At 58.3% G+C, this 113,013-nt stretch carries 110 protein-coding genes, 1 rRNA gene and 1 riboswitch (1 of these 112 cut by a window edge); of the genes, 70 read left to right on the top strand and 41 right to left on the bottom strand.

The genetic code is table 11. The annotated features are described in order from the left end of the window. Positions 1-43 precede the first annotated feature (43 nt). Positions 44-159 (top strand): 5S ribosomal RNA (rrf, locus tag BQ9846_RS11215). Positions 160-231: 72 nt separating this feature from the next. Here rrf and rnk read toward each other — a convergent pair. Together rnk and gdhA are read right to left on the bottom strand one after the other, a co-directional pair. Then, positions 232-645, bottom strand: coding sequence for a nucleoside diphosphate kinase regulator (gene rnk / locus BQ9846_RS11220; RefSeq protein WP_075881044.1), 414 nt, complete (start codon positions 643-645; stop codon positions 232-234). A 134-nt stretch (positions 646-779) separates the two neighbouring features. Then, positions 780-2,132, bottom strand: a complete 1,353-nt coding sequence (gene gdhA, locus BQ9846_RS11225) for an NADP-specific glutamate dehydrogenase (protein WP_075881045.1) — start codon at positions 2,130-2,132, stop codon at positions 780-782. A 296-nt stretch (positions 2,133-2,428) separates the two neighbouring features. On the opposite strand from gdhA, the gene rlmM reads away from it, so the two are divergent. Further along, positions 2,429-3,496 (top strand): 23S rRNA (cytidine(2498)-2'-O)-methyltransferase RlmM, encoded by a 1,068-nt coding sequence (gene rlmM, locus BQ9846_RS11230; RefSeq protein ID WP_075881046.1) that lies wholly within the window; start codon positions 2,429-2,431, stop codon positions 3,494-3,496. A gap of 12 nt (positions 3,497-3,508) precedes the next feature. On the opposite strand, the gene BQ9846_RS11235 is transcribed toward rlmM, so the two are convergent. Then, complete coding sequence (locus tag BQ9846_RS11235; RefSeq protein ID WP_075881047.1) at positions 3,509-3,796, bottom strand: antibiotic biosynthesis monooxygenase family protein; 288 nt, start codon at positions 3,794-3,796, stop codon at positions 3,509-3,511. A 29-nt stretch (positions 3,797-3,825) separates the two neighbouring features. On the opposite strand from BQ9846_RS11235, the gene tusA reads away from it, so the two are divergent. Then, positions 3,826-4,077: a sulfurtransferase TusA gene (tusA, locus tag BQ9846_RS11240; RefSeq protein WP_075881048.1), complete on the top strand. Its 252-nt coding sequence runs from the start codon at positions 3,826-3,828 to the stop codon at positions 4,075-4,077. A 69-nt stretch (positions 4,078-4,146) separates the two neighbouring features. On the opposite strand, the gene BQ9846_RS11245 is transcribed toward tusA, so the two are convergent. From BQ9846_RS11245 to BQ9846_RS11255, 3 genes are all read right to left on the bottom strand, one after another. Further along, positions 4,147-4,845, bottom strand: a complete 699-nt coding sequence (locus tag BQ9846_RS11245) for a hypothetical protein (protein WP_075881049.1) — start codon at positions 4,843-4,845, stop codon at positions 4,147-4,149. A gap of 95 nt (positions 4,846-4,940) precedes the next feature. Continuing rightward, the gene (locus BQ9846_RS11250; RefSeq protein ID WP_075881050.1) at positions 4,941-5,996 is read right to left on the bottom strand and encodes a DUF3080 family protein; all 1,056 of its coding nucleotides are present in this window, start codon (positions 5,994-5,996) and stop codon (positions 4,941-4,943) included. Between the two features lie 4 nt (positions 5,997-6,000). Then, on the bottom strand, positions 6,001-7,413 hold the full coding sequence (locus BQ9846_RS11255) for an MATE family efflux transporter (RefSeq protein WP_075881051.1): 1,413 nt from the start codon (positions 7,411-7,413) through the stop codon (positions 6,001-6,003). Positions 7,414-7,606: 193 nt separating this feature from the next. Between BQ9846_RS11255 and BQ9846_RS11260 the strand changes: the two genes are divergently transcribed. Further along, positions 7,607-8,194 carry an elongation factor P hydroxylase gene (locus tag BQ9846_RS11260; protein WP_075881052.1) on the top strand — a complete coding sequence of 196 codons (588 nt, stop codon included), beginning with the start codon at positions 7,607-7,609 and terminating at the stop codon, positions 8,192-8,194. Here BQ9846_RS11260 and BQ9846_RS11265 read toward each other — a convergent pair. Together BQ9846_RS11265 and BQ9846_RS11270 are read right to left on the bottom strand one after the other, a co-directional pair. Then, on the bottom strand, positions 8,167-8,649 hold the full coding sequence (locus BQ9846_RS11265) for a hypothetical protein (RefSeq protein ID WP_075881053.1): 483 nt from the start codon (positions 8,647-8,649) through the stop codon (positions 8,167-8,169). The two genes, BQ9846_RS11260 and BQ9846_RS11265, sit on opposite strands and share 28 nt — an antisense overlap. Continuing rightward, positions 8,646-9,509 (bottom strand): TatD family hydrolase, encoded by an 864-nt coding sequence (locus BQ9846_RS11270; RefSeq protein WP_075881054.1) that lies wholly within the window; start codon positions 9,507-9,509, stop codon positions 8,646-8,648. The genes BQ9846_RS11265 and BQ9846_RS11270 overlap by 4 nt, the downstream gene beginning before the upstream one ends. Positions 9,510-9,670: 161 nt before the next feature. On the opposite strand from BQ9846_RS11270, the gene abc-f reads away from it, so the two are divergent. Then, positions 9,671-11,599 carry a ribosomal protection-like ABC-F family protein gene (gene abc-f, locus BQ9846_RS11275; protein ID WP_075881055.1) on the top strand — a complete coding sequence of 643 codons (1,929 nt, stop codon included), beginning with the start codon at positions 9,671-9,673 and terminating at the stop codon, positions 11,597-11,599. A 108-nt stretch (positions 11,600-11,707) separates the two neighbouring features. Here the strand turns inward: abc-f and BQ9846_RS11280 are convergent, their stop codons facing one another. Continuing rightward, positions 11,708-12,160 (bottom strand): universal stress protein, encoded by a 453-nt coding sequence (locus tag BQ9846_RS11280; RefSeq protein ID WP_075881056.1) that lies wholly within the window; start codon positions 12,158-12,160, stop codon positions 11,708-11,710. A gap of 190 nt (positions 12,161-12,350) precedes the next feature. On the opposite strand from BQ9846_RS11280, the gene BQ9846_RS11285 reads away from it, so the two are divergent. Then, entirely contained in the window at positions 12,351-12,902 is a 552-nt protein-coding gene (locus BQ9846_RS11285) for a preprotein translocase subunit YajC (protein ID WP_075881057.1), read from the top strand. On the opposite strand, the gene slyA is transcribed toward BQ9846_RS11285, so the two are convergent. Continuing rightward, complete coding sequence (gene slyA, locus BQ9846_RS11290; RefSeq protein ID WP_075881058.1) at positions 12,894-13,349, bottom strand: transcriptional regulator SlyA; 456 nt, start codon at positions 13,347-13,349, stop codon at positions 12,894-12,896. The genes BQ9846_RS11285 and slyA overlap by 9 nt on opposite strands. Before the next feature lie 217 nt (positions 13,350-13,566). On the opposite strand from slyA, the gene fadB reads away from it, so the two are divergent. Continuing rightward, positions 13,567-15,729 carry a fatty acid oxidation complex subunit alpha FadB gene (gene fadB / locus BQ9846_RS11295; protein ID WP_075881059.1) on the top strand — a complete coding sequence of 721 codons (2,163 nt, stop codon included), beginning with the start codon at positions 13,567-13,569 and terminating at the stop codon, positions 15,727-15,729. 24 nt (positions 15,730-15,753) lie between these two features. Then, a complete protein-coding gene (fadA, locus tag BQ9846_RS11300; protein ID WP_075881060.1) occupies positions 15,754-16,932 on the top strand; it encodes an acetyl-CoA C-acyltransferase FadA in 1,179 nt (392 codons plus the stop codon). Positions 16,933-16,994: 62 nt separating this feature from the next. Here fadA and BQ9846_RS11305 read toward each other — a convergent pair whose 3' ends face one another. After that, positions 16,995-18,083, bottom strand: a complete 1,089-nt coding sequence (locus tag BQ9846_RS11305) for a histone deacetylase family protein (RefSeq protein WP_075881061.1) — start codon at positions 18,081-18,083, stop codon at positions 16,995-16,997. Positions 18,084-18,202: 119 nt separating this feature from the next. After that, positions 18,203-18,664, bottom strand: a complete 462-nt coding sequence (locus BQ9846_RS11310) for a flavodoxin family protein (RefSeq protein WP_075881062.1) — start codon at positions 18,662-18,664, stop codon at positions 18,203-18,205. Positions 18,665-18,771: 107 nt separating this feature from the next. On the opposite strand from BQ9846_RS11310, the gene BQ9846_RS11315 reads away from it, so the two are divergent. From BQ9846_RS11315 to BQ9846_RS11355, 9 genes are all read left to right on the top strand, one after another. Beyond that, positions 18,772-19,251 (top strand): YbhB/YbcL family Raf kinase inhibitor-like protein, encoded by a 480-nt coding sequence (locus BQ9846_RS11315; RefSeq protein ID WP_075881063.1) that lies wholly within the window; start codon positions 18,772-18,774, stop codon positions 19,249-19,251. A 25-nt stretch (positions 19,252-19,276) separates the two neighbouring features. After that, positions 19,277-19,843 carry an NnrU family protein gene (locus BQ9846_RS11320; protein WP_075881064.1) on the top strand — a complete coding sequence of 189 codons (567 nt, stop codon included), beginning with the start codon at positions 19,277-19,279 and terminating at the stop codon, positions 19,841-19,843. Between the two features lie 287 nt (positions 19,844-20,130). Then, a complete protein-coding gene (locus BQ9846_RS11325; RefSeq protein WP_075881065.1) occupies positions 20,131-20,595 on the top strand; it encodes an SUF system Fe-S cluster assembly regulator in 465 nt (154 codons plus the stop codon). A 106-nt stretch (positions 20,596-20,701) separates the two neighbouring features. Beyond that, positions 20,702-22,144, top strand: coding sequence for a Fe-S cluster assembly protein SufB (gene sufB, locus BQ9846_RS11330; protein ID WP_075881066.1), 1,443 nt, complete (start codon positions 20,702-20,704; stop codon positions 22,142-22,144). A gap of 74 nt (positions 22,145-22,218) precedes the next feature. Then, entirely contained in the window at positions 22,219-22,968 is a 750-nt protein-coding gene (sufC, locus tag BQ9846_RS11335; RefSeq protein WP_075881067.1) for a Fe-S cluster assembly ATPase SufC, read from the top strand. Beyond that, on the top strand, positions 22,965-24,308 hold the full coding sequence (gene sufD, locus BQ9846_RS11340) for a Fe-S cluster assembly protein SufD (RefSeq protein ID WP_075881068.1): 1,344 nt from the start codon (positions 22,965-22,967) through the stop codon (positions 24,306-24,308). Before sufC ends, sufD begins: the two co-directional genes overlap by 4 nt. A gap of 27 nt (positions 24,309-24,335) precedes the next feature. After that, on the top strand, positions 24,336-25,604 hold the full coding sequence (locus BQ9846_RS11345; RefSeq protein WP_075881069.1) for a cysteine desulfurase: 1,269 nt from the start codon (positions 24,336-24,338) through the stop codon (positions 25,602-25,604). Between the two features lie 18 nt (positions 25,605-25,622). After that, complete coding sequence (gene sufT, locus BQ9846_RS11350) at positions 25,623-26,192, top strand: putative Fe-S cluster assembly protein SufT (protein WP_075881070.1); 570 nt, start codon at positions 25,623-25,625, stop codon at positions 26,190-26,192. An 87-nt stretch (positions 26,193-26,279) separates the two neighbouring features. Then, positions 26,280-26,999 (top strand): SanA/YdcF family protein, encoded by a 720-nt coding sequence (locus BQ9846_RS11355; protein WP_075881071.1) that lies wholly within the window; start codon positions 26,280-26,282, stop codon positions 26,997-26,999. Here BQ9846_RS11355 and BQ9846_RS11360 read toward each other — a convergent pair. The 4 genes from BQ9846_RS11360 to BQ9846_RS11375 form a co-directional block, all read right to left on the bottom strand. Continuing rightward, complete coding sequence (locus tag BQ9846_RS11360) at positions 26,996-27,442, bottom strand: hypothetical protein (RefSeq protein ID WP_075881072.1); 447 nt, start codon at positions 27,440-27,442, stop codon at positions 26,996-26,998. The genes BQ9846_RS11355 and BQ9846_RS11360 overlap by 4 nt on opposite strands. An 88-nt stretch (positions 27,443-27,530) precedes the next feature. Further along, the gene (rimK, locus tag BQ9846_RS11365) at positions 27,531-28,439 is read right to left on the bottom strand and encodes a 30S ribosomal protein S6--L-glutamate ligase (protein WP_075881073.1); all 909 of its coding nucleotides are present in this window, start codon (positions 28,437-28,439) and stop codon (positions 27,531-27,533) included. Positions 28,440-28,509: 70 nt separating this feature from the next. Further along, on the bottom strand, positions 28,510-28,950 hold the full coding sequence (locus BQ9846_RS11370; protein WP_075881074.1) for an ATP-dependent zinc protease family protein: 441 nt from the start codon (positions 28,948-28,950) through the stop codon (positions 28,510-28,512). Positions 28,951-28,959: 9 nt separating this feature from the next. Then, the gene (locus BQ9846_RS11375) at positions 28,960-29,997 is read right to left on the bottom strand and encodes a DUF3549 family protein (protein WP_075881075.1); all 1,038 of its coding nucleotides are present in this window, start codon (positions 29,995-29,997) and stop codon (positions 28,960-28,962) included. Between the two features lie 277 nt (positions 29,998-30,274). On the opposite strand from BQ9846_RS11375, the gene BQ9846_RS11380 reads away from it, so the two are divergent. Next, positions 30,275-30,607 carry a YqcC family protein gene (locus BQ9846_RS11380; protein ID WP_075881076.1) on the top strand — a complete coding sequence of 111 codons (333 nt, stop codon included), beginning with the start codon at positions 30,275-30,277 and terminating at the stop codon, positions 30,605-30,607. 59 nt (positions 30,608-30,666) lie between these two features. Here BQ9846_RS11380 and BQ9846_RS11385 read toward each other — a convergent pair whose 3' ends face one another. The 7 genes from BQ9846_RS11385 to BQ9846_RS11415 all read right to left on the bottom strand — a co-directional run bounded on the left by BQ9846_RS11385 (position 30,667) and on the right by BQ9846_RS11415 (position 40,022). Beyond that, on the bottom strand, positions 30,667-31,302 hold the full coding sequence (locus BQ9846_RS11385) for an OmpW/AlkL family protein (protein ID WP_075881077.1): 636 nt from the start codon (positions 31,300-31,302) through the stop codon (positions 30,667-30,669). Positions 31,303-31,497: 195 nt separating this feature from the next. Continuing rightward, a complete protein-coding gene (putP, locus tag BQ9846_RS11390) occupies positions 31,498-32,973 on the bottom strand; it encodes a sodium/proline symporter PutP (protein ID WP_075881078.1) in 1,476 nt (491 codons plus the stop codon). Between the two features lie 47 nt (positions 32,974-33,020). Beyond that, positions 33,021-36,212 carry a bifunctional proline dehydrogenase/L-glutamate gamma-semialdehyde dehydrogenase PutA gene (gene putA / locus BQ9846_RS11395; RefSeq protein WP_075881079.1) on the bottom strand — a complete coding sequence of 1,064 codons (3,192 nt, stop codon included), beginning with the start codon at positions 36,210-36,212 and terminating at the stop codon, positions 33,021-33,023. Between the two features lie 181 nt (positions 36,213-36,393). After that, the gene (locus BQ9846_RS11400) at positions 36,394-37,230 is read right to left on the bottom strand and encodes an AraC family transcriptional regulator (RefSeq protein ID WP_075881080.1); all 837 of its coding nucleotides are present in this window, start codon (positions 37,228-37,230) and stop codon (positions 36,394-36,396) included. A gap of 86 nt (positions 37,231-37,316) precedes the next feature. Next, positions 37,317-38,687 (bottom strand): RNA-guided endonuclease IscB, encoded by a 1,371-nt coding sequence (gene iscB, locus BQ9846_RS11405; RefSeq protein ID WP_075881081.1) that lies wholly within the window; start codon positions 38,685-38,687, stop codon positions 37,317-37,319. 307 nt (positions 38,688-38,994) lie between these two features. Beyond that, the gene (locus BQ9846_RS11410) at positions 38,995-39,354 is read right to left on the bottom strand and encodes a hypothetical protein (RefSeq protein WP_075881082.1); all 360 of its coding nucleotides are present in this window, start codon (positions 39,352-39,354) and stop codon (positions 38,995-38,997) included. Between the two features lie 260 nt (positions 39,355-39,614). Continuing rightward, positions 39,615-40,022 (bottom strand): CBS domain-containing protein, encoded by a 408-nt coding sequence (locus BQ9846_RS11415; protein WP_075881083.1) that lies wholly within the window; start codon positions 40,020-40,022, stop codon positions 39,615-39,617. Positions 40,023-40,270: 248 nt separating this feature from the next. On the opposite strand from BQ9846_RS11415, the gene BQ9846_RS11420 reads away from it, so the two are divergent. The 10 genes from BQ9846_RS11420 (at position 40,271) to BQ9846_RS11465 (ending at position 48,910) form a co-directional block, all read left to right on the top strand. After that, the gene (locus BQ9846_RS11420; RefSeq protein WP_075881084.1) at positions 40,271-40,822 is read left to right on the top strand and encodes a YqaE/Pmp3 family membrane protein; all 552 of its coding nucleotides are present in this window, start codon (positions 40,271-40,273) and stop codon (positions 40,820-40,822) included. Between the two features lie 85 nt (positions 40,823-40,907). After that, the gene (locus BQ9846_RS11425; RefSeq protein WP_075881085.1) at positions 40,908-41,777 is read left to right on the top strand and encodes a carboxylate/amino acid/amine transporter; all 870 of its coding nucleotides are present in this window, start codon (positions 40,908-40,910) and stop codon (positions 41,775-41,777) included. A 62-nt stretch (positions 41,778-41,839) separates the two neighbouring features. Next, positions 41,840-42,775: an NAD(+) kinase gene (locus BQ9846_RS11430; RefSeq protein WP_075881086.1), complete on the top strand. Its 936-nt coding sequence runs from the start codon at positions 41,840-41,842 to the stop codon at positions 42,773-42,775. A gap of 2 nt (positions 42,776-42,777) precedes the next feature. Next, positions 42,778-43,779 (top strand): metallophosphoesterase, encoded by a 1,002-nt coding sequence (locus tag BQ9846_RS11435; protein WP_075881087.1) that lies wholly within the window; start codon positions 42,778-42,780, stop codon positions 43,777-43,779. Positions 43,780-43,987: 208 nt separating this feature from the next. Beyond that, positions 43,988-44,836 carry a rhomboid family intramembrane serine protease gene (locus tag BQ9846_RS11440; protein ID WP_075881088.1) on the top strand — a complete coding sequence of 283 codons (849 nt, stop codon included), beginning with the start codon at positions 43,988-43,990 and terminating at the stop codon, positions 44,834-44,836. A 32-nt stretch (positions 44,837-44,868) separates the two neighbouring features. After that, entirely contained in the window at positions 44,869-45,153 is a 285-nt protein-coding gene (locus BQ9846_RS11445) for a YeaC family protein (protein ID WP_075881089.1), read from the top strand. A 43-nt stretch (positions 45,154-45,196) separates the two neighbouring features. Beyond that, positions 45,197-46,000, top strand: a complete 804-nt coding sequence (locus tag BQ9846_RS11450; RefSeq protein ID WP_075881740.1) for a DUF2797 domain-containing protein — start codon at positions 45,197-45,199, stop codon at positions 45,998-46,000. 55 nt (positions 46,001-46,055) lie between these two features. Further along, positions 46,056-47,549, top strand: a complete 1,494-nt coding sequence (gene zwf, locus BQ9846_RS11455; RefSeq protein WP_075881090.1) for a glucose-6-phosphate dehydrogenase — start codon at positions 46,056-46,058, stop codon at positions 47,547-47,549. 1 nt (position 47,550) lies between these two features. Continuing rightward, positions 47,551-48,216, top strand: coding sequence for a 6-phosphogluconolactonase (pgl, locus tag BQ9846_RS11460; protein WP_075881091.1), 666 nt, complete (start codon positions 47,551-47,553; stop codon positions 48,214-48,216). Positions 48,217-48,247: 31 nt separating this feature from the next. After that, positions 48,248-48,910, top strand: a complete 663-nt coding sequence (locus BQ9846_RS11465; RefSeq protein WP_075881092.1) for a bifunctional 4-hydroxy-2-oxoglutarate aldolase/2-dehydro-3-deoxy-phosphogluconate aldolase — start codon at positions 48,248-48,250, stop codon at positions 48,908-48,910. 29 nt (positions 48,911-48,939) lie between these two features. On the opposite strand, the gene edd is transcribed toward BQ9846_RS11465, so the two are convergent. Then, on the bottom strand, positions 48,940-50,829 hold the full coding sequence (gene edd, locus BQ9846_RS11470) for a phosphogluconate dehydratase (RefSeq protein ID WP_075881093.1): 1,890 nt from the start codon (positions 50,827-50,829) through the stop codon (positions 48,940-48,942). A 99-nt stretch (positions 50,830-50,928) separates the two neighbouring features. Here edd and cobT point away from each other — a divergent pair, with 99 nt between their 5' ends. The 20 genes from cobT to BQ9846_RS11570 all read left to right on the top strand — a co-directional run bounded on the left by cobT (position 50,929) and on the right by BQ9846_RS11570 (position 71,009). Further along, positions 50,929-51,981 (top strand): nicotinate-nucleotide--dimethylbenzimidazole phosphoribosyltransferase, encoded by a 1,053-nt coding sequence (gene cobT, locus BQ9846_RS11475; protein ID WP_075881094.1) that lies wholly within the window; start codon positions 50,929-50,931, stop codon positions 51,979-51,981. Positions 51,982-52,008: 27 nt separating this feature from the next. Next, the gene (gene cbiB / locus BQ9846_RS11480; protein ID WP_422821884.1) at positions 52,009-52,989 is read left to right on the top strand and encodes an adenosylcobinamide-phosphate synthase CbiB; all 981 of its coding nucleotides are present in this window, start codon (positions 52,009-52,011) and stop codon (positions 52,987-52,989) included. Next, entirely contained in the window at positions 52,986-54,080 is a 1,095-nt protein-coding gene (gene cobD / locus BQ9846_RS11485; RefSeq protein WP_075881096.1) for a threonine-phosphate decarboxylase CobD, read from the top strand. The genes cbiB and cobD overlap by 4 nt, the downstream gene beginning before the upstream one ends. Then, the gene (locus BQ9846_RS11490) at positions 54,077-54,631 is read left to right on the top strand and encodes a bifunctional adenosylcobinamide kinase/adenosylcobinamide-phosphate guanylyltransferase (protein ID WP_075881097.1); all 555 of its coding nucleotides are present in this window, start codon (positions 54,077-54,079) and stop codon (positions 54,629-54,631) included. The genes cobD and BQ9846_RS11490 overlap by 4 nt, the downstream gene beginning before the upstream one ends. Further along, the gene (gene cobS, locus BQ9846_RS11495; RefSeq protein WP_075881098.1) at positions 54,628-55,386 is read left to right on the top strand and encodes an adenosylcobinamide-GDP ribazoletransferase; all 759 of its coding nucleotides are present in this window, start codon (positions 54,628-54,630) and stop codon (positions 55,384-55,386) included. Before BQ9846_RS11490 ends, cobS begins: the two co-directional genes overlap by 4 nt. Continuing rightward, a complete protein-coding gene (locus BQ9846_RS11500) occupies positions 55,338-55,973 on the top strand; it encodes a histidine phosphatase family protein (protein ID WP_075881099.1) in 636 nt (211 codons plus the stop codon). Before cobS ends, BQ9846_RS11500 begins: the two co-directional genes overlap by 49 nt. After that, positions 55,925-56,359, top strand: a complete 435-nt coding sequence (locus BQ9846_RS11505; RefSeq protein WP_075881100.1) for a bifunctional adenosylcobinamide kinase/adenosylcobinamide-phosphate guanylyltransferase — start codon at positions 55,925-55,927, stop codon at positions 56,357-56,359. The genes BQ9846_RS11500 and BQ9846_RS11505 overlap by 49 nt, the downstream gene beginning before the upstream one ends. Positions 56,360-56,385: 26 nt before the next feature. After that, a riboswitch (cobalamin riboswitch) is annotated at positions 56,386-56,608 on the top strand. 137 nt (positions 56,609-56,745) lie between these two features. Next, positions 56,746-58,569 (top strand): TonB-dependent receptor domain-containing protein, encoded by a 1,824-nt coding sequence (locus BQ9846_RS11510; RefSeq protein ID WP_075881101.1) that lies wholly within the window; start codon positions 56,746-56,748, stop codon positions 58,567-58,569. A 16-nt stretch (positions 58,570-58,585) separates the two neighbouring features. Next, positions 58,586-63,043, top strand: coding sequence for a cobaltochelatase subunit CobN (locus BQ9846_RS11515; protein ID WP_144049417.1), 4,458 nt, complete (start codon positions 58,586-58,588; stop codon positions 63,041-63,043). Beyond that, positions 63,040-63,501: a MotA/TolQ/ExbB proton channel family protein gene (locus BQ9846_RS11520; RefSeq protein ID WP_210433187.1), complete on the top strand. Its 462-nt coding sequence runs from the start codon at positions 63,040-63,042 to the stop codon at positions 63,499-63,501. Before BQ9846_RS11515 ends, BQ9846_RS11520 begins: the two co-directional genes overlap by 4 nt. Next, on the top strand, positions 63,498-63,794 hold the full coding sequence (locus tag BQ9846_RS11525; RefSeq protein WP_075881103.1) for a DUF2149 domain-containing protein: 297 nt from the start codon (positions 63,498-63,500) through the stop codon (positions 63,792-63,794). The genes BQ9846_RS11520 and BQ9846_RS11525 overlap by 4 nt, the downstream gene beginning before the upstream one ends. A 47-nt stretch (positions 63,795-63,841) precedes the next feature. Then, positions 63,842-64,714 (top strand): cobalamin-binding protein, encoded by an 873-nt coding sequence (locus BQ9846_RS11530; protein ID WP_144049448.1) that lies wholly within the window; start codon positions 63,842-63,844, stop codon positions 64,712-64,714. A gap of 85 nt (positions 64,715-64,799) precedes the next feature. Beyond that, positions 64,800-65,714 carry a FecCD family ABC transporter permease gene (locus BQ9846_RS11535; protein ID WP_075881743.1) on the top strand — a complete coding sequence of 305 codons (915 nt, stop codon included), beginning with the start codon at positions 64,800-64,802 and terminating at the stop codon, positions 65,712-65,714. After that, entirely contained in the window at positions 65,714-66,484 is a 771-nt protein-coding gene (locus BQ9846_RS11540; protein ID WP_075881104.1) for an ABC transporter ATP-binding protein, read from the top strand. The genes BQ9846_RS11535 and BQ9846_RS11540 overlap by 1 nt, the downstream gene beginning before the upstream one ends. Positions 66,485-66,499: 15 nt before the next feature. Next, a complete protein-coding gene (locus tag BQ9846_RS11545; protein WP_075881105.1) occupies positions 66,500-67,807 on the top strand; it encodes a cobyrinic acid a,c-diamide synthase CobB in 1,308 nt (435 codons plus the stop codon). Between the two features lie 93 nt (positions 67,808-67,900). Continuing rightward, positions 67,901-68,341 carry a YtoQ family protein gene (locus BQ9846_RS11550; protein ID WP_075881106.1) on the top strand — a complete coding sequence of 147 codons (441 nt, stop codon included), beginning with the start codon at positions 67,901-67,903 and terminating at the stop codon, positions 68,339-68,341. Between the two features lie 23 nt (positions 68,342-68,364). Beyond that, entirely contained in the window at positions 68,365-68,976 is a 612-nt protein-coding gene (gene cobO, locus BQ9846_RS11555) for a cob(I)yrinic acid a,c-diamide adenosyltransferase (protein ID WP_075881107.1), read from the top strand. After that, positions 68,973-69,413: a Replicative DNA helicase gene (locus tag BQ9846_RS11560; RefSeq protein WP_075881108.1), complete on the top strand. Its 441-nt coding sequence runs from the start codon at positions 68,973-68,975 to the stop codon at positions 69,411-69,413. Before cobO ends, BQ9846_RS11560 begins: the two co-directional genes overlap by 4 nt. Further along, entirely contained in the window at positions 69,403-69,495 is a 93-nt protein-coding gene (locus BQ9846_RS11565; protein WP_422821885.1) for a DUF1456 family protein, read from the top strand. Before BQ9846_RS11560 ends, BQ9846_RS11565 begins: the two co-directional genes overlap by 11 nt. A gap of 53 nt (positions 69,496-69,548) precedes the next feature. Beyond that, the gene (locus tag BQ9846_RS11570; RefSeq protein WP_075881109.1) at positions 69,549-71,009 is read left to right on the top strand and encodes a cobyric acid synthase; all 1,461 of its coding nucleotides are present in this window, start codon (positions 69,549-69,551) and stop codon (positions 71,007-71,009) included. Between the two features lie 22 nt (positions 71,010-71,031). Here the strand turns inward: BQ9846_RS11570 and BQ9846_RS11575 are convergent, their stop codons facing one another. After that, the gene (locus tag BQ9846_RS11575) at positions 71,032-71,313 is read right to left on the bottom strand and encodes a DUF503 domain-containing protein (RefSeq protein WP_075881110.1); all 282 of its coding nucleotides are present in this window, start codon (positions 71,311-71,313) and stop codon (positions 71,032-71,034) included. Between the two features lie 121 nt (positions 71,314-71,434). Between BQ9846_RS11575 and BQ9846_RS11580 the strand changes: the two genes are divergently transcribed. Both BQ9846_RS11580 and BQ9846_RS11585 read left to right on the top strand, forming a co-directional pair. Then, positions 71,435-72,001 (top strand): hypothetical protein, encoded by a 567-nt coding sequence (locus tag BQ9846_RS11580; protein ID WP_075881111.1) that lies wholly within the window; start codon positions 71,435-71,437, stop codon positions 71,999-72,001. A gap of 312 nt (positions 72,002-72,313) precedes the next feature. Beyond that, a complete protein-coding gene (locus BQ9846_RS11585) occupies positions 72,314-73,717 on the top strand; it encodes a xanthine/uracil/vitamin C permease (protein ID WP_075881112.1) in 1,404 nt (467 codons plus the stop codon). Positions 73,718-73,806: 89 nt separating this feature from the next. On the opposite strand, the gene BQ9846_RS11590 is transcribed toward BQ9846_RS11585, so the two are convergent. The 10 genes from BQ9846_RS11590 to BQ9846_RS11635 form a co-directional block, all read right to left on the bottom strand. Beyond that, the gene (locus BQ9846_RS11590; RefSeq protein WP_075881113.1) at positions 73,807-74,985 is read right to left on the bottom strand and encodes a vWA domain-containing protein; all 1,179 of its coding nucleotides are present in this window, start codon (positions 74,983-74,985) and stop codon (positions 73,807-73,809) included. 3 nt (positions 74,986-74,988) lie between these two features. After that, positions 74,989-75,834, bottom strand: coding sequence for an AAA family ATPase (locus BQ9846_RS11595; RefSeq protein WP_075881114.1), 846 nt, complete (start codon positions 75,832-75,834; stop codon positions 74,989-74,991). A gap of 100 nt (positions 75,835-75,934) precedes the next feature. Beyond that, positions 75,935-77,233: a Xaa-Pro dipeptidase gene (gene pepQ / locus BQ9846_RS11600; protein WP_075881115.1), complete on the bottom strand. Its 1,299-nt coding sequence runs from the start codon at positions 77,231-77,233 to the stop codon at positions 75,935-75,937. 34 nt (positions 77,234-77,267) lie between these two features. Further along, entirely contained in the window at positions 77,268-78,179 is a 912-nt protein-coding gene (locus tag BQ9846_RS11605; RefSeq protein WP_075881116.1) for a LysR family transcriptional regulator, read from the bottom strand. Between the two features lie 50 nt (positions 78,180-78,229). Further along, on the bottom strand, positions 78,230-79,297 hold the full coding sequence (locus BQ9846_RS11610; RefSeq protein WP_075881117.1) for an ABC transporter ATP-binding protein: 1,068 nt from the start codon (positions 79,295-79,297) through the stop codon (positions 78,230-78,232). Beyond that, complete coding sequence (locus BQ9846_RS11615; protein WP_075881118.1) at positions 79,294-80,340, bottom strand: ABC transporter ATP-binding protein; 1,047 nt, start codon at positions 80,338-80,340, stop codon at positions 79,294-79,296. Before BQ9846_RS11615 ends, BQ9846_RS11610 begins: the two co-directional genes overlap by 4 nt. A 7-nt stretch (positions 80,341-80,347) precedes the next feature. Continuing rightward, positions 80,348-81,289 carry an ABC transporter permease gene (locus BQ9846_RS11620; RefSeq protein ID WP_075881119.1) on the bottom strand — a complete coding sequence of 314 codons (942 nt, stop codon included), beginning with the start codon at positions 81,287-81,289 and terminating at the stop codon, positions 80,348-80,350. Further along, positions 81,286-82,332 carry an ABC transporter permease gene (locus tag BQ9846_RS11625; protein ID WP_075881120.1) on the bottom strand — a complete coding sequence of 349 codons (1,047 nt, stop codon included), beginning with the start codon at positions 82,330-82,332 and terminating at the stop codon, positions 81,286-81,288. Before BQ9846_RS11625 ends, BQ9846_RS11620 begins: the two co-directional genes overlap by 4 nt. 104 nt (positions 82,333-82,436) lie before the next feature. Further along, complete coding sequence (locus BQ9846_RS11630; protein WP_075881121.1) at positions 82,437-84,038, bottom strand: ABC transporter substrate-binding protein; 1,602 nt, start codon at positions 84,036-84,038, stop codon at positions 82,437-82,439. 227 nt (positions 84,039-84,265) lie between these two features. Beyond that, positions 84,266-84,658, bottom strand: coding sequence for a glutaredoxin family protein (locus BQ9846_RS11635; protein ID WP_075881122.1), 393 nt, complete (start codon positions 84,656-84,658; stop codon positions 84,266-84,268). A 216-nt stretch (positions 84,659-84,874) separates the two neighbouring features. On the opposite strand from BQ9846_RS11635, the gene mpl reads away from it, so the two are divergent. Genes mpl through BQ9846_RS11650 form a run of 3 tightly spaced genes read left to right on the top strand, consistent with a single transcriptional unit; the run spans position 84,875 to position 87,531 of the window. Beyond that, complete coding sequence (mpl, locus tag BQ9846_RS11640; protein WP_075881123.1) at positions 84,875-86,266, top strand: UDP-N-acetylmuramate:L-alanyl-gamma-D-glutamyl-meso-diaminopimelate ligase; 1,392 nt, start codon at positions 84,875-84,877, stop codon at positions 86,264-86,266. Positions 86,267-86,269: 3 nt separating this feature from the next. Continuing rightward, a complete protein-coding gene (locus BQ9846_RS11645; RefSeq protein ID WP_075881124.1) occupies positions 86,270-86,905 on the top strand; it encodes a flavin prenyltransferase UbiX in 636 nt (211 codons plus the stop codon). Between the two features lie 17 nt (positions 86,906-86,922). Next, complete coding sequence (locus BQ9846_RS11650) at positions 86,923-87,531, top strand: LysE family translocator (protein ID WP_075881744.1); 609 nt, start codon at positions 86,923-86,925, stop codon at positions 87,529-87,531. A 4-nt stretch (positions 87,532-87,535) separates the two neighbouring features. Here the strand turns inward: BQ9846_RS11650 and BQ9846_RS11655 are convergent, their stop codons facing one another. Next, positions 87,536-88,465 (bottom strand): diguanylate cyclase domain-containing protein, encoded by a 930-nt coding sequence (locus BQ9846_RS11655; protein ID WP_075881125.1) that lies wholly within the window; start codon positions 88,463-88,465, stop codon positions 87,536-87,538. Then, a complete protein-coding gene (locus tag BQ9846_RS11660) occupies positions 88,465-89,322 on the bottom strand; it encodes a hypothetical protein (RefSeq protein WP_075881126.1) in 858 nt (285 codons plus the stop codon). Before BQ9846_RS11660 ends, BQ9846_RS11655 begins: the two co-directional genes overlap by 1 nt. Before the next feature lie 150 nt (positions 89,323-89,472). Between BQ9846_RS11660 and BQ9846_RS11665 the strand changes: the two genes are divergently transcribed. From BQ9846_RS11665 to lipB, 11 genes are all read left to right on the top strand, one after another. Continuing rightward, positions 89,473-90,774: a glutamate-5-semialdehyde dehydrogenase gene (locus BQ9846_RS11665; protein WP_075881127.1), complete on the top strand. Its 1,302-nt coding sequence runs from the start codon at positions 89,473-89,475 to the stop codon at positions 90,772-90,774. Continuing rightward, positions 90,771-91,451 carry a nicotinate-nucleotide adenylyltransferase gene (nadD, locus tag BQ9846_RS11670; protein ID WP_075881128.1) on the top strand — a complete coding sequence of 227 codons (681 nt, stop codon included), beginning with the start codon at positions 90,771-90,773 and terminating at the stop codon, positions 91,449-91,451. The genes BQ9846_RS11665 and nadD overlap by 4 nt, the downstream gene beginning before the upstream one ends. 92 nt (positions 91,452-91,543) lie before the next feature. Beyond that, on the top strand, positions 91,544-91,933 hold the full coding sequence (rsfS, locus tag BQ9846_RS11675) for a ribosome silencing factor (protein ID WP_075881129.1): 390 nt from the start codon (positions 91,544-91,546) through the stop codon (positions 91,931-91,933). Beyond that, complete coding sequence (gene rlmH, locus BQ9846_RS11680; protein ID WP_075881130.1) at positions 91,930-92,397, top strand: 23S rRNA (pseudouridine(1915)-N(3))-methyltransferase RlmH; 468 nt, start codon at positions 91,930-91,932, stop codon at positions 92,395-92,397. The genes rsfS and rlmH overlap by 4 nt, the downstream gene beginning before the upstream one ends. Before the next feature lie 60 nt (positions 92,398-92,457). Beyond that, positions 92,458-94,365: a penicillin-binding protein 2 gene (gene mrdA, locus BQ9846_RS11685; RefSeq protein WP_075881131.1), complete on the top strand. Its 1,908-nt coding sequence runs from the start codon at positions 92,458-92,460 to the stop codon at positions 94,363-94,365. 3 nt (positions 94,366-94,368) lie between these two features. After that, positions 94,369-95,529: a rod shape-determining protein RodA gene (rodA, locus tag BQ9846_RS11690; RefSeq protein WP_075881132.1), complete on the top strand. Its 1,161-nt coding sequence runs from the start codon at positions 94,369-94,371 to the stop codon at positions 95,527-95,529. 27 nt (positions 95,530-95,556) lie between these two features. Further along, positions 95,557-96,630: a lytic murein transglycosylase B gene (gene mltB, locus BQ9846_RS11695; protein WP_075881133.1), complete on the top strand. Its 1,074-nt coding sequence runs from the start codon at positions 95,557-95,559 to the stop codon at positions 96,628-96,630. After that, the gene (locus tag BQ9846_RS11700) at positions 96,627-97,523 is read left to right on the top strand and encodes a septal ring lytic transglycosylase RlpA family protein (RefSeq protein WP_075881134.1); all 897 of its coding nucleotides are present in this window, start codon (positions 96,627-96,629) and stop codon (positions 97,521-97,523) included. The genes mltB and BQ9846_RS11700 overlap by 4 nt, the downstream gene beginning before the upstream one ends. A 102-nt stretch (positions 97,524-97,625) precedes the next feature. After that, on the top strand, positions 97,626-98,783 hold the full coding sequence (locus BQ9846_RS11705) for a D-alanyl-D-alanine carboxypeptidase family protein (protein WP_075881745.1): 1,158 nt from the start codon (positions 97,626-97,628) through the stop codon (positions 98,781-98,783). A gap of 96 nt (positions 98,784-98,879) precedes the next feature. Beyond that, entirely contained in the window at positions 98,880-99,197 is a 318-nt protein-coding gene (locus tag BQ9846_RS11710) for an HP0495 family protein (RefSeq protein WP_075881135.1), read from the top strand. Between the two features lie 16 nt (positions 99,198-99,213). Beyond that, the gene (gene lipB, locus BQ9846_RS11715; RefSeq protein ID WP_075881136.1) at positions 99,214-99,867 is read left to right on the top strand and encodes a lipoyl(octanoyl) transferase LipB; all 654 of its coding nucleotides are present in this window, start codon (positions 99,214-99,216) and stop codon (positions 99,865-99,867) included. A 9-nt stretch (positions 99,868-99,876) separates the two neighbouring features. Here the strand turns inward: lipB and lipA are convergent, their stop codons facing one another. Continuing rightward, complete coding sequence (gene lipA / locus BQ9846_RS11720) at positions 99,877-100,932, bottom strand: lipoyl synthase (protein ID WP_075881137.1); 1,056 nt, start codon at positions 100,930-100,932, stop codon at positions 99,877-99,879. A gap of 107 nt (positions 100,933-101,039) precedes the next feature. After that, the gene (locus tag BQ9846_RS11725) at positions 101,040-102,026 is read right to left on the bottom strand and encodes a LysR family transcriptional regulator (RefSeq protein WP_075881138.1); all 987 of its coding nucleotides are present in this window, start codon (positions 102,024-102,026) and stop codon (positions 101,040-101,042) included. 232 nt (positions 102,027-102,258) lie between these two features. On the opposite strand from BQ9846_RS11725, the gene BQ9846_RS11730 reads away from it, so the two are divergent. The 6 genes from BQ9846_RS11730 to BQ9846_RS11755 all read left to right on the top strand — a co-directional run bounded on the left by BQ9846_RS11730 (position 102,259) and on the right by BQ9846_RS11755 (position 109,951). Beyond that, positions 102,259-104,790 (top strand): DUF3141 domain-containing protein, encoded by a 2,532-nt coding sequence (locus BQ9846_RS11730; RefSeq protein ID WP_075881139.1) that lies wholly within the window; start codon positions 102,259-102,261, stop codon positions 104,788-104,790. 286 nt (positions 104,791-105,076) lie between these two features. Then, a complete protein-coding gene (topA, locus tag BQ9846_RS11735; protein WP_075881140.1) occupies positions 105,077-107,704 on the top strand; it encodes a type I DNA topoisomerase in 2,628 nt (875 codons plus the stop codon). Next, positions 107,701-108,162: a DUF6586 family protein gene (locus tag BQ9846_RS11740; RefSeq protein WP_075881141.1), complete on the top strand. Its 462-nt coding sequence runs from the start codon at positions 107,701-107,703 to the stop codon at positions 108,160-108,162. Before topA ends, BQ9846_RS11740 begins: the two co-directional genes overlap by 4 nt. A 194-nt stretch (positions 108,163-108,356) precedes the next feature. Next, positions 108,357-108,821, top strand: coding sequence for a hypothetical protein (locus tag BQ9846_RS11745; protein WP_075881142.1), 465 nt, complete (start codon positions 108,357-108,359; stop codon positions 108,819-108,821). A 24-nt stretch (positions 108,822-108,845) separates the two neighbouring features. Then, entirely contained in the window at positions 108,846-109,478 is a 633-nt protein-coding gene (locus BQ9846_RS11750; protein ID WP_075881143.1) for a L,D-transpeptidase family protein, read from the top strand. A gap of 209 nt (positions 109,479-109,687) precedes the next feature. Continuing rightward, positions 109,688-109,951, top strand: coding sequence for an Lpp/OprI family alanine-zipper lipoprotein (locus BQ9846_RS11755; protein ID WP_075881144.1), 264 nt, complete (start codon positions 109,688-109,690; stop codon positions 109,949-109,951). Positions 109,952-110,086: 135 nt separating this feature from the next. Here the strand turns inward: BQ9846_RS11755 and BQ9846_RS11760 are convergent, their stop codons facing one another. Together BQ9846_RS11760 and mfd are read right to left on the bottom strand one after the other, a co-directional pair. Further along, on the bottom strand, positions 110,087-111,199 hold the full coding sequence (locus BQ9846_RS11760) for a L,D-transpeptidase family protein (RefSeq protein ID WP_075881145.1): 1,113 nt from the start codon (positions 111,197-111,199) through the stop codon (positions 110,087-110,089). Next, on the bottom strand, positions 111,196-113,013 hold the 3' portion of the coding sequence (gene mfd / locus BQ9846_RS11765) for a transcription-repair coupling factor (protein WP_075881146.1). It continues 1,632 nt past the right edge of the window; only the last 1,818 of its 3,450 coding nucleotides appear in the window; its start codon lies off the right edge, out of view; its stop codon occupies positions 111,196-111,198. Before mfd ends, BQ9846_RS11760 begins: the two co-directional genes overlap by 4 nt.

The raw sequence follows: 113,013 nt of genomic DNA on the forward strand, positions 1-113,013 counted from the left end.
CAAAGAGACGCACAAAACACAGCATGATATATCGCCAGTTACGCCTGACGACCATAGCGAGCGGGAACCACCTGATCCCTTGCCGAACTCAGCAGTGAAACCGCTCAGCGCCGATGGTAGTGTGGGGTCTCCCCATGCGAGAGTAGGTCATCGTCAGGCACTTATCCGAAAAATCCCCTGGGGCAGCCGCCTCGGGGGATTTTTTTATTGTATTTTAAGGCGCTTAGGGCCTTAACGATGAAATTGCTTTTCGCGCTCAGGCTGCCAAAAAATAGCATCAACACGCAAGCATACTTCGCCATGGTTAGGTACTGGCCAGTCGATTATGTCGCCTACTTTTAATCCAATAAGGCCTGCCCCAACGGGGGCCATCACGGAGATGGCATCCGCTATGCTGTCGAGTGCATGAGGGTACACCAGTGTTCTAATCATCTGGCGCTTGCGTGTCAAATCGGTAAATTGTATCTGGCTATTCATACTCACTACATTGCCAGGGATATCTTCAGGATCCACTACTTCGCCCCGAGCCAGCTCTATTTCAAGTAAATTGGCGACTGCACGCTCTTTTTCAGAGGCATCGTCGATCAAACGCTGCAACCGTTCAGCGTCAAGTCGATTGATGAGGATAGCTGGGCGATACCCCATGCTAATTCTCCTTAAATTCAATATCGTCTAAAACATCAATAAGCTCGGCAAGCCAATTTGAAGCACGCCAGCAAAAACAGCCCTGCTAAAAAACAGGACTGTATTAAAAGCAGTTAATCTTAGCAGCGAAAAAGCTATGTAACGCCCTGAGCAATCATGGCGTTAGCCACCTTCCGGAAGCCGGCAATGTTAGCGCCCAATACGAGGTTGTTGGGTTCACCAAACTCTTCTGCGGTATCGGCACACTGCTGATGGATATTGGCCATAATGTCCTTGAGCTTTGCATCGACTTTTACGAGTGGCCACTGCTCCATGCTGCTATTTTGCGCCATTTCAAGTTGGCTCGTGGCAACACCACCGGCATTTGCCGCTTTTCCAGGACCATAAGCAATATTAGCGTTGAGAAAGCGGTTAATAGCAGCGGCATTTGAGGGCATATTGGCGCCTTCGCTAATGCAAGTTACGCCATTTTGGAGTAGCGCTTTAGCATCCGTGTCTGTTAACTCGTTTTGTGTAGCACACGGAAAGGCGACATCAGCTTTAAGGCGCCATACGGCATGCCCGTCATCAGGATAATCTGTTGCGGGAATATAGCGTGCCTTCGGACGCTTGGTTAAGTACTGTTCCAGCGAGGTTCGTTTAACCTCTTTAAGCTCTTTTAGTAGTGCCAGGTCGATACCGTTATTATCCACGATAGTGCCACGTGAGTCGGAGCAGGTGATGGGGTTCGCGCCTAGCGCTAAGAGCTTCTCAATCGTATAAATAGCAACGTTACCAGCGCCAGACACAAGGCACGTTTTTCCTTCAATGTTCTCACCGCGTGCTTTTAGCATGTTTTGGGCAAAGTAAACTGCTCCATAGCCCGTGGCTTCTTTACGGCCAATAGAGCCGCCCCAATCTAAACCCTTTCCCGTGAGCACACCTTCATAGCGGCCAGTTAGTCGCTTATATTGGCCATATAAATACCCTATTTCTCGGGCGCCTACGCCGATATCTCCGGCGGGTACATCGCTTGTTGGGCCTATATGGCGATAGAGCTCTGACATGTATGCTTGGCAAAAGCGCATGATCTCGTTATCTGACTTGTCCTTGGGGTCAAAATCAGAGCCACCCTTTCCGCCCCCAATGGGAAGGCCGGTTAAAGCATTCTTAAATATTTGCTCAAAGCCGAGGAACTTAATCGTTCCAGAAGTCACACTTGGATGAAAACGTAGTCCGCCCTTATAAGGGCCGAGGGCAGAGTTAAACTGGACACGATAGCCTTTGTTGACATATACACGCCCATTGTCACCGGTCCAGCAGATGCGGAACATCATTTGGCGCTCAGGCTCTACAATGCGCTCAATAATGTTGTGGTCGTGATAGTAAGGATCACGGTCGAATAACGGGCGTAGGCATTCCAGCACCTCTTCGGCGGCTTGGTAAAACTCTGTTTGAGCGGGGCTGCTTTTGCGTAGGCGCTCCAGCGTATCGTGAACGTAAGGCATAGCTTTTCGTTTAATTACCATCAAATAAAAAAAGCAAGAATAGGGTGGAAGAGACGATTATTAAACGCGTGATATGCCCTTTGTGCATAGCTCATTCTTTAACTGGAAAGGTAAATTCCGAGCGCGCATGCGACTAAAGGCGAATATTTTTTGTGCAAGCATTATAAATTAGATAAGGTTAATAATCTTTTTTTTAACGGTATCCTTCTCAGGATCTTATCGAGGCTAATATGGTAGGATGCTGATAAACATGACGTTGTTATCATGTAGACGAGTTACTTATAGGGGGAAAGTCAGTGGCACACACGGTTCCGGCAACATGGCTGGTGTATTGTCGTCCTGGTTTTGAAAAAGATGCGCTAGCTGAGCTTGAGTACCATGCTGCTGAACATGGATTTCCGTGTGATCCAGAAAGGGGGGAGGGGTGGGCCAGCCTGACACGAAAAGAGGGTGAGCCGATCAATCCCTTGCACCGCTTGGCTGCGTTTGAACGACTCATCTTCGCCCGGCAGAGTTTAGTGGCGCTGCCAGAGCTCGGTTTGGATCGTGAGGACCGGTTAAGCCCTATCGTGGACCAGCTATTCGAGGCAGGCTGGAGCTTTGACGCTATTTGGCATGAAACGCCGGATACCAACGATGGGAAATCGCTCTCGCGCTTAATCAAGGCCCTATCACGTCCGCTTGAAAGCATGCTAAAAAAACGCGGGGCCTTGCGCCGTAATGCCGGTGGTCGGCGTCTGCATGTATTCTGGAAAAATGGCGCCTGTGTGCAGCTCGGTATGTCCTTTCCCGGAAACCGTAGCGAACTGCCTGGCGGTATACGCCGTTTGAGAGCGCCCAGCCGCGCACCTAGTCGCTCAACGCTCAAGTTGGAAGAAGCCTGGCATGAATTTATCCCCAAGCAAGAGTGGGAGACGCGATTGGCGGCGCATATGACGGCTGCTGATTTAGGTGCAGCACCCGGTGGCTGGACCTGGCAATTGGTACAAAAAGGCATATACGTGTATGCCATCGATAATGGCCCCATGAATGCTGAGCTTATGGCGACCGGTCAAGTCGAGCACTTGAAAGAGGATGGTTTTACCTGGGAGCCGCCGCAGCGTTTGGATTGGTTAGTATGCGACATTGTCGATAAGCCTATGCGCGTATTGGCGATGGTGGAGCGTTGGCTAGTTCGACGGTGGTGCCGGGAGGCGGTGTTTAACTTGAAACTGCCTATGAAAAAGCGCTGGGAAGAGGTAGTGAAGTGCCTTTCGCATCTTGAATCCTCATTGGCCCAGGCGGGAGTCAAAAGCCGTATCCGTTGCCGCCACCTCTATCATGATCGTGAAGAGGTGACGGTCCATGTCCGCTTGGAAAGCTGAGGGCAGGCTACATCAATAGCTGGCCTCATAGATGCGTATGGTTTCTTCTTCGGTAAGCAGCGGCAAAATACGCTGCATCGCCGCTGCGCGGGCTTCGCTCGTGTGCCACTCTTTCCATGCGCGCAGGTCGCGCCATTTGGTTATCATAAGGCGCCGGTCGGTATGCCCCATCTCGACTAAGGTTTCACCCCCGACGAAACCGCGAGCACCAAGCGAAACGCGCATTGCTTCCCGTGCGGCTTGCTCATAATCTTCTTCCAGGCCAGGCATAATTCGCCGTTCAATGATAATTTTGATCATACCTTCTGCTTCCTAAACCGAGGATATAAATGGCTGATAACGTGGAAACTTTACCTGATTACGACGCATTGTTGGATACCAGCGGACTCTATTGCCCAGAGCCTATTATGATGATGCACAACAAGGTGCGTGACATGACTCCAGGTCAAGTATTGCAGGTAGTCGCGACGGATCCAGCCACAACGCGCGATGTGCCAAAATTTTGCCAATTTTTGCAGCATGAACTCATCGCACAAGAAACATCGGGTGACACCTACCGTTATTTTATCCGTCTCTCTTAACTATCCGCTTTACGTCACTATCTCCCTATTAGCCCCCGGCAGCCGGCGAGGAGGCAGGCTGCCGGAACATTACGGCGCTGATGGAACGGCGATGAGCGCTAAGGCCTCAAGGGTTGCGGGATCCTCTTGCAAAATTTGATTGGCGATATGGCGTTGAAAGAAATACAGCTTGGGGTGTCGCGAGTGTGCGCTGTAAAGGCAGTTATCGCCCAGTAGGATCGGTGTCATCGCCGCTTTTTCTTCATCGGCGAGTAGTGCGTCAACGCTGCCGTCGCTGTAGAGGTTCCAGCCGTATACGGGTTTCATTTGACAGGGAGCGCTAACACTGTCTATGCAGAGCGCATGCGTGCCGAGCGTATCGGGAATCTGCTGAATGAGCGTGATATCAGCCGACGCTTCATAGTCGAAGTAGTCCGCAGCACTCGTCAGCTCATGCCATTTATGCTCTGGAGGATCGGAGAAAATTTCTTCGGTTTCAGGATCGCGAAACCCAATAAAGCAGCCATTCTCATGGCTATCGAGATGGTGGCACGGCGTGAGTGTCTCCATCCAGGGAATGAGCCCCACCACTTGACCATCTTCGCGGAGACCCCAAGCCAATATCGGCATGCCGTAATACGTCTCGGGATCGGCGTCGAGCTGATACACCATTTCCAGCCCATCTAACTCAGGGGCTAGGCGAGTTAAACACTTTTGCGCCTGTTGGCGCTGACGTACCGTTTCCAGGTCGATGACCTGGGCAGAACGGGGTGACAAGGATGCGGCCATGGTGTCCCTCCTGGTGCTGCGTGGTCTCGACATTGGCGAAGCAGGTCTCGCTTGCTTGCCGCATGACTCACCAATAGCACAGCTTGAGGCGAAGGTTAAGAGTGCGAGGTCATTTTCGTTTTAACCGATGCTATTGGGCGGCAAGAGGAAAAACCTTTTCGCGCTGCTTGGTGCGTTTTAAGCGCGCGTTGGAAAGACTGCCAAGGGGCGTCTGGAGCGTCTAAGGATAGCCAAGCATGAGCATAGCGCTGCCACTGCGCAGGGGGCGTCACCGGGTGGCTGTCGACGAGTCTATTGATCTCCTTAAGCCAGGCAAACGCACTCTGTTCAAGTTGCGCGACATAGCTTCGATCCCACTCGGGTAAGCAGTGTGGCGGTTGCACGGTCTTTAGACGTTCGGTGGCTTCATCTAGTCGCTGTGTCGCCAGCATAAGAGAGCGAAGCACCTCTGCGGTTATTGGGCGCTCCTGTAGGGTTTTGAGGTGGTTTTCCAGTCGGCTTGAGTCTTGCTGCCACTGGCGATCAAACTGGTGAAGAACCATTTGGCGTAGGTAGCGAAGAGCATCAAGGGCATTGTCGAGGCCGCCTGGCGGCGTTAATTGGTTTAACTCGCTGGCCGAAAGCGGTTGGCTTGCACGGGAGAAATTCTTTTCCCATTCACGGGAGTCAAAAATCGCATTCCAGCTGACGAAGGGAAGCTGAGCCGTTTTAGTGAGGGTGATATCGCGCAAGCGGTCACGGTTCTCCTCGCTCAGTTCGCGAGGTACGTCAGTGTTCCAGCACAGGCTGAGGCGTTGCCACAGTTCACGCTCGTAAAGCCACTGTTGACTGGGAGGGGCAACGCGGCCTAGCTGGTTATTGCGGGCGGCAATTAGCGAGGTAATCTCGCACTCGCGCAGCGCATACACATTGAGCAGACTTTCGCGGGTTTCGTTGATATCAAAAAGTAGCGCCTGCCGTTCGGGAAAGGCGCCGATATTAGGCGGAGCCGACCGTTCGATCTCGGCGGTATCGAGCGCTTGGCTTAACGCCTGATGGTACGCCTGCCAGACGCTCTCCGCCTCACTGCCTTGACCGCAGCCCGTCAAGCCCAAGAGCCAAAAGCCGGCTAGCGTGAATAGGAGGCCTCGGCGTAACGTGTCGTGAATCATCAAGCTACCTCGGGCGGCTGATATGGTGTAATCGCCAGCCCAATAGTAGGGCAGCAGTGCTTAGCCCGGCAATAAGCCCGAGCCAGTAGCCATGCACGCCCATGGGAGCAGAAAAGGCACCCCGACTACCCAACCAGTGCCCGCCGCCGAGCCCCACTAGCCAGTACGACAGCACGGTGATCACCATGACGATGCGCGTATCCTTGTAGCCGCGTAGCGCGCCGGCGAGGTTGGCCTGCAGCGAATCCGACACCTGATAGAAAACCGCCAACGCCACCAGCGAAGCGGCGAGGGCTTGTACGTTAGGGTCGGTGGTGTAGAGCGAAATGACCCACTCCCCGGTCAGCCATAGCAGGGTGCTATTAATCAAGGCGGTGAAAAGGCTGACCGCGATGCCGTTCCAGGCCACCAAGCGCGCGTGCGTTAGGCGGCTCTGGCCGAGCGTGTTGCCGACGCGCACGGTGAGTGCCATGCTCAGCGACATCGGCAGCATAAACAGAATCGTGGTGTAGCTCAGTGCAACTTGGTGCGCGGCAACGGTGATCTCACCGAAGCTCGCGATAAACAGCGCAATCAGCGTAAACAGGGTGACTTCGACAAAGATCGCCACCCCGATTGGCACGCCGACCACGATAAGTTCGCGAATGCCTTGCCACCGCGGCGTTGAGGGATGTTTCCAAAGTTGTACCGCGCCGTAAACATGGCTTCTGCGCGTGTAAAGCAGCATGGCGAGCGCCATCGTCCACATCGAAAGCGCGGTGGCAATGCCGCAGCCCAACGCGCCGAATGCCGGCAGTTGTTGCAGGTGTTGCGGTAGCCAGATACCAAAAAGATCGACCAAGCCATCGCCGCCATAAATGAGAACATAATTAGCGGGGATGTTTACGCTTAGGCCCACGAGGCTAATCCACAGCGCGGGGCGGGTGTGGTTCATGCCATCCGAAAAAGCACGCAGGGCCTGAAAAAGGGCAATGCCCGGCATGCCAAATGCCACTGCCGCGAGATAGGCGGCCGACGTTTGGGCGACATCCGCCGGTACCTCCATCGCATCAAAGATCGGCATCACGATCAGCCATAGCAAGGTGGCAGACATGAAGCCGAGAGCTAGCGCCACCCAAAGGGCTTGGTGTACGGCCGGTCGAATCTCTGTGTGGCGCTGTCCGCCCAGCAGTTGCGCCACAATCGGGGTAAGCCCCATGAGCGTACCGGTCATAAACAGCATCAGCGGCATCCACAGGCTTGAACCCACCGAGACGGCGGCGAGTGCGGTTGGGCTTTGGCGCCCGGTCATCATGACATCGACGACGCTCATGCCCGCTTGAGCCAGCTGCGCGCCGCAAATAGGCAGTGCCAAACGCACCAGTGAGCGCGTTTCAGGCCAATAAACCGAAGTGAATGACTTGGTGGCACTACCCAATGCGATACTCCTGAAGAGTGAATTTTGCTGACTAGTATGGCTATGGTAGCAGGTGTCGCTACCCTATGGGCTTTGCACCACCATCACACCATCGCCACCATGAGCCACGATTTTTCCGCGCCTGGATTGCGCTTATACTACGGGGCTTTTTCACGCGCATTCGCTAACGTTTATGATCCAAGAGGGAGGATGCATGGAAGATGAGTCGCGCTGGACGCTTGCCGACATCACCGCGCTTTTTGATGGGCTTTTTGCCGCGCGTTATCAAACGCGGCTGATTCGCGGCGGGGATGAGCCGCTCTACACCCCCGCCGATGCGCATACGCCGTACCACCAAGTGATTTTTGCGCGGGGGTTTTACGCCAGCGCACTGCATGAAATCAGCCACTGGTGTATCGCCGGGGCTAAAAGGCGACAGTGGGAGGATTACGGGTACTGGTATTTGCCCGATGGTCGCAATCCTGAGCAGCAGCGAGCGTTTGAAAATGCCGAAGTGGCGCCACAGGCCCTCGAATCGCTTTTTGCTAGGGCGAGCGGACGCACATTCCACGTTAGCGTCGATAACCTTAGCGCAGATGGCGCCGCGGAAGTCGACCGAGACGCCTTTGCCCAGCGCGTCGCCGAGCGAGCGCTACGTTACCAAGAAGAGGGCTTGCCGCGCCGTGCCAGCGCGTTTTATACCGCCCTAAAGCGTTACTACCAAGAGGGTGCCACCTTGGCACACGCCTGTGAGGCCGGCCGTTATGAACTCGATCAAGCGTCGTCGCTGGAGAGCCGCTGATGCAGGCTCAACATCGCCGCCACTTCGTGCTCGGGGCGCATCGGCTCCAGCCCGAGTTCACTGAAGGTGTCGCTGCGCAGGCGCTGCCACTGGCTTGATGTCACGTTATCGTAGAGCACCTCAGCGGGGGCTAGTTCGACAAAAGGATCAAGGCCGTAAGTATCAAACAAACGGGTGAGAGCGAGCTCGTCTTCGCCGCTATCGTTGGTGTAGAGGGTCGCGCTGAAGTGGTCGTTCTCTAGCTCGCGAATCACATCCAAGGGGCTGACGGCAAGGCTCTCAAGCTCCTCGCTGCTGTACTCCCGGGTAGCGCTTGAGGCATCGTCGAACCAGCTATCGTCGGGATGAATCAGGGTATGTTTAATGCGGCCATCGGGCAGCGACCATGCGATCGCCACCGGTAAACCCTCCTCGTCACCTGTTTCAATGGCAATAAAACCCGGTATGTCGCTCATGCTGACTCCTGTGTGTTATCTGGCAGACGGAAAAACGCTTGCGCCGTTTGACTCGTGGCACGCCCAAGCGCCGCTTCGCTGACGCCGTACCAATGCGCGATCTCGCGTGCAATCCAGGGCAAAAGCGCCGGTTCATGGCGACGGCCTTTCATCTTCGCGGGGAGATTGCGCGGCAGCAAATAGGGGCAATCGGTTTCGATCATCAAACGCTCTAGCGGGATATCGCCCACCAGTGGGCGCAAGTGATGTCCGCGGCGTTCGTCGCAAATCCAGCCGGTTAAACCAATATGTAAGTCTAGGTCGAGATAGCCGTAAAGCGTCTCTTTGTCGGCGGTGAAACAGTGAACCACGGCGTCCGTTAGGTCATCACGCCAGTGGTTGAGCATGTCGCGCATGCGGGCCCCCGCGTCACGCTCGTGAAGAAAGAGCGGTAGACCGCTTTCGGCGGCGAGCGCAAGCTGCGCTTCAAAGGCGCGCTCTTGCTCGGCAGGGGTAGAGAAGTTGCGATTGAAATCGAGCCCGCACTCACCCACCGCGACGACCTTGGGGTGAGCGTAAAGCGCGGCCATCTCGCGACCCAACGCTAGCGTCCAATGGCTTGCGTCGTGCGGATGAACGCCCGCTGTGGCATAGAAGCCCGCGTGCTGCTCAGCGAGTGTAGCGGCCTGCTTAGCGTGCTCCAGATCCGTGCCGGTCAAAATCAGCGTGGTGACGTTTGCCGCGTGCGCGCGCTCGACCACGGCGGGTAAATCGTGCTGAAAGCTTTCGTGCGTCAGGTTGGCGCCGATATCCACCAAGGGCTCGTGCGCGCGCAACTGAAGGGCGTCGGGTAAAAAGTCATCAAAGGCCGGTTTTGCCACACCAAGCTCCTCACGTTGAACGGTAGCGAAATAGGCGGCTAGTCTAACGCGCTAAACGCCGGGCGACGACAGCCGTGACAGCGAGAGCAAACACCTACGCACTCGCATGCGTTACACTGTGCGCCTAAAATTGAGGCGCCTTAACACTGAGGAGACGCTGCGTGACCCTGCTACGACTAGAACAGCTGCAACTGGCCTATGGCACCCATGTACTGCTCGACCACGCTGATTTAACGGTGGAAAAGGGCGAGCGGCTGGCGCTGGTCGGGCGTAATGGCACGGGCAAGTCGACGCTTCTCAAGCTGGTTGCCGGGGAAATTCTGCCCGACGATGGCATGATTTGGCGCGCGCCTGGTTTGAAGATTGGCGTGCTGGCACAGGAGCTTCCCGCCTCGACCGGGCTGACAATATTCGATGTCGTGGCCCAAGGCTTGCCCGAAGCGGGCGAGCTGCTCTCGGAATACCATCATCTGATTAACGTTGAGGCGCCGGATATGCAGCGCATGGCGACCTTGCAAACCCGCTTGGAAGCCATCGATGGCTGGTCGTTCCACCAGCGTATCGATATGGTGCTCACGCGCTTGGGGCTGCCTCCAGAGGCGGAGATGAGTGCGCTTTCGGGCGGCTGGAGACGTCGAGTGGCACTGGCGCGCGCCTTGGTGGCAGAGCCCGATCTGCTGCTGCTCGATGAGCCGACCAACCACCTGGATCTGGATACCATTGCGTGGCTGGAAGAGCAGCTCTTAGCGTTTAACGGCGCGGTACTCTTCATCACTCACGACCGTGCGTTTCTGTCCAAGCTGGCCACCCATATCCTGGAGTTGGATCGTGGCAAACTGGGCCGTTATCCGGGTAATTACCCGGAGTATCAGGCACGCAAACAGCACGAGCTGGAAGTGGAAGCGCGCGAGCACGCCGAATTTGATAAGAAGCTGGCGCAGGAAGAGACGTGGATTCGCCAAGGCATTAAAGCGCGCCGAACCCGCAACGAAGGGCGGGTGAGAGCGCTTGAAAAGATGCGCGCCGAACGTAGCCAGCGCCGTGAGCGCCAGGGAACAGCCAATCTTAGCGTGGATAGCGGTGAGCGTTCCGGCAAGCGGGTTGTAGAGCTGAAAAATGTCACCCAACGCTATGGCGACGAGGTCATACTCGAAAACGTTAATCTTGAGGTGCAGCGCGGTGATCGCATTGGTTTTCTGGGCCGCAACGGCGCGGGTAAGACGACGCTGCTGAAAATCATGCTGGGTGAAATTACGCCCACCGAGGGCAGCGTGCGCCTTGGCACCAACCTCAAGGTGGCCTACTTTGATCAGCTTCGCGCTGGCTTAGAGTTGGAAAAAACCGTGTATGACAACGTGGCGCAGGGCAGCGACCGCGTGACGGTAGGCGGGCGGGATCGCCACGTCATGAGCTACCTGCAAGACTTCCTATTTACCCCCGACCGAGTGCGTCAGCCGGTGAAGGCGCTATCAGGCGGCGAGTCCAACCGTTTACTGTTGGCGAAGCTCTTTACCCAGCCGGCCAATGTGCTGGTCCTGGATGAGCCGACCAACGATCTCGACATGGAGACGCTGGAGCTTCTGGAAGAGCTGCTGCTCGATTTTGATGGCACGCTGCTATTGGTCTCTCACGACCGAACCTTTATGGATAACGTAGTGACCAGTGTGTTGGCGTTTGAGGGTGAAGGGCGCGTTCAGGAGTATGTCGGCGGCTACACGGACTGGCTGCGTCAAGGCGGTAAGTTGCCACCTGCCCCTTGGGACGCTGACGCGCAAAAGTCGGCAAGCAAAGCCGCAGAGCCCGCGCTCGAAACACCCGCGCCGGCAGCCGCAGCCAAAGCCCCGCCCAAAAAAGCCGTTAAGCTCTCTTATAAGCTACAGCGCGAACTTGACGCACTGCCGGCTGAGATTGAGCGATTGGAAACGCAGATTGAAGCACACGAGGCCAAAATCGGTGATCCCGGCTTTTACCAGCAAGAGGCCAGTGTCGTGACCGCCGAGCTTGAAGCGTTAGGTGAGTGGCAAAAAGCGTTGGACGCGGCCATGGAGCGCTGGATGGAGCTGGAGGCCATGGCGGAAGGCCAAGAATAAGGCGCGATATAAACGTAAGAAGAAAGACAAGTGAAGGCGCCCGCGAGTTTTTAAGCGAAGAGGCTATAAACCACGACGGGCGCCCTGATGACTCAGGTTCAATACCGTTTATTCGTCGGTCTTTTCCCCCTTTTTGCCCACCCGCACGGCGAGCACATCGCACTCTGCGCCGTGCAACACACCGGTTGAGGTGGAACCGAGCAGTAAGGCGAAGCCATGGCGGCCGTGGGAGCCGACCACGATAAGATCGACGTCATTCTCTTCGGCAAAACGGTGAATTTCCGTGTCGGGCATGCCTACGACAACGTGTTGATTCTCTGAGGAGACGTGTGAGCTTGCGATCTCGGCTAAGCGCTTTTTGGCATGCTCGTCGAGTTGATCCTGGATGCTGGTGAGATCCATCGGGATATCGCCGCCATAAGCGAAACCGAGCGGTTCCAGCGTGTGCATGATCGAGATTTTGGCGTTTTCGTTACGTGAGGAGATGCCAACGGCGCGTTCCAGCACTTTGTGAGAATCTTTGGTCAAGTCGACGGCGACAAGAATATGGTGGTAGCTCATAAGTCACTCCCTAGGCGTGAGGTCGCTCTACTGCGGATATTCAACTTCCTCCTACTGTAGGAGGAGTCCCGTTGTTTAACAACGATCTATATCATAGTTTCGCGCCGTGATTAATCGTCTTCCTGCCGATAGCGGCATGGAACTTAGAAACGCTTCTTGGGTACAGTTCTCAGCGAAAGGAAACAATAAAATGGAATGGCTACTGATCGTGTTTGTCGTGATGTTGGTGGCAGCGCCTGTCATGTGGCTTCAGCCCAGCCCCCGGCAGAAACGCCAGATGCAACTGCGAAACCGTGCCCGCGAGCACGGCGTTGAGGTCAAAATCGAACCACCGCCGCTGCACCACTTTAAAGGGGCAATGCCGGCATATCGTTGGCGCTACCCGGTGGATGAGCCGGGGCCGGATTTTTTGTTGGTCCGTGAAGGCGAAGCGAGCGAGGCATTAGAGCCTTATCACTCAGGATGGCGCTGGCGCATTGCGCCGCTTAGGCCGCTGCCCGACGAGGTGAATCAACGGCTAAAAGCCCTATTGGAGCGCTTACCTCAAGACGCACTGGTGCTGCAATCCAATGAGGCCGCGCTGATTTTGTGGTGGTGGGAATCACAAACCGGCGAGCGCTTTGTGACCTATGTCGACGAGTTCCAGCGGTTACGCGATGAACTTAGAGGCCGTGCCGACCGAACGCGTACGCAACCGCTGTCGACACCGCACTCGACGGCGGAGGACGATACTTCAGGGTGACGGCGGTGTGTCTTGCTCCTTCGCCTGGATCGCGAGCCCATTCTCCTCGATACGCGCAAGCCAGCGATTAAGCTGGTCGATCTCGTCTTCGCTTAAGCCCGCGAGCATCTCTTGGCGGGCGTCAGTCGCCACATCGTCGATTTTTTCCAGTAGCGGCATGGCCGCATCGGTCAGGTAGATACGCTTGGTACGACGATCGTTTTCACAAGCGTGGCGTTCAATTAACCCTTGAGACTCTAATTGACTCAAGGTACGCACCAGCGAAGGCGCTTCAACGCCTATGGCGCGGGCCAGCTCGCACTGGGGTTGGCCATCGCCCATGCGCCAGAGGTGGTAAAGGGTTACCCAACGTGTTTGCGTAAGGCCAAGAGGCGCTAAACGGCGATCCAAGATGGAGCGCCAGAGATGGGGAAGCCGCGCGATGCGAAAACCAAGAGTGGTAGCCATAAGGGAAAACGACCCGAATAAGTGAGTGAGAGAATTGTCAGGAGAGAAAAAGTTGAATGCAAGTCGCATGTGCATGCTCAGGGCTTGACGCCGCCTAAGATCTCAACCAAGCTAATACAATCAAACGGCCGTATGAATATGCGGTGTCAGCGAAAACGTGCTGTTTCGGGCGCCAAACGAGCGATTCCGGAAAGAGCCCTTCTGTGGAGAGAGGCGGATGATTTATCAAGGCAATGCCATCACGGTGGCGCGTAGCGATGACGACATCGCGACCCTCACTTTCGACCTGAAAGAGGAGTCGGTCAATAAACTGTCAAGCGCTGTTGTGTCCGAGTTAGGCGAAGCGGTCAATGCCTTGCAAGCCGAGAGCGGTTTAAAGGGGCTCATACTCACAAGCGCTAAAGATGCGTTTATCGTTGGCGCTGATATTACCGAATTTCAGGGCATGTTCGACAAAGGCGACGACTTTTTGTCCAAGATGCTCGAACGCGTTCACGCGACCTTCAATGCCATTGAAGATTTGCCGTTTCCCACGGTGACGGCGATTAACGGCTTAGCGCTGGGTGGCGGCTGTGAGGTGCTGTTAACCACCGATTTTCGCGTGATGGGTGAAAAAGCCAAGATTGGCCTGCCGGAAACCAAGCTGGGCATTATCCCCGGTTGGGGAGGCTGCGTGCGCCTGCCACGCCTTATCGGCGCGGATAACGCCATCGAGTGGATCTCGGGGGGCAGCGAAAACAGCGCTGAGGCGGCGCTAAAAGTGGGCGCGGTGGATGCGGTGGTACCCAATAGCGAACTTGAGGCCGCTGCGCGCGATATGCTTGAGCGCGCCCATACCGGCGAATTGGACTACAAGGCGCGCCGCGATGAAAAGAAAGCGCCGCTGAAGCTTAATGCCATCGAGCAGATGATGGCGTTTGAGACCGCCAAAGGGTACGTGAAAGGCAAAGCCGGGCCGCATTATCCTGCGCCGGTGGAAGCCATTAAGGTGATTCAAAAGGGCGCCGGCGAATCGCGCGAACGCGCTCAGAAGATCGAAGCGGCGGCGTTTGCCAAAATGGCGATGACGGACGTCGCCTACAACCTGGTGGGTCTGTTCATGAACGACCAGGTCGTGAAGAAAAAAGCCAGCAAATATGAAAAACAGTCGCAGCCGGTTAAACAGGCGGCGGTACTCGGTGCCGGCATTATGGGTGGCGGTATCGCCTACCAGAGTGCCTCCAAGGGCACGCCGATCCTGATGAAAGATATTAAGAACGAGGCGATCGAGCTGGGTCTGAAAGAAGCCCGCAAGCTTTTTGCCAAGCAGGTTGAGCGCAAGAAGTTAACCACCGAGCAGATGGCGGAGAAACTCACCAACATTCGCCCAACGCTCTCCTACGGTGATTTCGGCAACGTTGACTTGGTGGTCGAAGCGGTGGTCGAAAACCCGAAAGTCAAAGACACCGTGTTGACCGAAGTGGAGGGCTCGGTCAGCGACGACACTATCCTGACCTCCAATACGTCCACGATTTCGATTACCCGGTTGGCGCAAAACTTAAAGCGCCCAGAAAATTTCTGCGGCATGCACTTCTTTAATCCGGTGCATCGCATGCCGCTGGTGGAGGTCATTCGCGGCGAAAAAACCGGCGATGCCGCAGTGGCGGCGACCGTGGCCTATGCCCGCGCCATGGGCAAAACGCCGATCGTGGTCAACGACTGCCCCGGCTTTCTGGTGAATCGCGTGCTCTTTCCCTATTTTGGCGGCTTTAGTGCCTTGATGGAGCACGGGGCGGATTTTCAGCGCGTGGATAAAGTCATGGAAAAATTCGGCTGGCCGATGGGCCCGGCGTATCTGCTGGATGTGGTAGGAATCGATATCGCCGTCCACGCAGGCGAGGTGATGGCGGAGGGCTTCCCCGAGCGCATGGCTCAAGAGGACAAAACCGCGATTAACGTCATGTTCGACAATGACCGGTTAGGGCAGAAAAACGACAAAGGCTTTTACGCCTACGAAGAGGATAAAAAGGGTAAACCCAAAAAGGTCAGCGACGATGCCGCCTACGCGCTGGTGAAAGACGTGGTGAAAGAGGAAAAGGAGATTTCCGACGACGACATTATCGCCCGCATGATGGTGCCGCTGTGCCTGGAAACCGTGCGCTGCTTAGAAGACGGCATTGTCGACTCCGCCGCTGAGGCGGATATGGCGCTGATTTACGGTATTGGGTTTCCCCCGTTCCGCGGTGGCGCGCTGCGCTACATCGACGCGATGGGCGTGGCCGAGTTCGTTGAGTTGGCACAAGGCCTCGCCAAAGAGCTGGGGCCGCTCTACGCGCCGACCGATAAGCTGCGTCAAATGGCGAAAAGTAACGAACGTTTTTACCCGGCCAACGCCCAGTAAGCCACCGCGCTAAGGAGACAAAAGATGAGCTTGAACCCAAGAGATATCGTGGTGGTCGATGCAACGCGCACCGCCATGGCCAAAGCCAAAAACGGCGCTTTCCGCCATGTACGCGCTGAGAACCTATCGGCGGCAGTGATGCAGTCGCTGTTTACGCGTAACCCGAATTTAGATCCCACGGAAGTGGATGACGTGATCTGGGGGTGCGTTAACCAGACGCTAGAGCAGGCGATGAACATTGCCCGTAATGCGGCGATCATGACCGGTATTCCGCGCAGCGTGCCCGCGCAGACGGTCAACCGCTTGTGTGGTTCGTCGATGACCGCGCTGCACATTGCCGCAGCCAATATCAAAGCGGGAATGGGCGATTTCTATGTGATCGGCGGCGTTGAGCACATGGAGCACGTGCCCATGACGCACGGTGTCGACGTCAATCCGGCGGCAAGTAAGCATGCGGCGAAAGCGGCCATGATGATGGGCTTAACCGCGGAGCTTTTAGGCAAGATGCACGGAATCGCGCGTGAAGATCAGGATAAATTCGGGGTGCGTTCGCATCAGCGCGCGCAGGCGGCGATGGAGAAAGGCTACTTCGATAACGAAATTATCGGCGTGGAAGGGCACGATCAGCGTGGCTTTAAAGTGTTGGTGAAAAACGATGAAGTCATTCGTGCTGACGCCAGCCTGGAGTCGATGGCAAGCCTTAAGCCCGTTTTTGATCCGCGCGGGGGGACGGTCACAGCGGGTACGTCATCGGCGCTTTCGGTGGGTGCCTCGGCGATGGCGTTGATGAGCTATGAGCGCGCCCAGGCGCTAGGGCTTGAGCCGATCGCCAAAGTGCTCTCGACCGGGGTGGCGGGCTGCGATGCCTCTATTATGGGCTACGGTCCAGTGCCCGCGTCCAAAAAAGCCCTCAAAGCCGCCGGTTTGTCCGCCGATGATATTCAAACCGTCGAGCTCAACGAAGCCTTTGCCGCCCAAGGTTTGCCAGTGCTAAAAGATCTGGGCTTTCTCGACGACATGGACGAAAAGGTCAATCTGCACGGCGGTGCCATTGCGCTGGGTCACCCTCTCGGTTGCTCCGGCTCGCGTATCTGCACCACGCTACTCAATGTGATGCAACAGCGCGATACCACCCTCGGGCTTGCCACCATGTGCATTGGCATGGGGCAGGGGGTGGCCACGGTGTTTGAACGGCTCAAGTAATGGTGATGTGAAATCGTTAGCTAGGTAAATAGTAAAACGGCACTCTTCGAGTGCCGTTTAAGCTATTGGGCCTGGAAGGCGTTGAGGTGAAATTTAGCCGCCGCTTCGACTTCAGCAATGCCGCAGGTGTCGGGCTCCGGCACGCTATTGCCCGCCAGCACCGAGAGCACGGCTCTTGTGCCCCTAGCCAGCGATTCCAGGTTGTAACCCCCTTCGAGTACAAACACCAGCCGGCCTTCACAATACTGCTCGGCAAGTCGTTGTAAAAAACCTGTCAAGGCACCAAAGCCCTCATAGGAAACATTGAGGGCTAAATCGTGCCAATGGGGATCAAACCCGGCTGAAACGAGAATGATATCGGGCTTAAACCAGTCGGTAGCCGGTGCCAGAATCTCGCGAAATGCCTTGAGGTAGGCTTCATCGCCGGCCCCAGCGGGAAGCGGTACATTAATTGTGGTGCCTTCACCCAAGCCGGCGCCGACTTCTTCAAGATGGCCGGAGCCTGGGTAGAAGGGCGCGGCGCGATGGATATCAAAAAACATCACATCGGGGTCAGCCCAAAAAATATCCTGCGTGCCATTGCCGTGGTGCGCATCCCAGTCGACGATCAGCACTCGCTCCATGCCCAGCGCGCTGCGTGCGTGTGCCGCCGCGACAGCGACATTGTTGAATAAGCAAAATCCCCGCGCCCGCACCGGTTCAGCGTGATGCCCCGGTGGGCGTATGAGCGCAAAAGAACTCTTGGCGCGTTTTTCGATCACAGATTCCACGGCAGCAATGGCCGTGCCCGCGGCGACCTCGGCCGCTTCGACACTACCCGGCGAGACCGCTGTGGTATCCACGTCCAACCAAGCGTTTTTGCCTCGTAAGCTGAAAATATCGCTTAAGTAAGACGTTGTATGCACCCGGGCTAACTGCTCATGCGTGGCAACTTTTCCGCCTTCGATACAAAGCCCCTCGATGGGATTTGTCTCAAGTAGCTGCTGAATGGCCACTAGCCGCCCGGGATGTTCGGGGTACTTCCAGGGTAGGGAGAGCCCTGAAAGTAATTGCCGAATTCGCTTGTCGATGCGGTCGGGTAAAAAATCGGCATCGATATTAGGTTCGTGAGCGAGAACACGATCATCATAAAACGCGATGACATTGTGCATAATGGTTACCTGGTATACGTAGTTAGATAACGTAATAGCGGCGCGTGGTGAGGTAAGCCGCCATTAGCGCGACAGGCACAAAATGCTTCTTCATAGATAGTAAGGCAGGCTTCTCCGAGTTACACAATGCCATTTTCCAAACTAACCGCTAAATACATGGAGAGTTCTTCCACCTGATTGGCAAAGTCATCCTGCCATTCACCGCGTAGGATCAGTGGTGGTTGAACCCATCGCCAGCGCAGGCCCGTAACAATGCTTTCGATGGCGCGCTGCGTACCGGTGCCATCGTGTCCTGCGCGAATGTAAAGTCCAAACGGGAGCCCTTGCTTTTCTTCGATAACCGAGTAGTAACAGCGATCAAAAAGATCTTTTGTCAGACCTGCCATGTAGCCTAGGTTTTCGGTGGTGCCTAGAAGCACGGCGTCGCAGGCGAGTATGTCATCCGCTGTGGTGTCCTGCGGGGCTTTAACCACGCAGCGCACGTTATCGATATCCTCATGACATGCTCCACGTAAGGCGGCGTCGCGCAGGCGCTGGGTATTGGGCGAAGGGGCGTGCGAGATCAGTAACAGGGTTTTCATTGAGGTCTCCGCTAACGATCCAGAAGGCTTGCCATGTTGACACGGCGGCGTGTTTCTATAACGCTAAAATCTCAGATTTAGTGAGACAACGCAGCGAGGAGATTCGTATGGCATTTGCTCTTTCCGACATGCAAGTTACCAGTAACGCCTTTGGTCACCATCGCGATATTCCCACTCAGTATACCGGCGAGGGTGAGGACATTTCCCCGGCGCTCGCGTGGCAAGGGGCACCCGAAGGCACCCAGGGGTTTGCCGTGATTTGTCACGATCCCGACGCTCCGCTGGTGCAGGAGGGGAGTTATGGTTTTGTGCACTGGGTGCTCTACAACTTGCCGGGGACATTGACCGAGCTGAAGGAGAATACCCAAGAGGGCGCCGCCGGGAAGAACGATTTCGGCAACGTGGGCTACGGTGGCCCCATGCCGCCGGAAGGTCACGGCAAGCACCACTACTACTTCTGGGTGCTGGCGCTTGACCGTCAAACTTCACTGCCAGAAGGGCTCACGCTACCCGAGCTATTAAAAGAGCTCGAACCCAATCTCCTCGGCATGAACCGTTTGATTGGCACCTATAAGCGCCAAGGTTAAAGCCCGATCAGAAAAGGAAGCAGTGATGACGGTGATGATTCTCGGCCTGGTCATATTTCTCGGGATGCATTCGGTGCGCATCGTCGCTGCCGATTGGCGCCAAACCCAGATTCAGCGCCTGGGCCTAATGCCATGGAAAGCCCTCTATTCGGTGATCTCGATCGTCGGACTGGGCCTGGCAATCTGGGGCTATGGACGGATGCGGCTGGATCCTATCTTCTTGTGGTCGCCGCCGAGTGGCCTTGCCCACCTTGTGGCCTTGCTGATGATTCCTGCCTTCATCCTGCTAGTGGCGGCCTATGTACCCGGCAATCACCTCAAGGCGCGCTTGGGTCATCCCATGATTCTTGCCGTGAAACTCTGGGCTTTCTCTCACTTGCTCATCAACGGTCGTCTGGGTGACATTGTTTTCTTTGGCGCCTTTCTGGTCTGGGCCATCTTCGACTTTCGTGATATGCGCCGTCGTTCCCAGCAGCCACAACCCGCGCCCCGCATGGTGAGCACCTTGGCCACCGTGGTCATCGGCCTTGTGGCCTACTACCTTTTTGCCTTCCATCTGCACGTCTGGGTCACAGGAGTGCCGGTGATGTGAAGGCATAATGCTTCCGCCTTCTGTTCAATCTTGCCCGCCCTGGTTTCTTACCTCGGCGGGTTTTTCGTGTTCACGCGGAGGCAGCGAGAATGAAATGCAGGAGTATTTATAAATGATAATGATTGTTGTTTTTGCCGATAAAAGCGCCGATCGTGCTGTGAAAATACGGGATAATTGTTGAGTATTTTACTCAGGGTCTTCACATCAAATTTATACAGGACTAAAATGGTACCCAATTAAATGCTCGGCCCTGCAGTGGCCAGGGCTAGCGTAAAGAGGGAGACAGTATGCTCAAGCTTTCGCGGCTAACCGACTATGCGGCAGTGGTGATGGCGCAAATTGCGAGGCATCCCCAACAAGCGCACGCCGCAGCAGAACTGGCCGAGGCGGTGCAGCTTCCTCACCCCACGGTGAGCAAAACGCTGAAAATGCTGGTCAAGGCGAAGCTTTTGGTCTCGCAGCGCGGCGCCCAGGGCGGTTACCGCTTGGCACGACCGGCCTCCCAGATTACTGCCGCCGATATTATCGCCGCTATTGAAGGGCCGGTGGCAATGACCGAATGCAGCCAGGCCGAGGGCGACTGTGAGCTAGCCGCCACCTGCGGGGTCGCCGATAACTGGCAGCGCGTATCGCTTGCGATGCGCACCTTACTTGAGAGCGTGACACTTTCGCACTTAGCGGATACCACGCCCATTAAACTTCCCGTACAGCTACCAATTCAAAGCGTCAGCGTGGCGGCGGTTTCCGCCTAGCGTAAGCACTATGAGCGTAAGCACGATGCGCACCGGTTTTGCGGATGAATTTTTATTGATTACGGCGAGCTAACCTCGCCACCCCAACTGCCCGGAGGGTATGACCATGGCAACTGAAGAAATGGAACAGTTGGTTCGTCGCGAATATAAAGAAGGCTTTGTCACCGATATCGAAAGTGACACGCTGCCGCCCGGCTTGGATGAAAACACCATCGCCTTTATTTCCCAGAAAAAAGGCGAGCCGGAGTGGATGCTGGAGTGGCGCCTCGACGCGTATCGCCAGTGGCTCAAGATGAAAGAGCCCTCCTGGGCGCATTTGAACTACCCCCCGATCGACTACCAAGCGATCTCTTACTTCAGCGCGCCGAAGCGCCCGGAGGATCGCCCCCAAAGCTTGGATGAAGTCGATCCCAAACTTCTGGAGACCTACGAAAAACTGGGCATTCCGCTCCACGAACGCGCCGCCCTAGCGGGGGTGGCCGTCGACGCCGTATTCGATTCGGTCTCCGTGGCGACCACCTTCAAAGAGACCCTCGCGGAAGCCGGCGTGATCTTCTGCTCGATTTCAGAAGCCGTGCGCGACTACCCCGAGCTGGTGAAGCAGTATCTAGGCACCGTCGTGCCCAAAAACGATAACTACTTTGCCGCGCTTAACTCCGCCGTATTCACCGATGGCTCGTTCGTCTTCGTGCCCAAGGGCGTGAAGTGCCCCATGGAGCTCTCCACGTACTTCCGCATTAACGCGGCCAATACCGGGCAGTTTGAGCGCACCCTGATCGTCTGTGAAAGCGGCGCGGAAGTCTCCTACCTCGAAGGCTGTACCGCACCGATGCGCGACGAGAACCAGCTCCACGCGGCGGTGGTTGAGTTAGTGGCGCTAGACGATGCCTACATCAAATACTCCACCGTGCAGAACTGGTACCCGGGCGACGAAGAGGGCAAAGGCGGCATCTATAACTTTGTGACCAAGCGTGGTGACTGCCGCGGCGATCGCTCGCGCATCAGCTGGACGCAGGTAGAGACCGGTTCGGCGATTACCTGGAAATACCCCTCCTGCATGCTGCGCGGCAAAGAAAGCATCGGGGAGTTCTACTCCGTGGCGGTCACTAACGGCCGTCAGCAGGCCGATACCGGCACCAAGATGGTTCACATCGGCGAAGGCACGCGCTCCTACATCGTCGCCAAGGGTATTTCGGCCGGCAAGAGCGATCAGTCCTATCGCGGGTTGGTGAAAATCGGACCACGAGCCAAAGGCGCGCGCAACTTTACCCAATGCGATTCGCTGTTGATCGGCGATACCTGTGGGGCGCACACCTTCCCGTATCAAGAGATTGGCAACAGCACCGCGACCGTCGAGCACGAAGCGACCACCTCCAAAATTGGGGAAGATCAGCTCTTCTACTGCCAGAGCCGCGGTATTTCAGAAGAGGACGCGGTGAGCATGATCGTCAATGGCTTCTGTAAAGATGTCTTCCAGGAGTTGCCGATGGAGTTTGCCGTCGAGGCGGAAGCCCTCTTGAGCGTCACCCTCGAAGGCGCCGTGGGTTAATTCCCCGCTATCACAGATAGGCGTGCGTTGCGTTATGCAGCGCGCCACTCATACGAATATTGAAAGGGTTTACCATGCTTGAAGTTAACGATTTGCACGTCAAAGTTGAAGGTAATGAAATTCTCAAAGGGCTGTCCTTAACCATTAACGCGGGGGAAGTACATGCCCTGATGGGCCCCAATGGCGCGGGCAAGTCGACCCTCTCCGCTGTCATTGCGGGTAAAGACGGCTATGAGGTCACGCAGGGCTCGATCACTTTTGAAGGCAAAGACGTTCTTGAGATGGAGATCGAAGAGCGCGCCCAGGCGGGGCTTTTGCTCGGTTTTCAGTACCCGGTGGAAATCCCGGGGGTAAAAAACATCTACCTATTGAAAGCCGCGCTTAATGCGCAACGTGTGGCGCGCGGTGAAAGCGAAATCCCGGCGCCAGAGTTCATGAAGCTGGTCAGAGAGCAGCTTAACTTCATGAAAATGGACCCGAGTTTTCTGCAGCGCGCGGTCAATGAAGGCTTCTCCGGCGGGGAGAAAAAGCGCAACGAAATCCTCCAGATGCTGGTGCTACAGCCAAAACTCGCAATGCTCGACGAGATTGACTCGGGGCTGGATATCGACGCCATGAAGGTCGTCGCCGACGGGGTCAACAGCCTGCGCGACCAGGAGCGTGCCATCCTGCTGGTGACGCACTATCAGCGCCTGCTCGATTACATCGTGCCGGATAAAGTGCACGTGTTGGTCGATGGCCGCATCGTGAAAAGCGGCGATGCGGAACTGGCGAAACAGCTGGAAGCACACGGCTACGAAGGTATTGAGGAGTCTGCGGCATGAGCGAGGTATTCACCTTTTTGGAAACGCTGAAAGCGCGCAACCAAGAGCGGGTCGCGGAGCCGACCTGGATCGCGGCGCGTCGCCAAGCGGGTGCGGCGCGTTTTGAGGCCATGGGCTTCCCCACCCGCCGCGACGAAGAGTGGAAGTACACCGACGTCCGCGCCATTTCTGAGGGTAACTTTACCCTGGCGAAAGACGCCGAGTTCTCCCAAGCTGGGGCGGCGGCGCTCACGCTTCCCATCGATGCCCATCGGCTGACGTTTGTGGACGGTGTTTTCTCCGCGCCACTGTCGGATCTCGACGGTCTGCCGCAAGGGGTACACGTTCTGCCGCTTTCGCAAGCGCTGCACGACAACCACGAAGCCGTAGGCGGGCCGCTCGGTCGCTTGACCGGCGTTGAGTTTTCGCCTTTTGCCGCGCTCAATACCGCCTTTATGGAAGAGGGGGCGGTGGTGCGTATCGCGCCGGGCACCGTGGTGGAAAAACCTATCTTGCTGCAGTTCTTGTCGCGCGCCAACGCCGAGCCAACCATGTGCCATCCGCGGGTATTGGTCGAAGCGGCAGGGCGTTGCGAGGCCACGCTGATTGAGCATTATACCGGCGAGGACGAGGCGCAAAACTTCACTAACGTGGTGGGTGAGTACATGCTCGACCGCGGCGCGATCCTCAATCACTACAAATTGCAGGAAGCGCCGCTAGGCGACTACCACGTGGCGAGCATGCACGTGGAGCAGAATCGCGACAGCCGCTACAGCTCCTATAACCTGAACCTGGGGGGGGCGCTGGTACGCAATGACCTGATCAGCGATTTGAACGGCAAGGGCGCTGAAGCCAACTTTCTGGGGCTGTTCTTCGGCCAAGGCCGCCAGCACGTGGATAACCATACCAAGGTCAACCACAATGCGCCGCTGACGTTCTCCAACGAGAACTACAAGGGCATCTTGGGCGATCGCGCCCATGGCGTTTTCAACGGCAAGGTATTTGTTAAGCGCGACAGTCAAAAGATTGAGGGCTTTCAAAGCAACCAAAACTTGCTGCTCTCCGATCGCGCGCGCATCGACGCCAAGCCCGAGCTTGAGATCTACGCCGACGATGTGAAGTGCTCCCACGGCACCACCACCGGTCAACTTGACGAAGAGGCAGTGTATGCCTTGCGCACCCGCGGTATCGATGAGGCCACGGCGCGAGCGCTACTCACTCTCGCCTTTGCCGGCGAAGTGCTTGAAGAGGTCACGCTGGATGCCATCTCCGAGCGGGTCGAGTTGGCGGTGGCCGGCAAGTTGCCCGAGCGCTTCAACTTGACCGGGCTTGTCGAAACCGCCACAGCGCTTAACGAGTGATCGCGCACCGATTATAAGGAGTGATGAATGTCCCACACCGTTGATGCCGCGGCCCCCGCACTAAGCGCCGCGCCGGCGTTCGATCTTGCTGCCCTGCGTGATGACTTCCCGATACTTAGCCGAGAAGTTCACGGCAAACCGCTGGTGTATCTGGATAATGCCGCGACAAGCCAAACGCCGCGTCAGGTGATTGAGGTATTTAATGACTACTACAGCCGTTATAACGCCAATATTCACCGTGGGTTGCATACGCTGGCGGACGAAGCCACGGGCGCATTCGAAGGCACCCGCGAAACGGTGCGGGCATTTCTTAACGCGGAAGATTTGCGTCAAATCATCTTTACCCGGGGTACCACCGAGGCGATCAACCTTGTGGCCAACAGCTGGGGGCGCGCTAATCTAGGACCCGACGACGAGGTACTGGTGTCGCTGTTGGAGCACCACTCCAATATCGTGCCGTGGCAGCTTCTCTCTCGTGAGATTGGCTTCACCCTTAAAGTGATCCCCGTCGATACCGATGGCGCGCTGGATATGGCGGCCTATCGCGGCTTACTCAATGAGCGCACCAAGCTCGTGGCGGTCAACCATGTATCGAATGCCCTGGGCACGATTAACCCGGTCACCGAAATGGCCACGCTCGCCCATCAGGCGGGCGCTAAAATCTTAGTCGATGGCGCCCAGGCTACGCCGCACCAAATGGTCGACGTTCAAGCTATCGACGCTGACTTTTACGCCTTTTCCGGCCATAAAGTTTATGGTCCCACGGGTGTAGGTGCGCTTTACGGCAAGCGCGAGCTTTTAGAGGCAATGCCGCCTTGGCAGGGCGGTGGTGAAATGATCAGTACCGTCTCGTTTACCGAGGGTACGACGTTTGCCGCGATACCGCATAAGTTTGAAGCGGGAACTCCCGCCATTGCCGAAGTTATCGCGCTACGCCGTGCGCTTGAGTGGGTGCAGGATGTTGGGATTGCCGCGATTAGCGATTGGGAGCACCAACTGCTGACCTACGCGACGCAACGGGTACGGGAGATCGATGGACTGCGTATTTTAGGCACAGCGCCGCACAAAGCCGGGGTGCTCTCTTTTGTGGTAGAGGGCGCTCACTCCCAAGATATTGGCCTTCTTATTGATCAGTTGGGCGTGGCGATTCGTACCGGTCACCACTGTGCCCAGCCGCTCCTGCACCATTTTGGCGTCGATGCGACGTGCCGTGCTTCGTTTGCCGCGTATAATACGCTGGAAGAAGTTGATACCTTTGTCGCGGCACTTAAGCGCGTCATCGATATGGTGCGCTAGGCATTAGCAAGGAGCGTTATGGATATTGAACAAATCGCTCAGTTAGAGAGAGGGCAGACGCTTCCGCTCCAGCGCGATGTGGAAGCAATTGCCATCCCTTTCGGCAAGAGCGAAATGCTGCCCGAGGATAGTGTGGTCAGTGTCATGCAGGCCAAGGGCAGTTCGGTGAGCGTGGGCTTCGAAGGGCGCCTTTACTTGATCGAAGGCAGTAATCTCGATGCCTTGGGGTTAGAGTCGCTACCTCGTCCTACGCTGCATGAAGACGCCACGGACGATGAGATTGAGCAGTTTGTCTGGGATCAGTTGCGAACCTGCTTCGATCCGGAAATTCCGGTTAACATCGTGGATTTGGGCTTGGTATATGGCTGCCGTATTGAGCGCTTGATCAACGGTGAGCGGATTGTCACTATCCGGATGACGTTAACCGCGCCGGGCTGTGGCATGGGCGATGTGATTGCCGCCGACGCGCGCAATAAAATCTTGGGAGCGCCGCAAATTAGCAAGGTGCATACCGAGATCGTCTTTAGCCCGCCCTGGAGCCGCGACATGATGAGTGATGAGGCCAAGCTTGAACTGGGCATGTTTTAACCCCCCAGACGTATGCCGGCACATTTTATACCACCGCGTTTTGCCGCGATGCCGGTAAGGTGCCTGGTATGGTTAAAGGGACTTTTGATGTCGCTAGGAGCGTTGCTGCTGCTGGCGGCATTGTTGTTTTTAGCGGGTAATGCTTGGGTCATCGCCCGCTCCTCTCCCTATATTGAGTCAGCGATTAACCAGTGTGGCCCCGCTCGCGTGGGGGTGGTGTTTGGCACCTCGCACTGGACCCGCAGCGGGCTGCGTAACCCCCACTTTCACGCGCGTATGAGAACCGCTGCCGCCCTTATTGAGGCTGGCCGCGTGGAGCACTTGCTGCTTTCCGGTGATAACCGCACGCGAGCATACAACGAACCGCGCGCCATGTGGCAAGCGTTAACCCAGCGTAATGTCGCGCCCGAGCGGCTAACGCTGGATTTTGCTGGCTTTAGCACCTTCGATACGCTTGTGCGGGCACAAAATGTGTTTTTACTCAACGATGCGGTGTTGATTACCCAGCGCTGGCACTTGCCGCGGGCGATATTTATCGGCCGCGCTCTGGGCATGGAGGTCGTGGGATGCGCCGCCAACGTGGATGCGGCTAAGGGCGAATGGCGCTTAAAAGTACGTGAATGGTTCGCGCGGGTCGCGATGCTGGGCGATCTCTACATTTGGCATCGCGAACCCTATTTTCTAGGGCCCGCTGAGCCAATTATCACGCCACCGAGTAGACTGCCGCCACGCATGAGCCGTGGTGAATTCGTTCCCCTGCCGCTCGACGCCAGCGCGCTTGGCGCTGATGAGAAGTGGCGCCTTTAACGCCGCTGTTTACGCTTTTGTAGCCCGTAAAGCTCGCGAATGAGCTGGCGGCAGTTTTTCATGCACTCCTCGACTACCGGCTCGATAGGGTCGGGCAGCGGGTGGGTGAAAAGCGTCGATAGCGCCTGCATCAGCACGCGCTCTTGCTCTAACAGCTCATTGATGAGGACTTGGCTGTCGTTACCGACAAAACTTTTAAGCCGACTCCAGAGCCAAAGGAAGTCGTCGCGCTCCACGTCCGCGTCTCTCGGCAGCATTTTTAGATGGTGGCGGGCAAGCTCCTGCAGCTTGCGCATGTACTCAAGGCGCTGTTCGTAGTACGGCTTAAGCGCCTCGCGCAGGGAAGGGCGCAGGCGTTCTACATTATCCTGAAAATAATCAATGCTGTCGGCCAGCGCTTCTAGCACGCTGTCCATCGCCACTTGGCGATTGTCGAGAAACATGAGCGTCTACCTCCTTCGGTGACGCAGATTGTGGCGGTGGCAGCGCGCTTTTGCCACCCCTTCAATGGATTATTTTTACGTTTTGACCTTAGCCTTTTGGCTTGGGGGGTGCCTTGCGCGGCGCAATGGCGTTCTTCTCAATATGCTCGATAATCATTCCGGCGACATCTTTACCGGTGGCGGTCTCAATACCTTGCAGGCCAGGCGAGGAGTTGACTTCCATGATCACTGGGCCGTGGTTGGAGCGTAACAAATCAACCCCCGCTACCCTCAGCCCCATCGCCTTCGCCGCGCGAATGGCGGTCGAGCGCTCTTCCGGGGTGATACGGATAACGCTGGCGCTACCGCCACGGTGCAGGTTTGAGCGAAACTCGCCCTCGGCCGCTTGGCGCTTCATCGAGGCGACGACCTTATCGCCGATGACAAAGCAGCGAATATCCGCGCCTTTAGCCTCTTTGATGTACTCCTGCACCATGATATTGGCTTTCATGCCCATGAACGCTTGAATGACGGACTCCGCCGCCTGGTTGGTTTCGGCGAGCACGACGCCAATCCCTTGCGTACCTTCAAGCAGCTTGATCACCAGCGGAGCGCCTTTGACCATGGTGATGAGGTCGGGAATATCATCCGGCGAGTGGGCAAAGCCGGTGATCGGTAACCCCAGCCCTTTACGCGAAAGCAGTTGTAGTGAGCGCAACTTATCGCGCGAACGGGTAATGGCCACGGAGTCGTTGAGCACGTAGGTGCTCATCATTTCGAATTGGCGCAACACCGCGCAGCCATAAAACGTGACCGACGAGCCGATACGCGGAATCACCGCGTCAAAGGGCTCAATCTCTTCACCCTTGTAGTGAATCGACGGGTGGTGGGAGGCGATGCTCATGTAACACCGTAGAGTGTCGACCACACGCGCCGTATGGCCACGGTTCTCCGCCGCCTCGATTAGACGCCGGGTAGAGTACAAATTGCGATTTCGAGAAAGCAAGGCGATATGCATGGGAGGCTCCGTGCCAGTCTAAATTGGTCTTAGCGACAATGATCTTGGCGACAACGTGGGTTGCACCCCGTTAGGGCTCACCGTGTAAAAAAGCGGCACCCGGGGCAACCAGCAAGCGGCGCATCGCGCGGCGCCCAAGCAACATCGGATGGCGCATATTGCTTCGATCGGTGAGCGTCAATTCCACGGGAAAACTTAGCTCGCCCATCTGCATCGGTGTGCGGATGACGTAGCGCCATTCGCTGTGGCCGTTGGAGCTGGTGATACGGCGCCGGTCGTGCAGGTGCAGCTTTACCTGGTGGGCCGGGGTTTCGGGTCCGCCGCTGTGAGTCACGAAACTGACCCATAGTTGCCCGTGCTTATCTTCGGAGGTATGGATCTCCTCGGCATGCAGCGCCGATGTCCGTGCGCCGGTATCCGCTTTGCAGCACAGGTGCAAATTGAGCTCGGGCAGACTGACCATTTCACGCCGACCGATAATGGCTTTTGCTTGAAAAGGTAGCTCCTTCACGGTACCTCCTTAATCATCCATAGCACGTTGAGTGATAGCCGCAAGCCGCTGTTGAACAGGCGAGCCTGGTGGCGCATCACGCAATAGCATGATGACCGGTAGGCGCAGTCGCGGAATTAACGCGAGATCGCGAACAGCGGCGCCGAAGTCACTGCGAGTTTCTTCCGCCAGGCGCGTCAAAAAAAGCGGCAGGCGTGCGCTATCTTCCAAATGCATCCAGCCGCGGCCGGCTATCGCCGCGAGTAAGTCGGGTCCGCAGGCGTGGGCGTCTTCTAGCAGTTGATGGTACCACTCGCCGACGTGGGATGCCTGGCTACTACCCACCGCACGGACACAGGCGCATAGGGTTTCCACATCGCCTTGTTGCGCCGCCAGCTCACCGCGGTCGCGTAGGGCATTCACTAATGTGGCGGGCAGGGCGACGTGCTCCAAGCAGTAGCAGAGTGAGTGCAACATCGCGACCGGCAGGGTCTCAAGGGAACAGGCGAGTTGCTGCGTTTGGGTGTCATCCATACGCACGACAAAATCGGCCACACCCTGAAGCCCCAGCGCCTGCCAGTCGAAGCTTTGCTGACGGCTGATATAAGCCTCGACGGGTTCTAAGTGCTGACTGGCGGGTAAATCGAGATCATGGGTCGCGCGGGCGTTGAGCATCGCCTGAAACGGCAGGGTTGGCGTGAACGCCAGCGGGTTATCCTTCATTAAGTGCTCAACCTCGCAAGCGCTCTCTTCATTGAGCGCCGCGCTGCGCCCTAGCGTTTCGAGCAGGCGCTGCAAGAACGCATCCCGCTGGGCTGGGGATAAATGCCCCTGCTCATCCAGCGGTAGGCTGAGAAACCAAATAGCCGGCTCGGGCATATTGCCTAAGCGAAATACAATGCCCAGGCGTGCTTGCCCCTGCCAAGGCTCGGGCCAAGGCGCGTTGCCAGTTTCAAGTGCCGTCAACGCATCGCGTGGGCAGGGAGTGACCCTTCGCCCCATATGGTAAAGCGAGACATCCGCGCCGCTGCGCAAAAAAAAGTCATCAAGCGTATGAATAGGTTGCATGGCATCCTTCCGCGTATTGAGCGAGCACTTTACCTTGCCGCTTGGCGAGTGTCAGCCGGGCGGGGCAAAAAAACGTTCAGCGGATTTTTTTGCTGGTTAAATAATAAACAGACACCGCGAAGGCCCATGAGAGCAGCGCAAACGTCACCTTTCCATAGTTTATCCACAGGCTCTTGCAAGGTTTCTGTGAATCTATCCTCAAGGAGGAGAGGGGCGGGTAGCCGGGAGAAAATCGGACTGGGATAATAGGAGGATATTTCACAAGCGAGACACAGCGATGACAGTGCATCAGCAGTTAGCAAAGGCGCTAGAGGAGTTGGAAGCCACCCTTAAGGCGGCAAACCTTTGGCGTGTCGAGGAGCCGAGCCCGGCAGATTTCACCAGCCAGCAGCCGTTTTGTGTCGACACCATGGCGTTACCCCAGTGGCTACGCTTTGTGTTTATCCAACGCTTGCGGGCACTCGCGGAGGCGAAAGCACCGATGCCGGCAAAGTGCGAGGTAGCGCCGGCGGTGGCGGCGTATCTTCAGCAGGAGAAAGTTCGAGCGAGCGACCAGCTTTTGGTCGTGCGCTCCGTGGAGAGGGTGGATAAGCTGGTGACGGAAAACTGACGTAACGAACGCAACAGCCCGCCAAAAGGCGGGCTGTTGTCTTTAAGCGCCGTGACTGCTTAGAAGCGGTAGCTAACACCCGCCATGACCACGACCGGGTCAATTTCAACGGTGCCCGCATCAGCACTGCCTACTTTGGCATCCGCATCGATATCGATGTACCAAGCAGCGGCGTTCAGCGCCCAGTTATCGTCGATCAGTAAGTCCACACCTAGCTGACCGGCAAAGCCCCACGAATCATCCAGCTCCAGTGATGCACCGATATCGGTTTCCTCATCAGAGAAGCGCGTGTAGTTAAAACCCACGCCAGCGTAAGGCTGAACACGTGCATCGGTGCCGCCCAAGGGATAGTACTGGGCTGTTACAGTGGGGGGTAGGTGCTTTGTTGAGCCATCTGTAACACCTTCAACCTGTAGGTCATGCTTGAAGGGAAGAGCTGCTAATAATTCCACACCCATTTTGTCGTGGAAGCGATAGCCTAATGTAAATGCAAACTGTGCTTCGTCGTCGACGTTGACATCGTAATCAGCGCCACCGATGTTGAGTGACCCATTATCACTGGCAGGCTCAACTTTGGCTACGCCAACGCGCGTATAAAAATCACCCGCGCCGTAAGCAAACGCCTGGCTGGAGGTGGTGATGGCAGCGGCGGCGATACCGGCCGCGAGAAGGGTAGGCAGAGCAACTTTGCGCATGGGTACAACTCCTTGCAAGAAACAGTGGTTACCGACGGGGCAACCGCTTGATGAAGACAACCGCTTACTGAATAGCGTGGATTTTAGCGGTCACTTGCCTTGCGGATATTGACCTGGCGCAAGAGTTAATCGCCTGCTGGAGCAGGATCAAAAAAGGCCACCCGAAGGTGGCCTACAGTACTGGCCAGAAGCCGTTTAGGGTTGATCGAAAGTATCGAACTCGGCGGTGATCTCCTCGCTCGGCGCGGATGTGGCAAGACTTGCCACCACGATGGCGATATAAGCGAAGATGACCCCAGGCACGATCTCGTACAGGTCGAACAAGCCGCCCGAAAGCTCGGCCCACACCACTACGGTCACGCCACCGACGATAATACCGGCAAGCGCTCCCCACTGGTTCATACGGCGCCAGAATAGCGCCATGATCAGTGCCGGACCGAAGGCGGCGCCGAAGCCAGCCCAGGCATACGAGACGAGCCCGAGGACGTTAGAATCGGGGTTAAGCGCGAGCAAGTACGCCAGAATCGCAATACCGATGACCGCGAAGCGGCCGACCCAGACCAGCTCAGTCTCACCAGCGTCTTTGCGCAGCAGCGCCTTATAGAAGTCGTCGGTGAGCGCAGAAGACGACACCAAAAGCTGGGAATCGGCGGTGGACATCACAGCGGCCAAAATGGCGGCCAACAGGACACCGGCAATCACCGGATGGAAGATGGCATTGACCATGATCATAAAGATGGTTTCGCCATCGCCAAGCTCACGTTCGATAAAGCCTACGCCCAGAAGGCCCACGGCGACCGCGCACACAAGCGTGAGCGCTGACCATGTGACGGCGATGCGACGCGCTGCAGGAATTTCCCGCTCACTGCGAATCGCGGCGAAACGCGCCAGGATGTGCGGCTGGCCAAAATAGCCAAGGCCCCAAGCCAGTGAACTGACGATGCCGACAAAGGTCAGCGCCTCTCCCGTGGAGGCATCGCGGAACCAGCTCAGCATGTGCTCGCTCTGGGCGGCCAACGCTTCGCCTGCCCCTGTGCTGCCAATGTCCATGAAGGCGATGACGGGCACGATTAAAAGCGCGGCGGCCATCATCAACCCTTGAATCAAATCGGTCCAAGAGACCGCCAAAAAGCCCCCGAAGAAGGTGTACGAGATAATGGCCACGGTGCCGATGGTCACTGCGATGGTGTAGTCGTAACCAAAGACCGTCTCGAATAGCTTGCCTCCTGCGACCAAGCCGGAGCTGGTGTAAAACAGGAAGAACAGCAAGATAAAGACGGCGGAGATAACGCGCAGTAGCTGGGTATTATCGCGAAAACGTTTGGCGAAAAAGTCCGGCAGGGTCAACGAGTCGCTGGCCTTGAAGCTGTAAAGACGCAAACGGCGCGCAACGATCAGCCAGTTAAGCCAGGTGCCGATCAAAAGACCAATGGCGATCCAGCTTGCCGAGATGCCGCTGACATAGGCCGCCCCGGGCAGGCCCAAGAGCAGCCAGCCCGACATGTCCGATGCGCCGGCCGAGATCGCTGAGGTCCACGGCCCCAACGAGCGCCCGCCCAAGATATAGTCAGAGAGGTTGGTGGTACGCTTATAAGCAATGATCCCTATAACCAGCATCAGTAGCAGGTACGCTACGAAGGTGAAGGCTATCGCTATATTGTTTTCAACCATGAGACGGTTCCTTTTCAGGGAGTTCAGGGTAGTAGTGTGAGAGCGACTTATTCATCGCCCAGCGCCAGGAGTGACGCGTTGCCACCAAGGGCGGCGGTGTTGTTGGTGATCGTTTTTTCAGTGGCAAAGCGGTAGAGATAGTGCGGTCCGCCCGCTTTGGGCCCGGTACCCGAAAGCCCTTGGCCACCAAAGGGTTGAACACCGACGACGGCACCAATGATATTACGGTTGATGTACACATTACCCGCGCGAATTTTCTGCGCTACGTCAGCAGCAAAGGATTCATTACGGCTATGCACGCCAAAGGTTAGGCCATAACCCCGGCCATTAATGTCATTGATGACACGGTCCAACTCTTTTGACTTGTAGCGCACGATATGCAGCACCGGCCCGAACTGCTCTCGGGTGAGGGCATTGATGCTGTCGATCTGAAACGCGACGGGGGCGATGAAGGTGCCATGTTGTGTGTGCTCGGCGCTCATGGGGGTTTCGGCAATCAGGCGGCCTTCGCCCTTTAAGGTATCAATATGCGCTTGCAGGTTCTTGCGGGCCTCTTCGTCAATCACCGGGCCAACGTCGGTGCCCAAATCTCTTGGGTCGCCGACGCGCAACTCATTCATGGCGCCTTTCAGGATGGTGATCACCCGGTCGGCGACGTCGTCTTGCAAGTAGAGCACGCGCAGCGCTGAACAGCGCTGCCCGGCGCTTTGAAACGCGGATTGAATGACGTCGACCACCACTTGCTCCGGCAGCGCGGTGGAGTCGACGATCATGGCATTCATGCCGCCGGTTTCGGCGATTAGCGCGGGGAGCGGCGCGTTTTCACGCGCGGCGAGCGCGCGGTTGATAATCTGCGCGGTATCGGTGCCGCCGGTAAAGACCACCCCGGTAATACGTGGGTCGGAGGTGAGTACGCTCCCCACGGTGGGGCCATCGCCCGGCAGTAGCTGTACCACGTCGCGTGGCATGCCGGCTTCGTAAAGAAGCTCAATCACCCGGTGGGCGACAATCGAGGTTTGCTCGGCGGGCTTGGCGAGCACGGTATTGCCCGATACGGCGGAGGCCACGACCTGACCGCAGAAGATCGCCACCGGGAAGTTCCACGGGCTAATCGCCGCGAAAACGCCCTTGCCGCCCATCATCAAGCGGTTGGATTCGCCGGTGGGGCCGGGCAGCTCCAGCGGTTCGGCAAAGATCTCTTCCGCGCGCATGGCGTAGTAGCGGCAGAAGTCGACCGCCTCTTTGATCTCATCCACGCCGTCGGTAAGGAGCTTGCCGCCCTCGCGGGAGCACAGCGTCATCAGCTCTGCTATGTGGGTTTCCATCAGGTCCGCGAGGCGGCGCAGGATGGCGGCCCGCTCGCTCACAGGAGTGGCTTCCCAGCGGGGGAAGGCATTCCAAGCGGCGTCAATCGCTTTGGACGTTTGCTCCTTGGTCGTCCACTGCACGCTACCCACGCTTTTGCGCCGATCAAACGGGCTGTTGATGCTATGGGTATTGGCGGCGTCATCCGCTACGTCAAACGCCAGCAACGGCTTTGCCGGGTAAGGCGTCTCCATGAACGTCGCCATCTTATCCATCAACGGATAGTAGTGGCTGCGAATGTTCAGGTTGACGCCACGCGAGTTGCGACGTTTGGGACCGAAAATATCCTTGGGCAGCACAATGCGCGGGTTAGCGAAGGTTTTATGCTGGCGCAGGGTTTCAACCGGATGTTGGCACAGCGACTCTATGGGCACATCGGGATCGACGATTTGATGCACGAAAGAGGAGTTGGCGCCGTTTTCCAGCAGGCGGCGAACCAGGTAGGGGAGCAAGTCCTTATGCGCCCCCACCGGCGCGTAAATACGGCAGTAGGTGCCCTTGGGGGCACGCGTGAGCGCGGCGTCGTAGAGGGCTTCGCCCATGCCGTGCAGGCGCTGAAACTCAAACGGGCGGCTGTCGCGGTTGGCGAGCTCCAAAATCGTCGTGACCGTGTGGGCGTTGTGCGTGGCGAACTGGGGAAAGATTCGCCCTTTGGTGTCACTGGAAAGCAAAAACTGCGCGCAGGCAAGATAGGCCACATCGGTGCACGCTTTGCGCGTGTAGACGGGGTAGCCCTCGACGCCTAGCTGCTGCGACTCTTTGATTTCGCTATCCCAGTAGGCCCCCTTGACCAGGCGCAGCGGAATCTCATCGCCTTGCTGTTCCGCCAGGCGATTGATGTAGTGCAGCACCGGCAGCGCACGCGTGGAGTACGCTTGTATGACGAGGCCAAAATGCCCCCAACCCTTGGCGGCATCGCTTTCGTAGATGGCGCGGAACACTTCCAGTGAAAGCTCCAGGCGGTCGACCTCTTCGGCATCGATGGTGACCGCGACGTTCAGTTCGCGAGCTTGACGCACCAGCTTGATGACGCTGTCGACGAGCTCGGTTAAGACTTGCTCGCGACGGCCAAATTCGTAGCGCGGATGCAGCGCGGAGAGCTTGATGGAGATCGACGGCGCCGGCGTTTTGTCGCTTAAGCTTTGGCAGGCTTTGCCGACTTGCTGGATAGCGCGCGCGTAATCGTCAAAATAGCGTTTGGCATCATCCCGGGTGCGGGCCGCCTCGCCGAGCATATCGTAGGAGTAGGTGTAGCCCTTGTTGAAAAGCGGCTTGGAGCGTTTGAGCGCTTCATCGATATCGCGGCCCAGCACGAACTGCTTGCCCATGATCTTCATCGCCTCGAACATGGCGCGACGAATCACCGGCTCGCCCATGCGATTGACCATGCGATTGATAAAGTTGGCCGGCTGCCCCTCTTTGGGGTGGTCCATTTTGAGCACGCGACCGGTCATGAGTAAGCCCCAGGTAGAGGCATTGACCATCCAGGACTCGCTTTTGCCCACATGGGATTGCCAATCCGCCGGGCCGAGTTTGTCTTCTATCAAGGCATCAGCGGTCGCTTTGTCGGGAATACGCAGCATGGCTTCCGCCAAACACATCAGCATCAGGCCTTCATGCGTATCCAGGCTGTACTGTTGTAGCAGTTCATCGATGGTGTCGACGGCGGTATCCATCTCGCGCACTTCACGCACAAGTGAGGCGGTGTTCGCTTCAATGCGCGCAAAGTCGTCACGGTCAGCGTCGATGACGTTAATCAGCTCGTTAACAAAGCGGTCTTCATCGACGATATAGTGGTCGCTGACCCGCGCCAGCAGCGTGTCGAGATCGGTTTGCCAGATGGCAGGGTCACGCAGTTTCTTAGCGTTGAGCATTGAAGCCCCCAAAAGTCAGAGCAGGAACGAATTGGGTTACAGCGCGGATAGCCCGCGTTAACGTTCGAATGTAGAGCGCGCCGGCGCGAGCTGCATGTCTAAAGCACGGCAAAACGTGTCAAATTCATGGCAAACGCATGAACTTTTAGACCTAAGTCGCGTTCTGGGCGTTAGATTTACGTTAGTCGAGCTTTTGGGGAGCTGCCAATGCGCTGGTCAACGGGGTGTTGACCAAAGGGGTGTTTAACGTAGTGCGGTGAGCGCCTTCGCGAAAGTAGCGTGGGGCGATGCCGTAGCGGCGACGGAACGCATGAGAGAGAGCGCTTTGATTGGCAAAGCCCGTTTGTAGGGCGATATCGGTCAGGGGTAAGCGGCTTTGCAGCAGTAGTTGGCGCGCGGCATTTAGGCGCTCACGGCGTACGTACTGCCAGGGGGACAGGCCCGTTTGGGCGCGAAAGCGAGCCGAAAAGTGGGCTTCGCTTAAACAGGCCAAGCGAGCAAGGTCAGCGACGCGCAATTCTTCGCTAAGATGGTGCTGAATATAGCGGTGGATATGGGCCAGATTAAGGCGCTCGCGCTGCACCGTCGGGTCATCCCCTAGGCGAGACTTGAGCGCGCCAAGCAGGGTAACGGCGAGACGGTCGTGCTGGAAGTCATCGCTGCGCTGAGGGCTCTGCACGATTTCACTGTCTAAAAAAGCCAAGTAGTGACGCAGCGCGGTATCGAGAGAAAAAAACCGTGGTGCATCAAAGAGCGCCACCAGTTCTCGATGCTCACCGGAAAGCGCTGGCGCCTGTTCGGGCAGGTCTAAAATCAGTTGGCGGTTGTGCTTGTTGCCCGAGTAGTAGTGCTCATGATTGGCCGGAACAATGCAGCCAGAAAAGGCGTTAACGTGACCACCCAGGCCCTCGATTTCAAATTCAGCTTCACCGCAAACGGTAATCACAATCTGATGAAAGTCGTGCGCGTGGTGACGGGTGGCGGTATCTAGGGGGAGGTGGCGAATGGTACTGAGCATAGCGGTCTCCTCATCAGATTTTGCGCGGGATACCCGGTACTTCTAGTGCCGGGAGGGATAGCGCGTCGCTCGCAGAGCGACCTGGATTACGCCACCGCTTTTCCCGCTCCTCCTTTGTGGTTAACGGGTGGTGTGAGGTGATAGCCGTAGCCATCGCCGCGTTGGATCACGGTGCAGTATTTGTGCGAAATGCCTTGCACCGCACCCTGCTCGGTTTGGATGTTGAAGCTGCCCGTCTTGCGCACCGCGACACGGCCGGCATGGGTGCCGGCTTTCTTGCCGGTGGGCACAATGGCCTTGACCATATCGCCGGTCTGAAAGCCGTGCACCTGCTTCTGGCGCATTAGGTAGCCGCGCGGAAAACCGTGTTTTGTTAAGCGGGTACGCTGGTAGCTGCCGCGTCCGGTGCATTTGATGGTGAGGGTTGGCACCGTCCAGTCGTGCAGCAAATCGAACGCGCCGACACAGGCCGCATCCAGCGCATGGGTCTTGGGAATGTCGAGCCGCTGACGATTGTATTTGGTGCGTCCGCCGCTCGTCACGGCCACCGGCAAGCCGGTGGCGTTGAGCGCATTAAATAGCGCCCAGCGCGTGGCATTGACCGCATTGGCATCGCGGAGCGGTTGTTTAAGCTGGCGCTGTACGCGCTCCAGCCGCGCGCCCGCTGACAGGCCGTTAGCCTTGAGGCGCTTTTTCAGGCCTTTGTCGGTGGCGAAAAAAGTCGCCAAGGGTAGTGAGTCCTTGGCCTGGTTGCAGTCGTGGCAGGCTATCGTCAAGTTGCTGACGCGATTGCAGCCACCGCGCGAGCGCGGCACCACATGCTCCATTTCCAGCGGCGTATCGGCGGTGCCGCAGTAGGCGCACTCCCGACCCCATTTCTCCAGCAGGTACTCGCGCACCTCGTAGCCGAGCAGGGTGCCTTGCTGGTACTCGACGCCGCTGATCTCGGGGTTGTCGAGTTGCTGGGTATCAAAGCGCACCAACTCCTGGCTGATGCCAGTGATCGGCGCCAACTTGCTGAGTCGTTGTACCCAGGCCATGACCGTATCCACCCGATGCTGCAATGACGGTGGCAACCAGCCGGCTTTGCGCGTCCGGTTGTCGAAACGTGGTGCGCGATAGCGCAAATTGGCCGTGCGCCGGCGACGCCGAAAGGCGGCGCGTTGCTGTAATGCCTTCTTGATCTGGTACCCACGATGCACCAGATCAAACAGGCACAGCACATGCCGTTGCTCGCCCGCTGACTCACGCATCAGTGCCAACCCGGTGGTCTTGCTGCCGGGATCAAGTCCCAGGCGAAGCGGTTGCGTCTCACCACCCACCCGATCCTTGAGCCGGATCGTGAACGGATAGCGTTTATGCACCACGGCACGGCCGCGATCCAGCAGCAACCGAGCGCGTTTTTCGCTACACGGCATTAACGGCTGCTTGTGCTTGTCCCATACGAAAACCGCCATGCGATTTCCTCCTTAAACGTACCCTTACGGGTCTGGTGTCGCGGGGCTGGCGCCCCATCTCCCCTCGGGAATGTCGATAACCGGCTCCTGCCAACGATACTGATATCGGCAGCGATCAAGACCTTCGGCGTTACCTAAGCGCCAGCATGATCCTGACCTTTCAGAGCAGCGGACTGGGTGAAGCATCCACTGGTGAGTCTTGACGACCTGTTATCAACGTAGCGGCTGTACTGCCCGCTTTCCCTGGTCAACTAGGCTTGCTTTCACAAGCCTCTCCCTTCAGGGAGAGGTAGTTGACAAGCACGGTTTAGGGTTGGCGTAGCGCCGTGTGCGCGGCAAGGTGGTCACGCAATGCCTTTAACTCGGCTTGGCCTTTTTTGTCCAGCAGCGGTTTCCCCTGCGCAATTTGCCAGCGCCGACCATGCTCCTCCATTAGGCGTGCCGCCCGGCGGCGAACCCCGTCTAAGTACTCATCGTGGCGAATGGGGTAGCCAATAATCGCGTTCCACTCGCTTTCGCTGACTTGGCTCTCCAGCGCTTGATCGAATAGGCGCAGCAGATCCTTGGGCTCAGTGCGGTAGCGCGGCGTGCGAGCGGTGAGCAGAATGCCGACGGCGCTTGCAATCACCAGCAAGCATACGCCGAATACGAGGAAAAAAAGCGCCATTTATCCCTCTCTTGGGGTGAGGAAACTGTGGGTAAAAACCGCCCGTTGATTATACGCGCACGTTGCGTGGGAGAAAATTCGTTAGGCTGGCGAACTTTTTCGCATTGCGCTGTCAGATAGGGTGACAGGCAACAGGCGTTATCAGTCGCTAAAGGTGACTTGTAAAGTTTTTAGGTTTGTTGCACTGGCTATTGTTTTCGATCCCTTGCTTCCGCTGCTCAATGAGCAGCGGTTTTTTTTGGGTAAGCGATGGGCTCACGTCAATGGCGGCGAATTTTGAGTAGCGCAATCAGAACATCGCGACGGGTGACGGTGCCGACGAGTCGGTTTTGCTCCACCACAGGGTAAATTTTGGGCTTTGGCCCACGCATCTCTTGAGCGAGGTCCGTAATGCTCTTATTGGGTGAAACGCTTAACACCTCATTGCGCATCATCTCTTTCACCAACGGCGCCTCGCCATCGTTATACACGCTATCAAGCACTTGACCGAGTACGTCTTGTTCAGAGATAAAGCCGATGAGCCGGTCGGCGCTATCCACCACTGGCGCGCCCGGTAAACGGTGAAGCGCAAGTCCCTGGGCGAGGGTGGTGACCGACGCTTCGGGAGAGACGCGGTAACAGTCGCGGGACATAATGTCGCGAACGGTATCGGGCTGTTTTTGACTCATGGCTGTGCTCCTTAGAACTTTCTCTAGAACTCTTTCTTATAGAACTCTCTTTTAGAACTCTCTGGCTGGCCGCTCGTCTGATGTACGGCAGGTTCAGCGCTAATGCCCTGAGTGACAATAAACGGACGCGTCACGCGTATGGGTACCCATTTACTGTAGACAGGAGATTGGTGAGGTTCGAACATCGTTTTCAACGCTAGTGGTATATCAAGGTGCCCGTGGGTTATCTATAAAGAGGAGCGGATATCATGGATGCGCGTGAGTATTTAAATCGTAAGGGCGTGGGAATCGAACGTGATCCCGAACGCCCCAATACGCTAGAAGAAAAAGCCTGGGAGCGGGCGCGGGGGGCAGGGCATAAACGCCCTAAAGCCGGTACGCCACACGATTGGGAGGAGTGGGAACGCTACCACGATGACCTCGCCGAAGACGCGGACACCCTGGAGCAAAAAATTGATAAAGAGGCTCACCGCCGTGCTGAGCAAGCCCGTGCGAACGAGAAAAACGCTTCACAAACCTCTTCAGCTAGCCGCGCACGTGTCGAACACTTTACCCCGCCGGCTTCGTCGCCCAAGCCGAACACCGCCTCAGAAGAAGCGGCTGCTTCGCCGGCAGCGCTTCCAGCAGGCTTTAAGGCCGCCTATGTAGCGCTTGCGGTGCTGCTGCCACCGCTTGCGGTGGGGCTCCTTAGCGGCGGCGCACGCCGCGTTTTGATAGCCCTCGGGTTGACGCTTCTGCTCTGGGTGCCGGGTGTCGTTTACGCCGTGAAGTACACCGCGACAAGTCTTAAGCGAGATTAAGGTAGGCGGTTTCCACGCTTATCGCTTGGCAGAGTTAATGAGCGGGGTATAATCGTGTTAACTTTATTTTTGCTAGAGGTTTACCATGTCTTACCTGGTTGGCGTCACGGCGCTTTGGGCCTTCTCCTTTTCTTTGATTGGCGTGTATCTCGCCGGGCAGGTGGATAGCTATTTCGCCGTGCTGATGCGTGTCGCCTTGGCGGCACTGGTATTTCTGCCTTTCTTACGCCCACGCCTTTTAAGCGGTAAGCAGCGGCTCACGTTGATGGCCATCGGCGCGGTGCAGCTAGGGGTGATGTATATTTTCTTTTATCAGTCCTTCTTGCTGCTCTCCGTGCCCGAAGTGCTGCTATTTACTATCTTCACGCCGATTTATATCGCCATGCTCGATGATTTGATGTTCGGTCGCTTTACTCCGTTTTATCTACTGACAGCGCTACTCGCGGTGATCGGGGCGGCGGTTATCCGCTACGACGGCATTGACAGCGGCTTTTGGGCCGGCTTTTTGGTGGTGCAGGGGGCCAATCTCTGTTTTGCACTGGGGCAAGTGGGCTACCGGCGTTTAGACGCCGAACTGCCGGCGACGCTGCCTTGGCATAATGTTTTCGGTTGGTTCTTCTTGGGTGCCATGGTCGTGGCGCTGCCGGCCTTTTTGCTGCTGGGTAGTGCCGCCGCGCTGCCAACGAGTGGTTGGCAGTGGGCGGTGCTGGTGTGGTTGGGGCTTGCGGCTTCGGGCGGCGGCTACTTCTTGTGGAATCGCGGCGCCACCAGGGTAGATGCGGGTACCCTTGCGATCATGAATAATGCTTTGATTCCTGCAGGGTTGCTGGTCAATTTGCTGATCTGGAACCGTGAGGCGGATTTGGCGCGCTTGGCGCTTGGCGCGCTCATTATCGCCTTTTCGCTGTGGCTTAATCACTGGTGGCGCGAGCATCGGGGCTATCAAACCGCTTAAGCCGATTTGCCCGCTGTGATGCGGATAGTGATAATGGGGCCTCATCTCAACGAGCTGGCCCCATGACGCATCAGTCCTCACTGCCATCGCGACCGCCAACGGGAACCGCCTCCGCTTATCGTCCGTTCACGACCATTGGCTTGATTGGTCGGCTGGGCAGTCAAAAAGTGGTCGATTCGCTCAGGCGCCTAGTGACTTACCTCACCGATAACGGCTATCAAGTGCTGGTCGAAGACCGCACCGCCACGGTGATTCCCGATCACGGCCAGCCCGAAGCCAGCCGCCGGGTACTCGGTGAGCTTTGCGACCTGGTCATCGTGATTGGCGGCGATGGAAGCCTCTTGGGGGCGGCGCGAACGCTGTGCAATACCGGCACATTGATTCTAGGCGTTAACCGCGGCCGGCTAGGCTTTTTGACCGATATCTCTCCGGATGAGTTGGAAACGCGCGTCGGCGAGGTGCTCGCCGGGCAGTTTGAGCGCGAAGAGCGCTTTCTGCTCGATGCCGAGCTCTACCGGGATGGTGTGGCCGTGGGCAGTGGCGAAGCGCTCAACGAAGTCGTCGTGCATCCCGGCAAAGCCGTACGCATGATCGAGTTTGAACTCTTCATCGATGGCCAGTTTGTGTATAGCCAGCGCAGCGATGGATTGATTGTGGCGACCCCGACCGGCTCAACGGCTTACGCCCTTTCCGGGGGAGGCCCCATCATGCACCCCAAGCTCGATGTGGTGACGCTGGTGCCGATGTTTCCGCACACTCTCTCAAGCCGCCCGATTGTGGTCGATGCCGCCAGCGAAATCCGCATTCATATCGGCGAAACCAACCAAACCTATCCGCACATCAGCTGCGATGGGCAAACCCGCGCCGTGGCCAAACCCGATGATGTACTGGTCATCACCCGCAAACCGCAGCGCGTTCAGCTAGTGCATCCGCTGGGGCACAACTTCTACGAGGTGTTGCGCAGTAAACTGGGGTGGAGCCACCGGCTAGGAGATTGAGCATGGCGGCACGTAACAGCGAAGGTTACGATTTGATCGGCGATATTCACGGCTGCGGTGCCACGCTTTCCGCGCTGCTGGAAAAGCTCGGCTATACCCAGCACGGTGGGGTCTATCGTCACCCCAAGCGCAAGGTGATTTTTCTGGGTGATCTGATCGATCGCGGCCCGCGTATTCGTTTAGCGGTCTCGATTGCACGGCGCATGGTGGAAGCCGGCGAGGCGCATATTGTCATGGGTAACCACGAATACAACGCCTTGGCGTACTGTCATCCGGCCCCCGCTGGCAGCGGTAAGCGCTGGTTGCGTGAGCACACGCCGCGCCACAACCGCATCATCGAGGACACGCTGGCGCAGTATCGCGATCACACCAACGAGTGGGAAGACACCCTGGCCTGGTTCAAGACAATCCCGCTCTGCCTTGAGCTTGAGGGGATTCGCGTCGTACACGCCTGTTGGGATGCAACGCTGATCGATCAGCTGCTTAAACGTCGCCCGGATGCCTGCATGGACGATGCGTTTCTGGTCGAATCCACCGACCCCTCGACGCAAGCCTTTCGCATTCTCGACTGTTTGACCCGGGGCACGCATATCCCTTTGCCCAGCGGTATTGAAATCCACTCCGGCGATGGCTTTACCCGCAAAAGCTTTCGAACCCACTTTTGGAGCCGAGCGCCGCAAGTCTGGGGCGATGTGGTCTTTCAGCCGGATAACCTGCCCGGTGATTTAGAGGCGCGGCCTCTGACCGACGCGCAGCGTGAGCGGCTAAGTTATTACGGCCCCGATGAGCCGCCTCTTTTTATTGGCCACTACTGGTGCGAAGGGATTCCGGCGCTGCCGGCGGTCAATATCGCCTGTTTAGATTACAGTGCGGTTAAATACGGGCGTTTGGTGGCGTATCGGTGGAGCGGCGAAACCGAGCTCAGCGCCGATCATTTCGTTTGGGTGCGGGTGCCCAAAGAAGAAAATGCCTTGCCTAATCAGTGGGAAGTGGATTCCGTTTAAGCAAAGTTTAAAAAGATACATTTTATTACATATTTTTCTGGCGAAAAGGCTGAACTTCGCATGCCACCGGCTATCAGAGTAAGTGTTCCCTTGAATGATCCCTTGCTTTTTACCCGGCGGTCCCCTCCGTCGGGTTTTTTTCGTTTATGGCCCGCTCAAGGCGTGTCGCTTCAAGGTCGAGCCTTCTCGTCAATAGGGAGATACCCCGATGCACCCCGTTATGCTCTTGCCCCATGATGCCGATACCCGGGCGCTGCGCCAGGCCCTTTGGCAGCACCGTATAGGGCACCGCATCACGGCTGAAGCCGATGGCCAGCTCATTTGGGTGGCTGACCCCCATCAGCACGCCGAGCTACAAGCGTTAGTGCAGCGCTGGGAGAAGGGCGAGCCGCTGATGCTCGCGCGCCCCTCGCGGCGCTCCCAACGCACAACGGATGTACTGCCGGCGTTACGGCGCGTGCCAGTCACGGCGGCGATGATCATGGTCAGCTTATTGATATTCGCCTTGATTGGCGTGTTCGGTGATTTGCTCATCGTGAGCTTAACCATCGTGCCGGTGGGTATCGCCAACGATGAGCTGGTATTTGGCGCGTTATCGACCACGATCAGCAGCGGCCAGATTTGGCGCCTGCTCTCACCCGCTTTTTTGCACTTTGGCTGGATGCACCTGATTTTTAACCTGATGTGGGTGTGGTACTTCGGTCGTCAAATCGAAATACTTCAAGGCAGTCGCACCATGCTGCTTCTGTTGCTCTTGGCTGGGGTGGGCGCCAACCTGGCGCAGTACGCCACCGGCACGGTGCTTTTTGGCGGTATGTCGGGCGTGGTGTATGCGCTATTAGGCCACGTGTGGTTAATGTCGCGACGCGCGCCCCAAAGCGGTTTTTTTGTTCCCACCATGCTCGTGGTATTCATGCTTGGCTGGATGGTGTTCACCATGACCGATGCGGCGGAGAGCATTGGTTTTGGTAACGTGGCGAACGAGGCGCACCTAGGCGGGCTGCTCGTGGGATTGGTGACCGGCTGGTTTGCGTCGACGCGGCGACGGCGGCGTTAGTGTTTAAGACATGCGATGAGGAGACGTTGATAATGAGCGACATGACGTTCGATAAAATGATTAACCAGATGACCCCGGCGATTTACGAAAGCCTGAAGCAGGCGGTTTCGCTGCGCAAATGGCCGGATGGTCGGCGCTTGACGCCCGAACAAACCGAACTCTGTTTGGAAGCCGTGATGCGTTACGAAGTAGAAAACAACGTTCCCGAAGAGAACCGCGTCGGCTACTTAGAGCAGCGCACCTGCGGTGCCAGCGCCACCGGTCAAGGGGTGTCGCCGGAAATGGCCGGGCTTGCCAGGGACGCCACTCGTGGCTGATAGCGGTGTTGAGGAAAGTGAGCTGCGCGGCTGCTTGAAAAAAATGGCGATTGCACCCGCGGCAAATGCTCGGTTACCCGTCGATTACGCGCTTCGGGCGGGGGAGCATGCGCTGACACTGAATGACAAGCTGGGTCGGCTGCTTTCGCTTGAATGGAGCGGGGCCATTGCGTGTACCCATTGCGGGCGCGCGACAAAAAAGAGCTTTGCTCAAGGGCACTGTTACCCTTGTTTCAAGCGGCTAGCGCGATGCGATACCTGCATCGTCAAGCCCGAAACTTGCCACTTTTTTCGCGGCACTTGCCGCGAGCCGGAGTGGGCCCAGCAGCACTGCTTTCAGCCTCACGTGGTGTATCTGGCTAACTCCTCGGGAGTGAAAGTGGGAGTGACTCGCAAAACGCAGATGCCGACTCGCTGGCTGGATCAGGGCGCCATTCAAGCGTTGCCGATTTTAGAGGTCGATACACGCCAACAGGCGGGCTTTGTCGAAATGCTGTTCAAAGAGCAGGTGAGTGATCGCACCAATTGGCGTGCGATGCTCAAAGGCGAGGTGGAGCCGCTCGATTTGTGCGCCGAGCGCGACCGGCTGTTTAGCCAGCTCAAGAGCGGCTTGAATCAACTCAAAGCAGAGCACGGCGAGGACGCCATTCGCCCCCTGGAGGCAAGCGCGCATACGTTTACCTATCCGGTGAGCGATTTCCCGCGCAAGATCGTCTCGCACAACTTGGATAAAAATCCCCGAGTGGAAGGCGTGTTGCAGGGGCTTAAAGGGCAATACCTGTTGCTGGATACCGGCGTGATCAACCTGCGCAAGTTTACAGGATATGAAGTATCGCTAAACTTCTAGCAAGACGCTCTTTAAAGCGAGCGTAGGCAGAAACCGACGAAGGGAGCCAGGCACGATGAGAGAACGCGCGGATACGCTGGGTGACCCCGACCATGCTATCGACTTGGCGATTTTTGGCGCCCTAGGCGATTTGGCCCAGCGTAAGTTACTGCCGGCGCTCTACCAGCTCGACCGAGAAGGGCTGCTGCCGGCAGAGACCCGTATCATGGGGCTGGCACGCCACGATCACGACGCGTCCTCGTTTCAAAATCAGGTAAGTAACACGCTACGCGCGCGAGTCAAAAGCGAAGAGCAGGACGAGAAAACCCTGACGCGTTTTTTGTATCGCCTCGACTATTTAAAGCTCGATTTTACGAAGCCGGAGGGGTTCACCGCCATTCGCCGTTGGCGGGAGGGTTCGCCGCGGCCGATGGTGGTCTATCTTTCCGTGGGCGCTAAACTCTACGGCGATATTTGCCGCCATCTGGGGGAGAGCGGCAGCGTTGGCGAGGCGGATCGCGTCGTGGTGGAGAAGCCGATCGGCTTTGATCTCGACTCTTCCGAGGCGATCAACGACGCCATCGGCAGTGTCTTTCCCGAATCGCGTATCTATCGCATCGACCACTACCTGGGCAAAGAGACGGTGCAAAATCTCATTGCGCTACGTTTTGCCAACCCGCTGTTCGGTACACAGTGGAACCAGAACCATATTTCCCACGTGGAAATCACCGTCGCCGAAAAAGTGGGTATCGAAGGACGCTGGGGCTATTTCGACGAAGCAGGGCAGCTGCGTGACATGGTGCAAAACCATCTGCTGCAGCTGTTGTGTCTCATCGCCATGGACCCTCCCTCCAACCTGGATGCCGACGCTATTCGCGACGAAAAGGTCAAAGTGCTTAAAGCGCTCAAGCCCTTCACCGGTGAGGCGCTCGGACGCGATGTGGTACGCGGGCAGTACATTGCCGGTACTACTGACGGGCAGCCGGTGCCAGGGTATTTAGAAGAGGAGAGCGCCAACGCGCAGAGCCAAACCGAAACCTTCGTGGCCATGAAAACCGAGGTCGCGAATTGGCGCTGGGCGGGGGTGCCGTTTTACCTACGCACCGGCAAGCGGATGCCGGAAAAGCTCTCACAGATCGTGATCCACTTTCGTCAGCAGCCGCACTACATTTTCGACCCTGACCAGCGCGATTTAGCGGCGAATAAGCTGATTATTCGCTTGCAGCCGGAGGAGGGGATGGCGCTGCAGGTGCTGACCAAAGATAGCGGCCTGGATAAAGGCATGCGCCTGCGCCCTGGTCCGCTACACCTGGATTTCAACAGTGCCTTCCCCAAGTCGCGTATTCCCGATGCCTACGAGCGCCTGCTACTGGAAGTGATGAAAGGGCAGCAGTACCTGTTTGTGCGTCGCGACGAAGTGGAGCATGCCTGGCGCTGGTGCGACCGGCTGATCGACGGCTGGCAATCCCGCGAGACCCCGCCAAGGCGCTACCCGGCGGGCTCCTGGGGGCCGGTCGCCTCGATCGCGATGATCACCCAGGATGGCCGTAGTTGGTACGAGGATTATTGACATGAGCCAAGCCCGCCAACAACTCGCCGAACAACTGGCCGAGGCCGTGGCCGAGGGCCTGCGCGAGGATTTAAAGCATCAGGCGCGCGCGTTATTGGTCGTTTCCGGCGGCTCCACCCCGGTGGCGTTTTTTCAGGCGCTGGCCGCGATGTCGCTGCCCTGGGCGCGGGTGGATGTGACGCTCGCCGACGAGCGCTGGGTGGACGAACAAAGCGCCGACAGCAACGCCAACCTAGTGCGCGAGCACCTGCTGCAAGGCGATGCCGAAAGCGCCCCTTTTATTTCGCTTACCACGGCGGACGAGACCCCAGAAGAGGGGGCCGCCGAGGTCGCTAAGCGCCTGGAAGCGCTCAGCTGGCCCGCCAGTGCCGTGGTGTTAGGTATGGGGGGCGATGGCCATACCGCGTCGCTATTCCCCGACAGCCGAGAACTTGGGCTGGCGCTGACGACGGCCGAGGCGGTGGTGGCCGTGCGTTCACCGAGCCAGCCTTTGGCGCGTATCACGCTCTCGGCGGATCGGCTTCACCAAGCGCGGCGCCACTTCGTGCATATTACCGGTGAGGAGAAACGCGCGGTGCTGGCAAATGCGCTGCAGGGTGACGATGCCCGCCAGCTCCCCATTCGCGCCTTTTTCTCTTGTCCGCTTGCGATTTATTGGGCGCCTTAGGTGCCGCCACGCTTTACTAGGAGATGAATGGATGACACTCGATAAACAGCTACCCTCTACCCGTACTGCCGAGCTCGATAGCATCTGCCTCAAGGCGGAGGTGATTCCCGTGATCAGCGTGGAGCGCTTGGAAGATGCAGTGCCGCTCGGCCGCGCCCTGGTCGAGGGCGGGATTACCGTGCTGGAGGTCACGCTGCGTACCGACTGTGCGCTGGACGCCATAAAGCGCATGCGCGACGCGCTGCCCAGCGCTAGCGTCGGAGCGGGCACGGTGTTGACCCCGGCGCAGTATCGTCAGGCGGAGCAGGCAGGGGCAGATTTTGTCGTGACCCCCGGCGCCACCGAGGCGCTTTACCGCTATGGGGTTGAAAGCACCGTGCCGATGCTGCCCGGCGTGGCCACCGTGTCTGAAGTCATGTCCGGCTGGCAGTATGGGTATCGTCGCTTTAAGTTTTTTCCCGCGCTCTACAGCGGCGGCATCGGTGCGCTCAAAGCTTTTGCCGGCCCCTTACCCGAAGCGCGTTTTTGCCCCACTGGAGGGATCACCTTTGACAACGCCAGCGAATACCTCGCCTTAGATAACGTCATGTGCGTGGGAGGCTCGTGGCTAACGCCAAAAGCGCTGATCGATGAGGAGAACTGGGGCGCGATTCGCGAACTCGCGCGCCAAGCCGCCGAGCAGTTTCACCACTGATCGCGTCGCCCTTGGGCTTCCCGACACGCCTAAGCGTCTTCGTCGTGAATTTGCCCCTCCTGGCGGGCGAGATCGTCGGCCTCGAAACCGCCGAAAACGCTCGCACCTTCATCACCGCGCATCGCCAGGTGGCGAAAGCCACCGAAGAGTTCACGGCCTAGGCCGACGTGGTAGTGGTCCAGCGTCCCGACGACGAGCTGCCGCTCGGCCCAGGTCTCTGTTTCGACCAAGGCTTCCAGCGTGCCGGCGTTGGCATCCAAGCGCACGGTATCGCCGTCGCAAAGCTTGGCAAGCCCGCCGCCATCGAGCGCTTCGGGGCTTAGGTGAATCGCGGCGGGTACCTTGCCCGAGGCGCCCGACATACGGCCATCGGTGACCAGCGCCACGTTAAACCCACGGTCTTGCAGCACGCCGAGATAAGGCGTCAGCTTGTGCAGCTCCGGCATCCCGTTGGCTTTGGGGCCTTGAAAACGCACCACCGCGATCACGTCGCGATCAAGCTCGCCCGCTTCAAACGCTCCCTTAAGGTCGTTCTGATCCTCAAAGATTTTGACCGGCGCTTCAACCACGCGGTGCGCCTCGCTCACCGCTGATACCTTGATGACCCCGCGGCCCAGGTTGCCATCGAGTACCGTCAAGCCGCCCGTGGCGGCGAACGGTGTGGCCACCGGGCGCAGGACGTTCTCATCGAGGCTTTTCTCGGGGCCTTCGCGCCAAGTGAGCTTACCGTCTTCAAGGCAAGGCTCCTGCGTGTAGGCAGTGAGATCAGTGCCCGACACGGTGGGAATGTCGCCGTGAATCAGCCCCGCGCCGAGCAATTCGCGCAGCAGGTAGCTCATGCCGCCCGCTGCCTGGAAGTGGTTAATATCGGCCTGGCCGTTGGGGTAGACCCGCATCAGGCTGGGGGTGACGGCGGAAAGTTCGGTGAAATCGTCCCAGGTGAGCGTAATGCCCGCCGCCGCTGCCATGGCGATGAGGTGGAGCGTGTGGTTGGTCGAGCCGCCGGAGGCGAGCAGACCCACGACCGCGTTGACGATGGCCCGCTCGTCGATTTGTTGGTAGAAGGGGCGGTACTCGCCGCCGGGTTCGCTGTTACGGATGGCCTGTTCGGTGGCGTAGCGGGTCAGCGCCTCGCGTAACGGCGTACAGGGGTTCACAAACGAGGTGCCGGGCAAATGCAGGCCCATCATTTCCATCATCAGCTGGTTGGAGTTGGCCGTGCCGTAAAACGTGCAAGTGCCGGGGCTATGGTAGGAAGCCGATTCGGCGTCGAGCAGGTCCTCCCGGCTCGCCTTGCCTTCGGCATAGAGCTGTCGAATACGCGCCTTCTCTTTATTGGGCAGGCCGCTCTCCATCGGGCCTGCAGGCACAAACATCGCCGGCAGATGGCCAAAACGCGCGGCGGCGATGAAAAGCCCTGGCACGATTTTATCGCACACCCCAAGGTAGAGCGCGGCATCGAACATATTGTGCGATAGCCCCACGGCGGCGGCCATGGCGATCACATCGCGGGAGAAGAGCGAAAGCTCCATCCCCGGCTGGCCTTGGGTCACGCCATCGCACATCGCCGGGACGCCACCGGCAAACTGCGCGGTGGAACCCATGGCGCGGGCAGCGGTTTTAATGGTGCCGGGGAAAGTGGCGAAAGGCTGGTGGGCCGAGAGCATGTCGTTGTAGGCGGAAATAATGCCCAGGTTGGCGCTGTTCATCAGCTTGAGTGACGCTTTCTCCTCGGCGCCACAAGCGGCAAAGCCGTGCGCCAGGTTACCGCAGGAAAGCTCTCCACGGTGCACCCCGCGCCGGTGTTGGTCGGCCATGCGGGTTTCGTAAAGCGCACGCCGCTCGGCGGAGCGCTCTCGGATGCGCCGGGTGACCGCAATAAGGGTGGGATTCAGTTTAAGAGAGCCACTACTAACCATAGGCACCTCGTGTGGGAAGTGGAAGAGAGTGGGGCAGGTAAACCCAGGCCGGGTCTGCTACCATTCAGCGCCTTATATTAGCCCGCTTTGGAGCCTGCCATGTCTGATACCGTTTCTCAGTGGATTAGCCGTATTCAGCCCGTTGAGGACGAGGTGGGCGAGGCGGCGCACGCTTATCTTGACACGCTGACCAAGCCTCCCGGTAGCCTCGGCATGCTGGAGTCGCTTGCCATTCAGCTTAGCGCAATCACTGGCAATACGCGGTTTGAACCTAGCCCTCCGGGGGTGGTGGTATTTGCCGCCGACCACGGCGTGGCAGAGGAAGGAGTCTCGGCGTTCCCGAGTGCCGTTACCGCACAGATGGTGACCAACTTTGCCCAGGGTGGCGCGGCAATCAATGTATTTGCTCGCCAGGTAGGGGCGCACTTGGAAGTCGTGGATGTCGGTGTGGCTGGTGACATTGATGCTTACGGGGTAGTGGATGCCAAAGTACGGCGCGGCACAGCGAATATGGTGCACGAAGATGCCATGACGCGCGAAGAAGTCGGAGCGGCGATATCGGTAGGTATTGAAGCGGTAACTCGGGCTGCTGATGCTGGGTGTAAAAGTGTGATTGCCGGTGAGATGGGCATTGCGAATACCACGGCAAGTAGCGCGATGCTAGCGGCCTTAACCGCCGTACCGGTCGCCCAGGTCGTAGGGGTGGGTACCGGGATTAATAGTGCTCAGCTTAAGCACAAAGTGGCGGTCATTGAACGCGCACTTAATGCTCGAAAAGCCAATGCAGACGAGCCATTGGATGTTCTGGCTAAACTGGGTGGGCTTGAAATCGCCGCGATGACCGGCGCCTATTTAGCCGCAGCAGCGTATCGACTGCCCATCATCGTGGACGGTTTTATCGCCACTGTCACCGCCCTTACAGCATGCAGGCTCTGCCCAGCAGTGCGCGGCTACCTGATCTTTGGTCACCGCTCTCAAGAGGCCGGCCATCAGGTAGCGTTGGATACTCTGCAGGCGAAGCCTCTTTTGGACATGCAAATGCGTTTAGGGGAAGGAACCGGCGCGGTGCTGGCATTCCCCCTGCTGCGTGCTGCCAGCGCGATGATGGTGGAGATGTCGACGTTTTCCGATGCCGGTGTGGCGCCGTGCTAGCCGGTAAAACTCGCCATGATGCTTGAAATGCTACTCCTGGTCAGTGTCGCGATAGTGGTCGACCTTGTCGTCGGCGATCCTCGCTGCTTGCCGCATCCGGTGGTGGGGATGGGATGGTTGATTGCGGCGTTGGAAAAACGCTGGAATCAGGGTTCGGCGCTGACAAGGTGTGCTAAGGGAGCGCTGCTAACCATAGTCGTTGTGGGAGCGGTATTTGCCCTTGCCTGGGGTGGTCTTGCGGTGCTGGCGCAAATGCATCCGATGCTGGCGATAGCCGCGGAGATATGGCTGCTGGCGACCACGTTGGCCATCAAAGGGCTGCACAGTGCCGCCCTGGTTGTAGCGACGCCTCTTGCTCAGGGCGACCTCGTCGCCGCTCGCCAGGCACTGGCGATGATCGTGGGCCGCGATACCCATGCGCTTGAAGAGAGCGAGATCACGCGCGGCACAGTGGAAACCGTAGCCGAGAATACCGTCGACGGTATAACCGCACCGCTGTTTTTCGCGCTGATTGGTGGAGCGCCGCTGGCTCTGGCTTACAAGGCGGTAAATACGTTGGATTCCATGGTGGGTTACCGTAACGAGCGTTACGCGGACTTCGGCTATGCCTCGGCGAAGCTTGATGACCTGGCTAATTGGTTACCGGCGCGGCTAACCGCTGTGACGATCTGGCTGGCGGCGTTTTGCCTACCTGGAACCCGCAGACGGGGAACATTGAAAGGTGCACTAAAAGCCACCCGACGTGAAGCGCCAACTCACCCAAGTCCCAATAGCGGCTGGCCAGAAACCATGGTGGCACGGCTTTTGGGAATACAGCTAGGCGGGACCAACTATTATGCGGGTCAGCCGTCCCATCGCGCGCAGCTGGGCGAGCCGCTAGAACCCTTGAACGGGCGACATATCCACCGGGCGATTGCGTTGATGCATGGCGGTTGGCTGGTGTTTTGGCTGCTGATGGGAGGCGTGGTGTTGTTCAGGGAAGTACTGTTCAGGGAGGTGTTGACATGAACCCAGCCGTTGTAGCCTGGCCCAGCCACGGCGGCCAGGCATCGGCGCTTTTGGCTCGTTTCGGGTTGCCCGAACATCATCCGTTGATCGACTTCAGCGCCAACCTGAACCCTCTGGGGCCACCGGCTTGGGTGCCCGAACGCTTGGCCGAATTGGTCTCTGGCCTAGCGCGTTATCCGGCGTCGGATTATACAGCGGCGTGTGCCGCCATCGCCCACCATGAAAGCATCAGCCCCGAGCAGGTATTGCTGACCAACGGCGGCGCCGAGGCGATTTTCCTAAGCGCGGCCCTGCACGCGGGGGGCTGGGCGGGCATCGTGCAACCCACCTTCACCGAGTACGCCCGGGCTTGCAGGGCTTACGGCGTGGCAATAGCTTCCACCGCTTTGACTGGCCTGGATTTTAAGCTTGAGTGGGAAGCGCTCGGTACCACGCTCGAAGAGTGCGACGTGATGTTCCTCTGCCGCCCCAACAACCCCACCGCAACCCTGATTTCTCGTGCCACTATCGAAGCGTTACTCGAAATGGCGAGGGCGCGTGACTGTCGCCTGGTAATTGACGAAGCTTTCGTGGACTTTATCGTAGAGGACGATGAGCGTCTCACACCACTGCTGGCGCGCTTTGATAACCTTATCCTGTTGCGCTCCTTGACCAAGTTCTACACCTTGCCGGGCTTACGCCTGGGTTATCTGCTGGCGAATGCCGACACCGTCAATCAAGCCCGCTCTTATCAGCCTCCCTGGAGCGTCAATCATCTGGCTGCGGAGCTGGTGGCGCCGCTGCTAAGCGATACAGGTTTTCAGTCGCGCACTTTTCGCTGGCTGCGTGAAGAACACTCCCGCATGGCGAAGGCTCTCGGCGCTTGTGGGCTTGAGGTCGCCCCCAGCCGTGCCAACTTCTTTCTGGTGCGTCCTGAACCGGGCGGTGAGACCTGCGCGGCACTTTTCGAACGCCTTCTGCACAGCGGTATTCTGGCGCGTCATACGCATAACTTTCCGGGGCTTGAAGGCGACTGGCTGCGCCTGGCGCTACGCGATCGTGCCGACAATGACCGTCTGCTGGAAGCGCTGCAAAATGTGAGGGACGCATGATCGCTTTCATCAGTGGCGGGGCGCGTTCCGGCAAGAGCGAGGTGGCCGAACGTCTCACGCTTGAGTGGCAAAAAAAGCGAGGTGGCAAGCGTTACTACCTGGCCACGGCAACCGGCTCGGATGCCGAAATGACCGCCCGTATAGAGCGCCACCGCCGTGAACGCGGGCCCGGCTGGATCACCCTGGAGGCATCGTTTGCCCTGAGCACGGCGCTGGATGAGGTCGAGGCGGGCGGCACCGTGCTGCTGGATTGCCTGACCCTCTGGGCCAGCCGGGCGCTTTATGAAGCGGGGTTCGACGAGGCGAGGGGGCTCACGCAGCTAAGCGAACTGCTGGCCGAGGCGCGAAACCGCAGGATTGTACTGGTAGTAGTCTCCAACGATCTCAATGAGGACCTGCCACCCAGGGACGCCGAAACCTGGCGCTACCTGGACTTTCTTCAAGGCCTGCATCGTCGCCTTGCTCTCGATGCCGACAGGGTGATCGAAGTGGTGGCGGGGCTCGCCATCGAATGGAAGAAAGCGGCGCTTGACGCTAAGGAAACGCCATGAAAGACGCCGGTTTCGGCCTGCTGCTGGCCATTCAGTTCCTTACCCGGCTGCCGGTGCCTGTCGAGTGCCCTTGGCGCCCGGCGACTAGCCGCTGGGCGCTGCGCTGCTACCCGCTGGTAGGGCTGTTGCTGGGGGCGCTGCTGGCCGGTGTGGCGGCACTGCTACAAGGGCTGTTGCCCACGCCATTGCTGGCGCTTGCGCTACTCAGTGTATGGATCGGGCTTTCCGGGGGGTTGCACTTGGACGGCCTCATGGACGTGGCCGATGCCCTTGGCAGCAACATGCCGCTGGAACGTCGTTGGGAAATCATGAAAGATCCGCAAGTGGGCAGCTTCGGGATACTGGCGCTGGTCTTCCTACTGGCCTGGAAAGGGATGTTGCTGTGGGCATTACTAGAGGCCGACCTGCCGCTGGCATTGCTGGTGGCGATTCCGGCGCTTTCCCGCTTTGCTGCGGTGGCGCTATTGTGCCTGGCCCCTTGTGCCCGCCGCGAAGGGCTTGCCTGGGTGTGGCGACAACACCTTCGTCAGCGTGATCTGCCACTCTCATTTATACCGTTATCTTTGCTATTCCTATGGCTACCGCAATGGACGATACTGCTAGGCGGCCTGTTGGTGTTTGTGTCGTTGTATACGCTGGCGATGATCCGAAGCTTTACCGGTATCAATGGCGATATCGTGGGTGCCGCCATCGAAGGAGGAGAACTATGGCTGCTGCTGATCGGCTGGAGCTGGTGGTCGTTCGTCATGGCCTGACCGCCTGGAATCACGAGCGACGCTATCAGGGGCAACGCGATATACCCTTGCTGTTGCCTGAGGCCAATGCCGACTTGGACAGGTTACGTGACGGTTTTCTCAACGAACGTTTCGATGCCGTGCATTGCAGCGACCTGATACGTTGCCGCCAGACCCTGGCCCACGTGCTGAGTGAACCCCAGGTTTCGGCGCACTTCGATGCACGCTTGCGCGAGCTTGATTTTGGCGCTTACGAGGGCAAGTGCTACGAGGAACTTCAGGACATTGCCGGTTACCGGGCCTGGATCGACAGTCGGGGTGAGCAGGCGCCGCCGGGAGGAGAGTCGACCGCCGCCATGCGGGAAAGACTGAGCGGCTGGCTGGAGGATATGTTCACTGCCGCCGGCGCGGGGAAACACCGGCAGGTGCTGGCGGTGACCCATGGCGGGGTGATCAGGGAACTGCGCAGGCGCTTTGAAACCATCGATTTCTGGGAGGGCAGCGTCGGCCAGGCCCAGGGGCGATGCTTCACGTTTATTCACGTCCAGGGAGAATGGCAATGCAGCTCTTCATCGGCGGTGCCTGTGCTGGAAAACGCGACGCCGTAACTGCACGATTTCCCGAAGCGGTGTGGCATCGGTTGGTGCAGGGAAGCCCCTTGCCTCAGTTTTCGGAAACCTTGCCGCCTAAGACGAGAGTGCTGACCGGCTGGCTGGCCTGGATGGAAACCGCGCTCAAGACAGAGCCCGATGACGATGCGCTGCGTCAGGCAATGGCCACTGAACTTGAAACGTTGGCCGAAGCCGAGCGTCGGGGAGGCCCGGAAATCGTGCTGATCGTACCGGAAGTCGGGCGCGGTATCGTGCCGATGGCGGCCGAGGATCGCAGGCTTCGCGATCTTGCCGGTTGGCTGGCCCAGGACGCTGCTCGCTGCGCCGAAAAAACCTGGTATGTGCGCCATGGGTTGGTGATGAGGCTCGATGGTCACGGTTAAAATTGACCTCTCTTTGCCAACTTGCTAGTTTACGCGCTCTCTCAGGTGCTGGCGGCAAGTTGCCGTCAGTGAAACGGGAAGTCGGTGCATCCATTCCGACGCTGCCCCCGCAACGGTGATCGAGACAAGAACGGCTCTTATGCCACTGTGCTTTAGCACGGGAAGGCAGCCGTTCGGGAAGCCTGGTTTTTCTATTGAACTATGCTTTCGCTCGTCAGCCCGGAGACCGGCCCGAGAGTTCAATGCCGGGTTGCGGTGGGCGACGTTGAGGCAGGGCAGACGTCGCCGTTTCATTTTTATCGTTCTCCCTCTTCCTCGATCCCTTGCCGTCCTGGTGACCGCAAAAGAACTGCCGTACGGGTGCGTACGGTGAGCAAGGGATCCCCATGAAAACGCAAATCAACACCGCTTGTGGCCTGGCAGCCTTCAGCCTGGCAGCACTCCCTCTGGCCGTTCAGGCTCAGAGCGATAGCACACCGAATTCCAGTTCCGTCGATCTCAACCCGGTCGTGGTCACCGCCACCCGGGCGCCGCGCACCGCCGATGAAACGCTGGCTTCCGTCACCGTACTCGATGAAGCGACTCTGCGTCGCCAGGATCCCATCAGTATTCCCGATCTGCTGCGCGGCCGGCCGGGAGTGGATATTCAAACCAATGGCTCCTTCGGCAAGACCAGCAGTGTTTATATACGCGGTACAGGCAGTGATTCCGCTGTTCTGCTGATTGATGGCATTCGCTTGCGTTCGGCCACCACCGGTGGTGCGGCCTGGCAGCACCTTGATCCGCGCATGTTTGAGCGCGCCGAGATCGTCCGTGGCCCTCGCGGTAGCCTCTATGGCGCTGATGCTGTAGGCGGGGTGGTTCAGTTGTTTACCCATGAAGCCGAAGGCGAAGAGCAGCACCCGACAATTTCCGCCGGGGCTGGTTCTTTCGACACCCAGCGTCTCAGTGCCACGCTTTCGGGAAGCGAAGGTGGCACGCGTTACAGCTTTGCCGGTAGCCGCATCGATACTGATGGCACGGCAATTCGCGAAGGGGGCGAAGACAAGGGCTACGACAACACCTCCGGCCTGGCGCGAATGGCGCATACCTTCGATAACGGCGCCGAAGTGGGTGTGTTGGCGCTACGCGCACGGGGAAACACCGAATATGACGGGGGCAACATTGATTTCGTTCAGCAGGTAGCCGGCGTCTACGCCGAACTGCCGGTCACTCAGAACTGGCACAGCCGTTTCACCTTGAGCGAGGCGCGCGACGATAGCGAGAATTTCACCGACACCAGCGTTTCAGCCTTTGAAACCCAAACGCGCACCGCCCGCTGGGAAAACACTCTGCGCATCGCTGACCACGAGTGGGTTGTCGGGGCTGAACATAGCGAAGATGAGGTCAGTGGCACGACGGATTACGCTGAAGACAGTCGCGACAACACCGCCGTTTTCACCCAAGCTCTATTGGATTTTTCACCACTTGCCGTCCAGGCGAGCCTGCGTTTCGATGACAACGAAGCATACGGCGAGGAAGTGACCGGCAGCCTGGCGCTGGGTTACGACCTGGATGATCATCATACCCTGCGGACAAGCTATGGCACCGCCTTCAAGGCGCCCACATTCAATGATCTCTATTTTCCCGGTTTCGGCAATACCGACCTGAACGCCGAAACCTCTGAAACCTTTGAGGTAGGGGTGCGCGGTCAATACGACCGGTTGTTCTGGGACTTGGCGGCCTATCAAACCGATGTGGAAGACTTGATCGCCTTCACCTCTCAGCAAGGTGTGTATGCGGCCTTCAATGTCGATACGGCGCGCATTCGCGGCGCCGAGCTTTCTGCGGGGACCGAGCTGAATGACTGGACCTTACAGGCCGCGCTGACTTATACCGACCCTGAAAACCGTGACACCGGAAACCGTCTCCAGCGTCGTGCCAGTGAAAGCCTGCGCCTGGATATCGACCGTGAACTGGGCGATGTCTCCTTGGGCGGCTCCTGGATTGCACAGAACCATCGTTACGACGATGCCGAAAACCAAGAGCGCCTGGCAGGCTACGGTCTTGTCAACTTGCGTGCCGGATGGCAGTTCGCGCCGCTATGGTCAACTCGTCTGACCGTCGAAAACGTCTTCGATAAAGACTACGCAACCGCCAAGTTCTTCAACGGGGACAATTACCTGAACGCCGGTCGCGCCGCCTTTGTCAGCATCAACTATGGCTTATAAAGGTAGGTGCTCAGTGATGCGCTGCCTGCTTTTTGGGCTTGTGTTGTGGCTATCCCTGCTACCGGTGCTGGCTTCGGCGGGCACGGTGGTCGGGGTGGTCTCGGAGCGCTCGGCGGCGGAACTCGCCGCCGGGGCGCACCGTTTTCTGGACAATTACCCTGAACACGAGGTGCTGCTGAGAACCCCGGAGCAATTGGCAACGCTGGGAGATGGCGAGATTGCCGAGCTGCTTCAGCGCGCCGATGCCTTGCTGCTGGCGGCGGTTTTCGGTGATCAGGTCGGGCGCCTGGGGCGGCTGGTGGAAACCTCGACCTCCGAGCAAGTACCGATACTCGCGATCAACAGCGACCGGCGTTTGACGCGGCTGTCCCGACGCGATGGCGAGCGTGTGCTCGAATCGCTTGATCAGGAAGGCTTGAGTGAACTGGTGGCCGGGCCGGAGCCCGATGAATCGGCCCGTGAGCACTTGGCGGGCAAGCAGCAACGCTTCGTGGCGCAGGCTGACTGGCTTCAGGGTCGGGCCTATTATCAGGGACGTAGCCCTGAACATCTCGATAATCTCATGCGTTGGCTGCTCGCTCAGGCGGGGATTGAGAGTGACATGGAAGTGCCCAAGCCTTCGCCTCGGGAAGCGATTCGTTATTATCGCTATGGCACTGCCAGTACTGAGGTGACGGACCTGCAGCTTGAATCTGGCAGCGCGGTGGCGATCATCGACCTGGACAGCGGCGATCGGCCGGGAGACAGGGCCCTGCTGGATGCCATCTGTGACGCCCTTGAAGAGCTCGAGATTCAGTGCTTTTCGGTGTTGTCGCGCTGGGGCGGCGCTACCCTGGAGGCGTTGGAGCGCCTCCCCGACACTCTCGGCAAAGCAAGTCTTTCCGGTATTCTCAGCCTGCAGGATTTCACCCTCGGCGGTGGCGAAGGTCGGCGAGAGGTGACCCAGACACTTGAAGCCCTGGATGTGCCGGTACTCAAAGGCCTGCGCCTCAGCGATCGTACCGAGGCCCAGTGGCGTCTTTCAAGCGACGGCCTGCCACGCGACTCGGTGCACTACAAACTGGCGATGCCGGAGCTACAAGGAGTGAGCCAACCGTTGGTGTTGGCGGTGGCCACACCCAAGTCACTCGATAAAAGGACTGGCGTCGAGCTGAGATTAACGCGCCCGGTGGACGAGCGCGTCACCGCCATGGCGGATCGGCTGGCTCGCTGGCAACGGCTGCGTGAGTTGGATAACGCCGACAAGAAAGTCGCGCTTGTCTACTATAACCATCCGCCGGGGCGTCAGAACGTGGGCGCCGACAATCTGGACGTGCCGGCATCCCTGTTCGAGATGCTCCATTGGTTGGCGGATGCCGGCTATGACGTAGGCGAATTGCCGGCGAGCCCCGAGGCACTGCACGATCTGATCCAGCAGCGCGGGGTCAATCTGCCTCAGGATCGTAAGGCCATGGAGAGTATGGCGGGGCAGGTGCCCTCGCTAAGCCGCGATGAGTACCTGGGCTATTTCGAGACGCTGCCCGCGCCTATTCAGGGCGAGCTTGAAGACGGCCCACTGGGCTATATGCATGCCCGTCTTGTCGCTGCGGACTCGTTCGGCGAGCCGGCGCTGGTCAGTGACGTGCTCGAGCGCGTGGCCAAGGATATGCGCCACCTGCTTGAAAACCACGACCACCCCGCTCAGACGCGTGCCCTGGATCTGCTGGAACAGTACGTCAGTGGCTGGCAGGAGTGGCTGGCCTACGAAAGCGGCGCTGAGGGCGCGAGCCGCGAAGATAGGCTTGAGGCGCTCGAAACCCTGCGCGATGCCTTGCTTGCCACCGGTATTCCGGGGCTTTCCGGCTGGGGCGAGGCGCCCGGGCGCTCCATGGTGATCGATGAGCGGATGCTTTTCCCGGGGCTGCGTTTCGGCAATGTGTTCATCGGTCCACAGCCTCCGCGCGGCTGGGAGATTGATGAGTCGCTGCTGCACGCCAACACCACCTTCCCGCCAACCCATCAGTACATAGGGTTTTATCACTGGCTGCGTGACCACTTCGAGGCCGATGCGCTGGTCTATCTCGGCCGCCATTCGACCCGGGAGTTCCTGCCACGCCGCCGTGCGGGCCTGACGGGCGATGACTATCCGGATCTTCTGGGCGGCGATCTGCCGTTGATCTACCCCTATATCGTCGACGGCGTAGGGGAAGGCATCCAGGCTAAGCGGCGTGCGCTGGGGGTGATGATCAGCCATTTGACGCCGCCCCTGGCCGCCACCGAACTCTATGATGACCTGCTCGAGCTGCGCCAACTTGTAGAAACCTGGGAGGCTGCGGTATCGCCCGAAAGCCCGACGCGCCGTCGGGCGGTGGCGCTTCTGCGCGAGCGTATTCAGAGCCTCAGTCTTACCGAGGAGTTCGAGCGCGAAATCGCCGGCGATCTGGGCATTGCCGATGAAGAAGTGATCCTCGCCGAGGTGTCGGAAGATCTGCTGGTGCACGAGGCCGGGCACTACGTCACCGACATGCAGGAGAGCTTCATGCCGCTGGGGTTGCATGTGTTCGGGCGGGACTGGAGCGACGAGGCGGTCGACACCATGCTTGCGTCGATGATCGGCGATAGTGATGTCGACAGGGAAAAGCGCGAGCACTGGCGTGCGCTGCTAAGCGAATCCACCGCTGCTGAACGCAACCACTGGCTGGCGGCCCTGGAAGGACGCTTCGTGCCGCCGGGACTAGGTAACGATCCCATCCGTACCCCCGAGGTATTGCCGACAGGGCGCAATTTTCACGCGCTTTCAGGGGATTTGATTCCGACCCGGGTAGCCTGGTCGCTGGGCAGCGAGATGGCGGCGACCGCCCGTGCCCGTGATGCCGGCGAAGGAGAGGGCGACGCTGTAGAAGGCAGCGAAGCCCTGGTGCTCTGGGCCTCGGATACGGTGCGCGACGAAGGCGTGCTGATCGCCTTTGGACTCGACATGTTGGGCGTGCGGCCGCGCTGGAACTCTCGGGGCATCGTCGAGGGTCTCGAGCGCTTGTCGCTGAACGGTAAAACCCAGGGCGAGCGGCGTAAGATGCGCCGCGATGTATTGTTCACCACCTCAGGGCTGTTCCGCGATCTCTACGAGGACCAGCTCGTCTGGCTTGATCTGGCCGTGCGCCTGGCCCTGGACGGTGCCAGCGATACCATCCGTGCCGAGCATCCCCAACTGATCAATGCCCTGGACGCCGCCTTAGCGCCACTGCCCAGCGACATGCGCGACCCAGGTGCCGAGTCATTGGCGAATAACCGTGTCGCGGCGCGTTGGGTGGCCGATACGCGGGAACTGATGGCGGCGGATAGCTCGGAAGCCCGTGCCGGCGAGCAGGCCGCTTTGCGCGTATTCGGTACCGCACCGGGCGGCTACGGCGCCGGGGTCAATCGCCTGGCATCGCGCTCGAGTGCCTGGGAAGACCGCAGTGAACTGGGCAGCGCCTATCGCCGCCGCATGGGACACGCTTATGGCAAGCAGCAAAATGGCGAGCCCTCCCATGCCGCCTTCGATGCCAGTCTGGCGCGGGTCGAGCGTACTTATCTGGGCCGGGCCAGCCACCTCTATGGCCTGCTGGATAACGACGACGGCTTCGACTTCCAGGGTGGACTTTCAACGGCGGTGGAGCAGGTGCGCGGCGACGCGCCCGATAACCGCGTCCTCCAGCATGCCGACCCTAAAAACCCCAGGGTGGAAAGCCTAGAACGAGCCCTGCTGAGCGAGCTGCGCGGGCGCAACCTTAATCCGCAATGGATCAAGCCGCTGATGGATCACGGCTATGCCGGGGCGCGTACCCTGGGCAGCGATTTTCTGGATAACCTCTGGGGCTGGCAGGTGACAAGCCCCGAGGTGGTACGTTCCTGGGTGTGGGACGAGGTCGATGCGGTTTATTTTCAGGATAGCCATGGGTTGGGGCTGGATGAGTTCCTGAGTGAGGAGCACAACGTTCACGTCAAAACGCACATGCAATCCATTGCGCTGCTGGCGGCAAAGCGTGACTTCTGGGAAGCCAGCCAGGAAACCCTCGATCGTTTGACGCGTGAATTCGCCGAAGCGGTCAGCGAACACGGCCTGCCCGGTAGTGGCCATACGCACCCTGACCATCCGCTGCTGCCCTGGGTTGCCGAGCGGCTGGACACTGATCTGCGCGAGACTTTCGAGGCGGTGATCGAGTCAGCGCGAATAGAACGTCCCGAACCCCAGCCGACACCGGCAAGTATTCGGGAAATTCAGCCGCACCAAGCCGCGCCCGAAGCCGATGCCGCTGAGACGGATGGCGCCGAAACGGAGGCCACTGAGACGGATAGCGCCGAAGCTGATACCGAAAACGCGCAAATGTCAGCCGAAGGTGGGGATTCGATACTGCCTTGGTTACTAGGCGCAGTGGCGTTGCTGTTGCTGCTCGGCGGCATTGTTGCCGGACGACGCACGCACCATTCAGCAATAGGAGGGAAGCAGTCATGATGCCGACCCAGACGGGATTGACCACGGCAACGCTTGAGATCATGGGCATGCTGGTCGACTGGCTGCTGACCCCGGTCATGCTGGTATTGCTGGCCCTGGTGGCGCTGTCGATCTGGGAGCTGGGCTTGACTATCGGTGAGCGCAGTGGCGGGATTCGGCGTCTGGTCGAGGCTCGCCAGAGTGAGTTGCTGGCGCGGCGTGCGCGTCGCGCCATCGACCGCGCCGATGTCTTGTCGCGTATCGGCCCCATGCTCGGCCTGATGGGTACCCTGATTCCGCTGGGGCCGGGCTTGGCCGCCCTGGGAAAGGGCCAGCTCGATGTACTGGCGCAGGCGGTGACGGTGGCTTTCAATACCACCGTAATGGGTCTATTGGTGGGCATTCTCGGTTTTCTGTTGGGCCGGCTTCGTCGGCGCTGGTACGACGCCGCCATGTCGCAGCTGGAGGAGAGTCCATGAGCGTTCCCGATTACCGCCGCAGCCGCTTCGATACGATCGATGAAGAACCCATGGGTCCTCTGGCCAACCTGGCCGATATCATGCTGGTATTCGCCGTGGGCCTAATGGTGGCCTTGGCGGCCTCCCAAGGCGCCAAGCCGACAGGCGGTATGGACGTCAACGCCGGGCGTGAGTTGCCCGAAATGCCCGCAGGTGTCGGAGAAACAGGTAGCGGCTACGAGAGCGTGGGCCGGGTTTATCGCGACTCGCAAAGCGGGCGCTTGATCCTGATCGACGATGGGGCGAAACCATGACCAGAATCGGAATACCCCCTGCAAAGACTTTCAATGTACGCTGTTGGATGATGTCGGCGCTGCTGGGTTTATGTGCCTTGCCGGCCTGGGCTAGTGATGGCGAGATATGTGCCGTCGATGACCGCGACCGAGAAGTGTGCCTGGCGGCCCCCGCCAAGCGGATTGCCGCGCTTTCGCCCGGGGCGACGGAGCTTGTCTACGCTGCGGGCGCCGGAGAGCAGGTGGTGGCGGTGGTCTCCTACAGCGATTTCCCCCCGGAAGCGAAAGAGGTACCGTCGGTAGGCAGTCATACGCGCCTGGACCTGGAAGCGCTGGCCACATTGCGCCCGGATCTGGTGATCGGCTGGACTACAGGCAACCCCGCCGAGCAGATGGAAACCATCGAAGCGCTGGGGGTGCCGGTGTTCTATATCGAGCCGCGCGATTTCGAAGGCGTGGCCAGCGCCATCGAACGACTAGCGCAGTTGGCGGATACCCAGCAGGAAGGCATCCGGGCTGCGGAGGATTTTCGTCAGGGAATTGCCGAGCTGGCCGCAACGTTCAAGGACGCCGAGCCGGTGGAAGTGTTCTATCAAGTCTGGGATGAACCCTTGATGACCATCAACGATGAGCACTTTATCGGCAAGGTGCTAACGCTGTGCGGCGGGGGCAATGTGTTCGGCGACCTTTCGCGCTTGGTGCCCCGCATCGACGACGAGGCGGTATTGGCCGCCAACCCCGAGGCGATTCTGGCGGGTGGCATGGGCGAGGAAAACCGCGATTGGCTGACCCATTGGGAGCAGTACTCCAACCTTCAGGCGGTACAGAACGACAATCTCTTTTTCGTGCCGCCTTCGCTGATTCAGCGCCCCACGCCACGTCTGCTCGAAGGCAGCCGGCTGTTCTGCGAAAAACTCGAGGTGGCGCGTGAACGGCGCTGATCTGGCTTATTCCGCTGCCTCTCGGCGCTGGTGGCGTTCGCTAGGATTGCCGCTGGGTATTCTGGCGCTGTTCGCCCTGCTGGCGATGCTGCTTTCGCTTAGTGTGGGCAGTGCTTCGCTTTCGCTCATGGATGTATGGGCGGTGCTGCGCGGCGGCGGTAACGCCCTGGCGCAAACCCTGGTGCTTGAACTGCGGGTGCCGCGTACCTTGGCCGCCTTCACCACCGGGGGGTTGCTGGCGGTGGCGGGGGCATTGATGCAGGTGCTGTTGCGCAATCCCCTGGCCGACCCCTACGTGCTGGGACTTTCCGGCGGCGCTTCGGTAGGGGCCCTGGTCGCCATGCTGGCGGGAATGGGCGGCATGGTCATCTCCGGTTCGGCATTCGCCGGGGCACTCGCCTCGACGCTATTGGTGTTCGGGCTGGCCCATGGCACGGGGAGCTGGACGCCGTCACGCCTGCTGCTCACCGGGGTGGTGGTAGCCGCTGGCTGGGGCGCGGTGATCACCTTGATGCTGGCGATCAGCCCCGCCGAGCGCCTGCCCGGCATGCTCTACTGGTTGATGGGTGACCTTTCCTATGTGCGGTCGCCCTGGCCGCCCATGGTCCTGCTGGCGATCGTCTGCGTACTGGTCATGCCGCTTGGGCGTAGCCTAAACGTGCTGGCCCGCGGCCCCCAGCAGGCAGCCGCCTTGGGAGTCGATGTGCGCCCCTTGGAGTGGGGCATTTACGTGGTGGCAAGCGTATTGACCGCCGCCGCCGTGACCACCGCTGGTAGCATCGGGTTCGTTGGCCTAGTGATACCTCACATGCTGCGTTTGCTGCTGGGCAACGACCAGCGGCTGATCCTGCCCGCCTGCGCCCTGGCGGGGGGTACGCTGCTGGTGCTGGCCGATACGCTGGCGCGCACCATCATTGCCCCCGAACAACTGCCGGTCGGGGTGATTACCGCGCTGCTCGGCGTGCCCACCTTCCTGTTTCTGCTCTACCGGAGCCGCTGATGAGCTCTCTGGCGACGCAAGACCTCATCATCGACGTACCCGGTCGCCCGGGCGGCACAGCGCTTAATCTCACCGTTGAGCCGGGTCAGAGCTGGGGTGTATTAGGCCCCAACGGCGCCGGCAAGACCACGCTCTTGCACACCCTGGCCGGGCTCAAACCGCCCCGTTCGGGGCATGTAAAGCTCGCCGACAAGCCGCTAGCGTTGCTACGTAGACGACAAGTCGCCCGCGAGTTGGGCTTGGTGTTTCAGGACCGCCAGGACGGTTTTCCCGCCACGGTACTGGAAACCACTTTAATAGGGCGTCATCCGTATCTTTCGCCCTGGCAAATGGAGGGTGCCGACGATTACGCCCGCGCTGAATGGGCCCTGGAGCGGCTAGACGTGGCGCATCTGCGCGATCGCCTGGTGAATACGCTCTCCGGTGGCGAGCGACAGCGGGTGGCGATTGCCACGGTGCTGACCCAGTCACCCAGCATCTGGTTGGCCGACGAGCCGACCAATCATCTCGATCTGCATCATCAAAGCGCCGTCATGGCGCTGATGGCCGAGCAGGCGAGAGAAGGGCAGGCAGTGATGATGTGTTTGCACGACCTCAATCTGGCGGCGCGTTGGTGCGATCATATTCTGCTGCTCTATCCCGATGGCAACGCCTGCTGGGGGCCGAAGGATCGCATGCTGGTACCCAGCGCGCTGGAACGTCTCTATCGCCAGCGCCTGGCCGTTGTTGAGGTCGACGGCGCGCCGGTATTTGTGCCCCTACAATCGTAAAGCGAGGTAATCTGCATGTTCCAGGGTAACGCCCATGCCGCCTTAATCAGTGCGCCCGGCTCTGGCCAAGGCAAGTCCATGATCACAGCGGCGTTGGCGCGGCTGCACCGTAATGCCGGTCGCACCGTGCGCATCTTCAAGCACGGTCCGGACTACCTCGACCCCATGGTGCAGGAGATCGCCTCGGGTCAGCCGGTGTATCAGCTGCACCCTTGGATGACGGGCGAAGACGAGTGCCGCTGGCGCTTGGCCAAAGCCGCTCAGGAGGCCGACGTCATTCTGGTCGAGGGCTCGATGGGGCTGTTTGACGGCTCACCGTCCAGCGCCGACCTGGCCATCCTCGCGGATCTCCCCGCCCTACCGGTAATCGACGCCTGGGGCATGGCGCAAACCTTTGGTGCGGTAGCGCAGGGCCTTGCTCAGTATCACCCAGAGCTTGCCATTCATGACGTCATCGCTAATCGCGTGGGCAGCCCGGGCCATGGCAAGCTGCTCGCCGATAGCATGCCCGAAGGCATTAACCTGCTGGGTGCCGTCCCCCGCCATGAAGCAATGAAGATCCCCGACCGCCATCTGGGGCTGGTGCAGGCCAGCGAGCTAAGCGGCCTGGATACCCAGCTGGATGCTGCCGCCGAGGTATTGAAAGAAGCAGGCCTGGATCGCCTGCCCAAGCGCGTTTCGCTTGAGGCGAAGGCGCCAGACCCCGTGCCACAATATCTCGACGGCGTACGGATTGGCATTGCCCGTGACGACGCCTTTGCGTTCATCTACCGCGCCAATCTGGACGTACTGGAAGCAATGGGGGCTGAGCTTCAGTTTTTCTCGCCGCTCAACGATACCGCGCTGCCACATTGCGATGCGCTATGGCTGCCCGGCGGCTACCCTGAGCTGCACGCTGCGCGCTTTAGAGCCAACCAAACGATGCGTGATGCCCTGGCGGCTCATCATCATGCCGGTAAGCCGATTCTGGCCGAGTGCGGTGGGCTGATGAGCTGCGTGGAGCAGCTGGTGGACGGCGAGGGTGTTTCCCACGTCATGACGGGGCTGCTGCCCGGTACCGCCAAGATGGCGGGCAAGTTGACCGCCCTTGGCTTGCAGAGCCTGATGACAAAAAGTGGCGAGCTGCGCGGTCACACCTATCATCACTCGCTCTTAGAAACCTCCATGACGCCGCTGGCCCGTACCCGCAAACTGGCCGGCAGCGAGGCTGAGCCGATCTACCGCGAGGGCGCGCTGGTAGCGAGCTACTTCCACGGCTACTTCCCCTCAGCGCCCAAGCTGGTGGCGGAACTCTTTACCGGCCAGCCGATACAGGTGATGTAACAGCGCGGTAATTTTTTTGGAATCTTTTTCCATAAAGTCTTTGTGAGCTATGATGGGAGCTTCAAATCCCCCTTTCGTTTATCAGGAGCCCTTATGAGCTTTTACGTTTACCTTTCCGGCGAGATTCATACTGACTGGCGCGAAGAAATTCAGCGCGGCGCGGAAGAGGCCGGGCTGGATGTCGTGTTTACCGCGCCGGTGACCGACCATGATGCCTCTGATGCCGCCGGTGACCATCTAGGTAAGCCCGAAGAGGGCTTCTGGCGTGACCACCAGTCATCCAAGGTCAACGCCATTCGTACTCGCACGCTGATTGAGCAGGCGGATTTAGTAGTGGTGCGCTTTGGCGATAAGTACAAGCAGTGGAACGCCGCTTTTGATGCGGGCTACTGCGCGGCACTGACTAAGCCCTACATCACGCTACACAGCGAAGATATCGTTCATCCGTTGAAAGAAGTCGATGCTGGCGCGAACGCTTGGTGCACCACGACCGATCAAGTGGTTGAAACACTGCGTTACGTGCTGAAAGCGTAAGCGCTAACCCTCTAGGAGAACCCATGCGCGAGAATGCCAAGACCCCTGAACGCCATGCCCAGCGCATGGCGGCCAAGCAGAAAGTCATGAACGAGCGCATTGCACGCGCCGATAAAGAGCAGGGCGTGTTGCTGGTGCTCACTGGCCCCGGCAAGGGTAAAAGCAGCTCCGGGTTTGGCATGCTCGCGCGTGCCTTGGGGCACGGCATGAAAGTCGGTGTCGTACAGTTTATCAAGGGCGCGTTCAGCACCGGTGAAGACGCCTTCTTCCGTAACCTGCCCAACGTGGACTACCACGTGATGGGTGAGGGCTACACCTGGGACACCCAGGACCGCGAACGCGACGTCGCCGCTGCTAACGCCGCCTGGGCAGAAGCCAAGCGCATGCTGCAAGACGAAAGCTATCACTTGGTCTTGCTTGATGAACTCAACATCGCCCTGCGCTACGAGTACCTCGACCTTGATCAAGTTCTCGACGACCTGCAAGCCCGCCCCGCCATGCAGCACGCCGTCGTCACCGGCCGCTACGCCCCTGAGCAACTCATCGACCTCGCCGACACCGTTACCGAAATGAAAGTGGTCAAGCACGCCTTTAAAGACCAGGGCATTAAAGCCCAGAAGGGCATAGAGCTATGATCAATACCAAGATATACAAGGCGGTTTACGAACTCGCCGAAAAGCTGATGAAGGCCGCCGCTAAAGACGATCGCGCCGCCTTTGAAACGCTCTACGCCGAGCTGCGAGCAATTTGCACCGAACACGAAGGCACTGCGAAAGACCACCCTGAGCAGTGGGAAACCCTGGCGGATTTTACCGAAGAGCTGGAGGAGGCGCTGCCGATTTACCAAAAGGCGCTCGATAAGGCTATCGCTAAGCAGGCGAAAGACCATATCGCCTCCATTGGCTTTTCTATGGCGACGCTGCAGGTAGAACTCGGCCAAACCGATGACGCGATCAATGGCCTTCAGCATGCCCGGGCCAGCACCGAGCACATCGACGATAATGATCTGAAGGCAGAAATCGATGAACTGCTTGAAAAACTCACCCGCCAGGAATCCCATTTTGACCAATAACGATATTTTTCGCCGCCTCCATTACACCTTCGATTTAAAAGACAACACCATCGTGGATATCTTCGCCTTGGCTGAGATTTGAACTTCAATGCCTTCCGCTGAAGTCACGCTTATGTTCACCCGGGTGAGATACGTATGGCCACATTGATGATCCAGGGCACCACCTCGGATGCAGGGAAAAGCACTGTGGTGGCGGCTTTGTGCCGTGCGCTTGCAAGGCGTGGCATATCGGTGGCGCCGTTCAAACCGCAAAACATGGCACTCAACAGCGCGGTGACCGTGGATGGCGGCGAGATTGGTCGCTCCACAGCGCTTCAAGCGCTGGCGTGTGGGCTTGATCCTCACAGCGATATGAACCCAGTGCTGCTCAAGCCCGAAAGCGACCAAGGTGCACAGGTAATTCTGCGGGGAAAAGTGCACGGCCACATGAAAGCCATGGATTACCACGCCTACAAGATCGAGGCCAGGCGCTCTGTCATGGCCGGCTGGGAAGCGCTTTCAAAGCGTTTCGATGTGATCATTGCCGAGGGCGCGGGTAGTCCCGCCGAGATCAACCTGCGCCAAAACGATATCGCCAACATGGGCTTTGCCGAGAGGGTGGACTGCCCGGTGCTGCTAGTGGGCGATATTGACCGTGGTGGGGTGTTTGCTCAGTTGGTGGGTACCCTTGAACTGCTCTCGGAGTCCGAGCAGGCGCGTACCCAGGGCTTTATTATCAACCGCTTTCGGGGTGATATCGGCCTGCTGGAACCGGGTCTCGACTGGCTCACCCAGCGTACCGGTAAGCCAGTGTTAGGCACCTTGCCTTATCTGCAAGGCCTGCTGCTGGATGCCGAGGACAGTGTGGGGCTCAGTGGCTGCCTAAGTGGAATGCCTAAGCTCAGGGTGGTGATTCCGGCGCTACCGCGTATCAGTAACCACAACGATTTCGATCCGTTGCGCCTGCATCCTGCCGTGGCGCTTACCTTCGTCGGGCCGGACCAATCCATTCCCCCCGCGGATTTAATTATCCTACCGGGCAGCAAAAGTACCCGAGCCGATCTTGAGTGGCTACGCACTCATGGCTGGGAGGCGGTGATTCAACGCCACCTTCGCTACGGCGGGCAGGTGCTGGGTATTTGCGGCGGCTTTCAGATGCTGGGGCGCGCCATCCACGATCCGGACGGGCTAGAGGGAGCTATCGGTTCTACACCCGGTTTGGGGCTGCTGGATTTTGAAACTCGCATGGTGACTGGCAAGCAGCTGCGAAACGTTCAGGGACTTCTACTGCCGGAGGGCGTGCCGGTTAGTGGCTATGAAATTCATAACGGCGTCAGCTCCGGGCCAGCGCTAACGCGGCCTCTGGTCGCTTTTGATAACCGTGAAGACGGCGCGGTCAGCGCCGATGGTCAGATCATTGGCACCTATCTGCACGGCCTGTTTGACCAGGTGGAGGCCTGCGAGGCATTGCTGTATCGCTGCGGACTGGAAGACAGAGGGGGCGCAGTAGATTACGCCGCCCACCGCTTGGCAGAACTGGATCGTTTGGCGGATACGCTAGAGACCCATCTCGACATGGCGTTTATCGAACGCCTGCTGGAATTGAAAGCGTCTTAAAAAGGTGTTTCATCCGCCAAGATTAAAGCCTTTCCCGGGTTACATCGAGGATTCGTCCCTCAACCGTGCGCTGGATTTTGTCCTCAATCTCGCTGCAAAGGGATTCCACCTTTTGTGGCGAGATAGCCATCACCACAAACGTCCATTCGCTGGCGTCGAGTTTGTCATGGTCGGCGCTTTCGCAAACGGCAATAGCGGGGTTGCGCCCAAAACGTTCGTGCAGACCGCCGACCCGCTGGCGTTTCTCCTTAAGTGAACCGCATCCCGGCAGCGACATTTTTAGGGTGAGTACGCTAATGTGCATCGTGTCTCCTTTGGCGAATAAGGGAGGGCGCGATAACCCGTCGCGGCTGGGCCGGAACCCGCTCGACGGGTATGCTAAGCGGCCACCCGTATGGTTGAGTTGGTTATTTAAGGATAGTGAAATGAAAGTGGTGCATGTCAAAGACATTGAACAGCGCGAGGCTTGTTTGGCCCGTTTGTGTGCCGAGGTCTATGGTCAGCAAGCGGGGTTAACGCCATTGGTTCTTTTTGCCGGTACCCGCCGCGTTCTGTTCCCTCAAGAAGCCGCTCGCTTGCTGGCACTGGTAAATAACCAGGGTGCTCCCCAAGCATTGGCGCTTTTGGTGCTGGATGAAGTGGGGGAGGGCATGACCGTGCGCCTCTCCTGCACGTTGAGCGGTGATATTGAGGCGCGAAAGCGCCTGATCAAGGAGCTCTCGCTTAAAGCGCCGTTGAGGGTTGAGGTGGATGCCCCAGATGAAGAGGCGCTTTATCACGCCAGTGGCGTTACGCGCTGGTTTGATGGCGCGGATAATCGGCGCATCGGCCTTAGTGCGCGTCACCCTGCGCGCGATGCCGCTGAATTGACCGACACCTTGAGTTTCGATGAGCAGGCCATTTTGCGCCGCTTTAAGCACGACCCCAAAAGCTTTGAGGAAGACAAAAAGCGCTTTGTCGAGGGCTTGGCAGGGTTCCCCGAAACGCTCTAGTCACCCTTATCGGGGCTTCTGCGACCAAAGGATGACGTTTACGTAAAGTGATTTTTGTGCCGCGCATTGTCGACACGTAAGCGTCTTTTCACCACCGGTTACCCCCATTTTCCCCGCTTTTTTGCCCGATTTCTGCGATTGTCCGTTTTTACCTCAACTTTTATGTCGACAATGTCGGGTTGGCAGGGCTGGGTTATGCACGAAAGGTCGAATGTTATCTCGGTAAAGAGCCACGTAAAACAGCAGCCACTTAACAATAACAATATAGATGAGGATGCGATGATAAATAACCAGACACCGTGAGGAAACGACGTGCTGCTCAAACGTGAATACGGGGAAGAACACCCCTATTGGCCGGTTGGCCCCTTCAAAGTTCGCCTGCCTTTTATCCATTTCCGCTGGGAAGTGCCAGAAACCATCCAAGCTCTGGTGATGTTTGTCATCGGCTTGGGCATGATTCCGCTGCTTGAGCAGTACCTAGGTCTTCCGTACGACGTCGCGCTGGCGTATGTCGTGGTGTGTGGCATCGGTTTTATGCTGCCGCCGCTTTTGGGGGTGCCCTTTGTCGCCGGGTGGATTACACCGGCGATTCCCGTCGTGCTGCTGTTTATCGGTCAGTTTGAACCCGGTCCCGAGGCAATCAAGGCGATGGTCGCGCTGCAGCTGATGGTGACGGCGATTTTCTTGTTCATGGCGGTGACGCGGTTAGGCTCTCGGCTTGTGAACAGCGTGCCTGACTCCATCAAAGCCGGCATTTTATTAGGGGCCGGCATCGCGGCCATCAGCGGGGAAATCAGCGAGGGTGGGCGTCTGTACGCAACACCGATTTCCTTGGGTATCGGTGGATTGATCACGCTGTATGTGCTCTTTTCGCTCTCGTTTCGTGATTTGACCGAGAAGTACCGCTGGGCGCGCAATATTGCCGCTTACGGGATGGTGCCCGGCATGCTGATCACCATGGCGATTGGCTGGGGCGTGGCGGAGTACCCCATGCCCACGGTGGAGTGGGGCGTAGAGCTACCGGACTTCGCGGGTATTTGGGCCTATTTGCCGTTTAGCATTGGCGCGCCGGGAATCGACCTTCTCGTGGCGGCGATCCCCACGGCGGTCATCGCCTACATCATTGCCTTTGGCGATATTATCGTCGGCCAAACGCTGATCAAGCGCGTTGACCATTTGCGCCCGGATGAAAAAATTGAAGTCAACGTGGACCGTGTGCATCTGATCACCGGTTTGCGCAACCTCATGCATTCGCTTTTTGCCCCCTACCCAGGGCTTGCCGGGCCGCTTTTTACCGGGGCAATGGCAACCATTGCCGAGCGCTACCGCTATGGGCGCAAGGCGATGGATACCATCTACTCGGGTGCTTCTGTTTTCTGGATCGTGGGCTTTCTGGCGCTGTTCATTCTGCCGCTGGTCACCCTGTTCCGCCCGGTGCTACCTATCGCGCTGTCGATTACGCTGCTGATCACGGGCTATCTCTGTATTGCCGTCGCGGTTGAGCAGATCAAGAATGCCACCGCCATGGGCGTTGCCGGCATCATGGGCGTAGTGCTCGCCACACACGGCGCCGCTTGGGGCTTGGGGATCGGCGTGATTCTCTACTTTTTGATTGAGCATCGCGCGCGCAGCGCGGCGGAAAAAGAGGCCGAGGAGCCGATCCACGTCGAAGAGGATATGCCGGTTGAGGGGGTAGAGGAAAAGCCGGCGGGGTAGAGTCGCTAAAGAGAAGGTAAAAAGCCCGGCAGCGTCATGACACTGCCGGGCTTTCACGTTCTGCTTGCTGTCGCTATTTGTTGTTGTCGCTATTTGGCCAGTTCGCGCATCGCGGTTTCCAGGCCTTCCAAGGTCATGGGGTACATGCGGTCATCGATCAGCTCGCGGATGAGCTGCGTCGAGTAGGTGTACTCCCAGGCCCGAGGCGGCATGGGGTTAAGCCATGCCAAGCGCGGGAACTTGGCTACCAACCGCTTGAGCCATATCCCGCCCGGTTCTTCGTTAAAGTGTTCGACGCTGCCGCCGGGGTGGGTGATTTCATACGGCGACATCGCGGCGTCGCCGACGATCACCACTTGGTAGTCTTCGCCGTAGGTGTGCAGCACGTCCAGGGTCGGAACGCGCTCGTCAAAGCGACGTGCGTTCTGCCGCCATAGCCCTTCGTACAGGCAGTTGTGAAAATAGTAGGCTTCTAGGTGCTTGAACTCGGAGCGCGCCGCCGAGAAGAGCTCTTCGCAGGTTCGAATGTGGTCGTCCATGGAGCCGCCAACATCGAGCAGTAAAAGCACTTTCACCGCGTTATGCCGCTCCGGGCGCATCTGTACGTTGAGCAGGCCGCCATCACGCGCCGTTTCACGGATGGTGCTGTCGATATCGAACTCATCCAGCGCCCCTTGACGGGCAAACTTGCGCAGGCGCCGCAGCGCCATCTTGATGTTGCGGGTGCCAAGTTCCAGCGAGTCGTCGTAATCGCGAAAGCGGCGCTCATCCCATACCTTAATCGCGCGGCGATGTCGCGAACCGTCTTGGCCGATGCGGATGCCTTCGGGGTTGTAGCCGTAGGCGCCAAAGGGGCTGGTGCCGCCGGTGCCGATCCATTTATTGCCGCCGGCATGACGCTCTTTTTGCTCTTCCAGGCGTTTCTTGAACGTCTCGATGAGCGCCTCCAGCCCACCCAGGGACTCGATCTGCGCTTTCTCTTCGTCGCTGAGCTGTTTTTCAAATTCGCGCCGCAGCCACTCATCGGGGATAAGCGCCTCGATGGCGGCGTCCCTATCCTCCAGCCCTTTAAACCAGGCGGCGAAGGCGCGATCGAAGCGGTCAAAATAGCGCTCGTCCTTGACCATCACCGTGCGCGCCACCTGATAGAACGCCTCCATGTCGGCGAACACCACGCCGTGCTCGACGACGGCGTGAAGGTCTAACAGTTCACGCAGCGAAACGGGTACGCCGGAGCGCTTGAGTGCATCAAACAGGCCAATAAACATGGCTTAACGGCCTTTGCGGCGCAGCATAAACGCCAAGCGCTCAAGCAGTTGGGTGTCTTGTTCGTTTTTGACCAAGGCGCCTGCCATCGGCGGCAGTGCCTTGGCGGGGTCGCGGTTGTAGAGCGCCTCTTGGGCGAGTTCATCGGCCATGAGGAGCTTTAGCCAGTCGACCAGTTCAGACGTGGAGGGTTTTTTCTTCAGCCCCGGTGCGTCGCGCAGATCGAAAAAGACTTCCAGTGCTTGGCTGACCAGTCGCGGAGCGATATCCGGAAAGTGCACGTCGACAATCGCCTGCATGGTCTCGCGGTCGGGAAATTCGATGTAGTGGAAAAAGCAGCGGCGCAAAAAGGCGTCCGGCAGCTCTTTTTCGTTGTTCGAGGTGATCACGATAATTGGGCGCTGCTCGGCGCGGATGGTTTCACCGGTTTCATAGACGTGAAACTCCATGCGGTCGAGTTCTTGCAGCAGGTCATTGGGAAACTCGATATCGGCTTTATCGATCTCGTCAATCAGCAGCACCACGCGCTCGCCGGCGCTAAAGGCCTCCCACAGTTTGCCGGGTTTAATGTAATTGGCGACGTTTTCGACCCCTTCAACGCCGAGCTGAGAGTCGCGCAGGCGGCTCACCGCATCGTACTCATAAAGCCCTTGCGCCGCCTTGGTGCTGGATTTGATGTGCCAGGTGATTAGCCGGGTGCCAAGCGATGCGGCCATCTCTTCGGCGAGAAGGGTTTTACCCGTGCCGGGCTCGCCCTTGATCAGTAGGGGGCGCTCAAGCGTGACCGCGGCGTTGACCGCCTGCTTGAGCGCATCGGTTGCGATATAGGATGAAGTGGAATCAAACGCCATGGGGTGCCTCGGCTTAGCTAAACGCGTGGAAAAGAATTCAAACAAGTGTACGTGAGGGGCGTGGGTCTGGCCAAGTCCGCGTTTGCCCCCGCGTAAAGCCTCAGGGCGTTAGGTTGTCGAAACCGTCCGGGGTGATGACGACATTGTCTTCGATGCGGATACCGCCGCAGGGGGCGAGCTGATCGACCCGCGTCCAGTTGATCGGTAGCGAGGTGTTGCGCAGCGGCATCAAAAGCATGGGAATAAAGTAGAGCCCCGGCTCAATGGTGACCACCATGCCCGGCATCAAGGTGCGGGTTAGGCGTAGGGCCGGGTGTGCCTCCGGCGCTGGAGAGGGTTCGCCGCTGGCGGTGCGAAGCCCCGCCACGTCGTGGACGTGAATTCCCAGCGAATGACCAAGACCGTGGGGGCAGAACGCGCGGGTCACGCCCTCGGCGATTGCTTGCTCCCGCGAGCCGCTAAAGAGGTCATGGTCGATGAGCACTTCGGCGAGTTCGTGGTGCATCTGCTCGTGCAGGGTAACGAAATCCACCCCGGGCGCCAGGCGCGCGATGAGGCGGTCTTTAACCCCGTGCAGGGCGCCAATCAGTGTCTCGAACAGGGCGGGGGCGTCCGGCCCGACGTGGGTGCGGGTGATATCGGCGCTATAGCCGCGAAAGCGCCGCCCGGCATCTACCAGCAGGCTGAAGCGCTGTCTAGGCGCTCTCACGTCGTAGTGCTGATAGTGCAGCACGCCCGCGTGTTGGTTCATGCCGATGATATTGGCATAGGGGACATGCGATTCGCGCTGGCGGCTGGCGGCGAGATAGGCAAGCTGGATATCCAGCTCGCAGGAGGCGCCGGCAAACGCCGCGTGTGCCGCCTCGTGTCCCGCCATGGCGAGCCGATTGGCTTCGCGCAGGCAAGTAATTTCGTAGTCGCTTTTGATCATGCGCAGCTCATCTAAGGCATGAACAAGCGTTTCCGGGTTGGGCTGGCCTTGGGGAAGCGCCGCCCCGCTTTCGCGGAGGGCGTTGATGTCGCCGACAATGGCACTGCGCTCGCCAAGCGCTGGCATGGTCACGTCGGTGCAGAGCTTGACCTCGAATTCGCCCACCCAAGGCTCTTGGGGCAAGGCGGTGGGCAGGTGCCAAAAATCGGTGGGCGCGTAGAGGTAGAGCGTGGGGCGCTGGTCGGGATGGATCACCAGCCAACTATGCTCGGCTTGCCACAGCGGTACCCAATGCACGAAGTGGCCGAATGCCTGAAAAGTGGGCATCTGGTCGTCGCCGTAGTGGGGCGTGGCGTGGCCGCTGTAGAGGGCGATGGCGTCATAGTCGTACTGCGCCATGAGCGAACGATAGGCGCTTAGCAGGGTGTCGAGATGGGCTTTTTGCTGACGGAAAAGCGTTTCAGACATAATCAACCTTGAAAATGAGTCACGAAAAGCGAAGTTAGCTGCGCGATGACGGTAGCTCACTCCAGAAAGTGTCAAGACCGGCGTGGTGCTGGCTCGGATGGCGGTAAAGACGCAGCTCGAGCGGAACATCCCAGCGGCCATCACCCGCACGCACCAGCGTGCCGTCGGCTAACGCCGCCTGCACCGTGCGCTCGGGCAGCCAGGCCATGCCATAGCCCAATGCTAAAAGCTCTTTGATACTCACCGCGTAGGAGATCTCACTCTGCACGTTGAGAAAGGCGCTGTGTGGCAGACGGGCAAGGTGATTTTTTAATACCGTCCCTAACAGACTGCGCTTGGGGTAGGCCAGCCACGGCAGTGGCGCCTGGCGTGAACCGGGCAGGGTAGCGCACGGCTCGCCATTGGCGGTAAAGGCAGTGACGGGGATGAGACGCTCGTGGCCTACCACGCGGTAGAAGCTATTGCCGGTGTCGATATCCAGCTCGCAGCGCTCGGTGGGCCAGTAACACAGCGCCAGGTCGCACTCCGCCCGCGCCAGCGCCTGAAAGTAGTCGTTTGCTACCCAGCCGGTGGCGCGCAGGTAGGGCTGCACGCGCGTCTGCCAGCCGCTTGCCACCAACCACTCGGGCACGAAGTGCGCCAGTAGGCTTTGTGGAGCGGCCAGCATGATGCGGCGCTGCTGCCCGGCATTGATCTCGCGCACGCGGTCGCGCGTTAAGCGCACCCGCTCGGTCACCTGTTCGCAAAGGGTGAGAAACTCCTCCCCGGCGGGAGTGAGCGAGAGTGGCAGCGTTTGACGGTTGATCAGCGTGACCCCCATCTCTTCTTCAAGCAGCTTAATACGCCGCGAGAAAGTGGGCTGGGTAACGTGCTGTTCATCCGCGGCGCGGGAGAAATGTCGGGTTCTGGCCAGGGCGATAAAATCTTCTAGCCAGCGAATTTCCATGATCTTTTCCCTGTTTTAGCGTCCCTCGTGACTGTCTTGCCGACTATACGTTACAGGCGGCCTTCCTCAACAGCGTGACATGCCACGCGGGTGCCGTCATCCTGGGTTTGCAGCACCGGGATCTCCTGCCGGCAGCGCGCATTGGCGTAGGGGCAGCGACCATGGAACACGCAGCCACTGGGCAAGTTCACCGGCGTCGGGACTTCGCCTTCCAAGCGCACGTGTTGCGGGCGGTCATCCTCCAGGCGCGGAATCGCCGAGAGCAGCGCCTGGGTATAGGGGTGGCGCGGCTTGGCGAACAGCGTCGCGGTGGTGGCGATTTCGCACACCGTGCCGAGGTACATCACCGCGACGCGCGTGCCGAAGTGCTCGACCACGGCAAGGTCGTGGGTGATGAAGAGGTAGGTCAGATTGTGATCGCGCTGGGCGTCCATCAGCAGGTTCAAGACCTGAGCCTGAATGGAGACATCCAAGGCTGAAATGGGCTCGTCGGCGACGATGAATTCAGGGTCGACCGCCAACGCCCGGGCGATGGCGATGCGCTGGCGCTGGCCACCGGAGAATTCGTGGCCGAAACGCTTACCCCAGTCCGGGTCGATCCCCACCGAGTGCATCACCTCTTCGACCTTGGCGACGATCTGCTGGCGGTTCCAGTCAGGGTGGTGCAGGCGTAGCGGCTCTTCGAGCGTTTGCTGAATCGTCATACGCGGGTTCAGCGACGCATACGGATTCTGAAAAATCATCTGCATGCGTTTGCGGTAGGGCAAAAGCGCCCGCGAACTCAAGTTGTCGATGCGTTCGCCAGCGTAGCGGATCTCGCCGGCACTCGGCGTGATAAGCCCCATGACCGTACGCGCGACGGTGGACTTACCGCAGCCCGATTCGCCTACCACACAGAGCGCTTCGCCACGCTGGATATCCAGGTTCACCCCGTTGATGGCGTGTACGAACTCCTGATGGCGCACCAGCTTCCCGCCTTTAAAGCGCAGCTGGTCGAGAAAATCCCCTGACAGCGAAAAGCGCTTCTTTAAGCCGCGAATCTGTAGCAGCGACTCCGTGCTTTCTGCGTTTTGCGTGGGAATGCGGTTATCCGTCATGACCTCTGCCTGCGCGTTCATGGGTTGGTCTCCTTCAAGCGGTTGGCATCCCCGGCCTCTTGTTCTTCGCGTTCTTTTTCGAGTAACTCTGCCACCATGTGGCAGGCCACCTGGCAATTACCCGAGGTGACAAATTCTGGCACCTGCTGGGTGCAGGCCGGGCGCGGCGTGCCGTCGGCGCGGTTAATGAAATCGCAGCGCGGATGAAAGGCGCAGCCGCTAGGCAGGTTGGAGAGCGACGGCATGCTGCCGCGAATCTGGTTGAGCCTTTCCCCCGGGGTCGCCATTTGCGGCAGCGCATTGATCAACCCTTGGGTATAAGGGTGTTGCGGGTCGTTGATGATTTCGCGAGTCGGCCCTTGCTCGATCACGCGACCGGCGTACATGACCAGCATACGCTGGGTGACCTGGCTGACCACGCCCAAATCGTGGGTAATCAGAATCAGCCCGACGTTGTGCTTTTCACACAGCTCCAGCAGCAGCGCCATGATCTCAGCCTGGATGGTGACATCCAGCGCCGTGGTGGGCTCGTCGGCGATGATAATATCCGGGTCAAGCAGCAGCGCGATGGCGATAATAATGCGCTGGCGCATACCGCCGGAGAGTTCGTGCGGGTATTGATCCAAGCGCGCTTCCGGCGAGGGGATCTGCACCTGACGCAGCTTGTCCAGCGCGATGGCGCGGGCCGCTTTGGTCGAGATGCGCCGGTGGGCTTTCAGGCACTCGACCATCTGCTCGCCGATAGAGAGCACCGGGTTGAGCGTCATCATCGGGTCTTGGAAGATCATCGAAATGCGGTTGCCGCGCACCTTGCGCAAGGCCCGTTCGGACAGGCTGTTAAGTGGCTTGCCGTCAAAGATAATCTCACCGCCGGCAATGTAGCCCGGTTTGGCGATTAGGTTTAAAAGGGTGAACGCCGCCACGGACTTACCCGCGCCAGACTCGCCGACAATGCCTAAGCGCTCGCCGCGCTCCAGGGTGAAATTGACATCGCGCAGGGCGCGGACATCGCCCTGGCGCAGGGCAAAACGCACATCGAGGTGGTTGACTTCTAGCAGTGCCATGGGAGTGTCAGCCTTTGTAGAGTCTTGGATTCATGACATCGCGCAGCCAGTCGCCGAGTAGGTTGATCGACAGCACCAGCACGACCAGTACCGCACCCGGGATCAGGGTGATCCACCAGGAGCCGGACTGGATGTAGTCAAAGCCCGCTTTGATCAGCGAACCAAGCGACGGGTGGGTTTCCGGCATCCCGAGGCCGAGAAACGAGAGCGCCGCCTCGGAGATAATCGCGTTGGCAATCTGCACGGTGGAGATAACGAAAATTGGCGACAGGGTGTTGGGCAGCACGTGACGGAACATGATCCGCTTGCTGCGCAGGCCCATCACACGGGCGGCGTCCACGTACTCCTTGTTCTTTTCGGCGAGTACCGAGGCGCGCACGGTACGGGCATACTGAGGCCACTCGGCAAGCCCGATAATCAGCACCAAAAGCGGCACGGCGTAAGTGCTGAAGGTTGCCCCGCCGAAAATGGCCTTGACCAACGCCCCGACGATAATGGCCACCATCAGGGTGGAAAACGACAGCTGGATATCGGCAAGGCGCATCAAAAACGCATCAATGCGCCCGCCCAAATAGCCGGCTAGCAGACCGAAGCAGACGCCCAACATCGCCTGCAGTGCCACGGCGCCAAAGCCGATAATTAGCGATACTCGCGCCCCGTAGAGGATGGTCGAGAGCATGTCGCGCCCTTGGGCGTCGGTGCCGAGCAGGTACTGCGGGTCGCTGCCCTCCACCCAGAAGGGTGGGAGCTCCGAGGCCAGAATATCGATCTGCGCCAGGTCATAGGGGTTCATGGGCGAAAGCCAGGGCGCCAGCACGGCGATGGCCACCAGGGCGATAAACACCGCCAGGCTGAGCTGAGCGACGATATCGCGCTTGAAGCTGTAAAACAGATACGAGTCGCAAAAGCGTTCCCAGCGGCTGGGAAGCGCGGCAGAGGATGAGTTCATGCGGACTGTCCGGTCAGTTTGACGGTGGGGTTAACCAAGCCGTAGATCAGGTCGACAATCGTGTTGGTGATCACAAAGATCAGGCCCACGATCATGAGGTACGTCACGATGAGCGGGATGTCGGAGCGCTCGATGGCGTCCAGAAACATCAAGCCCATGCCCGGCCACTGGAAAACGGTTTCGGTCAGAATGGTGTAAGCCACCAGGGTGCCGATCTGCACCCCGCCCACCGTGATGACCGGCAACATGGTATTTTTCAGCGCATGCAGAAAGTAAATGCGGCGTAGTGAGATGCCTTTTGCGCGGGCAAACTTGACGTAGTCTGACTGCAACACTTCCAGCATTTCGGCGCGGATTAAGCGGATAAACAGCGGTAGCATGATCGATGCCAGCGAGATGGCGGGCAGCACCAGGTAAGTTAGCCCCTTCAAGCTGGCGAAATTGGTCTCCCACGGGCCAAAAACATGCACCGGATCGCCGCGCCCGTAGGCGGGCATGCCGCCCTCGGTGGAGATAACGTCGTTGAGCCAGCTGCCCCAGGCGGTATCGGCGGGGAAAGGCGTCCAGGTGACGCCGATGGCAAACAGTTGAATCAACGTGATGGCGGTAAGAAACACGGGGATCGAGATACCCACAATCGACACGCTCATAAAAAAGCGGGATAGCCAGGCGCGCGGCTTGATCGCGCTGTAAACCCCGATTGGGATCGAGAAGACAATGATTAAAAAGGTCGCTGCGGCCACAAGCTCAAGGGTGGCGGGCAAATGGCGAGCGATAACCTCGGTGGTCGGCTGGTTAAATACATACGAGTAGCCGAAATCGAACTGCGCGGCGTTAACGGCGAAGCGGAAGTACTGCACCAAAAAAGGGTCGTTGAGCCCAAGCTCTTCACGCAGTTCGGCGCGTTCGCTCTCCGGCACTGATTGGCCGACCATCTGCTGAATCGGGTCGCCCAGGTTGTCTTGTATAGCAAAGGCGATAATGCTGATGACGAACATCACCAGCAGCGCATGAAAAAGGCGCTTAACCATAAAGGCGATCATGGGGCGTATCCTGTAGGAAAAAACAGGGAGCGGCTCGCTCCCGCCGGATCAGGGCAGGAGCGAGCCTTTAGCGTATACCTTGGGGGAAAACAGGTGGGCGAGGGTTATTCGCTTTCCATCACTAGGTCACCCAGGTATGGGAAGTTCATCACGTTAAGCACCGGCTCGATGTTGACATGATTGGCGGAGGCCCAGGCAAGATCCTGCCAGTGCAGCGGGAGGATGGCCGCTTCGTCATAAAGCGTCTGCTCCACTTCCTGCAGCATCGCCGCGCGCTTTTCCAGGTCCACTTCTACGTTGGCTTCCGCTACCAGGGCATCAAGCTCCGGGTTGCAGTAGTTACCGGCGTTGTACTGGCCGGCACCGGTGTCCGCATCCTGGCAGGCGGTCAGGTACTCGTGGAAGTTGGCGCTATCCTCGGTGTCGGCGTGCCAGCCAATCAGCATCATGTCGGCGGCGCGGTCGTCGTACTCGCCCCAGTACTGCGCTTTGGGCAGCGTCTTGAGGTCCACGTTGACGTTGATACGCGCCAGCATCGCTGCTACCGCCTGGGCAATTTGGGCGTCATTCACGTAGCGGTTGTTGGGCGCCATCATGGAAATGTCAAAGCCGTCGGCGTAGCCTGCCTCTGCCATGAGGGTTTGCGCACGCTGTAAATCGTAGCGCGGCTTAAGGCTTTCCACATGCCCGGCGTAGCCTTCGGGGGAGAACTGTGCTGCCGGTGTGGCGAAGCCTTTCATGAGGCGGTCGGCAATGCCTTCTTGGTTCACGGCATAGGCGAAGGCTTCACGCACGCGCGGATCTTGAAACGCTTCGACACGCTCTTGGTTCATGTGGAAGAAAATGATCCGGGTACCCGACATGGTCACCAGTTTCGCATTGTCGCTTTGGCGTACGCGCTCAAGGTCATTGGGCGGTACTGGCGCGATAAAGTCGACATCGCCGGAGAGCAGTGCCGCCACGCGGGTAGCATTCTCGCTGATCGGCGTGAGAATGATGGTGTCGACGTTACCCGGTGAGTCGGTGTCCCAGTAGTTGGGGTTGCGCTCAAACTCGGTGCGCACGCCCTGTTGGCGTTCGGTGACGGTGTAAGGACCGGTACCCGAGACGTTACGCGACGCGTAAGAGTTGCCGTTTTTGACGATTTCGTCTTTCGGGTCGCCGTCTTCGTCTTCACCTGAGTAGTACGCGCTATCCATAGGGAAGACGTAGGTCGCCAAGTTCAACAGCAAGGGGTAGGGCTTTTTGGTGACGATCTCCACGGTGTAATCGTCGACGGCGGTGACGCTTTCAATGGGATCGAAAATGGCTTTGAAATCGGGGCTGCGCTTTAAACGCTCAATGGTCCAGACGACATCGTCGGCGGTGAAGGCATTACCACTGTGAAACTCAACGCCTTCGCGCAGTGACATCCGCATGGTGGTGTCGTCAACCTGCTCCCAGCCGGTGGCCAGGCGCGGCTCAAACTCAAGCGCGTCGTTCCAGCGGACCAGCGGGTCGTGGGTCATGTGCGAAAGCTGCAGGATGCCGCCGGAGAGCTGTTCGTGGATATCCAGGGATACCGGGTCGGCGTCATAGGCCATGCGCAGCGTATTGTCGGCATGAGCGGCGGAGGATACAAGGGCGGAGCCAACAAGCGTTGCCGCTACCGCAGAAGCGAGAAGCGTCTTTTTAAGCGTTGAGGCTTGAAAGGTTTGCTGAGCCATTATCTTTCCTATTGTGGTTTTGATACAGCGTCACGTTCGGTCTTTAGTAGCGTACGTCACAGATAACCGTCTGAGATAACATAGAGATCAGCGCTTAAAGGCCACAATCGAAATAATGAGAGGCTCTATTCATCTCCTGAATGACCCGCAGCAACGGGGGCTTTGCGTCGTTGCGGGTTAGACCAAAGGCTAAAAGATGAAGTAAACGAATGTTTTAGCGCAGCGCGTTATCCTTGACCGAAACGCTGGTGCAGGTAGGCGATAATATCGTCGGACTCATACATCCACTCTTCATGCCCGTCGTCATGGGTAATTTTCAGACACGGCACCTTGACGCGGCCACCGCCTTCTTGCAGCGCCTTCTTATGCGCCGGGTCGAGTTGGGCATCGCGTAGCTCGATATTGAGCCCTAACCGCGCCATCTCTTTGCGCACCTTGATGCAAAATGGGCAGGTACGGAATTGATAAAGGGCGAGTTTTTCACAGGCGTTATCCACTTCCGCCTGCTCCTCGGGTGTGCGCTCAACGGATTGGGGGGTGGAGAGCTTTTCGCTGATCAGCATCACCGGCGCGAGCACGAGACGAACCCCGCGAAAAAAGTAGCGAATCAAGGTGCGCATAAGGAACTCCTATCGGGAAAGCGTGAAGTTATGGAGAAAAAGGTTTCGAGAGTGCACGGTGCGGGCATCCTGCATCAACTCATGGGTTTTGTCACATGGGCATAGGGGCCGGATGAGTTGCGCCGGCTGTCGTGCTAGGCTTTAGCGCTGTTTGACTACACCAGCACGAAAACGTTTTATCCTGTGCAATGAGACACTTAAAGAGGCGTTGCGGCCATGCATCTGCATATTATCGGGATTTGCGGCACTTTTATGGGCAGTCTTGCGCTTCTCGCCCGTGAGCTGGGCCACCAGGTCAGCGGCTCCGACGCGAACGTGTATCCGCCGATGAGCACGCAGCTACAAGAGGCCGGTATTACCCTGCAAGAGGGGTATCGGGCCGAGAACCTAACGCCCGCGCCGGATGCGGTCGTGGTGGGTAATGCTCTGTCGCGCGGCAACGTGGAGGTCGAAGCGCTACTCAATAGCGGTTTGCCTTACACTTCCGGTGCGCAGTGGCTGGCCGAGCATGTGCTGCCGGGGCGCAAGGTGATCGCGGTGGCGGGCACCCACGGTAAAACCACCACCGCCAGCCTCTTGGCGTGGCTTTTAGAAAGCGCGGGGCTCAAACCGGGCTTTTTGATCGGCGGCGTGCCGCGCAATTTCGGCGTGTCGGCCCGGCTTGGCGATAGTCGTGCGCCTTTTGTGGTGGAGGCCGACGAGTACGACACCGCCTTTTTCGATAAACGCTCGAAGTTTGTGCATTATCGCCCCCAGATCGCGGTTCTGAATAACTTGGAGTTTGACCACGCCGATATCTTTCCCGATTTGGCAGCGATAGAGCGCCAGTTTCATCATCTCGTGCGCACGGTGCCAAGCCAGGGGCAACTTCTGGTGGCTGACGATCAGCCGGCGCTTGATCGCGTGCTGGCGCAAGGCGTATGGACGCCGGTGGCGTACTTTGGCGCGGCCTCGAAAAGCGCGTGGCGGCTGGTGTTAGAGCGCGAGGATGCGAGCCGCTTTCGGGTCATCCGGCGCACCCCCAGCGGCGAAGAGGATGCCGTGGTGGATTGGCCGCTCACCGGCGAGTATAACGCCCGCAATGCCCTTGGGGCGCTCGCCGCCGCTTCAGCCTGCGGCGCGGATCTGGCGCGTAGCTGTGCGGCCCTGGCACGCTTTGAAAACCCCAAGCGGCGCCAGGAAGTGCGCGGGGAGGTCAACGGCATTCAGGTGATCGATGATTTTGCCCACCACCCCACGGCGATTGCCGCGACCCTTAAAGGCCTGCGCGCCGCCACGCCTAAAGGCCGCCTCTTGGCGGTGATCGAGCCGCGCTCCAACACCATGCGCCTAGGGGCGCTGAAAGCGCAGCTCAATGACAGTGTCGCCGCGGCGGATCACGCGTTTTGGTATCAGCCCGCAGCGCTTGACTGGTCGCTAAAAGCGTTGATCGCCCCTCAAGGCGAGCGCGCCAGCGGCTTTGATGATCTCGATGCGTTAGTTCAGGCGGTGGTCGCCCAGGCGTCACCCTTGGACCGTATTGTGGTGATGTCCAACGGCGGTTTTGGCGGCGTACATGAGCGCTTATTGGCAGCGCTTGAAACACGCGCCCAACAGGGAGAGGCGTAAGCAATGGCAGCTTTCAAACCGCCAGTGACCGTGGCGCTAACCGGCGCATCGGGCGCACAGTATGGGTTACGCCTGATCGATGTGCTGGTGGCGGCCGAGCATGAAGTGTGGGTGATGATCTCCAAGGCAGCGCACATGGTGATCGCCACCGAAACCGAGTTCTCGCTACCCGCTCAGCCGCAGCGCCTGGCCGAGTCATTGACGGCGCGCAGCGGCGCCGCCGAGGGGCAAATCCGCTGTTTTAGCCGCGAAGACTGGATGGCGCCGGTCGCCTCTGGTTCAGGGGCGCCGTCGTCGATGGTGATTTGCCCGTGCTCCACGGGCACGCTCTCCGCAGTGGCGACAGGGGCCAGCAATAATCTGATCGAGCGCGCAGCGGATGTCGCCATCAAAGAGCGCCGTCGGCTTGTCATGGTGCCACGGGAAGCGCCCTTGTCCCCCATCCATTTGGAGCACATGCTGACCTTAAGCCGCCTGGGCGTGGTGATCCTGCCCGCAGCACCGGGGTTTTATCATCAACCTCACAGCATCGATGATCTGATCGATTTTATCGTCGCCCGGATTCTCAATCAGCTGGGGATTGAGCATGCGTTGGTGCCGCGCTGGGGCGAGCAAGCCACCACGACAAAGGGAGTTTGACCGTGCTCTCATGGGCGATGTTATCGGTCTTTGTGCCGACATTTTTGCTGGTGTCGTTAACGCCAGGGATGTGCATGACGCTAGCAATGGTGCTGGGGATGACTCAAGGCGTTAAGCGTACCCTTTGGATGATGGCCGGCGAGCTTGTTGGCGTTGGGTTGGTGGCCGCCGCCGCCGGCGTGGGGGTGGCGGCACTTATGCTCAAACACCCGGAAATTTTTGCCCTGTTTAAATGGGTAGGGGGGGCGTACCTGGCCTATTTGGGCGTGATGATGTGGCGCTCGCGTGGGCGCATGGCGATCCCCTCCGAACTGGAGACCGGGCCGCCGGCCGGGCGGTTGCAGCTGGCGATGCAAGGCTTTATCACCGCGGTGGCCAACCCCAAAGGCTGGGCGTTTTTTATGGTGCTGCTACCGCCGTTTCTGGATGATAGCAAACCACTGTTTTTACAGCTTGGGATGCTGATCGCGGTGATCTTGACCATTGAACTGGCCAGCATGCTCACTTATGCCACGGGGGGTAAAACCCTACGACGCCTACTGGGTAAAAGTGGCAACGTCAGGCTGTTGAATCGCCTATCGGGCACGCTCATGATCGGCGTGGGGCTATGGCTCGCCTTGGGCTAAGCCACTAGACAGCAGATGCCAGGGCTTGCGCGCGTGCCTCCAAGCGCTGGATGAAGAGAGGGAACTCTTCGCGAGCCCGGGGCAAGCAGGAGGCAATCCGCACTTCAAGCTGGCCCGTTTCCACCAGGACACAGCCTGAAATCGCGCGCTGCAGGCGCTCTCGCACCAAAAGAGCACCACTTTCGCTGGTGTCCGGCAGTACCAACCAAAAAGAGGCGCTTTCGGCTCGCCCCAAAATATCGTGGTCACGGCAACGGATGTTGATCTCGTGGCATAGCGCTTCCAGTAGCGCCTGTTGGGCGCGATGCCCGAACTGCTCACCGGCCATGTCATATTGCGGTAAATGAATGACCAGCACGGCTAAGCCGCGGTTGAGCACCCGTGCCCGTTGATGCTCGCTATGTAGACGTTCGTGCAGGGTGTCTTTGTGAAACGCATCGCAATCGTCGTCGTTGGGGTCGGTGGCGCGAAGAAGTGCCTGGCGCCGGCCATGCTCCCAGCGCGGGAGAGCAAGCAACAACGTCACCACGCAAAATCCTACCAACCAGTTGGGTGATGCGTGATGTAAAGCAGGCAGCCACCAAACAAGAGGAATCATCGCGGCAATGAGTCCCAGAGCCACCCAAAGGGGCAGAAGAATGAAACCCGCGGTCAGCGGTAGCCCCAGCCATAATAAGGAGACGTTTACCTGTTGCGACAGGGCCGCGACCACCACGATATACGTACTCGCCAGCAAAACCAGGCGTGGCACATAGGGCGGAAAGCCTTTGCCAATATGCATCAAAAGCGCGCTCGAGAGCAGCACCACCATAAACCCGGGGATAAGAAGTTCGCTATAGGCGCCTAAGGCGTAAAGCCAAAAGGTGTAACTTGTCATCAAGACTAAGCTTGCGCTGTAGGCGAGCATCATTAGGCGCTGCGGTATATGCTGCATTATGGCGCCTCCAAAGCGTTGTCAGCGGCCTTGAAGTGAGTAAGGGAGTGGAGGTTGAGCGGATTGGTTTCGATCACAATGAGCTCAAACGAGCGGGTTTCCAATACGTCGGGAAGCTCTCTTAGCAAGTGTTCGCGGCGCTCTTTGGCCTCTTTGGGGGTGCGGGAGAGCAGCAGCGTCGCAAGCGTGGTGCTGTTGAGGCGGTATACGTTCTCAAAGTAGTAGGTTCGCTCGCAGAGGGTGCGCGCGACCTGCCAGAGTTTTTGCCGCTTTACCCGTAGGATGATCAGTTCGCCGTGGATACCTTCGCGCTCGCAGCGGGTCTGCTCTTTAGGTAAGTCGCGCAATAGCTGTTCGCGAGCCCAGAGATTAAAGCCGGGGATGAGGCGCAAGCGCTGGCGAATGGTGCCATGCATATCGGTCAGTTGGCGCGCCCGGGAAAGGGCTAAAAGGCATACTACGCCCAGTGACAGGGCTAATAACGCCACGCTGGGCAGCGATAGCTGAGGCGCTATCATCGCGAGGCTCACGGCCATGCCACTAAGGTTAAAGGCCGCCACCCAGTGCATTTGTGGCAGCATAAAAAGCGCGGCCCATGCCCAAATCAGCAGGTTATGGCGCTCTGGAGCAGCAGCGATAAGCCCGATTAAAAGCGCCCCAGGGAGAAGTTGCCATGGCACCCCGCGGGAACGGCGGTGGCTAAACTCTAATAGCATGGCGGTCATCAGCAGCCAGCCAACGGAAAGCCATAGTACCAGTGCGGCCTTAGGCGGTGCCGCGGGAGTCCATAGGGCTAAGACCAGCGCCGCGGCGAGTAAATTGCCGCGTAGCGGCTGTATTTTGTATTTACTTTGCATGGTGCCTTATGATTAGTCCTCGCGTTTTAGAGAAGGCGCGCTTAAGCGCAGCCGCGACGCCGTATTTTGAGGTTACCCCGCATCATACTGACTTCACTACGTGTTGCCTAAACTCACTATAGTTGTTCCATCATAACGCACGGAGAGGGCATGAGCGTTTCTACCCCGTTATCTAATTCCGCCGTTGAGTTAACTGCTGATATTCCAGCGTATATGCGCGCCGTCGGGGGCGCTGCCCGGGATGCCGCGCGCGAGTTGCGCCGTGCTGATACCGGCCGCAAAAACCGCGCTTTAACGGCGATGGCCGAGCGCTTAAATGCTGCTCGCGAAGACGTCCTGGCGGCCAACGCGCTGGACATGCAGCGCGGCCGCGAGAGCGGTCTAGACGCGGCCCTGCTCGACCGCCTCGCCCTTAACGATGCCCGTCTTGATGCCATGGTCGAAGGGCTTAAACAGGTCGCCGCGCTGCCCGACCCAGTGGGGGAGATCGACGGCCTGCGTGCTCGGCCCAGCGGTATCCAGGTGGGGAAGATGCGCGTGCCGCTGGGGGTGATCGGGATCATTTATGAATCACGCCCTAACGTCACGATGGAGGCGGCGAGTCTGTGCCTAAAATCAGGCAACGCCTGTATTTTGCGCGGTGGCTCGGAGGCGGCCTCATCGAACGCCGCGCTGAGCGCGTGTATTCAAGCCGGCCTTGCCGATGCGGGCCTGCCGGCTGGCAGCGTCCAGGTCGTCGCCACGACCGACCGTGCGGCGGTGGGGGAGCTGATCAGCATGCCGGAGTTTGTCGACGTCATCATTCCCCGCGGTGGCAAGTCACTGATCGAGCGTATCTCCCGCGAGGCGCGAGTGCCGGTGATTAAGCACCTCGACGGTGTTTGCCACGTCTACGTGGATGCCTCGGCAGACTTGGACAAGGCCCGCGCGATTGCCGTTAACGCCAAAACCCACCGCTACGGCACCTGCAATACCATGGAAACACTGCTGGTGGATGCCAAGGTGGCGGATACCTTGCTGCCCGAGCTCGCGAAGGCCTATGCCGAGCACAGCGTCGAGCTGCGCGGCTGTGAGCGCACGTGCGCGCTTTTGCCCGATGCCGTGCCCGCAAGCGAAACGGATTGGGCGGAAGAGTATTTGGCCCCGGTGCTGGCGATTAAAATCGTCGACGGCATTGACGAGGCCATCGCGCATATCGAGCGCTACGGCTCGCACCACACCGATGCCATCGTCACCGAAAACTATTCGCTGGCGCGCCAGTTCATGGCCGAGGTCGACTCAAGCTCCGTGGTGGTGAATGCCTCCACCCGCTTCGCCGACGGCTTCGAGTACGGGTTGGGCGCCGAGATCGGTATCTCCACCGATAAGCTCCACGCCCGGGGCCCGGTTGGGTTAGAGGGGCTGACAACGCAGAAGTACGTGGTGCTGGGTGATGGCCAGGTGCGTCAATGACAGTATCTGATCGCCCAGCGCGTATCGGGATGTTTGGTGGCACCTTTGACCCTGTGCATCTGGGGCACCTGCGCAGCGGCGTTGAGCTTTGCGAGGCGCTGTCGCTGGATCGGTTGCACATGATACCCGCGCCGCAACCGCCGCTTCGCGATCGTCCCAACGTCTCGGCGGAGCAGCGGCTGGCACTGCTTGAGGCGGGCATTGGCGATACCCCCGGCTTAGTCGCGGACGGGCGTGAGCTGCGCCGGGATGGCCCGTCCTACAGCTTGCTAACCCTGGAGGAGTTGCGGGATGACTATGGCGGTGATGCGCGGCTGATCATGGCGCTTGGCCAGGATGCTTTTTTAAAGCTGGCCGACTGGCATCAGCCGGCGCGGTTGTTTGAACTCGCGCACATTGTGGTGATGGCTCGCCCCGGCTACGCCCCAGAGCGCTCGGAGGCACTGGCGGAACTGCTCGGCGGGCGTGAGGTCAACAGCGTGGCCGAGTTGATGACCACACCGCAAGGGCGCGTATTGGCGGTGACACTGCCGTCTCCTATGCGAATTTCTGCCACCGGTATTCGCCAGCGTTTGGTCAAAGGCGAGAGCGTGCGCTATCTGCTCCCTGAGGCGGTAGAGCGTGACATCGCCGCTCAACGCCTTTACGCGCTGCCAGATAGCGGCGATACGGCGTAGTAAATGCCCTTGAATAAGCGCTGGCAGTCACAAAATAAGTGGTTACAATGGCCAGCTTTATCCCCTACCCATGAGGTTGGCACTTAGGAGTCATGCACATCGATACACTGAAAAAGCTAGCGATTGACGCGCTAGAAGAACTCAAAGCCCGCGATATTACCCAGCTTGACGTGGCAAAGCTCACCGACGTCACCGATCTGATGATCATTGCCAGTGGCACCTCAACGCGTCACGTCTCGGCGTTGGCACAAAACTTGGTCGAAAAGGCCAAAGCCGAAGGGATGCAGCCCCGCGGAGTGGAAGGCGGCAGTAACGCGGACTGGGTGCTGGTCGATCTCGGCGATATCATCGTCCACATCATGCTTCCCGAAGCACGCGCCCTTTACGATCTTGAGCGCTTATGGGCGGATTTGCCCGCCGATAGCGCCACCGCGCACGAGCTTGTGCGCGAACGGATGGAAGACCAGGTCTCTGGTTCATGAAAATCCGTCTACTCGCGGTGGGTACCAAAATGCCCGCTTGGGTAGAAGAGGGCGTGGAGACATATCGTAAGCGTCTGCCGCGCGATTTTAGCCTTGAGATAGAAGAGATTGCCTTGGGGCAGCGCGGTAAGAATGCGGATGTTGCCAAGGCACGCGCGCAGGAGGCCGAGCGTATTCGTCATAAGCTGAAAGGCGATGAGCACATTGTGGCCTTGGAAGTGAAAGGCAAGCCATGGTCCACAGAGGCGCTGGCTCAAGAGGCCGATCAATGGCGGATGTTGGGAAAAGACATTGTGCTCTTGGTGGGGGGACCCGATGGGCTAGATCCTTCGCTTACGGCACAGGCAGATAACGCTTGGTCATTATCGCCGCTAACGCTTCCTCATCCCCTGGTCCGCATTATGCTGGCCGAGCAACTCTACCGGGCTTGGACCTTGCTCGTCGGCCACCCTTATCACCGCTAACGCCTTGAAAAGCGCCCCGTCGGCGGGCGTTTTTAGACAGTTTTGAGACCTGGCCGCACTATGCCTCAGCGCTTTGATAGATTAAAAAACAGTGAGTTTGAGCTGCGCATCTTTCGGGTGCGCGCGTTGCTTGCTTTACTGGTCGTGACGGCGCTGTTGGCACTCCTAATGGGGCGGCTGGTCTATCTTCAAGTCGTGCAACACGACCTTTACAGCACGCGTTCGGAAAATAACCGCGTGCGGGTTGAGCCGCTGCCGCCCACGCGGGGTCTTATTTACGACCGTAACGGCGTGCTGCTGGCGGAAAACCGCCCCACCTACAATTTGACCATTGTGCGTGAACGGGTAGACAACTTGGATAAAACCCTTGCGCTGTTGATCGAACTGCTGAATTTACCCGAAGAGGAGGTGGAAGCGTTTCATCTGCGCTCCCGCCAGCGTCAGCGCCCCTTCCAGCCCGCGCTTTTGATTAGCGATTTAAGTGAGGCGCAAATCGCCCGCTTGGCGGTTAACCGCCACCGTCTACCAGGAGTTGAAGTGGAGGCGCAGCTTTTGCGCTACTACCCCGACGCTGAGGTGATGGCACATGCACTGGGCTATGTCGGCCGCATCAACGCCGAAGAGCTCAAAACGCTGGATTCAGGTAGCTACGCGGGAACGCACTTTATCGGCAAAACCGGCGTTGAGCTTTTCTATGAAGAGGAGCTGCATGGCGAAGCCGGGCTGCGCAAAGTGGAAACCAACGCCCGGGGGCGTGTATTGAGCGAGCTGGGCCGAACCGACCCGACGCCGGGTAAAAACCTCACCCTAACGCTGGATAAAGAGCTGCAGTTGCTGGCATACGATCTGCTCGATGGCCGGCGCGGCTCGATCGTGGCCATTGAGCCGCAAAGTGGCGATATTCTCGCCATGGTGTCGGCGCCGGGGTTTGATAGCAATCAGTTTGTCACCGGTATCGATGTGGCTTCGTACCGGGGGCTTCAACAGGATCTTGACTTGCCGTTGTTCAATCGTGCGATTCGGGGGCACTACCCGCCGGGCTCCACGATTAAGCCATTTTTGGCGCTGGCAGGCTTGCGTGAAGGCGCCATCACCCCGGAGTCGACCATTAACGACCCCGGCTATTTTCAGTTACCCAATGACTCGCGCCGCTACCGCAACTGGTTGCGCTGGGGGCATGGCCGCGTGGACCTTGAGCGCTCGATCGCCGTTTCCAATAATACGTTCTACTATTCGCTAGCCCATGACTTGGGTATCGATAAGCTGCACGAGCAGATGACGGCGTTCGGCTTTGGTCAACGCGTGGCGCACGACGTCCAGGGCGAAAGTGATGGCTTGATGCCTTCACGGGAGTGGAAGCGCGAGCGCTATAACCAGCCCTGGTATCCGGGGGAGACGCTGTCAGTCGGCATCGGCCAAGGCTATTGGCAGGTCACCCCGCTGCAGTTAGCAGCCGCCACGGCAACGCTGGCCAATCGCGGAGAGTGGGTGAAACCGCGGTTGGCGAGTCAACTGGGTGAGGCGCCTCTCCCCCGCGAATTGCCCGATACCCCCGACGATATCGACCTCAGCCAAGAGAGCTGGTGGGATAGCGTGTTCAGCGGCATGGAGAAAGTATTGAGCGGGCATGAGGGTACCGCACGGCGTACCGGCGTCGACCTAGCGTATCGCATGGGCGGCAAGTCGGGCACCGCGCAGGTTTTTTCGCTGGGTCAGGATCAGCGCTACGATGCGGATGAACTGGAGGAGCGGCTGCGTGATCACGCCCTGTTTATGGCCTTTGCACCACTAGAGGACCCACAGATAGCCGTCTCCGTGATTGTCGAAAACGCCGGCGGGGGAAGCACCCACGCCGCCCACTTAGCGCGCGCGATGACGGATGCCTGGCTTCTGGAAGATGACGCGCCCGATGTTGATGAAGTCCGCGATACGCTGGAAAACAGCGACGACAATATAGAGGGTCTTTAACGAATGTCGTGGTTGACGCTGACACGCGGCTTGCGCCGTTACCCCGTTCGCCCGCCTGACAGCGGTATGGCCAGACGCAAAAGCCTTTGGGAGCGAATCCATCTCGACCCTTGGCTGGTCGGCCTTTTGCTGCTGCTGATGGCGTCGGGACTGGCTGTTTTATACAGCGCTTCGGGCCAACGCATCGAAGCCGTCTACGCGCAAAGCCTTCGCTTTGGTGTGGGCTTGGTGGGCATGGTGATCATCGCGCAGTTTTCCCCCCGGACCTTTTTGCGCTGGGCGCCCGTGGCCTACGGCGCGGGCTTGTTGATGCTTTTGGCGGTTGAGTTTTTTGGCGATATGGGCATGGGCGCTAAGCGTTGGCTGGTCATCCCGGGCGTGGTGCGTTTTCAGCCGTCGGAGATGATGAAACTGGCGGTGCCGTTGATGGTCGCCGCTTACTTAAACCGCTGCGAGTTACCGCCTAAGCTGCGCGATATTCTGGTCTGCGCCGTGCTGATCGGGCTGCCGGTGTCTCTCATTGCCTCTCAGCCGGATTTAGGCACGTCGTTATTGGTCGCCAGTGCCGCCGTTATTGTGGTGCTTTTGGCCGGCCTATCCTGGCGTTTGATCGGCTTGGCTGCGGTACTGGCCGCCTCGGCTTTGCCGCTTCTATGGATGAACCTGCATAACTATCAGCGCCAACGCGTGCTCACCTTTTTGAGCCCCGATAGCGACCCCTTAGGCTCTGGCTGGAACATTATTCAGTCCACCACCGCTATTGGCAGCGGTGGCCTTTGGGGTAAGGGGTGGCTTGAGGGCACGCAGTCACAGCTTGAGTTTCTGCCTGAGCGCCACACCGATTTTATCTCTGCCGTGCTGGGTGAGGAGTTCGGCTTAATGGGCATGCTGACGGTGCTTCTGCTCTATTTTATGATCGTATGCCGAGGACTGTGGCTCGCTAGCGCCTCGCAGGATGCCTTTGGACGTTTGGTGGCGGGCAGCATTATTCTCACCTTTTTTATCTATGTCTTTGTTAATGTCGGCATGGTCAGCGGTATTTTACCCGTGGTAGGCGTGCCATTACCTCTGATTAGCTTCGGCGGCACCTCCAGTGTGACGCTATTAGCAGGGTTTGGCATTTTAATGTCGATACATGCGCATCGCCGGCTTCTGTCGCGCTGAGCGCCCGGGGCGAGGGGAGAGTCAACAATGAAAATAGCCAGTAAGCAGCGAGTTCGGCGGTTTGCGCTCAGTGCGGCAATAGCGGGGTGGATGGGGCTTGGTGCAGCGAATAGCTTGGCAGAGACACCGAGTTTTCATCCGCGCGAGCATGCAGATACCGCCGCACTGGTCGAGGAGCTAGTCGAACAAGGTTTACCCGAGGCGTGGCTGACCGAAACGCTAGGACGCGCCACGTTTCGCCAAGAAGTGCTTGACGCCATGGCGGGCGCGGTCGAGCGGCGGCTGGAGTGGCACGAGTATCGCGATATTTTTCTCACCGAGCAGCGTATTGAAGAGGGCGCTGCGTTTATGCGCCAGCATCAACAAACACTGGCACGCGCGACCGCCGAGCACGGTGTGCCGGCAGAAATCATCACGGCGATCATCGGCGTGGAAACCTTTTACGGACGCTATAAAGGGCGCCACCGGGTGCTCGATTCGCTCTCGACGCTGGCATTTCATCACCCGGAGCGCGGGCGTTTTTTTCGCGGTGAACTCGCGGCCTTTCTGCGCATTGCGCATGAGCAAGGCGTTGACCCCGCGACGTTAAAAGGCTCTTACGCGGGGGCGATGGGCTTCCCGCAGTTTATTCCCACCAGTTACCAAGCGTACGCCGTGGATTTTGACGGCGATGATCAGCGTGACTTATGGCATAACCCGGTGGATGCCATCGGTAGTGTGGCTAACTATTTTGCCGAGCATGGTTGGCGGGAGGGGGAGCCGATTTATCAGCGTGCCGAGCGCGCGCCGACAGCGGAAGAGAACCAAGCGGCTATAACGTTTAATCAAACGTCAAAGCCCACTTATACGTTAGAGCAGGCCCAGCGCGCTGGCATTAAGCCAGTGGGAGAGGCGGCGGAGGCCTTCTTAGCGCGGCAGGATAAGCGCGTGGTACCGCTGCGTTTAACCCTGGAGGATGGGCGTCAGGCGTACTATCTCGGGGGCTTTAACTTCTACGTGATAACGCGCTATAACCATAGCCATCTCTACGCGATGGCGGTGACCACCTTGGCCGAGGCCATTGCGCAAGCGCATCAGACCCAGCATGAGGGCGAAGGATGAACATCAAGCAGACAACGCTTGCGGCGCTAGTGTCGGGGGTAATCTTAAGCGGGTGTGCAAGCCGGGATATGCAGCAACCCGCTGAAGATGACACCTTGCGACAAACCCAGCAGCCCGCATCAGCCACCAGCGGTGGACGTTACGCCATGAGCGGGGATGCCTACCCCCTTGACCCGCCTGATGTATCCCAAGTGCCCGACGCCGAGCCTAGAGAAGAGCCGCTCTCCCGGGCAGGCAATCGCGCAAGCTATGAGGTGTGGGGTAAAACATACCGTGTTCTGCCGGACTCGACGGGGTATGCGAAAGAGGGAACGGCGTCTTGGTACGGTGAAAAATTTCACGGCTACGCCACGTCAAACGGTGAAATTTACGATATGTACAAAATGACGGCAGCGCACCGCTCCTTACCGTTGCCCACCTACGCTCGGGTAACCAGCCAAGAGAACGGTAACTCGGTGATCGTGCGTATCAATGATCGCGGCCCGTTTCACAGCGAGCGGGAGATCGACCTCTCCTATGCCGCTGCCTCGCGGCTCGGGTTTACCGAGGCGGGCACAGGGCGGGTCAAGGTCGAGGCGATTGATCCAAAGCGCTGGCGAGGGGAGGGTGTCAGTGATGCGCCAACGCCAGCAGCCACGGCAGAGATAGCTGAACCTGAATCCGCCAGTGATGACGGCCCTTTTTATTTGCAGATTGCTGCCCTGGGCAGCGCCGAAAGCGCCGATCGGCTTAAAGAGCAGTTACAGCGTGAGTTACGCCACGGCGTGCGCGTCACCCACGAGGCCGATGTGTACCGCGTACAGGTTGGGCCGGTTGCGCGTCAGCAGCAGGAGCGGCCATTACGTGAATCCCTTCGCCAGGCAGGCTTTCCCCAAGCCTTTATCGTGAGATAATGCCTTTTTACCTATTGAGCTTACCTAAGTGAGAAAATATCCGTGATGACCGTGTTTATGTTGCGTCGTTTCTGTTGTCGTTATGGTCTGCTGGCGCTTTTGATGGCTGCCGTGACTATGACCGCTGGTTTACCCGTTTCCGCGCAAGTGATTCCTCAGCCGCAAACGATTATTCCCTCTCCGCCTCAGCTAGCGGCCAAGTCATGGATATTGATGGATGCCAATAGTGGGCATGTGCTCGCCGAGCACGACGCCGATAAGCGTTTGCCGCCGGCGAGTTTGACCAAACTGATGACGGCGTTTTTGGTCGAGCGAGAGCTTGATCGTGGCACCATCGATTTTGATGACAAGGTCAGCATTAGTGAGAAAGCGTGGCGTACCGGCGGCTCTAAGATGTTCGTTGAGGTGGGCAACCAAGTCTCCGTCCGGGACTTATTGCACGGCATCGTGATTGTGTCGGGTAACGATGCCAGTGTGGCAATGGCAGAGCATTTGGCGGGGGGCGAAGGGCCTTTCGCCGACTTAATGAATCAGCACGCCGCGCGCATTGGCATGAGCAATACCCACTTTGAAAATGCCACCGGCCTGCCGGGCGAAAATCACTACTCAAGCGCCCGGGACATGGCGCTACTCGCTCAGCATATTATCAATGACTATCCCGAGCACTATGCAATTTACTCCGAGCGGACGTTTTCCTACGGCGGGATCGATCAGCCTAACCGCAACCGCCTCTTATGGCGCGACCCCAGTGTGGATGGATTGAAAACCGGCTGGACTTCTGAAGCGGGTTACGGGCTTGTGGCCTCGGCCGAGCGTGACGGCATGCGTCTTATTTCGGTGGTGATGGGGACCAGTTCAGAAGAAGCGCGGGCGCAGGAAACCCAGAAGCTTCTAAGCTACGGGTTTCGCTTTTTCGAAACCATGAACCTCTACGACCGTGGTGCGGTATTAGCCACGCCGCGCATTTGGGGCGGAGAGAGAAACGAGGTGCGTATTGGCGTCGATGAAGAGGTCTATATGACGCTGCCGCGCAATCGTAACGAGGAGCTGCGTGCCCGGTTGAATATCAGTGACGACCTCAATGCGCCCATGTCAATGGGTGAGGAAGTCGGTACGCTGGAAGTCGTGCTGGGCGAAGATGTGGTCGGCGAGCGGCGCCTCGTGGCACTAGAAGACGTCGAGGAAGGGGGGCTTTTCAAGCGCCTGCTTGACCAAGTGCGCCGCTTTTTTAGCGGTCTTTTGAGCAACTTTCTTGATTAAATAAGACCTTGATTAAATACGGCCTGGATCAAACGTGATTTTGTTGAAATGACTTGAATCGCGGTTAGACCGATCAACCGATGCGTAGGTGAATAAATGGCTTCGAATGGCAAACAAGGGTTTCGCGATATGCGCCCTTCGGCGATGACGCAAAAAAAGTCGGCGAAAATCACCTTTCCGTGCGATTACCCGATCAAAGTGGTGGGCGATGCGGCGGAGGATTTTCCTGCCACCGTATGCCAAGTGTTGGTACGCCACGCGCCCGATTTTGACGAAGCCTCGATGCAGGTCGTGGATAGCCGTAACGGTCGCTTTCAGTCGGTGCGGGTGACCATTCGCGCGACCGGAGAGAGTCAGCTTAATCAGCTGTTTCACGACTTAAAAGCGACCGGCCGTGTACACATGGTGGTGTAAGAGTGAGTGGTGAGAAATGAGCGCTGATTTGCCGCCAATTGAGCTGCACCGCCTGGGACGACGCTCCTACCAGCCCGTATGGGAAGCGATGCGCGACCTAACCGATACCCGTGATGCCAACACACCGGATCAATTCTGGTTAGTGGAGCACGAGCCGGTGTTTACCCAAGGGCAGGCTGGAAAACCGGAACATCTTTTGATGCCGGGTGATATTCCCGTGGTGCAGACCGACCGTGGCGGCCAAGTGACCTACCACGGCCCCGGCCAGGTGGTGCTCTACCCCTTGCTGGATGTCAGGCGCGCCAATATAGGCGTGCGCGAACTGGTCACGGCACTTGAAAACGCGGTGATCGATGTGCTGGCAAGCTACAGTGTCGTGGCGCGAGCGCGCCCGGATGCGCCGGGGGTGTATGTAGAGGTAGCGGGAGGAGAGGCAAAAGTGGCCTCTTTGGGGCTGCGCATACGCCGAGGGGGCAGTTTCCACGGTGTGGCACTCAACGTCGATGGCGATTTGTCGCCCTTTGCGCGTATCAACCCTTGCGGTTACGCCGGTATGGCCATGACGCGGCTGGCGGATTTAACCGATCAACCGGTGAGCGGGCCAGCCGTTGGAGAAGAGCTTGCGCAAGCACTCGCGACGCGTATTCAGCGCCGCTTGAGTGCTGGCTAAATCAACCTGTTAGCCCACGTGCTGCACGGGGATAAGGCTCGCGTCTTTGCTTTGCTGGCCGGGTACCGCCGCCGGCGAGGCGAGCCCAAGGTTGTTTTTTTCGAAAACCCGATCCGCTCGGTAGCTGGAGCGCACCAGTGGCCCTGAGGCGACTTCCATAAAGCCTTTTTCTAGCCCTAGCACGCGAAAACGCTCAAACTCTTCGGGCGTCACGTAGCGCTCGACGGGCAAATGGTTTTTGGTGGGGCGTAAATATTGTCCCAGGGTGACGATATCCACCCCGATCGCGCGTAAATCGTCGAAGGTTTGTAGGATTTCGTCTTCGGTCTCACCCAGCCCCAGCATCAGGCTCGTTTTGGTCAGCACCTTCGGGCGGTGCTTTTTAGCGTGCGCAAGTACGTCCAGGGTTTTACGGTAGCCGGCCCGAGGGTCGCGCACGCGCTTGGTGAGCCGCTCGACGGTTTCGACATTTTGCGCAAACACTTCCAAGCCCGAATCCACTACACGCTCAATCGCGGTGGGTTCTGCGTCGAAATCAGGGGTTAGCGCTTCCACCACGACGTCGGGCGTGCGTGTTTTAATCGCCCGAATACAGTCGGCGTAATGGCTGGCGCCGCCGTCGTCGAGGTCGTCGCGGTCCACCGACGTCAGCACGATGTAACGCAGCCCCATGAGTTCAACCGATTTGGCGGTGTTCTCCGGTTCTTCGCGGTCGAGCCAGCCTTTGGGGTTACCGGTGTCGACAGCGCAGAAACGGCACGCGCGGGTACACACCGAGCCCATCAGCATGATCGTGGCAGTGCCGTTGCTCCAGCATTCGCCCATGTTAGGGCAGTGCGATTCGGCGCAGACGGTGCTTAAGCGGTGGGTAGCGACATTTTTCTTTACCGCTTCAAAACGCTCGCCACCCGGGATTTGGGCTCGCAGCCATTTGGGTTTGCGTTCCAGTGACGGGGCATCGTCTTGGGTTTTGCCCTGCTTGATGCCGTCCTTAATCACTGCCATGCCGTGTTCATTGCGGAATTTTGTGCCGCTAGACACGCGCTGCGAGGTGTTGTCGCTCATAAATGAGAGCCTCTACTGTGGATACGGGTCGGTTACGACAGAAGTCTATTCGACTGAGCCCTACAACCCGCAATGTAACATATTTGGCCAAAAACAGGACACCGCGCTTAGGAAAGTGTGAGTGGCAAACAGGCGACATTGTGGCTGGGCAATGGGCTGGTTGGCGCCTGAAAGTGGTCGCGATACTCGGGCAAGTGCTCACGCAGAAAGCGCATGAACAGTTCCGCCACGGGGGTGGGAAAACGCTCGGCGTGGTAAACCACCGACCAAGAGCGGCGAATGGGGAAGTCCGGCAGGACGAGTTCGGTGAGTAAGCCGTGCTCAAGCTCCAACTGTACCGCCATGCGCGGCAGGACAGCCACGCCAAGATGCGCCATGACGCCCTGTTTAACCGCTTCGTTAGTACCGAGTTCAATACGGTGTGGCATGCTGACATGCTGTAGTGCTGCGACTTGCTCAAACGCGGTGCGTACCCCGGAGCCCGGTTCTCGCATCAGCACGTAGTGGCGGGCAAAATCAGTAAGCGTTGGCTCGGTCATACTCAGCAGCGGATGCTCTGGCCATACCACCGCAATCAGTTCATTATCCAGAATCGGCGTCACCACAAAGCGGTCGTCGTCGGGTACCATAGCCATGATCACCAGATCGTCGCGCTGGCTAGCAAGCCGCTCTAGCGCTTGGCTGCGGTTACACACACCGAGACGTACGCGTACATCGGGGTAGCGGGCACGAAAACGGGCGAGTAAGTAGGGCACGATGTACTGTGCCGAGGAGACCGCCGCGATGTTGAGTTCCCCGCTGATCTTGCCGTTAAGGTCGGAAAGGTGCATCTGCAAACGCGAGAGCTGACCGAAAATTTCGCGGGTAGAATCGGCCAGTGTATCGGCGGCGGGCAGGACATGCAGGGTTTTGCCTGCGTATTTAAAAAGCGCTTGGCCTAGCGCTTGTTCGAGCTGGCGAATTTGGGCGCTCACCGCAGGTTGAGTCAAGCCGAGTTGCTCCGCCGCGCGGGAATAAGAGCGCTTGCGATGAACGGCCTGAAACACTTGCAGCTGACGAAACGTCAGGCGGTTGAGTAGCGCGGGTGACGACATTTCTACCTCGACGGTGTCAAATCCAGCGGTTACCACCTAGAAGCCCGCGAAACGCTCTGTAAAGCGCTAATTAAAACGTAACTGTATTAAAACAAGGTATGCGAGAAATTGCGATTTTTGCCGCAAAAATTGCGATTCTTCATCGACGCTGGGTGTTACGTGTCTTACACTATATTGCACTGCAGCATAATAGCTATCGGGTCCATTGTTTCCATGACCCAAGGGAGAATCTATGAACTTTCTCGCCAATCCTACTGAATTCGCCGAGAGTTATCCCGGTGCGTCTCTGCTTTCTACCGTATTTGATCCCTTCGGTTTCGGCCGCGCGGCGGTAGATTACTGGCGCGATGGCTTTGAGCGCAGCGTACTCTATTGGGATGTCATGCGTCAGCGTGGCAATCAGTACCTTGAACACATGCAACAGACCAAGCCCAATGTGCTGGGGTTTGAAACGGAAGTACTGATGGATGGTCGGCAACTGCCGCGCCCCACCAATTATGAACTGCTGCGCGTACTCCCCCCAGAGGGGGTGGAGATTGACGCGGAAAAACGTCCCTTCGTGGTGGTTGACCCCCGCGCAGGCCATGGCCCCGGCATTGGGGGGTTTAAGCCCGACAGCGAAATCGGTGTGGCGCTGCGCGCTGGGCACCCTTGCTATTTTCTCGGCTTTTTACCGTTCCCCGAACCAGGGCAGACGGTAGAAGACGTCGTTGAGTCGGAAATTGCCTTTTTGCGCTATGTGCGCGAACTGCACGCCGACACCACGGAAAAACCGATGGTCGTAGGTAACTGCCAAGCGGGCTGGCAGATCATGATGGCCGCCGCGCTAGAGCCGGATCTGTTCGGCCCCATTTTGATTGCCGGCGCGCCGCTCTCTTACTGGGCGGGCGAGCGTGGCAAAGCCCCCATGCGCTACACCGGCGGCATGACAGGCGGCAGCTGGATCACGGCCTTCACTAGCGATCTAGGTCACGGCCTTTTCGACGGCGCGTGGCTGGTGCAGAACTTTGAGCGTTTAAATCCCGCCAACACCTACTGGAAGAAGCAGTACAACCTGTTTGCCAACATCGATAACGAAGCGCACCGCTACCTGGAATTCGAGCGCTGGTGGGGCGGCCATGTCATGCTGGGCGGCGAAGAGATCCAGTACATCGTGGACAATCTTTTCGTGGGTAATCGCCTCTCCACCGCGCAGCTTGTGACGCGCGATGGGCGGCGCATTGACCTGCGCAACGTGCGCTCGCCGGTGGTGGTGTTCTGCTCGCGTGGCGATGATATTACACCGCCGCCGCAAGCCTTGGGTTGGATTCGCGACCTGTACGAAGGCGAAGAGGATATCATCGCCAACGAACAAACCATCGTCTACTGCCTGCACGACACCACGGGCCACCTGGGTATCTTCGTGTCGGGTAATGTGTCGCGTAAAGAGCACTCGGAATTTACGGCGAACATGGATTATATCGATGTCATGCCGCCGGGACTTTATGAAGCCACGGCCTCGCCTGCGAGTGAACGTTCGGATGCGGAGCTTATTGAGCGCGACTACTTGCTGGAATTTGAGACGCGCGACTTCGACGAGCTGGACCAAGAGGTCAAACACAGCCCGGAAGATGATCGCCGTTTTGCTACCGTGGCGCGGCTGTCCGAGATTAACTTAGGCTTCTATCGCCTGGCGGTTCAGCCGCTGTTGCAGTCGGTCACGACGCCGGAAACCTCGCGCTGGGTACGGCGCATGCATCCCATCCGGTTAGGCTATCGCATGATGTCGGACCGCAACCCCTTGACCGTGCCGCTGCCGGTGATGGCAGAAATGGTGAGCGAAAATCGCCATCCGGTAGCGAAAGATAATCTCTTTAAAACGCTTGAGGGCATTGTCTCTGACCAGATCGTCGCGAACTTGAATGCCGTTCGCGATTGGCGTGACAGCACCATTGAGCGTCTGTTCTTGGATATTTATGGGCAGCCGTTACTTCAAGCTGCGGTGGGTCTGTTCGGTGACGCTCATGTGCACCGCCGTCGTCCCGGCGCCGAGCCAGAGCATCGTCGCTTTATCGAGCAGCGTCAGAAAGAGATTCGCGAGGGTATTGCCCATGGCGGAGCGCACGAAGCGGTCATGCGTGCCGTGATCTATGTGCTAGGTGGGGCCCCGGCGACCGATGAGCGTAACTTCAAGCGCTTGCGTGCGTCACGCGCGGAGCTAGAGCCGGGCAGAACACTGTGCGACTTTAAAAAGCTGGTGCGCGATCAGTTCTTTATTCTAAAACTTGACCGTGAAAGAGCGCTTTCCACCTTGCCGCAGCTACTTAAAGGAGAGACCAACGCGCAAATCGATGGCCACATCGACCACTTGGAGCATGTCTTTGCGGCAAGCGGGGAGTTATCCGAGCACGCGTCGGCCCGCTTTGAGCAAGTAAAAGCGCTGTTCGATCAGGCCCGTCCAGAAAAGCCAGTGGAAAAAGCGCCAACGTCCTCCCAGCAGGAAGCGCCTAAGCCTGACGTGCCTGCTCCGGCTGCTAAAGCGTCGACCTCTCAAGTGGAAGCCACGCCATCTAGTGCGCCTAACGCCGAACCGGCCGCCAAAGCGCCCACCTCTCAGGTGGAAGCAACGCCGTCTAGTGCATCGGCCGCCGAACCGGCCGATCAAGCTCAAGCGCCCAAAACGCCGGCTTCATCGAGTGACGCATCATCGGCACAGGCGGCACCGGCTCAGAAGAAACCCGCTGGCAATGCCTCGTCACGGAAGCGGACAACCCGTAAGCGTTAAGTCATTAACGCGGATGTCTTATAGCGCCCTGGCTTAATCGCCGGGGCGTTTTGCATAGGAGGCAGGTTGCCGTTTGGCGTTGGGCAGTCTAGTGTCTAGCTTGGATTTGGCGTGCAACGGTTTAGTGGCGACCCATCGCTAGGGCTGGCGCTTCGTCAAGGCGTGGGGTAGGGTAGGCGCATTTTTCACGCACCTATCATCTGGCTTTGCGTGCTGTTTATATTGCCAATATTTTATTCAAAACGCCGCCTGCGGGTTAGCCGGCATATCATTTAAGTGGAGTACTATGGGCAAGTCACTGGTCATCGTCGAGTCGCCCGCCAAAGCGAAGACGATCAATAAGTATCTCGGCAACGATTTCATCGTGAAGTCGAGCGTAGGTCACATCCGTGATCTACCGACCAGCGGCTCGGGTAAGGCAGCCTCCGATCCTAAAGAGCGCGCTCGTCAAGCCGCGGTTACACGCAAAATGTCAGCGGACGAGAAAGCCGTCTATAAAAAGCGCAAGGCGCACGATCAGCTGATTCGGCGCATGGGCATCGACCCCGACAATGGCTGGGAAGCGCACTACGAGATTTTGCCCGGTAAGGAGAAGGTCGTCGCGGAGCTGAAAAAGCTGGCGGAAAAGGCCGATGCCGTTTATCTCGCCACCGACTTAGATCGGGAAGGGGAGGCCATTGCCTGGCATCTGCGCGAAACCATCGGTGGCGATAACGATCGCTACAAGCGCGTGGTATTTAACGAGATCACACAAAATGCCATTCAAGACGCGTTCAAGGCACCGGGTGGGCTCAATATCCCCCGTGTAGAAGCGCAGCAGGCAAGGCGTTTTCTCGATCGCGTGGTGGGGTTTATGCTGTCGCCTCTGCTATGGGCGAAAATTGCCCGCGGGCTCTCCGCGGGGCGCGTGCAGTCGGTAGCGGTTCGCTTGATCGTCGAGCGCGAGCGGGAAATTCGCGCCTTCATTCCTGAAGAGTTTTGGGATGTTCACGCCGATTTGGTGACCTCTGAGGGTGAGGTTGTGCGCTTTGTATTGGCGCGCCAAGACGGCAAAGCGTTTCGCCCTACCTCGGAAAAAGAGACCCTGGAGCGTATCGCCGCACTAAGAAAAGCCAATTTGGCAATCACCTCACGAGAGGATAAGCCGACCCGTTCCAAGCCCAACGCGCCTTTTATCACCTCTACGCTACAGCAAGCCGCGAGCAGTCGCCTGGGGTTTTCGGTTAAGAAAACCATGACCATGGCACAGCGTTTGTACGAAGCGGGCTACATCACCTATATGCGTACTGATTCGACCAACCTCTCACAGGAGGCGGTGGAAAGTGCACGGGCGTTTATCGGTGAAACGTATGGGGATCGCTATCTGCCAGAGGCCCCCAACCGTTACAGCAGTAAGGAGAGTGCCCAAGAGGCGCACGAAGCGATTCGCCCCTCCAGCGTGGAGCGCAAAACCTCTGAACTGGTGAGCATGGAGCGCGACGCCGAGCGTCTTTACGAGTTGATCTGGCGTCAGTTTGTCGCCTGTCAAATGACGCCGGCTGAGTACCTCTCCACCACCTTAAGTGTGGAAGTCGATGGCTATGAGTTACGTGCCAAGGGGCGCGTGCTCAAGTTTGATGGCTTCACTCGGGTAATGAAGCCGGCGGGGAAAAACGAAGATCAGAGTTTGCCCGACCTGCCGGAAGGCACTCCGATGACGCTTGAAACGCTCGATCCGCAACAGCATTTTACCAAGCCGCCCGCGCGCTACTCTGAGGCGGCGCTGGTCAAGGAATTGGAGAAGCAGGGCATTGGCCGCCCCTCGACCTATGCCTCCATCATTTCCACGATTCAGGATCGCGGCTATGTGAAGCTAGAAAGTCGCCGTTTTTATGCTGAAAAACTGGGCGATATCGTTACCGAGCGTTTGAAAGAGTCCTTTCCTGACTTGATGGACTACTCATTTACGGCGCGCATGGAGGACAGCCTGGATGAGGTCGCTGAGGGCGAGCGAAACTGGCGAGCGCTACTGGATGCGTTCTACCAAGAGTTTCGCGAGGAGCTTGCTGAGGCGGAAAGCGAAGACGGGATGCGCCCCAATCAGCCTGTTCCGACCGATATCGCGTGCCCAAGCTGTGGCCGTGATATGCAGATTCGTACCGCGTCTACGGGGGTCTTTTTAGGTTGCAGCGGCTATAACCTGCCGCCGAAGGAGCGTTGTAAAACCACGATCGATTTGATCCCCGGTGAAGAAGCCGTTGCCGCTGACGCGGGGGAAGAGGCCGAAGTTGAAGCGCTGCGTGCCAAGCGGCGCTGCCCCAAGTGTGGCACGGCGATGGATAATTACCTGATCGATGAAACGCGTAAGCTGCACATCTGTGGTAACAGCCCGGATTGCGAAGGCTACGAAGTGGAAGAGGGTAAGTTTAAAATCAAAGGGTACGATGGTCCGGTTATCGAGTGCGATAAATGCGGCAGTGAAATGCAGCTTAAATCGGGCCGCTTCGGTAAGTATTTCGGTTGCACCAACAGCGAGTGCAAGAATACCCGCAAATTGCTAAAAAGTGGTGAAGTGGCGCCACCCAAGATGGACCCCATTCCCATGCCCGAGCTCAAATGCCAGAAGGTCGATGACCATTACGTGCTACGCGATGGTGCCAGTGGCCTGTTTCTTGCTGCGAGTAAATTCCCCAAAAATCGCGAAACGCGCCCGCCGCTGGTCAAAGAGCTCAAAGCCCACGCCGATGAGCTGCCGGAGAAGTATCACTTTATTCTTGATGCCCCCAGCGAAGACCCGGATGGCCGCCCTGCGCAAATTCGTTTTTCGCGCAAAAATAAAGCGCAGTACGTCATGACCGACGAAGAGGGCAAGGCGACTGGTTGGAAAGCGACGTTCGAAAACGGTAAGTGGCATGTGGAGGATAAGCGAAAGTGACACCGCGAGCCCGGACCAATCAGCTTTTTTATCACGCTGAGCTGCTTATCATGACACCCGTCACGGACGACGAGCACGCGATTCCTCGCAGGATGGCCCTTGAAGAGAGCGCCCTTGCCCTATTGGAGCTGGCGATCGAGTCGCTGCTCAAAGAAGTGACTGAGCACGCTCGGCTTGAGGAGCATCGCTGGCCACTTTTATTGGCCGCCGATGGGCCAAGCGTTGCGGAGCTTCAGCGGCTGCGAGATCTCGCCGCCGACGCAGACTCGTGGCTAGGTTGGCTGATTTTTCAGTTGCAGCGGCTTCATAGTAGCGAAGGCGCCGCGAAACGGCCAACGCATAACCCCACGATGATTGCCTTGGGAAGTCAGGCGCTATTCGCCGATGAGCTGCTCGCGTGCATCAATAGCGCTAAACAGGAAATGGCGGCGCTGCGTGAAACCAGCGCAGAGTGGTAAAAAGCGAAGAGTGCTAGAATTAGCGTTAAAAGCGCTAGAATCTGAGTGGCCGACCCTACACCGAATGGGTAGATAGCCAGCCGGTCCGTTTTCCTCTACGCTTTAAGGCCAAAAATTTCACCTCGTTTTTAAACGTTTTTGTAAAGCGAATCCTTTTAAAAAACGAGACACTATAGATAACCAAGGAGAAACGCATGCGCTACAACCAGGTAAAAGATCTGGTCGTTTGGGCCGCTGATTTCCATGCTCGTATGGCTCAGCAGTTTAGCGACGCGGCCAAAGAAGCCGATTCTGAGCGGTTGAGTATGGCACTGAACTACCTTGCTAGCCGTGAATTGCGTATGAAAACGGGTCTAGAGGCGATTTTCTCCGATGGCTCCGACCATCGTGAAGTGCTGAATACCTGGTTTGATGATCCGACGGATTTCCCCCAACCGCCAAAGCTTGAGCAGTTGGCTGAAGGCGCGGATTACAATAGCGTCGATGTGGCGATGCAAACAGCTACCGAGGCCCACAAAACACTTCAGGGACTCTATGAATACCGCGCTAAGAAGGCAGTGATTGAGCCTGAAAATGAATTTTTCACTGCGCTGGCGGAAGGACACGAAGCAGAAGTTAGACGTATCGTGACCAGCCTTGAAGAGTTTACCGACGTTTAGTGCTGACGCCTTGAGAGTGACAACATGGCCGTGAATCGACGCCAATTTCTCGCCTATGCACTAGGGTTTCCCGTGTCGGTGTATATGTCGGGCGCTAATGCAAATGTACCCGACCCCGTTGAACCCGATTTGATAGAAACGATGGTTTCGCGGGCGCATGTACCTCGTCACAGTAATGAGGTATGGGTCCTGGTCGATGACAAAGAGGCTTCCCTTAGCATTTATCGGGGGAATGTTCGTCTTGAGCGTTTCGCGCCTATATCGTTGGGCCGCTCTGGAGCGAAATCCCAGCGCTTACGCGGAAGTAATGTCACGCCACTGGGTGAGTTTCGTATCAATCGGTTTAATTATGAAAGCCAGTGGCACATTTTTGCCGGAGTGGATTATCCCACTCCAGCGCATGCGCGCATGGCACTAAAAAATGGCGTCTATTCGCAGCAGGATTACGACGATTATTTTGCCTATTACCGCCGTTACGGCACGCCGCCACAGGATACGGTATTGGGTGGCGCCATTGGTTTACATGGATTGGGCAAAGCGGATCCTGACGTTCACGCGAAGTTTCACTGGACGCAAGGGTGCGTGGCGTTAACAAATGAACAGATCGAACGCATGGTGAAGTTAGTCGACGTTGGCACACGCGTTGTGATCCGCTAAGCTGATGTTGTCGAAGGAAGTTGTGGCTGTTGAACAAGCCGCTATAGACAAATATCGTGGTCTACTATAAAACAGCGTTTGACGCTTGTGCCTTTTAGCACACGGCGCTGCAACGAACCTGCACCGCAGGTAGACAAGGTTAACGTTTCTTACTAGCTTAACGTTGTCAGGCCTTTAACGTAGCACCAAGGAAACTCAAGGAGAACATTATGACTCTGAAGACGACTCTGAAAATGTCTGCCGCTGCTGCTTCTCTGGCAATCCTGGCAGGTTGTGCTTCTACCAGCGCGCTGGAAGAAGTTCGCATGACCGCTGAATCTGCTCAGGCAGATGCGGCTGAAGCACGTAGCATGGCTTCTCAAGCAATGAACACTGCAAACCAGGCGCAGCGCGACGCGCGTGCTGCTATGCAGATGTCTGAGCAGAACCGCGAAGAAATGAACCGCATGTTCGAGCGTTCCATGCAGAAGTAATTCTGTCGGATAACGCTTTAAGGCTTTAGCCTTTTGCGGAGTCGTCTCGCTTTTAAAGCGATAAACGACGCAAAAAACCCTGCCGAGGCAGGGTTTTTTGTTGTACCTATTTTTTGCCGGTTATTAATTAAGAAATTACCCCTCGAGCTTTAAGGCATCAAACAGATCGCCGTCCCATTCAACCCGGACCGGTTCCTTCTTCGGAGCCTGTGGGCCGTAAAGCGCGATCATATCTCCATCGGGGTCCTCGATAGCGCGTTTAATCTGGGCATAGTCCACGTTAATGTCGGCCTCCTCGGTTTTTGCCGATACTTGCTTGAAGGCGTTGAGTAACGGCTCGAAGCTATCCATGTTTTCCTCAAGCTGGGGAAATGACTGCACAAAGAGCGTGCCGTCCTTCGCCCAACCCGCTTTGAAGGGGGCATCGATCAAATTAACTTTCGTACCGCTGGGGAGTCGCTCATAAAGCGATTCAATATCTTCGGGATACATGCGGATGCAGCCACGGCTGACTCGCATCCCTACGCCGTCAGGGCGGTTAGTGCCATGGATTAAGTAGCTCGGCATGTCCAGCAAAATAGCGTGCTCTCCCAGGGGGTTATCCGGCCCTGGCGGTACAATTTCGGGAGGCGGGTCGCCTCTTTCCGCCGCTTCACGACGCATTGAGGCGGGCGGGGACCAGGCGGGATCCTTAACCTTGATGGTGGTGCGTGTCACACCCACTGGGGTGGCAAACTCTTCGCGCCCAACGCTTACCGGATAGGTTTCGACAATGCCGGGTTTGTCAGCGGGGTAGTAGTAAAGACGAAGCTCCGAAAGGTTGATGACCACGCCTTCACGTGGTGCCGGCGGTAAGATATAGCGACTAGGAATCACCACTTCTGTCCCTTTGCCCGGTACCCAAAGGCTCACATCGGGGTTGGCCATGCGAATCTCTTCAAAGCCAATGTTGTGGCGCCGGGCGATATCGATGAGCGTCTCTTCGTGGTCTTTAACCGTGATGGTATAACGCTCGCCAATAATATCTGCTGTTTCCGGGAGGTGAAATTGCCCTCGGGGAAGTCCATTGGGGCGCTCTGGCGTTGTTTCCTCGGCGGCGATCTTAGCACTTTCAATGGCGGTGTCGGACAGCGTCGGGTTTTCGTTTTCGCCGGTGGAGTCGGCAAGCAGAGGTGGCGCTAATGAGGCCGCCAGCATAGCGCCGATAGCTAGGGGTAGCCGGCGGAGGAAGGGGGCGCTTTTTATCATGCGACTTGTTCCTTTTGATTAAGTTGGCCAAGGAGCGTTTCGAGCTGATGAAAGCGCTCCTCGACGCTAGCCATGGGGAGTTCGAAGCGTAAGGTATCGGCACCCTCTAGGCGATAGTGCTGCGGTGATTTTTGAATCAGCGATACCAGGGTCATCGGGTCTACCTGTGTTTGAGTGCTAAATAAGATTTTTCCCCGCGTTTCACCGGCTTCTAGGCGGCTTATGCCTAATGGCTCCGCGCGTTGGCGCAGTTGCGTTTGGCGAATCAAATTTTTCACCGGCGCCGGGAGTAGGCCAAAGCGGTCGATTAACTCTACTTGCAGCTCTTTCAACTCGGCGTTGCTTTGTGTATTGGCGATGCGTTTGTACATCACTAGGCGCTGCTGAACGTCGTGAATATAGTCGTCGGGAATCAGGGCAGGTAGGTTCAGGCTAATCTCGACACCGGTATTAAACGGCGCGTCAATATTGGGTGTCTTGCCCGCGCGAATCGCCTTAACAGCGCGGTCCAGCATCTCCATGTAAAGCGTATAGCCAATGGTCTCCATTTGCCCGCTTTGTTCATCGCCTAATAGCTCGCCCGCCCCGCGGATCTCCATATCATGGCTTGCCAGGGTGAAGCCGGCGCCTAAGTCGTCGGAGGCGCTGATGGCTTCTAGGCGCTTCATCGCATCGCGTGTCATTGCCTTGGGCGGCGGGGTGAGTAGATAAGCATAGGCTTGGTGGTGGCTGCGGCCGACGCGGCCACGTAGCTGATGCAGCTGTGCCAAGCCGAATTTGTCGGCCCGCTCAATAATGATGGTGTTGGCGCTGGGCACATCGATGCCGGTCTCGATAATGGTGGAGCATACCAGCACATTGAAGCGCCGATGGTAAAAGTCTGACATCACGCGCTCTAGACTGCGTTCGGGCAGTTGGCCGTGGGCCACGGCTACGCGTGCTTCGGGTACCAGTTCGCGGACTTTCTCCGCTGCGTTTTCGATGGTCTTTACTTCGTTATGCAGGAAGTAGACTTGACCGCCACGCAGAATTTCTCGTAGCAGCGCCTCTTTGATCACGCCATCGGCGTGCTGCTGGACGAACGTCTTAACCGATAGTCGCCGCGCAGGAGGGGTGGCGATGATGGAGAGATCACGGATGCCGCTCATTGCCATGTTAAGGGTACGGGGAATCGGCGTGGCGGTCAGGGTGAGAATGTCCACTTCGGCGCGCAAGGTTTTGAGTTTCTCTTTTTGTGCCACGCCGAAACGGTGCTCCTCGTCGATAATCAGTAGCCCCATCTTGGGCAAATCGACGCTTTTGGACAGCAGCTTGTGAGTGCCAATGACAATATCCGTCTGTCCACTTTTGATGTGTTCCAGCGTTTCGGCCATGGCTTTGCCCTGCGTGAAACGGGAGACGAAGCTAATATTGACAGCGGTATCGGCGAATCGGTCGCGAAAGTTCTCAAAGTGTTGGCGTGCCAGCAGGGTAGTGGGAACGAGTACCACGACCTGGCGACCCGACTGTACGGCTAAAAAAGCCGCGCGCATCGCGACTTCGGTTTTGCCAAAGCCCACATCGCCGCACACGACGCGATCCATTGGTTGTGGCGAGGTCATGTCGTTAATCACCGCGTTAATGGCGGCTTCTTGGTCCGGGGTTTCCTCAAACGGGAAGCTCGCCGCGAATCGTTGGTACTCCTCATCGGGTGAGGCGTAGACCACGCCCTCTTGGGCTTCGCGACGGGCGTAGATATCGAGTAACTCGGCGGCGGTGTCGCGAATTTTTTCCGCGGCTTTTTTGCGTGCCTTCTCCCACTGGTCAGAGCCCAG

This window comes from Vreelandella massiliensis, from assembly GCF_900155385.1.
Taxonomy (GTDB): domain Bacteria; phylum Pseudomonadota; class Gammaproteobacteria; order Pseudomonadales; family Halomonadaceae; genus Vreelandella; species Vreelandella massiliensis.

Bases quoted from the DNA above. Each gene is read 5' to 3' on its own strand.
- rnk (WP_075881044.1), bottom strand. From the start codon at position 645: ATGGGGTATCGCCCAGCTATCCTCATCAATCGACTTGACGCTGAACGG.
- gdhA (WP_075881045.1), bottom strand. From the start codon at position 2,132: ATGCCTTACGTTCACGATACGCTGGAGCGCCTACGCAAAAGCAGCCCC.
- BQ9846_RS11235 (WP_075881047.1), bottom strand. From the start codon at position 3,796: ATGATCAAAATTATCATTGAACGGCGAATTATGCCTGGCCTGGAAGAA.
- tusA (WP_075881048.1), top strand. From the start codon at position 3,826: ATGGCTGATAACGTGGAAACTTTACCTGATTACGACGCATTGTTGGAT.
- BQ9846_RS11245 (WP_075881049.1), bottom strand. From the start codon at position 4,845: ATGGCCGCATCCTTGTCACCCCGTTCTGCCCAGGTCATCGACCTGGAA.
- BQ9846_RS11250 (WP_075881050.1), bottom strand. From the start codon at position 5,996: ATGATTCACGACACGTTACGCCGAGGCCTCCTATTCACGCTAGCCGGC.
- BQ9846_RS11260 (WP_075881052.1), top strand. From the start codon at position 7,607: ATGGAAGATGAGTCGCGCTGGACGCTTGCCGACATCACCGCGCTTTTT.
- BQ9846_RS11265 (WP_075881053.1), bottom strand. From the start codon at position 8,649: ATGAGCGACATACCGGGTTTTATTGCCATTGAAACAGGTGACGAGGAG.
- BQ9846_RS11280 (WP_075881056.1), bottom strand. From the start codon at position 12,160: ATGAGCTACCACCATATTCTTGTCGCCGTCGACTTGACCAAAGATTCT.
- BQ9846_RS11285 (WP_075881057.1), top strand. From the start codon at position 12,351: ATGGAATGGCTACTGATCGTGTTTGTCGTGATGTTGGTGGCAGCGCCT.
- slyA (WP_075881058.1), bottom strand. From the start codon at position 13,349: ATGGCTACCACTCTTGGTTTTCGCATCGCGCGGCTTCCCCATCTCTGG.
- fadB (WP_075881059.1), top strand. From the start codon at position 13,567: ATGATTTATCAAGGCAATGCCATCACGGTGGCGCGTAGCGATGACGAC.
- fadA (WP_075881060.1), top strand. From the start codon at position 15,754: ATGAGCTTGAACCCAAGAGATATCGTGGTGGTCGATGCAACGCGCACC.
- BQ9846_RS11305 (WP_075881061.1), bottom strand. From the start codon at position 18,083: ATGCACAATGTCATCGCGTTTTATGATGATCGTGTTCTCGCTCACGAA.
- BQ9846_RS11310 (WP_075881062.1), bottom strand. From the start codon at position 18,664: ATGAAAACCCTGTTACTGATCTCGCACGCCCCTTCGCCCAATACCCAG.
- BQ9846_RS11315 (WP_075881063.1), top strand. From the start codon at position 18,772: ATGGCATTTGCTCTTTCCGACATGCAAGTTACCAGTAACGCCTTTGGT.
- BQ9846_RS11320 (WP_075881064.1), top strand. From the start codon at position 19,277: ATGACGGTGATGATTCTCGGCCTGGTCATATTTCTCGGGATGCATTCG.
- BQ9846_RS11325 (WP_075881065.1), top strand. From the start codon at position 20,131: ATGCTCAAGCTTTCGCGGCTAACCGACTATGCGGCAGTGGTGATGGCG.
- sufB (WP_075881066.1), top strand. From the start codon at position 20,702: ATGGCAACTGAAGAAATGGAACAGTTGGTTCGTCGCGAATATAAAGAA.
- sufC (WP_075881067.1), top strand. From the start codon at position 22,219: ATGCTTGAAGTTAACGATTTGCACGTCAAAGTTGAAGGTAATGAAATT.
- sufD (WP_075881068.1), top strand. From the start codon at position 22,965: ATGAGCGAGGTATTCACCTTTTTGGAAACGCTGAAAGCGCGCAACCAA.
- BQ9846_RS11345 (WP_075881069.1), top strand. From the start codon at position 24,336: ATGTCCCACACCGTTGATGCCGCGGCCCCCGCACTAAGCGCCGCGCCG.
- sufT (WP_075881070.1), top strand. From the start codon at position 25,623: ATGGATATTGAACAAATCGCTCAGTTAGAGAGAGGGCAGACGCTTCCG.
- BQ9846_RS11355 (WP_075881071.1), top strand. From the start codon at position 26,280: ATGTCGCTAGGAGCGTTGCTGCTGCTGGCGGCATTGTTGTTTTTAGCG.
- BQ9846_RS11360 (WP_075881072.1), bottom strand. From the start codon at position 27,442: ATGTTTCTCGACAATCGCCAAGTGGCGATGGACAGCGTGCTAGAAGCG.
- rimK (WP_075881073.1), bottom strand. From the start codon at position 28,439: ATGCATATCGCCTTGCTTTCTCGAAATCGCAATTTGTACTCTACCCGG.
- BQ9846_RS11375 (WP_075881075.1), bottom strand. From the start codon at position 29,997: ATGCAACCTATTCATACGCTTGATGACTTTTTTTTGCGCAGCGGCGCG.
- BQ9846_RS11380 (WP_075881076.1), top strand. From the start codon at position 30,275: ATGACAGTGCATCAGCAGTTAGCAAAGGCGCTAGAGGAGTTGGAAGCC.
- BQ9846_RS11385 (WP_075881077.1), bottom strand. From the start codon at position 31,302: ATGCGCAAAGTTGCTCTGCCTACCCTTCTCGCGGCCGGTATCGCCGCC.
- putP (WP_075881078.1), bottom strand. From the start codon at position 32,973: ATGGTTGAAAACAATATAGCGATAGCCTTCACCTTCGTAGCGTACCTG.
- putA (WP_075881079.1), bottom strand. From the start codon at position 36,212: ATGCTCAACGCTAAGAAACTGCGTGACCCTGCCATCTGGCAAACCGAT.
- BQ9846_RS11400 (WP_075881080.1), bottom strand. From the start codon at position 37,230: ATGCTCAGTACCATTCGCCACCTCCCCCTAGATACCGCCACCCGTCAC.
- iscB (WP_075881081.1), bottom strand. From the start codon at position 38,687: ATGGCGGTTTTCGTATGGGACAAGCACAAGCAGCCGTTAATGCCGTGT.
- BQ9846_RS11410 (WP_075881082.1), bottom strand. From the start codon at position 39,354: ATGGCGCTTTTTTTCCTCGTATTCGGCGTATGCTTGCTGGTGATTGCA.
- BQ9846_RS11415 (WP_075881083.1), bottom strand. From the start codon at position 40,022: ATGAGTCAAAAACAGCCCGATACCGTTCGCGACATTATGTCCCGCGAC.
- BQ9846_RS11420 (WP_075881084.1), top strand. From the start codon at position 40,271: ATGGATGCGCGTGAGTATTTAAATCGTAAGGGCGTGGGAATCGAACGT.
- BQ9846_RS11425 (WP_075881085.1), top strand. From the start codon at position 40,908: ATGTCTTACCTGGTTGGCGTCACGGCGCTTTGGGCCTTCTCCTTTTCT.
- BQ9846_RS11430 (WP_075881086.1), top strand. From the start codon at position 41,840: ATGACGCATCAGTCCTCACTGCCATCGCGACCGCCAACGGGAACCGCC.
- BQ9846_RS11435 (WP_075881087.1), top strand. From the start codon at position 42,778: ATGGCGGCACGTAACAGCGAAGGTTACGATTTGATCGGCGATATTCAC.
- BQ9846_RS11440 (WP_075881088.1), top strand. From the start codon at position 43,988: ATGCACCCCGTTATGCTCTTGCCCCATGATGCCGATACCCGGGCGCTG.
- BQ9846_RS11445 (WP_075881089.1), top strand. From the start codon at position 44,869: ATGAGCGACATGACGTTCGATAAAATGATTAACCAGATGACCCCGGCG.
- BQ9846_RS11450 (WP_075881740.1), top strand. From the start codon at position 45,197: ATGGCGATTGCACCCGCGGCAAATGCTCGGTTACCCGTCGATTACGCG.
- zwf (WP_075881090.1), top strand. From the start codon at position 46,056: ATGAGAGAACGCGCGGATACGCTGGGTGACCCCGACCATGCTATCGAC.
- pgl (WP_075881091.1), top strand. From the start codon at position 47,551: ATGAGCCAAGCCCGCCAACAACTCGCCGAACAACTGGCCGAGGCCGTG.
- BQ9846_RS11465 (WP_075881092.1), top strand. From the start codon at position 48,248: ATGACACTCGATAAACAGCTACCCTCTACCCGTACTGCCGAGCTCGAT.
- edd (WP_075881093.1), bottom strand. From the start codon at position 50,829: ATGGTTAGTAGTGGCTCTCTTAAACTGAATCCCACCCTTATTGCGGTC.
- cobT (WP_075881094.1), top strand. From the start codon at position 50,929: ATGTCTGATACCGTTTCTCAGTGGATTAGCCGTATTCAGCCCGTTGAG.
- cbiB (WP_422821884.1), top strand. From the start codon at position 52,009: ATGCTACTCCTGGTCAGTGTCGCGATAGTGGTCGACCTTGTCGTCGGC.
- cobD (WP_075881096.1), top strand. From the start codon at position 52,986: ATGAACCCAGCCGTTGTAGCCTGGCCCAGCCACGGCGGCCAGGCATCG.
- BQ9846_RS11490 (WP_075881097.1), top strand. From the start codon at position 54,077: ATGATCGCTTTCATCAGTGGCGGGGCGCGTTCCGGCAAGAGCGAGGTG.
- cobS (WP_075881098.1), top strand. From the start codon at position 54,628: ATGAAAGACGCCGGTTTCGGCCTGCTGCTGGCCATTCAGTTCCTTACC.
- BQ9846_RS11500 (WP_075881099.1), top strand. From the start codon at position 55,338: ATGGCTGCTGCTGATCGGCTGGAGCTGGTGGTCGTTCGTCATGGCCTG.
- BQ9846_RS11505 (WP_075881100.1), top strand. From the start codon at position 55,925: ATGCAGCTCTTCATCGGCGGTGCCTGTGCTGGAAAACGCGACGCCGTA.
- BQ9846_RS11510 (WP_075881101.1), top strand. From the start codon at position 56,746: ATGAAAACGCAAATCAACACCGCTTGTGGCCTGGCAGCCTTCAGCCTG.
- BQ9846_RS11515 (WP_144049417.1), top strand. From the start codon at position 58,586: ATGCGCTGCCTGCTTTTTGGGCTTGTGTTGTGGCTATCCCTGCTACCG.
- BQ9846_RS11520 (WP_210433187.1), top strand. From the start codon at position 63,040: ATGATGCCGACCCAGACGGGATTGACCACGGCAACGCTTGAGATCATG.
- BQ9846_RS11525 (WP_075881103.1), top strand. From the start codon at position 63,498: ATGAGCGTTCCCGATTACCGCCGCAGCCGCTTCGATACGATCGATGAA.
- BQ9846_RS11530 (WP_144049448.1), top strand. From the start codon at position 63,842: ATGATGTCGGCGCTGCTGGGTTTATGTGCCTTGCCGGCCTGGGCTAGT.
- BQ9846_RS11535 (WP_075881743.1), top strand. From the start codon at position 64,800: ATGCTGCTTTCGCTTAGTGTGGGCAGTGCTTCGCTTTCGCTCATGGAT.
- BQ9846_RS11540 (WP_075881104.1), top strand. From the start codon at position 65,714: ATGAGCTCTCTGGCGACGCAAGACCTCATCATCGACGTACCCGGTCGC.
- BQ9846_RS11545 (WP_075881105.1), top strand. From the start codon at position 66,500: ATGTTCCAGGGTAACGCCCATGCCGCCTTAATCAGTGCGCCCGGCTCT.
- BQ9846_RS11550 (WP_075881106.1), top strand. From the start codon at position 67,901: ATGAGCTTTTACGTTTACCTTTCCGGCGAGATTCATACTGACTGGCGC.
- cobO (WP_075881107.1), top strand. From the start codon at position 68,365: ATGCGCGAGAATGCCAAGACCCCTGAACGCCATGCCCAGCGCATGGCG.
- BQ9846_RS11560 (WP_075881108.1), top strand. From the start codon at position 68,973: ATGATCAATACCAAGATATACAAGGCGGTTTACGAACTCGCCGAAAAG.
- BQ9846_RS11570 (WP_075881109.1), top strand. From the start codon at position 69,549: ATGGCCACATTGATGATCCAGGGCACCACCTCGGATGCAGGGAAAAGC.
- BQ9846_RS11575 (WP_075881110.1), bottom strand. From the start codon at position 71,313: ATGCACATTAGCGTACTCACCCTAAAAATGTCGCTGCCGGGATGCGGT.
- BQ9846_RS11580 (WP_075881111.1), top strand. From the start codon at position 71,435: ATGAAAGTGGTGCATGTCAAAGACATTGAACAGCGCGAGGCTTGTTTG.
- BQ9846_RS11590 (WP_075881113.1), bottom strand. From the start codon at position 74,985: ATGTTTATTGGCCTGTTTGATGCACTCAAGCGCTCCGGCGTACCCGTT.
- BQ9846_RS11595 (WP_075881114.1), bottom strand. From the start codon at position 75,834: ATGGCGTTTGATTCCACTTCATCCTATATCGCAACCGATGCGCTCAAG.
- pepQ (WP_075881115.1), bottom strand. From the start codon at position 77,233: ATGTCTGAAACGCTTTTCCGTCAGCAAAAAGCCCATCTCGACACCCTG.
- BQ9846_RS11605 (WP_075881116.1), bottom strand. From the start codon at position 78,179: ATGGAAATTCGCTGGCTAGAAGATTTTATCGCCCTGGCCAGAACCCGA.
- BQ9846_RS11610 (WP_075881117.1), bottom strand. From the start codon at position 79,297: ATGAACGCGCAGGCAGAGGTCATGACGGATAACCGCATTCCCACGCAA.
- BQ9846_RS11615 (WP_075881118.1), bottom strand. From the start codon at position 80,340: ATGGCACTGCTAGAAGTCAACCACCTCGATGTGCGTTTTGCCCTGCGC.
- BQ9846_RS11620 (WP_075881119.1), bottom strand. From the start codon at position 81,289: ATGAACTCATCCTCTGCCGCGCTTCCCAGCCGCTGGGAACGCTTTTGC.
- BQ9846_RS11625 (WP_075881120.1), bottom strand. From the start codon at position 82,332: ATGATCGCCTTTATGGTTAAGCGCCTTTTTCATGCGCTGCTGGTGATG.
- BQ9846_RS11630 (WP_075881121.1), bottom strand. From the start codon at position 84,038: ATGGCTCAGCAAACCTTTCAAGCCTCAACGCTTAAAAAGACGCTTCTC.
- BQ9846_RS11635 (WP_075881122.1), bottom strand. From the start codon at position 84,658: ATGCGCACCTTGATTCGCTACTTTTTTCGCGGGGTTCGTCTCGTGCTC.
- mpl (WP_075881123.1), top strand. From the start codon at position 84,875: ATGCATCTGCATATTATCGGGATTTGCGGCACTTTTATGGGCAGTCTT.
- BQ9846_RS11645 (WP_075881124.1), top strand. From the start codon at position 86,270: ATGGCAGCTTTCAAACCGCCAGTGACCGTGGCGCTAACCGGCGCATCG.
- BQ9846_RS11650 (WP_075881744.1), top strand. From the start codon at position 86,923: ATGTTATCGGTCTTTGTGCCGACATTTTTGCTGGTGTCGTTAACGCCA.
- BQ9846_RS11655 (WP_075881125.1), bottom strand. From the start codon at position 88,465: ATGCAGCATATACCGCAGCGCCTAATGATGCTCGCCTACAGCGCAAGC.
- BQ9846_RS11660 (WP_075881126.1), bottom strand. From the start codon at position 89,322: ATGCAAAGTAAATACAAAATACAGCCGCTACGCGGCAATTTACTCGCC.
- BQ9846_RS11665 (WP_075881127.1), top strand. From the start codon at position 89,473: ATGAGCGTTTCTACCCCGTTATCTAATTCCGCCGTTGAGTTAACTGCT.
- nadD (WP_075881128.1), top strand. From the start codon at position 90,771: ATGACAGTATCTGATCGCCCAGCGCGTATCGGGATGTTTGGTGGCACC.
- rsfS (WP_075881129.1), top strand. From the start codon at position 91,544: ATGCACATCGATACACTGAAAAAGCTAGCGATTGACGCGCTAGAAGAA.
- rlmH (WP_075881130.1), top strand. From the start codon at position 91,930: ATGAAAATCCGTCTACTCGCGGTGGGTACCAAAATGCCCGCTTGGGTA.
- mrdA (WP_075881131.1), top strand. From the start codon at position 92,458: ATGCCTCAGCGCTTTGATAGATTAAAAAACAGTGAGTTTGAGCTGCGC.
- rodA (WP_075881132.1), top strand. From the start codon at position 94,369: ATGTCGTGGTTGACGCTGACACGCGGCTTGCGCCGTTACCCCGTTCGC.
- mltB (WP_075881133.1), top strand. From the start codon at position 95,557: ATGAAAATAGCCAGTAAGCAGCGAGTTCGGCGGTTTGCGCTCAGTGCG.
- BQ9846_RS11700 (WP_075881134.1), top strand. From the start codon at position 96,627: ATGAACATCAAGCAGACAACGCTTGCGGCGCTAGTGTCGGGGGTAATC.
- BQ9846_RS11705 (WP_075881745.1), top strand. From the start codon at position 97,626: ATGGCTGCCGTGACTATGACCGCTGGTTTACCCGTTTCCGCGCAAGTG.
- BQ9846_RS11710 (WP_075881135.1), top strand. From the start codon at position 98,880: ATGGCTTCGAATGGCAAACAAGGGTTTCGCGATATGCGCCCTTCGGCG.
- lipB (WP_075881136.1), top strand. From the start codon at position 99,214: ATGAGCGCTGATTTGCCGCCAATTGAGCTGCACCGCCTGGGACGACGC.
- lipA (WP_075881137.1), bottom strand. From the start codon at position 100,932: ATGAGCGACAACACCTCGCAGCGCGTGTCTAGCGGCACAAAATTCCGC.
- BQ9846_RS11725 (WP_075881138.1), bottom strand. From the start codon at position 102,026: ATGTCGTCACCCGCGCTACTCAACCGCCTGACGTTTCGTCAGCTGCAA.
- BQ9846_RS11730 (WP_075881139.1), top strand. From the start codon at position 102,259: ATGAACTTTCTCGCCAATCCTACTGAATTCGCCGAGAGTTATCCCGGT.
- topA (WP_075881140.1), top strand. From the start codon at position 105,077: ATGGGCAAGTCACTGGTCATCGTCGAGTCGCCCGCCAAAGCGAAGACG.
- BQ9846_RS11745 (WP_075881142.1), top strand. From the start codon at position 108,357: ATGCGCTACAACCAGGTAAAAGATCTGGTCGTTTGGGCCGCTGATTTC.
- BQ9846_RS11750 (WP_075881143.1), top strand. From the start codon at position 108,846: ATGGCCGTGAATCGACGCCAATTTCTCGCCTATGCACTAGGGTTTCCC.
- BQ9846_RS11755 (WP_075881144.1), top strand. From the start codon at position 109,688: ATGACTCTGAAGACGACTCTGAAAATGTCTGCCGCTGCTGCTTCTCTG.
- BQ9846_RS11760 (WP_075881145.1), bottom strand. From the start codon at position 111,199: ATGATAAAAAGCGCCCCCTTCCTCCGCCGGCTACCCCTAGCTATCGGC.